103 protein-coding genes and 3 pseudogenes (2 of these 106 only partly in view) are annotated in these 115,343 nt (G+C 60.7%); 71 read left to right on the top strand and 35 right to left on the bottom strand.

The features are described 5' to 3' along the window. The 11 genes from CAF74_RS06515 to CAF74_RS06565 form a co-directional block, all read left to right on the top strand. A protein-coding gene (locus tag CAF74_RS06515) for a glycosyltransferase (protein WP_085745747.1) crosses the window boundary here: on the top strand, window positions 1-408 show its end. Its footprint begins 882 nt before the window's first position; the window shows 408 of its 1,290 coding nt (coding positions 883-1,290); its start codon lies beyond the left edge, outside the window; its stop codon occupies window positions 406-408. A gap of 150 nt (window positions 409-558) precedes the next feature. Further along, a complete protein-coding gene (locus CAF74_RS06520; RefSeq protein ID WP_371857326.1) occupies window positions 559-1,437 on the top strand; it encodes a phospholipase in 879 nt (292 codons plus the stop codon). A 53-nt stretch (window positions 1,438-1,490) separates the two neighbouring features. Next, window positions 1,491-2,396, top strand: coding sequence for an AraC family transcriptional regulator (locus CAF74_RS06525; RefSeq protein ID WP_085610235.1), 906 nt, complete (start codon window positions 1,491-1,493; stop codon window positions 2,394-2,396). A 225-nt stretch (window positions 2,397-2,621) separates the two neighbouring features. Then, window positions 2,622-3,932 (top strand): sugar ABC transporter substrate-binding protein, encoded by a 1,311-nt coding sequence (locus tag CAF74_RS06530; protein ID WP_085745748.1) that lies wholly within the window; start codon window positions 2,622-2,624, stop codon window positions 3,930-3,932. Window positions 3,933-4,025: 93 nt separating this feature from the next. Beyond that, the gene (locus tag CAF74_RS06535) at window positions 4,026-4,952 is read left to right on the top strand and encodes a carbohydrate ABC transporter permease (RefSeq protein WP_039768250.1); all 927 of its coding nucleotides are present in this window, start codon (window positions 4,026-4,028) and stop codon (window positions 4,950-4,952) included. Between the two features lie 8 nt (window positions 4,953-4,960). Continuing rightward, on the top strand, window positions 4,961-5,791 hold the full coding sequence (locus CAF74_RS06540) for a carbohydrate ABC transporter permease (RefSeq protein ID WP_007957423.1): 831 nt from the start codon (window positions 4,961-4,963) through the stop codon (window positions 5,789-5,791). Window positions 5,792-5,814: 23 nt separating this feature from the next. Then, window positions 5,815-6,918 (top strand): ABC transporter ATP-binding protein, encoded by a 1,104-nt coding sequence (locus CAF74_RS06545; protein ID WP_085745749.1) that lies wholly within the window; start codon window positions 5,815-5,817, stop codon window positions 6,916-6,918. Between the two features lie 16 nt (window positions 6,919-6,934). Then, window positions 6,935-8,407: a mannitol dehydrogenase family protein gene (locus CAF74_RS06550; protein WP_085745750.1), complete on the top strand. Its 1,473-nt coding sequence runs from the start codon at window positions 6,935-6,937 to the stop codon at window positions 8,405-8,407. Window positions 8,408-8,611: 204 nt separating this feature from the next. Then, window positions 8,612-10,108, top strand: a complete 1,497-nt coding sequence (xylB, locus tag CAF74_RS06555; RefSeq protein ID WP_085745751.1) for a xylulokinase — start codon at window positions 8,612-8,614, stop codon at window positions 10,106-10,108. A 13-nt stretch (window positions 10,109-10,121) separates the two neighbouring features. Then, window positions 10,122-11,060 carry a carbohydrate kinase gene (locus tag CAF74_RS06560; protein WP_085745752.1) on the top strand — a complete coding sequence of 313 codons (939 nt, stop codon included), beginning with the start codon at window positions 10,122-10,124 and terminating at the stop codon, window positions 11,058-11,060. 44 nt (window positions 11,061-11,104) lie between these two features. After that, complete coding sequence (locus CAF74_RS06565) at window positions 11,105-11,725, top strand: hypothetical protein (RefSeq protein ID WP_085745753.1); 621 nt, start codon at window positions 11,105-11,107, stop codon at window positions 11,723-11,725. Between the two features lie 159 nt (window positions 11,726-11,884). On the opposite strand, the gene CAF74_RS06570 is transcribed toward CAF74_RS06565, so the two are convergent. Beyond that, window positions 11,885-13,186, bottom strand: a complete 1,302-nt coding sequence (locus CAF74_RS06570; RefSeq protein WP_085745754.1) for an OprD family porin — start codon at window positions 13,184-13,186, stop codon at window positions 11,885-11,887. A 362-nt stretch (window positions 13,187-13,548) separates the two neighbouring features. Here CAF74_RS06570 and CAF74_RS06575 point away from each other — a divergent pair, with 362 nt between their 5' ends. Then, window positions 13,549-15,534, top strand: a complete 1,986-nt coding sequence (locus CAF74_RS06575) for a type VI secretion system tip protein VgrG (protein WP_085745755.1) — start codon at window positions 13,549-13,551, stop codon at window positions 15,532-15,534. Further along, entirely contained in the window at window positions 15,534-16,082 is a 549-nt protein-coding gene (locus tag CAF74_RS06580) for a hypothetical protein (RefSeq protein ID WP_085745756.1), read from the top strand. The genes CAF74_RS06575 and CAF74_RS06580 overlap by 1 nt, the downstream gene beginning before the upstream one ends. A 61-nt stretch (window positions 16,083-16,143) precedes the next feature. Here the strand turns inward: CAF74_RS06580 and CAF74_RS06585 are convergent, their stop codons facing one another. Together CAF74_RS06585 and CAF74_RS29220 are read right to left on the bottom strand one after the other, a co-directional pair. Then, window positions 16,144-16,440, bottom strand: coding sequence for a hypothetical protein (locus tag CAF74_RS06585; protein WP_085745757.1), 297 nt, complete (start codon window positions 16,438-16,440; stop codon window positions 16,144-16,146). A 355-nt stretch (window positions 16,441-16,795) separates the two neighbouring features. After that, entirely contained in the window at window positions 16,796-16,933 is a 138-nt protein-coding gene (locus CAF74_RS29220; protein WP_176240475.1) for a hypothetical protein, read from the bottom strand. On the opposite strand from CAF74_RS29220, the gene CAF74_RS06595 reads away from it, so the two are divergent. Both CAF74_RS06595 and CAF74_RS06600 read left to right on the top strand, forming a co-directional pair. Next, on the top strand, window positions 16,926-17,186 hold the full coding sequence (locus tag CAF74_RS06595) for a DUF2790 domain-containing protein (RefSeq protein ID WP_085745758.1): 261 nt from the start codon (window positions 16,926-16,928) through the stop codon (window positions 17,184-17,186). The genes CAF74_RS29220 and CAF74_RS06595 overlap by 8 nt on opposite strands. Before the next feature lie 90 nt (window positions 17,187-17,276). Continuing rightward, window positions 17,277-17,675: a hypothetical protein gene (locus CAF74_RS06600; RefSeq protein ID WP_085745759.1), complete on the top strand. Its 399-nt coding sequence runs from the start codon at window positions 17,277-17,279 to the stop codon at window positions 17,673-17,675. Here the strand turns inward: CAF74_RS06600 and CAF74_RS06605 are convergent. Next, entirely contained in the window at window positions 17,672-17,941 is a 270-nt protein-coding gene (locus CAF74_RS06605; protein WP_085745760.1) for a DUF1652 domain-containing protein, read from the bottom strand. The two genes, CAF74_RS06600 and CAF74_RS06605, sit on opposite strands and share 4 nt — an antisense overlap. Window positions 17,942-18,312: 371 nt before the next feature. On the opposite strand from CAF74_RS06605, the gene eco reads away from it, so the two are divergent. Beyond that, window positions 18,313-18,798 (top strand): serine protease inhibitor ecotin, encoded by a 486-nt coding sequence (gene eco, locus CAF74_RS06610; RefSeq protein ID WP_085745761.1) that lies wholly within the window; start codon window positions 18,313-18,315, stop codon window positions 18,796-18,798. Between the two features lie 26 nt (window positions 18,799-18,824). Here eco and ilvA read toward each other — a convergent pair. From ilvA to CAF74_RS06625, 3 genes and pseudogenes are all read right to left on the bottom strand, one after another. Beyond that, window positions 18,825-19,814 (bottom strand): annotated as a pseudogene (gene ilvA / locus CAF74_RS06615) (threonine ammonia-lyase, biosynthetic); the annotation flags it as partial. Window positions 19,815-20,018: 204 nt separating this feature from the next. After that, window positions 20,019-20,942: a magnesium transporter CorA family protein gene (locus tag CAF74_RS06620; protein ID WP_085745763.1), complete on the bottom strand. Its 924-nt coding sequence runs from the start codon at window positions 20,940-20,942 to the stop codon at window positions 20,019-20,021. A 7-nt stretch (window positions 20,943-20,949) separates the two neighbouring features. Continuing rightward, on the bottom strand, window positions 20,950-22,524 hold the full coding sequence (locus tag CAF74_RS06625) for a RimK family protein (protein WP_085745764.1): 1,575 nt from the start codon (window positions 22,522-22,524) through the stop codon (window positions 20,950-20,952). Window positions 22,525-22,616: 92 nt separating this feature from the next. Between CAF74_RS06625 and CAF74_RS06630 the strand changes: the two genes are divergently transcribed. Beyond that, entirely contained in the window at window positions 22,617-23,720 is a 1,104-nt protein-coding gene (locus tag CAF74_RS06630) for a GNAT family N-acetyltransferase/peptidase C39 family protein (protein WP_085745765.1), read from the top strand. Between the two features lie 5 nt (window positions 23,721-23,725). On the opposite strand, the gene CAF74_RS06635 is transcribed toward CAF74_RS06630, so the two are convergent. Together CAF74_RS06635 and CAF74_RS06640 are read right to left on the bottom strand one after the other, a co-directional pair. After that, a complete protein-coding gene (locus tag CAF74_RS06635) occupies window positions 23,726-24,871 on the bottom strand; it encodes a PQQ-dependent sugar dehydrogenase (RefSeq protein ID WP_085745766.1) in 1,146 nt (381 codons plus the stop codon). Window positions 24,872-24,921: 50 nt separating this feature from the next. Then, a complete protein-coding gene (locus CAF74_RS06640) occupies window positions 24,922-25,263 on the bottom strand; it encodes a hypothetical protein (RefSeq protein ID WP_085745767.1) in 342 nt (113 codons plus the stop codon). Window positions 25,264-25,457: 194 nt separating this feature from the next. On the opposite strand from CAF74_RS06640, the gene CAF74_RS06645 reads away from it, so the two are divergent. Further along, on the top strand, window positions 25,458-26,318 hold the full coding sequence (locus CAF74_RS06645; protein ID WP_085745768.1) for a Ku protein: 861 nt from the start codon (window positions 25,458-25,460) through the stop codon (window positions 26,316-26,318). Between the two features lie 42 nt (window positions 26,319-26,360). Here CAF74_RS06645 and lpxO read toward each other — a convergent pair whose 3' ends face one another. Next, entirely contained in the window at window positions 26,361-27,260 is a 900-nt protein-coding gene (lpxO, locus tag CAF74_RS06650; RefSeq protein ID WP_085745862.1) for a lipid A hydroxylase LpxO, read from the bottom strand. A 392-nt stretch (window positions 27,261-27,652) separates the two neighbouring features. Between lpxO and CAF74_RS06655 the strand changes: the two genes are divergently transcribed. Together CAF74_RS06655 and CAF74_RS06660 are read left to right on the top strand one after the other, a co-directional pair. After that, window positions 27,653-29,239 (top strand): ABC-F family ATPase, encoded by a 1,587-nt coding sequence (locus tag CAF74_RS06655; RefSeq protein ID WP_045121838.1) that lies wholly within the window; start codon window positions 27,653-27,655, stop codon window positions 29,237-29,239. Between the two features lie 289 nt (window positions 29,240-29,528). Continuing rightward, window positions 29,529-30,716: an MFS transporter gene (locus CAF74_RS06660; RefSeq protein WP_085745769.1), complete on the top strand. Its 1,188-nt coding sequence runs from the start codon at window positions 29,529-29,531 to the stop codon at window positions 30,714-30,716. A 4-nt stretch (window positions 30,717-30,720) separates the two neighbouring features. Here CAF74_RS06660 and CAF74_RS06665 read toward each other — a convergent pair whose 3' ends face one another. Beyond that, the gene (locus CAF74_RS06665) at window positions 30,721-31,758 is read right to left on the bottom strand and encodes a dienelactone hydrolase (protein ID WP_085745770.1); all 1,038 of its coding nucleotides are present in this window, start codon (window positions 31,756-31,758) and stop codon (window positions 30,721-30,723) included. A gap of 235 nt (window positions 31,759-31,993) precedes the next feature. Further along, the gene (locus CAF74_RS06670; protein ID WP_085745771.1) at window positions 31,994-32,605 is read right to left on the bottom strand and encodes an FMN-dependent NADH-azoreductase; all 612 of its coding nucleotides are present in this window, start codon (window positions 32,603-32,605) and stop codon (window positions 31,994-31,996) included. A gap of 127 nt (window positions 32,606-32,732) precedes the next feature. Between CAF74_RS06670 and CAF74_RS06675 the strand changes: the two genes are divergently transcribed. Next, on the top strand, window positions 32,733-33,641 hold the full coding sequence (locus tag CAF74_RS06675) for a LysR substrate-binding domain-containing protein (RefSeq protein WP_085745772.1): 909 nt from the start codon (window positions 32,733-32,735) through the stop codon (window positions 33,639-33,641). After that, entirely contained in the window at window positions 33,638-33,997 is a 360-nt protein-coding gene (locus CAF74_RS06680) for an MmcQ/YjbR family DNA-binding protein (RefSeq protein WP_085745773.1), read from the top strand. Before CAF74_RS06675 ends, CAF74_RS06680 begins: the two co-directional genes overlap by 4 nt. Here the strand turns inward: CAF74_RS06680 and CAF74_RS06685 are convergent. Together CAF74_RS06685 and CAF74_RS06690 are read right to left on the bottom strand one after the other, a co-directional pair. Next, window positions 33,994-34,422 carry a DUF1294 domain-containing protein gene (locus CAF74_RS06685; RefSeq protein ID WP_085745774.1) on the bottom strand — a complete coding sequence of 143 codons (429 nt, stop codon included), beginning with the start codon at window positions 34,420-34,422 and terminating at the stop codon, window positions 33,994-33,996. The two genes, CAF74_RS06680 and CAF74_RS06685, sit on opposite strands and share 4 nt — an antisense overlap. Next, window positions 34,419-35,249: an undecaprenyl-diphosphate phosphatase gene (locus CAF74_RS06690; protein WP_085745775.1), complete on the bottom strand. Its 831-nt coding sequence runs from the start codon at window positions 35,247-35,249 to the stop codon at window positions 34,419-34,421. The genes CAF74_RS06685 and CAF74_RS06690 overlap by 4 nt, the downstream gene beginning before the upstream one ends. Before the next feature lie 303 nt (window positions 35,250-35,552). Here CAF74_RS06690 and CAF74_RS06695 point away from each other — a divergent pair, with 303 nt between their 5' ends. From CAF74_RS06695 to CAF74_RS06735, 9 genes are all read left to right on the top strand, one after another. Continuing rightward, window positions 35,553-37,187 (top strand): methyl-accepting chemotaxis protein, encoded by a 1,635-nt coding sequence (locus CAF74_RS06695; RefSeq protein WP_085745776.1) that lies wholly within the window; start codon window positions 35,553-35,555, stop codon window positions 37,185-37,187. Between the two features lie 83 nt (window positions 37,188-37,270). Continuing rightward, window positions 37,271-37,834, top strand: a complete 564-nt coding sequence (gene pnuC / locus CAF74_RS06700) for a nicotinamide riboside transporter PnuC (protein WP_085745777.1) — start codon at window positions 37,271-37,273, stop codon at window positions 37,832-37,834. Continuing rightward, a complete protein-coding gene (locus CAF74_RS06705; protein WP_085745778.1) occupies window positions 37,831-38,355 on the top strand; it encodes an AAA family ATPase in 525 nt (174 codons plus the stop codon). The genes pnuC and CAF74_RS06705 overlap by 4 nt, the downstream gene beginning before the upstream one ends. Before the next feature lie 356 nt (window positions 38,356-38,711). Next, a complete protein-coding gene (locus tag CAF74_RS06710) occupies window positions 38,712-39,161 on the top strand; it encodes a hypothetical protein (RefSeq protein ID WP_085745779.1) in 450 nt (149 codons plus the stop codon). Then, window positions 39,162-39,731, top strand: coding sequence for an adhesin (locus tag CAF74_RS06715; RefSeq protein ID WP_085745780.1), 570 nt, complete (start codon window positions 39,162-39,164; stop codon window positions 39,729-39,731). It abuts the gene before it with no gap. Between the two features lie 71 nt (window positions 39,732-39,802). After that, entirely contained in the window at window positions 39,803-40,792 is a 990-nt protein-coding gene (locus CAF74_RS06720; RefSeq protein ID WP_085603922.1) for a heme utilization protein, read from the top strand. A 63-nt stretch (window positions 40,793-40,855) separates the two neighbouring features. Continuing rightward, window positions 40,856-41,536 carry a C39 family peptidase gene (locus CAF74_RS06725; RefSeq protein WP_007957477.1) on the top strand — a complete coding sequence of 227 codons (681 nt, stop codon included), beginning with the start codon at window positions 40,856-40,858 and terminating at the stop codon, window positions 41,534-41,536. A 43-nt stretch (window positions 41,537-41,579) separates the two neighbouring features. Continuing rightward, window positions 41,580-42,326, top strand: coding sequence for a hypothetical protein (locus CAF74_RS06730; protein ID WP_085745781.1), 747 nt, complete (start codon window positions 41,580-41,582; stop codon window positions 42,324-42,326). A 45-nt stretch (window positions 42,327-42,371) separates the two neighbouring features. After that, window positions 42,372-43,676: a transporter gene (locus CAF74_RS06735; protein ID WP_085745782.1), complete on the top strand. Its 1,305-nt coding sequence runs from the start codon at window positions 42,372-42,374 to the stop codon at window positions 43,674-43,676. An 82-nt stretch (window positions 43,677-43,758) separates the two neighbouring features. On the opposite strand, the gene CAF74_RS06740 is transcribed toward CAF74_RS06735, so the two are convergent. Beyond that, window positions 43,759-45,084, bottom strand: coding sequence for a sigma-54 dependent transcriptional regulator (locus CAF74_RS06740; protein WP_007957480.1), 1,326 nt, complete (start codon window positions 45,082-45,084; stop codon window positions 43,759-43,761). A 345-nt stretch (window positions 45,085-45,429) separates the two neighbouring features. On the opposite strand from CAF74_RS06740, the gene CAF74_RS06745 reads away from it, so the two are divergent. The 3 genes from CAF74_RS06745 (at window position 45,430) to nhaB (ending at window position 48,848) form a co-directional block, all read left to right on the top strand. Next, on the top strand, window positions 45,430-45,696 hold the full coding sequence (locus CAF74_RS06745) for a hypothetical protein (RefSeq protein WP_085745783.1): 267 nt from the start codon (window positions 45,430-45,432) through the stop codon (window positions 45,694-45,696). A 285-nt stretch (window positions 45,697-45,981) separates the two neighbouring features. Then, window positions 45,982-47,271 (top strand): hypothetical protein, encoded by a 1,290-nt coding sequence (locus tag CAF74_RS06750; protein ID WP_085745784.1) that lies wholly within the window; start codon window positions 45,982-45,984, stop codon window positions 47,269-47,271. 74 nt (window positions 47,272-47,345) lie between these two features. Next, window positions 47,346-48,848, top strand: a complete 1,503-nt coding sequence (gene nhaB / locus CAF74_RS06755) for a sodium/proton antiporter NhaB (RefSeq protein WP_085745785.1) — start codon at window positions 47,346-47,348, stop codon at window positions 48,846-48,848. A gap of 45 nt (window positions 48,849-48,893) precedes the next feature. On the opposite strand, the gene CAF74_RS06760 is transcribed toward nhaB, so the two are convergent. From CAF74_RS06760 to gnd, 3 genes are read right to left on the bottom strand one after another with little or no spacing between them, the layout of a single operon-like run. Beyond that, a complete protein-coding gene (locus CAF74_RS06760; protein WP_085745786.1) occupies window positions 48,894-49,703 on the bottom strand; it encodes a Cof-type HAD-IIB family hydrolase in 810 nt (269 codons plus the stop codon). Further along, window positions 49,700-51,223, bottom strand: coding sequence for a glucose-6-phosphate dehydrogenase (gene zwf, locus CAF74_RS06765; protein WP_085745787.1), 1,524 nt, complete (start codon window positions 51,221-51,223; stop codon window positions 49,700-49,702). The genes CAF74_RS06760 and zwf overlap by 4 nt, the downstream gene beginning before the upstream one ends. Beyond that, a complete protein-coding gene (gene gnd, locus CAF74_RS06770; RefSeq protein ID WP_085745788.1) occupies window positions 51,220-52,200 on the bottom strand; it encodes a phosphogluconate dehydrogenase (NAD(+)-dependent, decarboxylating) in 981 nt (326 codons plus the stop codon). The genes zwf and gnd overlap by 4 nt, the downstream gene beginning before the upstream one ends. A 272-nt stretch (window positions 52,201-52,472) precedes the next feature. Between gnd and CAF74_RS06775 the strand changes: the two genes are divergently transcribed. The 3 genes from CAF74_RS06775 to CAF74_RS06785 all read left to right on the top strand — a co-directional run bounded on the left by CAF74_RS06775 (window position 52,473) and on the right by CAF74_RS06785 (window position 55,058). Continuing rightward, on the top strand, window positions 52,473-52,655 hold the full coding sequence (locus CAF74_RS06775; RefSeq protein WP_007957508.1) for a DUF6026 family protein: 183 nt from the start codon (window positions 52,473-52,475) through the stop codon (window positions 52,653-52,655). Window positions 52,656-52,866: 211 nt separating this feature from the next. Continuing rightward, window positions 52,867-54,618 carry a phosphoethanolamine transferase CptA gene (locus tag CAF74_RS06780; protein ID WP_085745789.1) on the top strand — a complete coding sequence of 584 codons (1,752 nt, stop codon included), beginning with the start codon at window positions 52,867-52,869 and terminating at the stop codon, window positions 54,616-54,618. Between the two features lie 233 nt (window positions 54,619-54,851). Continuing rightward, window positions 54,852-55,058, top strand: coding sequence for a hypothetical protein (locus CAF74_RS06785; protein WP_085745790.1), 207 nt, complete (start codon window positions 54,852-54,854; stop codon window positions 55,056-55,058). Between the two features lie 83 nt (window positions 55,059-55,141). Here CAF74_RS06785 and CAF74_RS06790 read toward each other — a convergent pair whose 3' ends face one another. The 7 genes from CAF74_RS06790 to CAF74_RS06820 form a co-directional block, all read right to left on the bottom strand. Continuing rightward, the gene (locus CAF74_RS06790) at window positions 55,142-55,639 is read right to left on the bottom strand and encodes a GNAT family N-acetyltransferase (RefSeq protein ID WP_085745791.1); all 498 of its coding nucleotides are present in this window, start codon (window positions 55,637-55,639) and stop codon (window positions 55,142-55,144) included. A gap of 98 nt (window positions 55,640-55,737) precedes the next feature. Continuing rightward, window positions 55,738-56,319 (bottom strand): DinB family protein, encoded by a 582-nt coding sequence (locus tag CAF74_RS06795; RefSeq protein WP_085745792.1) that lies wholly within the window; start codon window positions 56,317-56,319, stop codon window positions 55,738-55,740. A gap of 17 nt (window positions 56,320-56,336) precedes the next feature. Continuing rightward, window positions 56,337-57,455, bottom strand: a complete 1,119-nt coding sequence (gene zapE, locus CAF74_RS06800; protein ID WP_085745793.1) for a cell division protein ZapE — start codon at window positions 57,453-57,455, stop codon at window positions 56,337-56,339. Between the two features lie 22 nt (window positions 57,456-57,477). Next, window positions 57,478-57,819 (bottom strand): nuclear transport factor 2 family protein, encoded by a 342-nt coding sequence (locus CAF74_RS06805; RefSeq protein ID WP_064596354.1) that lies wholly within the window; start codon window positions 57,817-57,819, stop codon window positions 57,478-57,480. A 51-nt stretch (window positions 57,820-57,870) separates the two neighbouring features. After that, window positions 57,871-58,587 (bottom strand): YafY family protein, encoded by a 717-nt coding sequence (locus CAF74_RS06810; RefSeq protein ID WP_085745794.1) that lies wholly within the window; start codon window positions 58,585-58,587, stop codon window positions 57,871-57,873. 88 nt (window positions 58,588-58,675) lie between these two features. Continuing rightward, on the bottom strand, window positions 58,676-59,635 hold the full coding sequence (gene speB, locus CAF74_RS06815) for an agmatinase (RefSeq protein WP_085745795.1): 960 nt from the start codon (window positions 59,633-59,635) through the stop codon (window positions 58,676-58,678). 26 nt (window positions 59,636-59,661) lie between these two features. Beyond that, a complete protein-coding gene (locus CAF74_RS06820; RefSeq protein ID WP_085745863.1) occupies window positions 59,662-60,753 on the bottom strand; it encodes a polyamine ABC transporter substrate-binding protein in 1,092 nt (363 codons plus the stop codon). Between the two features lie 99 nt (window positions 60,754-60,852). On the opposite strand from CAF74_RS06820, the gene CAF74_RS06825 reads away from it, so the two are divergent. The 4 genes from CAF74_RS06825 to CAF74_RS06840 all read left to right on the top strand — a co-directional run bounded on the left by CAF74_RS06825 (window position 60,853) and on the right by CAF74_RS06840 (window position 64,515). Continuing rightward, complete coding sequence (locus CAF74_RS06825) at window positions 60,853-61,752, top strand: LysR family transcriptional regulator (RefSeq protein WP_085745796.1); 900 nt, start codon at window positions 60,853-60,855, stop codon at window positions 61,750-61,752. Window positions 61,753-61,894: 142 nt separating this feature from the next. Then, window positions 61,895-63,361 (top strand): nucleobase:cation symporter-2 family protein, encoded by a 1,467-nt coding sequence (locus CAF74_RS06830; protein ID WP_085745797.1) that lies wholly within the window; start codon window positions 61,895-61,897, stop codon window positions 63,359-63,361. A 70-nt stretch (window positions 63,362-63,431) separates the two neighbouring features. After that, window positions 63,432-63,905, top strand: coding sequence for an LEA type 2 family protein (locus tag CAF74_RS06835; RefSeq protein WP_085745798.1), 474 nt, complete (start codon window positions 63,432-63,434; stop codon window positions 63,903-63,905). A 52-nt stretch (window positions 63,906-63,957) separates the two neighbouring features. Continuing rightward, on the top strand, window positions 63,958-64,515 hold the full coding sequence (locus CAF74_RS06840; protein WP_085745799.1) for a GNAT family N-acetyltransferase: 558 nt from the start codon (window positions 63,958-63,960) through the stop codon (window positions 64,513-64,515). On the opposite strand, the gene CAF74_RS06845 is transcribed toward CAF74_RS06840, so the two are convergent. After that, window positions 64,505-65,428: a carbon-nitrogen hydrolase family protein gene (locus tag CAF74_RS06845; RefSeq protein ID WP_085611692.1), complete on the bottom strand. Its 924-nt coding sequence runs from the start codon at window positions 65,426-65,428 to the stop codon at window positions 64,505-64,507. The two genes, CAF74_RS06840 and CAF74_RS06845, sit on opposite strands and share 11 nt — an antisense overlap. Before the next feature lie 84 nt (window positions 65,429-65,512). Here CAF74_RS06845 and CAF74_RS06850 point away from each other — a divergent pair, with 84 nt between their 5' ends. Next, window positions 65,513-66,427 carry a LysR family transcriptional regulator gene (locus CAF74_RS06850; RefSeq protein WP_085745800.1) on the top strand — a complete coding sequence of 305 codons (915 nt, stop codon included), beginning with the start codon at window positions 65,513-65,515 and terminating at the stop codon, window positions 66,425-66,427. On the opposite strand, the gene CAF74_RS06855 is transcribed toward CAF74_RS06850, so the two are convergent. Beyond that, window positions 66,428-66,682 carry a hypothetical protein gene (locus CAF74_RS06855; RefSeq protein WP_007957535.1) on the bottom strand — a complete coding sequence of 85 codons (255 nt, stop codon included), beginning with the start codon at window positions 66,680-66,682 and terminating at the stop codon, window positions 66,428-66,430. Between the two features lie 153 nt (window positions 66,683-66,835). On the opposite strand from CAF74_RS06855, the gene CAF74_RS06860 reads away from it, so the two are divergent. Next, window positions 66,836-67,153 (top strand): YqjD family protein, encoded by a 318-nt coding sequence (locus tag CAF74_RS06860; RefSeq protein WP_016982860.1) that lies wholly within the window; start codon window positions 66,836-66,838, stop codon window positions 67,151-67,153. Window positions 67,154-67,208: 55 nt separating this feature from the next. Here the strand turns inward: CAF74_RS06860 and CAF74_RS06865 are convergent, their stop codons facing one another. Beyond that, window positions 67,209-68,240 (bottom strand): Ldh family oxidoreductase, encoded by a 1,032-nt coding sequence (locus tag CAF74_RS06865; protein WP_085745801.1) that lies wholly within the window; start codon window positions 68,238-68,240, stop codon window positions 67,209-67,211. Between the two features lie 189 nt (window positions 68,241-68,429). Between CAF74_RS06865 and CAF74_RS06870 the strand changes: the two genes are divergently transcribed. Next, window positions 68,430-73,253: a dermonecrotic toxin domain-containing protein gene (locus CAF74_RS06870; RefSeq protein WP_085745802.1), complete on the top strand. Its 4,824-nt coding sequence runs from the start codon at window positions 68,430-68,432 to the stop codon at window positions 73,251-73,253. Window positions 73,254-73,309: 56 nt separating this feature from the next. Here CAF74_RS06870 and CAF74_RS06875 read toward each other — a convergent pair whose 3' ends face one another. Continuing rightward, window positions 73,310-73,579 (bottom strand): PepSY domain-containing protein, encoded by a 270-nt coding sequence (locus CAF74_RS06875; protein ID WP_085745803.1) that lies wholly within the window; start codon window positions 73,577-73,579, stop codon window positions 73,310-73,312. 153 nt (window positions 73,580-73,732) lie between these two features. Between CAF74_RS06875 and CAF74_RS06880 the strand changes: the two genes are divergently transcribed. Next, entirely contained in the window at window positions 73,733-74,734 is a 1,002-nt protein-coding gene (locus tag CAF74_RS06880) for a FecR family protein (protein WP_085745804.1), read from the top strand. A 39-nt stretch (window positions 74,735-74,773) separates the two neighbouring features. On the opposite strand, the gene CAF74_RS06885 is transcribed toward CAF74_RS06880, so the two are convergent. Next, window positions 74,774-77,134: an acylase gene (locus CAF74_RS06885; protein WP_139832892.1), complete on the bottom strand. Its 2,361-nt coding sequence runs from the start codon at window positions 77,132-77,134 to the stop codon at window positions 74,774-74,776. Between the two features lie 294 nt (window positions 77,135-77,428). Here CAF74_RS06885 and CAF74_RS06890 point away from each other — a divergent pair, with 294 nt between their 5' ends. Continuing rightward, window positions 77,429-77,806, top strand: a complete 378-nt coding sequence (locus CAF74_RS06890) for a fe2+ zn2+ uptake regulation protein (protein WP_085745805.1) — start codon at window positions 77,429-77,431, stop codon at window positions 77,804-77,806. 18 nt (window positions 77,807-77,824) lie between these two features. Here the strand turns inward: CAF74_RS06890 and CAF74_RS06895 are convergent, their stop codons facing one another. Beyond that, a complete protein-coding gene (locus tag CAF74_RS06895; RefSeq protein WP_007957552.1) occupies window positions 77,825-78,013 on the bottom strand; it encodes a hypothetical protein in 189 nt (62 codons plus the stop codon). 157 nt (window positions 78,014-78,170) lie between these two features. Here CAF74_RS06895 and CAF74_RS29225 point away from each other — a divergent pair, with 157 nt between their 5' ends. The 6 genes from CAF74_RS29225 to CAF74_RS06920 all read left to right on the top strand — a co-directional run bounded on the left by CAF74_RS29225 (window position 78,171) and on the right by CAF74_RS06920 (window position 85,632). Then, a complete protein-coding gene (locus tag CAF74_RS29225; RefSeq protein ID WP_007957554.1) occupies window positions 78,171-78,308 on the top strand; it encodes a hypothetical protein in 138 nt (45 codons plus the stop codon). 261 nt (window positions 78,309-78,569) lie between these two features. Beyond that, on the top strand, window positions 78,570-79,817 hold the full coding sequence (locus CAF74_RS06900) for an MdfA family multidrug efflux MFS transporter (protein WP_085745806.1): 1,248 nt from the start codon (window positions 78,570-78,572) through the stop codon (window positions 79,815-79,817). 15 nt (window positions 79,818-79,832) lie between these two features. Next, window positions 79,833-80,963 (top strand): acyl-protein synthase, encoded by a 1,131-nt coding sequence (locus tag CAF74_RS06905; protein ID WP_085745807.1) that lies wholly within the window; start codon window positions 79,833-79,835, stop codon window positions 80,961-80,963. A 1-nt stretch (window position 80,964) separates the two neighbouring features. Further along, complete coding sequence (locus CAF74_RS06910) at window positions 80,965-83,415, top strand: aldehyde dehydrogenase family protein (protein WP_085745808.1); 2,451 nt, start codon at window positions 80,965-80,967, stop codon at window positions 83,413-83,415. Beyond that, a complete protein-coding gene (locus tag CAF74_RS06915; RefSeq protein WP_085745809.1) occupies window positions 83,399-84,688 on the top strand; it encodes a phenylacetate--CoA ligase family protein in 1,290 nt (429 codons plus the stop codon). The genes CAF74_RS06910 and CAF74_RS06915 overlap by 17 nt, the downstream gene beginning before the upstream one ends. Continuing rightward, entirely contained in the window at window positions 84,688-85,632 is a 945-nt protein-coding gene (locus tag CAF74_RS06920) for a GNAT family N-acetyltransferase (protein WP_085745810.1), read from the top strand. Before CAF74_RS06915 ends, CAF74_RS06920 begins: the two co-directional genes overlap by 1 nt. A 40-nt stretch (window positions 85,633-85,672) precedes the next feature. Here CAF74_RS06920 and CAF74_RS06925 read toward each other — a convergent pair whose 3' ends face one another. Beyond that, on the bottom strand, window positions 85,673-86,206 hold the full coding sequence (locus CAF74_RS06925; RefSeq protein ID WP_085745811.1) for a hypothetical protein: 534 nt from the start codon (window positions 86,204-86,206) through the stop codon (window positions 85,673-85,675). Window positions 86,207-86,588: 382 nt separating this feature from the next. On the opposite strand from CAF74_RS06925, the pseudogene CAF74_RS29595 reads away from it, so the two are divergent. The 19 genes and pseudogenes from CAF74_RS29595 to CAF74_RS07015 all read left to right on the top strand — a co-directional run. Beyond that, a pseudogene (locus tag CAF74_RS29595) lies at window positions 86,589-87,719 on the top strand (cache and HAMP domain-containing protein); the annotation flags it as partial. A gap of 333 nt (window positions 87,720-88,052) precedes the next feature. Continuing rightward, a pseudogene (locus CAF74_RS29600) lies at window positions 88,053-88,580 on the top strand (methyl-accepting chemotaxis protein); the annotation flags it as partial. Window positions 88,581-88,744: 164 nt separating this feature from the next. Continuing rightward, window positions 88,745-89,191 (top strand): DUF411 domain-containing protein, encoded by a 447-nt coding sequence (locus CAF74_RS06935; RefSeq protein ID WP_085745813.1) that lies wholly within the window; start codon window positions 88,745-88,747, stop codon window positions 89,189-89,191. After that, entirely contained in the window at window positions 89,191-89,625 is a 435-nt protein-coding gene (locus CAF74_RS06940; RefSeq protein ID WP_011333971.1) for a YqaA family protein, read from the top strand. Before CAF74_RS06935 ends, CAF74_RS06940 begins: the two co-directional genes overlap by 1 nt. Window positions 89,626-89,710: 85 nt before the next feature. Beyond that, a complete protein-coding gene (locus CAF74_RS06945; RefSeq protein ID WP_085745814.1) occupies window positions 89,711-90,736 on the top strand; it encodes an alpha/beta fold hydrolase in 1,026 nt (341 codons plus the stop codon). 13 nt (window positions 90,737-90,749) lie between these two features. Continuing rightward, window positions 90,750-91,703 carry a D-2-hydroxyacid dehydrogenase family protein gene (locus tag CAF74_RS06950; protein ID WP_085745815.1) on the top strand — a complete coding sequence of 318 codons (954 nt, stop codon included), beginning with the start codon at window positions 90,750-90,752 and terminating at the stop codon, window positions 91,701-91,703. 529 nt (window positions 91,704-92,232) lie between these two features. Further along, window positions 92,233-93,819 carry a glycogen synthase GlgA gene (gene glgA, locus CAF74_RS06955; RefSeq protein ID WP_085745816.1) on the top strand — a complete coding sequence of 529 codons (1,587 nt, stop codon included), beginning with the start codon at window positions 92,233-92,235 and terminating at the stop codon, window positions 93,817-93,819. Window positions 93,820-93,837: 18 nt separating this feature from the next. Next, on the top strand, window positions 93,838-95,640 hold the full coding sequence (gene treZ, locus CAF74_RS06960) for a malto-oligosyltrehalose trehalohydrolase (RefSeq protein ID WP_085745817.1): 1,803 nt from the start codon (window positions 93,838-93,840) through the stop codon (window positions 95,638-95,640). Then, window positions 95,637-97,715, top strand: coding sequence for a 4-alpha-glucanotransferase (gene malQ, locus CAF74_RS06965; RefSeq protein ID WP_085745818.1), 2,079 nt, complete (start codon window positions 95,637-95,639; stop codon window positions 97,713-97,715). The genes treZ and malQ overlap by 4 nt, the downstream gene beginning before the upstream one ends. After that, window positions 97,712-100,489 carry a malto-oligosyltrehalose synthase gene (locus tag CAF74_RS06970; protein WP_085745819.1) on the top strand — a complete coding sequence of 926 codons (2,778 nt, stop codon included), beginning with the start codon at window positions 97,712-97,714 and terminating at the stop codon, window positions 100,487-100,489. Before malQ ends, CAF74_RS06970 begins: the two co-directional genes overlap by 4 nt. Window positions 100,490-100,518: 29 nt before the next feature. Continuing rightward, window positions 100,519-100,851: a DUF2934 domain-containing protein gene (locus CAF74_RS06975; protein WP_085745820.1), complete on the top strand. Its 333-nt coding sequence runs from the start codon at window positions 100,519-100,521 to the stop codon at window positions 100,849-100,851. Window positions 100,852-101,072: 221 nt separating this feature from the next. Beyond that, on the top strand, window positions 101,073-103,232 hold the full coding sequence (gene glgX / locus CAF74_RS06980) for a glycogen debranching protein GlgX (protein ID WP_085745821.1): 2,160 nt from the start codon (window positions 101,073-101,075) through the stop codon (window positions 103,230-103,232). Window position 103,233: 1 nt separating this feature from the next. After that, complete coding sequence (locus tag CAF74_RS06985) at window positions 103,234-104,232, top strand: acyl-CoA dehydrogenase (RefSeq protein WP_085745822.1); 999 nt, start codon at window positions 103,234-103,236, stop codon at window positions 104,230-104,232. Then, the gene (locus CAF74_RS06990) at window positions 104,229-104,987 is read left to right on the top strand and encodes a PIG-L deacetylase family protein (RefSeq protein WP_085745823.1); all 759 of its coding nucleotides are present in this window, start codon (window positions 104,229-104,231) and stop codon (window positions 104,985-104,987) included. The genes CAF74_RS06985 and CAF74_RS06990 overlap by 4 nt, the downstream gene beginning before the upstream one ends. After that, window positions 104,984-105,583 (top strand): SAM-dependent methyltransferase, encoded by a 600-nt coding sequence (locus tag CAF74_RS06995; RefSeq protein WP_085745824.1) that lies wholly within the window; start codon window positions 104,984-104,986, stop codon window positions 105,581-105,583. The genes CAF74_RS06990 and CAF74_RS06995 overlap by 4 nt, the downstream gene beginning before the upstream one ends. Further along, window positions 105,580-106,239: a glycosyltransferase family 2 protein gene (locus CAF74_RS07000; protein WP_085745825.1), complete on the top strand. Its 660-nt coding sequence runs from the start codon at window positions 105,580-105,582 to the stop codon at window positions 106,237-106,239. The genes CAF74_RS06995 and CAF74_RS07000 overlap by 4 nt, the downstream gene beginning before the upstream one ends. Before the next feature lie 177 nt (window positions 106,240-106,416). Beyond that, window positions 106,417-107,178: a PIG-L deacetylase family protein gene (locus tag CAF74_RS07005; RefSeq protein ID WP_085745826.1), complete on the top strand. Its 762-nt coding sequence runs from the start codon at window positions 106,417-106,419 to the stop codon at window positions 107,176-107,178. Window positions 107,179-107,269: 91 nt separating this feature from the next. Further along, window positions 107,270-108,067: an endonuclease/exonuclease/phosphatase family protein gene (locus CAF74_RS07010; protein ID WP_085605158.1), complete on the top strand. Its 798-nt coding sequence runs from the start codon at window positions 107,270-107,272 to the stop codon at window positions 108,065-108,067. Window positions 108,068-108,457: 390 nt separating this feature from the next. Continuing rightward, entirely contained in the window at window positions 108,458-109,528 is a 1,071-nt protein-coding gene (locus tag CAF74_RS07015) for an autotransporter outer membrane beta-barrel domain-containing protein (protein WP_085745827.1), read from the top strand. 54 nt (window positions 109,529-109,582) lie between these two features. On the opposite strand, the gene glgB is transcribed toward CAF74_RS07015, so the two are convergent. From glgB to CAF74_RS07030, 3 genes are all read right to left on the bottom strand, one after another. Beyond that, the gene (gene glgB / locus CAF74_RS07020; RefSeq protein ID WP_085745828.1) at window positions 109,583-111,814 is read right to left on the bottom strand and encodes a 1,4-alpha-glucan branching protein GlgB; all 2,232 of its coding nucleotides are present in this window, start codon (window positions 111,812-111,814) and stop codon (window positions 109,583-109,585) included. A 2-nt stretch (window positions 111,815-111,816) separates the two neighbouring features. Further along, window positions 111,817-115,158, bottom strand: a complete 3,342-nt coding sequence (gene treS / locus CAF74_RS07025) for a maltose alpha-D-glucosyltransferase (RefSeq protein ID WP_085745829.1) — start codon at window positions 115,156-115,158, stop codon at window positions 111,817-111,819. A gap of 178 nt (window positions 115,159-115,336) precedes the next feature. Further along, on the bottom strand, window positions 115,337-115,343 hold the final stretch of the coding sequence (locus CAF74_RS07030) for an alpha-1,4-glucan--maltose-1-phosphate maltosyltransferase (protein WP_085745830.1). Its footprint extends 1,991 nt past the window's final position; only the last 7 of its 1,998 coding nucleotides appear in the window; its start codon lies off the right edge, out of view; the stop codon is at window positions 115,337-115,339.

Genomic DNA, 115,343 nt, shown 5'->3' on the forward strand with positions numbered 1-115,343 from the left:
CTGGCGCCCTTGCGTTTTGGCGCCGGAATCAAGGGCAAATTGATTGATGCCATGCTCTGCGGCACACCGAGTGTCACCACGCCGATCGGGGCTGAAGGCATGCATACCGATCAGCCATGGCCGGGGGCGATCTGCCGCACCGCGCAGGATCTGGCCAATGCCGCAGTGAAGCTTTATAGCGATGACATTGCCTGGCAAGCGGCCCGGTCCCATGGGCAAACGCTACTCGAGGACGTTTATCAGCAAGCGATACATGGTCCGGCATTAATCAATAAACTGTTGGACTGCCGTAAAAATCTTGCCCAACTAAGAAAGAACAATTTCACCGGCAGCATGCTGCGACATCATTCACATAAAAGTACGCAATACATGGCGCAGTGGATTGAAGCAAAAAACCTGAACAAGTAATTCGCTCTCGAAATGTATAAACACAAGAGCCAATAAATTGCATCAATCCATCGTTGGCAAATAAACAAATTAAACACTATAAACATCCTGCCTTCACCACTCTCATCATTTGAAAGTGGTGCAATCAATCAACTAGTGCAGGATGCATACATGATCGACAACAACAACTTCGCCACCCATGACTGGATGGCGGCGACACCTTCCATCGATTCTCTTTCCATTTCTGAGCTGACGCTGCCAGGAACCCACAACGCCGGCAGCGACTGGCGCGCCGACTATCCAGTTTTCGGCCCACCCCGCCACTGGCTCGCCTGCCAGCATGATTCGTTCCACGCTCAGCTACACCATGGCGCAAGGGTGCTGGACATTCGCCTGATCTACGACTCCAAGGCAGAAGGCGTCGGCAAGTTTCGTGCTCACCATGGCGGGCACCGCAACTCCCGAACCCTGGGTAACCTGATCACCGACCTGGAAAGTTTCCTGAAACAAAACCCGGATGAGTTCATTGTTCTTGACTTCCATAGTCTGGATGGCAACGACTTCGATTATGTCTATTTCAATAACATGATGATTCACTTTCTCGGCCACCGTTTGATTCCGAGTCGAAATCTGAGTGCCAGCCTCGGCCAGCTTAAACAAATCAACAATGAGCAACGTATATTCGTTGCCGCCCGTTCGCACTGGCAACTGGATCGCAGCGTGTTCATCGATTACATCAACCATCAATGGTCGGGTAACGACCTGACCGGAACGGCGGAACTGAAGCAATTCATCGGCAATGTCCTGAAGTCCCCACCGGGCTCCTGGAAACCCTGGTCGTTGTCCGCCACCAGTTACACGGCGCTGGGCGGGCCGGTCGATATTCATAAGGAGTTGAACGAGTGGTTCGACCCGAACAACAGTGACTGGGCAATGAAGTGCAACGTGATCAACGTCGACTTCATCGAAGAGACCAGCATCGTGTCGTTCTGCCGGGCAGTGAATCAGACGAAGGCGCACCTGCGCCCTGCTGATCGCCTACTGGCGTAACGGCCGCGCAAAGAGGCATGATCGCCGGGCGATAACAAAAAAAGCGTCCGACCATGACCCGAACAGCCCGCGTCACCGACCCTTCCTATGAACTGATGGATGACCACAACGGGTTGTCCATCATCTATCGCCAGCATGGTTTCCCCTGCCCGCTGGTGCGCTGGCACTTTCACAAGGAATACGAGCTGCACCTGATCGTCGCCAGTTCGGGCAAGGTGTTCATCGGCGATTACATCGGCAACTTCTACCCGCAGACGCTGTTCCTGACCGGGCCCAATCTGCCGCACAACTGGATCAGCCAGGTGGCCGAAGACGAGGTGGTCGAGAAACGCGACATGCTGGTCAACTTCACCGATGAGTTGTTCGAAAGCGGTCATCAGGTGTTCGCCGAACTCAAGACCCTGGCGCCACTGCTTGAGCGTGCGCAGTACGGCATCGAATTCCGCTCCCCGCAGACAATCCGTCAGGCCATGACCCTGATGCAACGTATCGCCGATTCAAACGGCATCACCCGTCTCGGGCACTTTTTCATCCTGATGGAGTTGTTGGCGGCCTGCGACGACTACCAGCTGCTGTCCGGCGCGACCACCCCGCAACTGGCCGACGAGCACAACATCGACCGCACCAACCGCGCGGTGGATTACATCTTCGCCCACTACGCCCGCGAGCTACCCCTTGAGGAAGTCGCCGAGCACCTGGGCATGAAGCCGACCTATTTCAGCCGCGTATTCAAACAGGCCACTGGGCGCAATTTCATCGAATTCGTCAATCGCCTGCGCATCAGCAAATCCTGCGAGTTACTGGCCGATGGCGACAAACCGGTGACCGAGGTGTGCTTCGAGTCGGGCTTCAACAATATTTCCAATTTCAATCGGCGCTTTCAGCAGCTCAAAGGCATGACGCCGTCGCATTATCGGCGGCTGGTGGTGCAGCGCCTGACCGAGCAAAACCACGGCTGAACAGGAAAATCTGTACGGTTTCGCGCCCATCGCCCTGCTGAAACGCCCTTCCCTGCGTTTATCGCGCCAATCCCGAGTGCAAAAAAGTATCGATTCAAGTGCTAGGGATGATTTGTCAGCCCTGCGTCAGAAGGCTGTAATCAGTGCACATTCTTCCCCCGCCGGAAGAACACAAAAACAATAACTGTCCTTCTGCCCCCGCCGGGTGCAGAAAAGGAGTGCACGATGCAACCCACTGCAAAAGCTCTGCTGGCCCTCACCTGCATGACCCTCAGCAGCGTCAGCCTTGGCGCCCAGACCCTGACCATCGCCACCGTCAACAACAGCGACATGATCCGTATGCAAAAGCTCTCGAAAACCTTCGAGACCGAGCATCCGGACATCAAGCTCAATTGGGTGGTGCTGGAAGAAAACGTTCTGCGTCAGCGCCTGACCACCGACATCGCCACTCAGGGCGGTCAGTTCGACGTGTTGACCATCGGCATGTACGAAGCCGCACTCTGGGGTGCCAAGGGTTGGCTGGAGCCGATGAAGGATCTGCCGGCCAGCTACGCCCTCGATGACGTGTTCCCGTCCGTACGCGAAGGCCTGTCAGTCAAGGGTTCGCTGTACGCCCTGCCGTTTTACGCTGAAAGCTCGATCACCTACTACCGCACCGACCTGTTCAAGGACGCCGGCCTGACCATGCCGGAGCGTCCAACCTGGGAACAGATTGCCGGCTTCGCCGAAAAACTCACCCACAAGGACAAGGAACAATACGGTATCTGCCTGCGCGGCAAGGCCGGCTGGGGCGAGAACATGGCGCTGATCACCACTGTGGCCAACGCCTATGGCGCACGCTGGTTCGATGAGCAGTGGAAACCCGAATTCAGCGGTCCGGAGTGGAAGAACGCGTTGAACTTCTACGTCGACACCATGAAGAAATCCGGCCCGCCGGGTGCCTCCAGCAACGGTTTCAACGAAAACCTCGCCCTGTTCAACAGCGGCAAATGTGCAATGTGGGTCGACGCCAGCGTCGCCGGCTCGTTCGTCACCGACAAGACTCAAAGCAAGGTCGCCGATCATGTCGGCTTCACCTACGCGCCGCATCAGGCCACCGACAAAGGCTCGGCGTGGCTGTACTCGTGGGCGCTGGCGATTCCGACCAGCTCCAAGGCCAAGGAAGCCGCCAAGCAATTCAGCGCCTGGGCTACCTCCAAAGAGTACGGCGAACTGGTCGCCAAGACCGACGGCATCGCCAACGTTCCGCCGGGCACACGCGCCTCGACCTACAGCGACGCGTACATGAGCGCCGCGCCGTTTGCCAAGGTCACGCTGGAATCGCTGAAAGCGGCCGACCCGAGCAAACCGACCCTCAAACCCGTGCCTTACATCGGCATTCAACTGGTGACCATTCCCGAGTTTCAGGGGATCGGCACACAGGTCGGCAAGCTGTTCTCCGCCGCACTGATCGGCCAGACCACGGTCGACCAGGCGCTGACCGCCGCCCAGCAAACCACCGAACGCGAGATGAAGCGCGCGGGTTATCCGAAGTAATCCTGCGAAAGCCTCTCCTGCCTCCTGCGGGAGCGAGATTGCTCGCTCCCGCACGGGATCTCCATAGGTCTGTATGACTCGGTTGTGATCACCATGAATACTTCAACTGCCAAAGCCCACATCGACCTGTCGCAGCCCCGGCGCAAAAGCCGTGTGGCCAATCCCGGCTGGTTTCTGGTCAGCCCTTCGGTGGCCCTGTTGCTGCTGTGGATGATCGTGCCGCTGGGCATGACCGTCTATTTCTCGATGATCCGCTACAACCTGCTCGACCCGGGCACCAACGAATTTGTCGGGCTGGAAAACTTCACCTACTTCCTGACCGACTCCGGCTTCATGCCCGGCGCTACCAATACCTTGCTGCTGGTAGGCAGCGTGCTGCTGATCAGCGTGGTGTTCGGCGTATTGATCAGTGCGCTGCTGGAGGCCAGCGAGTTCTTCGGTCGCGGCATCGTGCGGGTGATGCTGATTTCGCCGTTCTTCATCATGCCCACGGTCGGTGCGCTGATCTGGAAGAACCTGATTTTCCACCCGGTGTCCGGGATCCTCGCCTACATCTGGAAACTGTTCGGCGCGCAACCGGTGGACTGGCTCGCTCACTACCCGCTGCTGTCGATCATCATCATTGTCTCGTGGCAATGGCTGCCCTTCGCGATCCTGATCCTGATGACCGCCATGCAGTCCCTCGACCAGGAACAGAAAGAAGCCGCCCGCCTCGACGGCGCCGGCCCGATCGCGATTTTCTGGCACCTGACTTTGCCGCACCTGGCACGCCCGATTGCCGTAGTCGTGATGATTGAAACCATCTTTCTGCTGTCGGTGTTCGCCGAAATCTTCACCACCACCAATGGCGGCCCCGGCTACGCGTCGACCAACCTCGCCTACCTGATCTACAACCAGGCGCTGGTGCAGTTCGACGTCGGCATGGCCTCGGCCGGCGGCCTAATCGCCGTGGTCATCGCCAACATCGCCGCGATCATTCTGGTGCGGATGATCGGCAAAAACCTGACTGACAAAGCCTGAGGCCTGCCATGACTCTTCAACAATCCCGCCGGCTGCAAAGCCTGCTGCTCGGCACGCTGGCCTGGGCCATCGCGATCATCATTTTCTTCCCGATCTTCTGGATGGTGCTGACCAGTTTCAAGACCGAAATCGACGCCTTCGCCACGCCGCCGCAGTTCATCTTCACGCCGACGCTGGAGAACTACCTGCACATCAACGAGCGCAGCGATTACTTCAGTTTCGCCTGGAACTCGGTGGTGATTTCCTTCAGCGCCACGGCTCTGTGCCTGCTGATTGCGGTGCCGGCGGCCTACTCGATGGCGTTCTACGAAACCCAGCGCACCAAGGGCACGCTGCTGTGGATGCTCTCCACCAAGATGCTGCCGCCGGTGGGCGTGCTGATGCCGATCTACCTGCTGGCCAAGAGTTTCGGCCTGCTCGACACGCGCATTGCGCTGATCGTGATCTACACGCTGATCAACCTGCCGATCGTGGTCTGGATGGTTTACACCTACTTCAAGGACATCCCCAAAGACATCCTCGAAGCCGCCCGCCTCGACGGCGCCACCCTCGCCCAGGAAATGCTCCGCGTGCTGCTGCCGATCGCCAAGGGTGGCCTCGCCTCGACCGTGCTGCTGTCGCTGATCCTGTGCTGGAACGAGGCGTTCTGGTCGCTGAACCTGACCTCGTCCAAAGCCGCGCCACTGACCGCGTTGATCGCCTCCTACTCAAGCCCTGAAGGATTGTTCTGGGCCAAGTTGTCGGCTGTCTCGACGCTGGCCTGCGCGCCGATCCTGATCTTCGGCTGGATCAGCCAGAAACAACTGGTGCGCGGCCTGTCGTTCGGCGCCGTCAAATAAGAATTCGCAAAAGGAGCGCCATCATGGCCAACCTGAAAATCAAGAATCTGCAAAAAGGCTTCGAAGGTTTTTCCATCATCAAGGGCATCGACCTTGAGGTGAACGACAAGGAATTCGTGGTGTTCGTCGGCCCGTCGGGCTGCGGCAAATCCACCCTGCTGCGACTGATCGCCGGTCTTGAAGAAGTCAGCGGCGGCACCATCGAACTGGACGGACGAGACATCACCGAAGTCAGCCCGGCCAAGCGTGATCTGGCGATGGTGTTCCAGACCTATGCGCTGTACCCGCACATGACCGTGAAGAAAAACATGTCGTTCGCCCTCGATCTGGCCGGCGTACCGAAGGCTGAAGTCGAGAAGAAAGTCGGCGAAGCTGCGCGCATACTCGAACTGGGCCCGATGCTCGAACGCAAGCCGAAACAACTGTCCGGCGGCCAGCGTCAGCGCGTTGCCATCGGCCGGGCAATCGTGCGCAACCCGAAAATCTTCCTGTTCGACGAGCCGCTGTCCAACCTCGACGCCGCCCTGCGGGTACAGATGCGCCTGGAACTGCTGCGCCTGCACAAAGATTTGAAAGCGACGATGATCTACGTGACCCACGATCAGGTCGAAGCCATGACCATGGCCGACAAGGTCGTGGTGCTCAATGGCGGCAAGATCGAGCAGGTCGGCTCGCCGCTGGAGTTGTACCACCACCCCGCCAACCTGTTCGTCGCCGGCTTCCTCGGCACGCCGAAAATGGGCTTTCTCAAAGGCCGGATCGCGCGGATCGATGGCGCGAGCTGCGAAGTCTCGCTGGAGGCCGGTACCCGCATCACCCTGCCGTTCAACGCGTCGAACCTGAGCGTCGGCAGCGCCGTGACCCTGGGCATTCGCCCGGAACATCTGGAACTGGCGCAAGCGGGCGACTGCACCCTGCAAGTCACCGCCGACGTCAGCGAGCGGCTGGGCAGCGACACCTTCTGCCACGTCAAGACCAACGCCGGCGAAGCCCTGACCATGCGCGTGCGCGGTGATCTGGCGAGCCGTTACGGCGAACAACTGAACCTGCACCTGGACGCTGCCCACTGTCATCTGTTCGATGCCGACGGCGTGGCGCTGACCCGCCCGCTGCGCGCGGCCGCCTGATTTCGAGACTGACCCGATGAAACTGAACAAGCAAAACCTCAACCGCCTGGCCGCCGAAGTGAAGCTTCCGGCCTACAGCCTCAGCGACACCCGCCAAGGCATCGCCCACATTGGCGTCGGCGGCTTCCATCGCGCGCATCAGGCGTATTACACCGATGCGCTGATGAACACCGGTGAAGCGCTGGACTGGGCGATTTGCGGCGTCGGCCTGCGCGCCGAAGACCGCCGCGCCCGGGACGACCTCAAGGAGCAGGATTACCTGTTCACCCTGTTCGAACTGGGCGACAGCGACGACACCGAAGTCCGCGTCATCGGCGCGATCCGCGACATGCTGCTGGCCGAGGACAGCGCCCAGGTGCTGATCGACAAACTCGCGGATCCGCAGATCCGCATCGTCTCGCTGACCATCACTGAGGGCGGTTACTGCATCGACGACAGCAACGGCGAGTTCATGGCGCACCTGCCGCAGATTCAGCACGACCTGACCTACCCGCAACAGCCGAAAACCGTGTTCGGTTTCCTCTGTGCCGCACTGGCCCGACGGCGTGCGGCGGGCATTCCGGCATTCACCGTGATGTCCTGCGATAACCTGCCGCACAACGGCGCCGTCACCCGCAAGGCACTGCTGGCGTTCACCGCGCTGCTGGATCCGGACTTGCGCGAGTGGATCGACGCCAACGTCAGCTTCCCCAACGCCATGGTCGACCGCATCACGCCGATGACCAGCACCGCGCATCGCCTGCAACTGGCGGACAAACACGCCGTCGACGACGCCTGGCCTGTTGTGTGCGAACCGTTCGTGCAATGGGTGCTGGAAGACAAGTTCGTCAACGGCCGCCCGGCCTGGGAAAAGGTCGGCGTGCAGTTCACCGATGATGTTTCGCCCTACGAAGAGATGAAGATCAAACTGCTCAACGGCAGTCACCTGGCCCTGACTTATCTGGGCTTTTTGAAGGGTTACCGCTTCGTTCACGAGACCATGAACGACCCGCTGTTCGTGCGCTACATGCGCGCCTATATGGACCTGGACGTGACCCCGCAACTGGCGCCGGTGCCGGGGATCGACCTGACCGAGTACAAGGACACGCTGGTGGCGCGGTTCTCCAATCAGGCGATTGCCGATCAGCTTGAGCGGGTTTGCTCGGATGGGTCGTCGAAGTTTCCCAAGTTCACTATTCCGACGATCAATCGGTTGATTGCCGATGGGCAGGAGACCAAACGGGCAGCGTTGGTGGTGGCGGCTTGGGCACTTTACTTGAAGGGCGTGGACGAGAATGGCGACACTTACTCGATTCCGGATCCTCGGGCGGCGTTTTGTCAGGGGTTGGTGGCGGAGGATGCTTTGATCACTGAGCGGTTGTTGGGGGTTGAAGAAATCTTCGGTACGGCGATACCGCGTTCGCCAGAGTTTGTTGCGGCGTTTGAGTGGTGCCTGAGTAGCTTGCGTGAAGAAGGCGTCACTCGGACTCTCGAGCGTATTCTGGCCTGAAAAGCCCCTCACCCCAGCCCTCTCCCGGAGGGAGAGGGAGCCGACTGAGGTGTTTATTCGAGCTACATCGACCTGAAAGTCCGGAGCCGAACTCAGGAATTGAAACCTACACAAATCTGCTCCCTTTCCCCCTCTCCCCTCTGGGGAGAGGGTTGGGGTGAGGGGTGGCTTTAGAAGTCGCCAAAAAACCAACAGGTTCACACCATGCACAAACAACAACTATTCCTCGGCATCGACTGCGGCACCCAAGGCACCAAAGCCATCATCCTCAACGCTGTCAGCGGTCAGGTTCTCGGCCAGGGCGCCGCCGCCCACACGATGATCAGCGGCGCCAACGGCCGTCGCGAGCAAGACACCGCGCAATGGCTGGAAGCCTTCGCCCTCGCCACCCGCCGCGCTTTATTGGCGGCAAATGTCGACGGCCAGTCGATCCAGGGCATTGGCGTTTCCGGCCAGCAACACGGCCTGGTGCTGCTCGACGATCAAGGCCAGGTCCTGCGCCCGGCCAAGCTTTGGTGCGACACCGAAACCACGCCTGAAAACGATCGCCTGCTGACTCACCTGGGCGGTGAACAAGGCTCGCTGGAACGCCTCGGCGTGGTCATCGCGCCGGGCTACACCGTCTCCAAACTGTTGTGGACCAAGGAGCAGCATCCGAATGTGTTCTCCCGCATCGCGCGAGTTCTGCTGCCCCACGACTACCTGAATTTCTGGCTCACCGGTCGTGCGTGCAGCGAATACGGCGATGCGTCCGGCACCGGCTATTTCAACGTGCGCACCCGTCAATGGGATCTGCAGCTGCTGCGCGACATCGACGCCAGCGGTCGTCTGCAATCCGCGCTGCCAGAGCTGATCGACGCCCATCAAGCGGTCGGCACGATCCTGCCGGCGGTTGCCGAACAGCTGGGGATCAACCCCAACGCACTGGTATCCAGCGGTGGCGGCGACAACATGATGGGCGCCATCGGCACCGGCAATATTCAGCCGGGGGCGATCACCATGAGCCTCGGTTCTTCCGGCACGGTGTACGCCTACGCTGAGGCACCGAAAGTCAGCCCGGACGCCTCGGTCGCGACCTTCTGTTCCTCGAGCGGCGGCTGGCTGCCATTGATCTGCACCATGAACCTGACCAACGCCACCGGCGCGATCCGCGAACTGTTCAACCTCGATCTCGACGCGTTCAATGCCTTGGTGACCCAGGCCCCGATCGGCGCCGAGGGCGTAAGCATGCTGCCATTCCTCAACGGCGAACGCGTGCCGCCCCTGCCCCACGCCACCGGCAGCCTGCACGGCCTGACTATCGATAACCTGACCCAGGCCAATCTGTGCCGCGCCGCCGTCGAAGGCACCACCTTCGGCCTGCGTTATGGACTGGATCTGCTACGCCAGAATGGTTTACAAAGCCGCAGCATTTGCCTGATCGGCGGCGGTTCGAAAAGTGCGGTATGGCGGCAGATCGTCGCCGACATCATGAACACCCCGGTGATCTGCACCGAGCAAAGCGAAGCCGCAGCCCTGGGCGCGGCGATTCAGGCGGCGTGGTGCAAGTCGTGGTCGAACGGCCACGAAGACACCCTGGCCGATCTGTGCGAACGCTGCGTGAAGCTCGACCTGAACAGTGAAACCCTGCCGGTTGCCGCGAATGTTGCGGCCTTCCAGCAGGCCTATGAACGCTATCGACTGCATGTCGCAACCTTATAAAGAGCAAACAACTATGTACCTGGTGTGTGGCGAAGCGCTGTTCGATTTCTTCAGCGAAGACGATGCCGGCGGGCAGGCATCGAAAGTCAATTTCAAGGCGATTGCCGGTGGTTCACCGTTCAACGTGGCGGTGGGTTTGCGCCGACTGGGCGTGGATTCGGCGCTGTTCGGCGGGTTGTCCACCGACTACCTCGGCCGACGCTTGCAGCAAGTGCTGCAGGATGAAGGTGTACGCCCGGACTATCTGGTGGATTTCGCTGCACCGACCACCCTGGCAATGGTCGCGGTGGGCGCCAACGGCTCGCCGCACTACAGCTTCCGCGGTGAAGGTTGCGCCGACCGGCAGTTGAGTCAGGCGCACCTGCCGACGCTGGGCCCTGAAGTGCGCGGTTTGCACTTCGGTTCCTTCTCGCTGGTGGTGCAGCCGATTGCCGATACCTTGCTTGCGCTGGTGCAACGCGAAAGCGGTAAACGCCTGATCAGCCTCGACCCGAACGTGCGCCTCAACCCCGAGCCGAACATCGACCTTTGGCGCGAACGAATCGCTACGCTGGTGCCGTTGGCGGACTTGATCAAAGTCAGCGACGAAGACTTGAGCCTGCTGTACCCCGAGCAAGATCCGGCGCGCGTCATCGAAGGCTGGTTGCAGCATCGCTGCCAGGTGGTGTTCCTGACCCGTGGCGGTGAAGGCGCGACCGTGTTCAGCCGCGCTCACGGTTCATGGTCGGTGCCGGCAAGCTCGGTGAAGATTGCCGACACCGTCGGCGCCGGCGATACCTTCCAGGCCGCTTTGATCACTTGGCTGACCGAACATGAACTGGACTCGGTGGAAGGCGTGCAGCACCTGAGCCGCGAACAGATCGACGGCATGCTCAGGTTTGCCGTACAGGCCGCCGCCCTTACATGCAGTAAAACAGGTCCGGATTTGCCTTATCGCCACCAGTTGACCTGACCGCGTAGACTGGCGCCCTTTTTTGCACGACGGGATGACGGCTTTTGAATTCGCGGCGCACGGTTGTACTCTTGGTATTGGCGGCACTGTTGACCGGTTGCGGAACATCGCCACCGCGTTCACCGGAAAACCTCTGCGAGATTTTCCGCGAAAAAAGTGATTGGTACGACGCGGCGCAAGTCACGCAAAAGCGCTGGGGCGTACCGATCCAGGTGCCGTTTGCGATCATGTATCAGGAGTCCGGCTACCGCTACGACGCCAAGACGCCGCGCAAATACCTGCTGTGGGTGATCCCATGGGGTCGCGTCACGACAGCCTCGGGTTATGCGCAGGCCAAGGATGAAGTCTGGTCCGACTACCAGAAAAGCACCGGCCGATATGGCGCCGACCGCGAGGACTTCGACGACGCCATCGACTTCGTCGGCTGGTACATGGACAAGACCACCTCGATCAACGGCGTGTACAAGTACGACGCCTACAACCAATACCTCAATTACCACGAAGGCTGGGGCGGTTTCCGCCAGAAGACCTACGCCAGCAAGGCGTGGCTGCCGCCGGTGGCGCGCAAGGTGCAGAACCGCTCGGACATGTACGGTCAGCAATACGCGGCGTGCAAGGATGATCTGAATCGCGGGTTCTGGAGCCGGTTCTGGCATTGGCTCTGATCCTCAGCGCTCTTAAGGACGCCATCGCGAGCAAGTCGAATCGTCGCACCGTCGCTCCCACAGGTTTCCTCGGTGCTCACGAAATTGTGGTCACCAAGGAAACCTGTGGGAGCTGGCTTGCCAGCGATGGCGTCAGCTCAGACACCGCCAACCGATGGGTTACAACACCGAAAAGTTGTAACTCACAATCAAACGGGTCTCATCCACATCCCGGGCAAACTTCTCGTAGTTGGTGCGGTAAGTCGCATTACGCAACCGCAGGCTGACATCCTTGAACGTCCCGGTCTGGATCACGTACTTCAACTCGCTGTCGCGTTCCCACTCTTTGCCTTCCTGATCGCTGCCCGGGACCTTGATGTGATCGCCGTTCACGTAGCGGGTCAGGAAACTCAAGCCGTTGATGCCGATCGCCTTGAAGTCATAGTCGTAACGCAACTGCCAGGAACGTTCCTGGGCGGCGGCGAAGTCGTTGACCTGCACGTAGTTCACCAGATACGGGTTGCTGCCATCCAGATACGGCATCGAGTTGTCACCGTTCATACGCTGCCAGCCAGCGCTGAAGGTGTGACCGCTGATGCCGTAAGACAGCATGCCGCTCAACGCGCGGTTGTCGATTGAGCCCGCTTTCGCATCGCCGCTGTCGGCGCTTTTCAGCAAACGCAGATCGGCTTTCAGCACACCGTCACCCAGCGGCTGATTGGCCAACAGACCCACGAAGTGCTGGCGATAGATGTCTTCCAGCTCGGCGTAGTGGTACTGCGCGGTCAGGCGATCGTTGATCTTGTAGTCGAAGCCGTACATGTCGAAATGATCGGCGGTGGTGTTGCAGGCATAGCGCTTGTTCTTGCAGTGCACGCGGATGTCTTGCGAATCGGTCGAATCCCGCGCGGTGTACTTGTCCAGACGCGCGGCCATGAAGGTCAGGTCCTTCACCTCTTTGGAAGTCAGCATCGCACCGTTGAACATCGTCGGCAGCAGGCGACCGTCGTTGTACTTGAGCAGCGGCAGATCCGGCAGCAGCGCGCCGTATTTCAGCACCGTATCCGAGACTTTGACCTTGGCGGTCAGGCCCATCTTCGCGTACTGACCTTTCGAACCGCGCGGGTCGCCGCCGCTGGACGGCAACAGGCCGCTGTTGCTGCGGTCCGGGCTGGAATCGAGCTGGAAACCCGCCATGCCCAGCGCATCGATACCAAAACCGACGGTGCCTTCGGTGTAGCCCGATTGCAGATTGAGAATGAAACCCTGCGCCGACTCTTCGCGCTTGGACGCGCCCTGATCACTGGAGGTGTGCCCGTCACGGAAATCGCGGTTGAAGTACACCGTGCGCGACTCGATCTTCGCCGTGGTGTCTTCAAAAAAACCGCTGGCCTGGACCTGCGCGGTAAAACCGGCGCACAGCACAAAGGCTCCGAAGCCAAGCGACTGGCGCGGGGTGATGAGGGGAAATGGGGGACGCATTGAAAACTCCAACAGAACAACGATTGCGCACAGGCGCAAACAACCAGAAATAGCTCCCGTCCCGGACCAGTGAAGAACCGGGAGGCAGTGAACACGCGGGGGTGAACGGCAATGATGGCAGATGGCTTTGACGTGCTACAGGCGACTTTAGTCTGAAACTGACTGGTTGTTCCCGGACGCGGTATTCGGTGTTCGCGACAGATTGGTCCGTCCGCAAGTGCCTGTTTTACTGGGCCAAACCGTGGGCCTAAGGGTTTTCCCTATGGGTTCTGACCACTGCCTCTACGGCATTTGCGCCTTGAACGAGGCGGTTTAATCCTGCACCATCCGCCCACGCTAATCCAAAGGACGGAAAACAAGGCATGCTGGACGCCAACGCTACCCACATTACCCTCACGCTCGAAGGCGCCTCCGCCGACCTGCAAGTCCTCAGCTTCACCGGTCGCGAAGCCCTCAACGAGCCGTTCCGTTTCGACCTCGAACTGGTCAGCGCCCGTCCCGACCTCAACCTTGAAGAACTCCTGCACAAGCCTGCCTGCCTGACCTTCGGCGCCACTGGCGAGGGCAAGATTCATGGTCTGGTGTATCGCATCGAGCAAGGCGATTCCGGCAAGACCCTGACCCGCTACAGCCTGAGCCTGGTACCGCAACTGGCCTACCTGCGGCACAACCATGACCAGCAGATCTTCCAGCAACTGACGGTGCCGAAGATCATCGCCTGCGTTCTGGAAGATCGCGGCATCCTGGCCAACGCCTACAGCTTCCAGCTCGGCGCCGAATACCCGGAACGCGACTACTGCGTGCAGTACGACGAATCCGACCTGCATTTCATCCAGCGCCTGTGCGAAGAGGAAGGCATTCACTTTCACTTCCAGCACAGCAGCAGCGGCCACAAACTGGTGTTCGGCGATGACCAGACCGTGTTCCGCAAACTGAAACCGGTCAACTACCAGCAAGACTCCGGCATGACCGCCGACAAACCGGTGATCAAGCGCTTCAACCTGCGCCTGGAAACCCGCACCAGCCGCGTCAGCCGCCGCGATCACGATTTCGAGAAACCAAAGATCCTGCCCGAAGGCGCGGCCAAATCCGCGTTCATGCCGGACCTGGAAGACTACGACTACCCCGGCCGTTTCACCACGCGCGAGCGCGGCAAGTTCCTCTCGACCCGAGCGCTGGAGCGCCACCGCAGCGACTACAAACTCGCCGAAGGCAAGGGTGACGAACCGACCCTGACGACCGGCCATTTCATGACCCTGGCCGAACACCCGCGCGCCGAATGGAACGATATGTGGCTGCTGCTGGAAATCTTCCACGAAGGCAAACAGCCGCAAGTGCTGGGCGAAAACGTCACCAGCGACGTCACCGACAACAAGAGCGATTTCCACCAGGGCTACCGCAACAGCTTCGTGGCCACCCCGTGGGACGCCCACTACCGCCCTGCCCTCGAGCACCCGAAACCGAAAGCCCTCGGCAGCCAGACCGCGATCGTCACCGGCCCCGCCGGCGAGGAAATCCACTGCGACCAGTACGGCCGCGTGAAAGTGCAATTCCACTGGGACCGAGAAGGCCAGGCCGACGACAAGACCACCTGCTGGCTGCGCGTCGCCAGCGGCTGGGCCGGCGCAGCCTACGGTGGCATCGCCATTCCACGGATCGGCATGGAAGTGCTGGTGACCTTCCTCGAAGGCGACCCCGACCAGCCATTGGTGACCGGCTGCCTGTACCACAAGGAAAACGTCGTCCCCTACGACTTGCCGGCGAACAAGACCCGCAGCACCTTCAAAACCCTGAGTTCACCGGGCGGCAAGGGCTACAACGAGTTCCGTATCGAAGACAAGAAAGGCGTCGAGCAGATCTACATCCACGCCCAGCGCGACTGGGACGAAAACATCGAGCACGACCAGAAGATCCGCGTCGGCAACGAACGGCATGACACCGTCGAAGCCAATGTTTTAAGTGAATTCAAGGTCGAGGAACACCGCATCACCCACTTGGATCGCAAGAGCGAAATGCGCGCCAACGATCACCTGACTGTCGGCGTGACCCAACATGTGAAGGTCGGCACCGGGCAGTTCGTTGAGGCTGGTACGGAGATTCATTACCACGCCGGCGACAAGGTCGTGATCGAGGGTGGCATGGAACTGACGGCCAAGGCTGGCGGCAGTTTCGTCAAGGTCGATGCGGGTGGCGTGACCATCAGTGGTGCAGAGGTGAAGGCCAACACCGGCGGCGCGCCGGGCGCCGGCACCGGGATCGCGATTCTACCGCCGGTCATTCCAGCACCGGCCGCCAACGACAAGCCTGGCACCGTTGTTTCGCCGAAGCAGGTTGTGAAGTCGGCTTGATGCGCAACGCAGTCATCGCGGCTGGACTCATCGCATCAAGCCTTCATGTCTTTGCCGATCAGCCACCGTTCACGACGGTGGCTGAGTGTAATCTCGCCGGCTCCGACAGCAGAGTGTCCCTGCTGCGGGGCCATCCCCTCTCCGACTCTCACGTTTACAAAATCAGTCAGAAACACGAAACCAGATTCTTGTATGCGGATGCCGACGCGTCTAATGGCAGCCGTGTCGATTGGCAGTGCGTGTCTATAGGCAACGACGTGAATGTCTTGCTGATTACCGGCGAGTTCAGCTCCAACTACCAACAAGGCATCTTGTTCTTTCGAGATACAAGCGACAGACGGATACACCGTGTGGAGTTTGCCGAAAGGAACCGTCCTCGCTGGGTATTGAGCGGCTCGAAAAGCCCTCAAGTGATATTCGAGAACGTCGGACATGAAAGCGTCCACAAGTACCTGATTTACGGTCCGTCGGATGCTTACCTCGAAACGGATGAGCTGCCCGTTCCTGCAACCGGCGAATCGCTGATTGAGCTGAAACCTTACCCGTAGTCGCTGAGGTTTTTTCTTCAACGGGGGACCATCGCGTCCCCCGTTGAACGCTGGTGAAACGTCAGACCGGTGCGGTCCAGTTCAACATTTTCTGCTGCGCAACCTGAAGCAAATCACTGCCATCCTGCGTCAGCAGGTACAGCGCATGGGTGATGTGGGGGATGTCCTGGACGTCGGCGTGTTTGAAGCACAGGCAGTGCAGGGTTTCGAGCAGGTCGCTGGCGGCGCGGATGCGTTGCACGGCGGCTTCGAAGAGGTCTTTCGGGTTGGCTTGGGTGTCGATGACCAGCGGCGCGCTGTCGGTGACGCCGCTGTTGAGTGGGAGATAGCGGGCGGAGCTTGGTTTCAGGATTGGCATTGTCATTACTCGATAGGCTTCAATGACCCGCCGACACCGTGACCAAACGATGGGAGGCGGACTGTATGCAAGGCTTGGTCAACTGAGAAACCCGATCAGCTCGCCCGAAGGCGCCCCTGCACACAGCCGCCACAGCAATGTACTCCGAAGACGTGAGTGTCCGCGGCGCGAATCATGGCACAGATGTGTCGAGTTTTTCAGGTGACCAAACCTAAGCCGCTGATTTTGCAGCGACGCCAAACCATAACCGCCCCACTCCAGCCCCCGAAAGCAGACAAGGCATCCACCCTTGTAGGAATCCGCCGAGTCTCCCCCGCGAAACAATCCCCGCCCAGACAGCCGGCGTTCAGCCCGGTTAACCATCGCTTAACGCCGCGGTCAAAAACTCTACTGAACCGCACACCCTCAGCCCCAGGCTGACGCCGAGTGCGGCAGGTTTGGCTGGCAATCCGCCAAACTCCATTTCCGTCGCACCGGAGTCCATCATGAACATTCGTCCGTTCCTGCTCACCACCGCCCTCGCCTGCACCGCGTTTGCCGGGCTGGCCCAGGCCAATGACACCTCCAAGGCTGTTCCCTATGAATACGGCATGCCGCTGCATGTCGCCAAAGTGGTTTCCCTGACCGAGCCGCAGACGCAGGAGTGCAAGGTCATCACCGCCGACATGAAGTACCTCGACAGCACCGGGAAACCGGAAGAAATCAGTTACCGGAAATTATCTGACGCGTGCAGCTTCCAGAACTGACAGAAAGCTCTGATTTGCGGCTTTGCGGTAGGCGAGCACGGGTCTCGAAGAGTATGCTCGGGGCCCTCCTCACTGCCGCAAGGATTCGCCATGCAGTTGTCGTTTCGCACGCTCTCGACCATCACCTTTTCCCTGTGTTTTCTGCTGTCCCTGGCATGGGGTCTGGCGCCACAGATGTTGCTGGCGATCTGGAGCATCGAGTATTCGGAGGCAGCCGGATTCGTCGCACGGCGCAGCGCAGTGCTGTTTGCAGCGTTAGGAGTGATGTTTTATCTGGTACGCAACGCGCCGGTGTCGATCGCGCGCAATGCGCTGAGCAACGGCTTTATCGTCGGCTGTTTTGGCCTGGCGGTGCTGGGGTTTGCTGAATGGCTCAACGGCCACGCCGGCCCCGGGATTCTGCTCGCGGTGCTGGTCGAGTTCGCGCTGGGCCTTGGCTTCTTGCAGGCCCGGCGCGTGACGGTCGAACTGGGTGAAACAGTCGGTTAGACGACTCGGGATCGCGGCACTGAATGATGGATTGCCGTTTGTTGCGCAAGATCCGAGCGCAATCCGGCGATCAGGCCGTTGATTTCGCGACAGCTGTTCAAATGACTGGCATCAATGCCACTCACCTGCAACTCAACCTGATCGGTCTGGTGATCGCCATACACCTTGACGGTCATCGACAGATCCGGGGACAGCGTGCATTGGCAGCGTTTCGGTAGAAAACTGCTTTCTATGATGTTGCGGAGTTCCAAGGCAGACAGAAACATGGCGAAACCTCTCCTTACTGTGAGACTGCCAATCAAGTATTCACGTCGACCGTTGCCACGGCTTCCCACGGGTGTATCCCCGCTGAATCCCTGGGTGTGACAAGCGGCTGTACTGCGAAATGCCCATTGGAGTGTAGGCGCCCGAACTCGGTGCGCCGCACCAAATCAACGCATAAAACGTGCCTTTCATCAGGTTGCATTCACCTCCTTGCAAATCAAAGGCTTGGAAAAAAGGCAGGCCACTGGCCAGTTGCAAAATGCAAGATTCGATTGTGCAGGCACTGCAATTTGCATGCGGCTGGCGGTTTGCATTCATCGCCCTTGGCAGTGAGAATGCCCGTCAACCAACGTACACCCGCCAGGAGGCTTCAATGGGAAATTTCACTGTTTACGCGACCGCCGGCCTGATGCTCGCCAGCCTGTCCACCCTCACCCACGCCGCCAAACTTGAAGACACCGCGCCTTATCCGAAGGCCGAAGCGGGCTTCACTCGCCAAGTCATCCACCTGCCGCAGCAGGCCCAGGAAGAAAACTTCAAAGTCGAAATCCTCGCTGGCAAGACCCTCGAAGTCGACTGCAACCGCCAACGCCTGGGCGGCACCCTCGAAGAGAAAAACCTCGAAGGCTGGGGTTATCCGTTCTACCGCCTGGAAAAAGTCAGCGGCCCGATGAGCACGCTGATGGCCTGCCCGCCCGGCACCCAGAAAAAACGCGCATTCGTGCCGGTGATCGGTGACGGTTTCACCGTGCGCTACAACAGCAAGCTGCCGATCGTGATCTACGCACCGCAGGACGTCGAAGTGCGCTTCCGCATCTGGTCGGCCTCGGACAAGGTTGGCGTGGCCATTCCCGAGTAACTTCAAGCCACAACGCCGCACGCCGCCGCTCGCTCGGCGACATGGCGCAAGCTGTCGAAATTGATATTGGCGCCAGAATTGATGGCGATGAACGTCTGATTCCGTGCGCCGGTTTGCGCCACGTACTGTTTGATGCCCGCGACCGCTAATGCACCTGAAGGCTCGGTGATCGAGCGGGTATCGTCGTAGATATTCTTGATCGCCGCACAGAGCTCATCGTTGCTGACGGTAATGACCTCATCCACGCAGAAGCGGCAAACCTCGAACCCGTAAGCGCCGATCTGCGCCACCGCCACGCCATCGGTGAAAGTGCCCACGTTGGGCAACACCACTCGCTCATCCGCTTGCAGGGCAGCTTTCAGGCAGGCCGAGTGCTCCGACTCGACACCGATGATCCGCACCTCCGGTCGCAGGTATTTCACATACGCCGCGATGCCGGCGATCAACCCGCCACCGCCCACTGGGACGAAGATCGCATCCAGTGCGCCCTGATGCTCGCGCAGGATTTTCATCGCAACCGTGCCCTGGCCAGCGATCACATCTGGATCGTCGAAAGGCGAAACGAACGTTCGCCCAGTCTGCTCAGCCAGTTGCAGCGCGTGGGCCAGGGCAAAGGGAAAGCTTTCACCATGCAATAGCGCCTCAGCCCCGCGACTGCTGACCCCCAGCACTTTCAACTCAGGCGTGGTTGCCGGCATCACAATGGTCGCGGCAATGCCCAGTTCCCGCGCCGCCAGCGCTACGCCTTGCGCATGATTGCCCGCCGACGCCGTGATCACGCCGCGCGCCTTCTGCTCGTCGCTCAACTGCACCAGCTTGTTGTAGGCACCACGGATCTTGAAGGAGAACGTCGGTTGCAGGTCTTCGCGTTTGAGCAGGATCCGGTTGCCCAGCGCTTCGGACAGCGCCGGCGCCGGTTGCAGCGGCGTGCGCACCGCCAGTTCATACACCGGCGCGGCGAGGATCTTTTTCACGTACTGCTCAAGCAGGGCTTGCTGGGCGGGGCTGTAGCGCATGGTCGTCTCCTGACGTTTGATTCAGAACCCCGGAGACAGAAAATGAAAACCCGCCTCTAGGGCGGGTTGGGTGCTGCAGTCGTGAGCTAGCCCGCCAAATGAGGAATGGCGGTAATAATGCTTGGCTGGCAGCGCAGTACGGTGGAAGTCATGGCCCCGAAATTAGCCCGGGCGCTGCTGGCAAGTCAATGGCGAATTCTGTTTTCATTTCGCCAGACGCCTGAGCCCGAACAGCATCCCGCCCGCCCCCAGCAGCATCGCCGCCAGGAACAACGGGTACGACACCCACCACGGCGTGCCGGCGGTCATCATGCTGAATTCCGACATGCCGCCGATGCTCGCAATCAGGTTGAGCGGCAGGAACACCACGTTGATCAGTGTCAGTTTGCGCAGCAGGTTGTTCATGCTGTTGTTCATCAGGTTGCCCCGGGCGTCGATCAGCCCGGAGAACACCGTCGAATAGATTTCCGCCTGCTTGTAGCACTGGTTGTTTTCGATGATCAGGTCGTCGATCAGGCCGATGGCTTCGCTGCCGAAATGCTGTTTTTCCGCGTGATTGCGCAACCGCGTCAGCACCGCGCCGTTGCTGTGCAGGGCGTTGATGTAATAGATCAGGCTCTCGCTGAGGTTGAACATCTGCACCAGATGCTGGTTTTGCATCGAGGCGTTGAATTTCTGCTGCAACTCCCGGGCGACCAGTTTGATCACCTTCAGATGCCCGAGGTAGTGATGGATGTTGTTGAACAGCAGATCCAGCAACACGTCCATCGGCGTGTTCAGTGGCTGACGTGTGCCGACACCGTGCAGCGGCGTGTCGTCCGTGGCGATCACCAGCAACTGGCCCGGTGAGAACAGCAATCCGCAGGACGACACCTCGAACGCCAGGCTGCCGCCGCCGGAATAATTCTCCGGGCGTTTCCAGATCAGAAACAAGTGATCGGGGTGAAACTCGATCCGCGACACCTCGTCCGGATCCAGCGCCGAGGCCAGCGCGTGTTCATCGAGTTTGAAGTGACTGTGCAGCAAGTCGCGCTCGGCGGCGTCGGGGTCGCTGAACAGCATCACCTTGGCGTCCAGTCGCTCGACCCGCTGCAAACCGCCGTGATTCAGTGCAAAGCTGTTGATCATCGGCCGGTCACCAGGCCTGCCCGCGGCGTTTGAGTTCGAGACGCCGCACGAATTCTTCCAGCACCAGCGAATACAGGTCGTCCTGCAAATAAGCGTCTTCGATGCCGGCGTCGAGGTTCGGGTTGTCGTTGACCTCGATTACCACCACCTTGTCGCCGGCCTGTTTCAGGTCAACACCGTACAAGCCGTCGCCGATCAGGTTGGCGGTCTTCACCGCCAGTTCCACCACCGCGCGCGGCGCTTCGTGAATCGCCAGCGTGCGGCATTCGCCGTTGACGTCCTGGCCCTTGGCCTTGTGGTTGTAGATCTGCCAATGGCCCTTGGACATGAAGTACTGGCAGGCGAAGATCGGTTTGCGGTTGAGCACGCCGATGCGCCAGTCGTACTCGGTGTAGAAAAACTCCTGGGCCAGCAACAGCACCGAATGTTCGAACAGCTCGGCGGTGGCTTCCAGCAGGGCCTCTTGGCTCTCGACCTTGATCACGCCACGGGAGAAACAGCCATCCGGGATCTTCAGTACCAGCGGAAAACCGAGGCGCTCGCCGACCCGTTCGAAGTCTTCGGGTCGCTCCTTGTACAGGATTTCCGTAGCCGGCATGCCCAGTTGATGGCTGTTGAGCAGGTCGGTGAGGTAGACCTTGTTGGTGCAGCGCAGGATCGACGTCGGGTCGTCCATCACCACCAGACCTTCGCTTTCGGCCTTCTTGGCGAAGCGATAAGTGTGGTTGTCGACGCTGGTGGTCTCGCGGATCAGCAGGCCGTCGTACTCGGCCAGCCTTGCGTAGTCCTTGCGTTCGATCAGCTCGACATCGATGCCCATGCCCTTGCCGACCCGCACAAAGTTTTCCAGTGCGCGGGCGTTGGACGGCGGCAACGCCTCCTGCGGATCGTGCAGGATCGCCAGATCATAACGCGCCACTTGCGGCGAACGCGGTACGCGCCAGATCTTGCGGCTGAAACCGTCCAGCGCATTGGCGAACTGATCTTCCTGATCGTCACGCAACTTGTGCAAGGCACCGGACTTTATGCCTTCGATATGCCATCCGTTAGTTCTGCGAAACTCAACTAACAGAATCGGGCACGGAAATACTTCAAACAATTGCCGGGCCAGATCCTGCAACGGCTCGATATGGGTTTTGCCGAAATAAAGTGTCAGCGTAAAACCTTCGGTATCGCTGTAAAGATGATGACTGAGGGCTTTTTCCAGGGTTTTATCCAGGTCATCCAGCGCCAGACCGTAAAGGGATTTTCGCGTCAGTTCGCTGATGGTGCGCACCGAAGGAATCACCTTGTGCCCGCGCGCTTCAGCCAGCAGCGAGCAGTAATAACCGTGCCCCAGATACTTGTAGCTGCGGCACAGGTTGATCACCTGCACCCGTTTTCCCGGCTCGCTGTCGGGTGGTTGTTCAAGGTATTCCTGGGCCGTCAGGATGTCTTCGCTGGGGAAATACGAGGCCCAGTCTTCCTTGCGTTCGACGATGATCAACACTTGACTGGAAGTCCTGATCTGCGGTTTTAAATAAGTTGCCGGTGGCAAATTTTGACTGGATACTTCGCGCCAATGACCCTGTACCGCTGACATAGAAATTGATCCGTTGGAGAACAAGACCTTTTCTATTAAGCACGAAGTTTTTCGAAAGTCCCGTTTCGTTACGCAACTTTTACGGTGGTCATATGAATGCTGTTTTTCGCCTGGCGGTGGTTGAAGATTTGCCAGCGTTGCTCACGCTGGAGATGCACTGTTTCACCACGGATCGGCTCACCCGCCGCAGTTTCCAATGGATGATCACCCGGGCCAACGGGCAATTGTGGGTGGCCGAACGTGAGGGCCAACTCGCCGGTTATGCGTTGGTGCTGTTTCATCGCGGCACCTCGCTGGCCCGACTGTATTCCATTGCGATTGCCCCCGAGGCGCGCGGCGGCGGTCTGGGCAAGCAATTGCTGCAACGGATCGAGACCTGTGCGCTCGATCACGACTGCGCCTACCTGCGGCTGGAAGTGCGCACCGACAACCCCACCGCCATCGCCCTGTACGAGCGCAACGGTTACCGACGCTTTGCCTTGATCCATGACTACTACGAGGATCACGCCGACGCACTGCGTCTGGAGAAACGCATTCTCCAGCACCGCGACTCACGCAACATCAAGGTCCCCTATTACCGACAAACTACCGACTTCACCTGCGGCCCGGCCTGCCTGCTGATGGCCATGGGTGCGTTGCAGGCCGATCGTTTGCTGGAGCGGCGCGAGGAATTGCAGTTGTGGCGCGAGGCAACCACGGTGTTCATGACGGCTGGCCATGGCGGTTGCAGCCCGCAAGGTCTGGCACTGGCAGCCTGGCGCCGGGGTTTCAAAGTGCGTTTGCAACTGAGCATGAGCGGGCCGCTGTTTCTCGATGGCGTGCGCGATGCGCATAAAAAAGACGTCATGCGCCTGGTCCATGACGAGTTCATGGCGCAACTGAACGACACAGACGTCGATCAGGTCATTGGCGTAACGCTGGACTTGCCCGCATTGCTGACCAACGGCGGTCAGCCCCTGGTGCTGATCAGCAGCTATCGCCTGACCCGGTCCAAATCGCCGCACTGGGTGATCGTCACCGACTGCGATGAAGACTTCGTCTACCTGCACGACCCGGATGTCGATCACAGCCAGCATCGTCAGCCCATGGACTGCCAGCACGTGCCGGTCAGCCATGGGGAGTTCGAGAAGATGTGCCGCTTCGGTCGTGGCAAGTTGCGGGCGGCGGTGGTGCTTTACGCCCGCTCGCCCGCATGACGCATTTATTTGAGTCCGACCTTGTACAGCGAACCATCGGACTCATCGGTCAGCACATACAGGTAACCGTCCGGCCCTTGGCGCACATCACGTATCCGCTGCTTCAGTTCGCCCAGCAAGCGTTCCTCATGCACCACCTTGTCGCCGTCGAACTGCAAACGGATCAGCTCCTGCGTCACCAGCGCACCGATGAACACGTTGTGCTGCCAGGGTTTGAAGCGATCGGCATCGTAGAAGGCCATGCCGGTGACGCCCGGGGATTTTTCCCAGACATGGTGCGGCCCTACCGTGCCTTCTGCGGTTTTGCCCTTGGCTTCCGGGATCGGTTGCATGGAATAGTTGATGCCGTGGGTCGCCAGCGGCCAGCCGTAATTCTTGCCGCGCTCGATGATGTTCACCTCGTCGCCGCCGCGCGGGCCGTGCTCGTTTTCCCACAGGGTTCCGGTCCACGGATTGAGCGCGGCGCCCTGGGGATTGCGGTGGCCGTAAGACCAGATCTCCGGGCGCACGCCGGACTGGCCGACAAAGGGGTTGTCATCCGGCACCTTGCCGTCGGGGTAGATCCGCACAACCTTGCCTTGCAGCTTGTCCAAGTCCTGCGCGGTCGGACGGTCGTTGTTTTCGCCCAGGGTAATGAACAGGTAACCGTCGCGGTCGAACACCAGCCGCGAGCCGAAGTGGTTGCCGACCGACAGTTTCGGTTCCTGACGGAAAATCACGTTGAAGTCCTTCAGGGTTTTCAGGTCATCCGACAGGCGCCCGCGCCCCACCGCCGTCCCAGCCTTGTCACCCGCACCGCCGCCCTCGGCGTAGGACAGGTACACGAGGCGATCCTGTTTGAAATCCGGTGACAGCACTACGTCGAGCAATCCGCCCTGCCCTTTGGCCCAGACGTCCGGCACACCGGTGATCGGCGCGGACAGTTTGCCGTCAGCGCCTACCACACGCAGGTTACCGGGCCGCTCAGTCACCAGCATGCCCTGACGATCCGGCAGGAACGCCAAGGCCCATGGGTGCTTGAGCCCTTGGGTAATCGTTGTGACCTCAAGGGTGCCCTGCTCGCTTTGCAGCTCTTTGGGAGCGGCAGCGAACGCCGGGCTAGTGATCAGTGCACTGGCACACAGGCCGGCCAGAAGGGTTTTACGCAACATGCACGATTCCTTTTGTTCGTGTGAAGGGCTGACAGAAGCGGTTCTGCCATTCAACGGTTGCTCCCGCTGTCACGGGCTGGAGGATTGGGAATGAAGGTGGGTGGCGTGCTCGGGACCGAGCGCAGCGGCTGGCCATTGCCGATGCCGCGGTTTTCCAGGCTCGGCGGGCGTGGTACGGGCACCGTGTTCGGCCCGCGAACAGGCGGAGCGCTGGGTTGGGTGCCCTGCATGCTGTTGGGGTTGGCCCGGCGGATCGGGCTGTTGTAGGGGTTGTTGCTGTTGCCGGTCGGACTTTGCGCCAGCAACAACGGTGAATGCGTGATTGCGCCCTCTGCGTGAACCAGACCACCAGTGAGGGCGAGCAATGCAATGCCAAGCAGGAAACGGTTCATGAACGGCCTCTTTCGATGCACGTGGATTAGAGCCTTCGAGTCCACGCTACGCCGAGGGTTCGGATTTGTTAACCCGTCACCGCTAAACAAGATGTAACACGGCTTGACCTGCCGTTTACCGCCGCACCCTGCAAACAACGGAAACTTTTACGCAGGGCCACGGGTCACCCGAACATCACTCGGAGAACAGCACCATGGCTCGGGCAATCTGGAAAGGCGCAATCAGTTTCGGTCTGGTGCACATCCCCGTTGCGCTGGTTTCGGCGACCTCGTCCCAAGGCGTCGATTTCGACTGGCTCGACAGCCGCAGCATGGACCCGGTCGGCTATAAACGGGTCAACAAGGTCACCGGCAAGGAAGTCACCAAGGAGCACATCGTCAAAGGCGTGCAGTTCGAAAAAGGCCGCTATGTGGTGCTCAGCGAGGAAGAGATCCGTTCGGCACACCCGGTTTCGACCCAGACCATCGACATCTTCGCCTTCGTCGACAGCGAGCAAATTCCGTTGCAGAACATCGACACGCCCTATTACCTGGCCCCGGACAAGCGCGGTGGCAAGGTCTACGCCCTTCTGCGTGAAACCCTGAGCAAAACCCAAAAGGTCGCCCTCGCCCGTGTGGTTTTACACACGCGTCAGTATCTGGCTGCGTTGATGCCCCTGGAGTCGGCATTGGTGCTGGTGAAACTGCGCTGGCCTCAGGAAGTGCGCAGCCTTGATGAACTGGCACTGGGCAGCGAAGTGACCAAACCGCAGTTGGCCAAGGGTGAACTGGACATGGCCAAGCGGCTGGTGGAAGACATGACGGCAGACTGGACGCCCGAGGACTACAACGACGAGTTCGAAAACAAGATCATGGCGCTGGTGGACAAAAAGGCCCATGAAGGCAAGATCGAAGACGTTGAAACCGTTTCCGGTGAGGAAGAGCGCAAATCGGCCGATGTTATCGACCTGACCGAACTGCTCAAACGCAGCCTCGGCGGGAAAGCCCCGGCCAAACCGGCGAAGAAGACCGCCAGCAAGGCAACACCAGCGAAGAAGACCAAAAAAGCGTCGTGAAAATGAAATCGGGCGACTGCCTTTCAACAGTCGCCCGATACGTCAGATCAGAATAAAGATCGCCAGCAGTCCGCCGAAGATCGCCCACTTTTCCATGTAATAGAGCTTGCGATTGCGCTTCTTCAGCTCTTTGCCGCGCAGTCGTATCTTGTAGATTTTGGTAAACAATCGGTTGATGCCACCGGTGCGGTCACCCGCGTCGTTCGGTGCACCGGCCGCCGACATCACGGTACGGCTGAACCAGCCGTTGAACGCCGCTGCCCAGCGATACTTCATCGGGCGTTCGACGTCACAAAACAGAATGATACGATTCTGGTCGGTGGTGTTTTCTGCGTAATGAATGAAGGTCTCATCGAACATCACCGCTTCGCCATCACGCCAGTGATAGTTCTCGCCATCGACGTTGATGTAGCAACCGGCGTCGTTCGGCGTTTCCAGGCCCAGGTGATAACGGTAGGAACCGGCGTAAGGATCGCGGTGACGCACCAGTTTCGAGCCCGGCGGCAATTCTGCAAACATCGCAGCCTTGATCGAGCCGATGCTCTGCACCAGTTCGGTAGTACGTGGGCACAGTTGCACTGCCGACGGGTGGCTGTCGCCGTACCACTTCAGGTAGAAACGCTTCCAGCCGGTCTTGAAGAACGAGTTGAAACCGACGTCGTCGTACTGATTCGAGCGCTTGATCTCGCCGGCGCGCAGCAGGTTGCGGCCTTCTTCACGGATTTCTTCCCAGTGGGTCTGTAACGGAGTCAGGTCGGGAAAATCCTTCGGATCGAGATACGGCGTGTTGGGCTTTTTCGAGAACAGATAAAGGAAGCAGTTGATCGGTGCCAGAAACGAAGAGTGATCGCTAAGTTGACGACCGAGCTTGTGGCGCACGCGACCACGCAGATGAACGTATGCAATGGAAATGACATATACAGCGGCAATGATAAGTTTCACGGAAATCGTCACACGTCAGAAGTGAGCAAACTGCGCGCCTTCAGGGCTGTGGCCCAAGGTCTGTGGCAGTGGTCTGAAATCAAAAAAAACGTCCCGGTGGCGCATCCTTGAGCCCATGCCGGACAAGGCATTGGGTGAATGGATGGCATTTTAGCCACAGTTTGTAACCAACAGTGAACACTCGTCTGTGAAAAACTGTCCCGCGATCGCGCCAAACGGCAATCGGGATGTCACCGCCCTATCGTTTAAAGAGCCAGACCAGTACAATCGCCGCCAAACTTTACGCGCCCCCCTTGGTTGATGACGGGATTGTCCCGCCTCAGCGCACTTCGACTCGGGCCAAGCGCTCCGGCTGCACCCTCGCTACTCAGCACGCTTCGCAGGAAAAACCTTTGATTTCTACAGCTAACATCACCATGCAGTTCGGCGCCAAGCCGCTGTTTGAAAACGTTTCGGTCAAATTCAACGGCGGCAACCGCTACGGCCTGATCGGCGCCAACGGTTGCGGCAAGTCGACCTTCATGAAAATCCTCGGCGGCGACCTCGAGCCGTCCGGTGGCCAGGTCATGCTGGAGCCGAACATTCGCCTGGGTAAATTGCGCCAGGATCAGTTCGCCTACGAAGAATTCACCGTGATCGACACCGTGATCATGGGTCACGAAGAGCTGTGGAAGGTCAAGGCCGAGCGTGACCGCATCTACTCGCTGCCGGAAATGAGCGAAGAAGACGGCATGGCCGTGGCCGAGCTGGAAACCGAGTTCGCCGAGATGGACGGCTACACCGCCGAATCCCGCGCCGGTGAACTGCTGCTGGGTCTGGGTATTCCGCTGGAACAGCATTTCGGCCCGATGACCGAAGTGGCTCCGGGCTGGAAGCTGCGTGTTCTGTTGGCCCAGGCACTGTTCTCCGATCCGGAAGTGCTGCTGCTCGACGAACCTACCAACCACCTAGACATCAACACCATCCGCTGGCTGGAAACGATTTTGACGGCGCGTAACAGCACCATGATCATCATTTCCCACGACCGTCACTTCCTGAACAGCGTCTGCACCCACATGGCCGACCTGGACTACGGCGAGCTGCGTCTGTTCCCGGGCAACTACGACGAGTACATGACCGCGGCGACCCAGTCCCGCGAGCAACTGCTGTCGGACAACGCCAAGAAGAAAGCCCAGATCGCCGAACTGCAAACGTTCGTCAGCCGCTTCTCGGCCAACGCCTCGAAAGCCAAGCAGGCCACTTCCCGTGCCAAGCAGATCGACAAGATCCAGCTGGCCGAAGTCAAGCCATCGAGCCGCGTGAGCCCGTTCATCCGTTTCGAACAGACCAAGAAGCTGCACCGCCAGGCCGTGACCATCGAGCAGATGTCCAAGGGCTTCGACGGCAAGACCCTGTTCAAGAACTTCAGCTTCACCGTTGAAGCCGGCGAGCGCGTGGCGATCATCGGCCCGAACGGCATCGGCAAGACCACCCTGCTGCGCACGCTGATGGGAGAACTGACCCCGGACGCAGGCACGGTGAAGTGGACCGAAAGCGCGGAGCTGGGCTACTACGCTCAGGACCACGCCCACGACTTCGAAGACGACGTCAGCCTGTTCGACTGGATGGGTCAGTGGACTCAGGGCGAGCAAGTGATCCGTGGCACCCTCGGTCGCATGCTGTTCTCCAACGACGAGATCCTCAAGTCGGTGAAGGTGATTTCCGGTGGTGAGCAAGGTCGCATGCTGTTCGGCAAGCTGATCCTGCAAAAGCCGAACGTACTGGTAATGGACGAACCGACCAACCACCTGGACATGGAATCGATCGAGGCGCTGAACCTGGCGCTGGAAAACTACCCGGGCACGCTGATCTTCGTCAGCCACGACCGTGAGTTCGTATCGTCCCTGGCCACCCGCATCATCGAGCTGAGCCCGAACGGCGTGACCGACTTCAGCGGCACCTACGACGATTACCTGCGCAGCCAAGGCGTAGTGTTCTGAGTCGAATCGAGCGGTAAACAGAAAGCCCTGTCCTTGTGACAGGGCTTTTTTTTGCTCATTGCTGATCGTTCCCACGCTCTGCGTGGGAATGCCTCAAGGGAGGCTCCGTGTTCCAGCTCTCGAATGGGACGCAGAGCGTCCCGGGCTGCATTCCCACGCGGAGCGTGGGAACGATCAACATGAGGACGTGGGTGCGTGGTGCGTGGAAACGATAGTTAGCCTGCTTTCTTTTATTTCAGCGCCACGCCATGATGCGGACTCTCCCACCGCCGCCCGCGAACGAGTTCTCATGTCTGCGCAGCAACAGCCACCGCAAAGCTCCATGGCGATCACCCTGCAGATCGTCTCCATCGTTTTCTATACCTTTATTGCCTTCCTCTGCATCGGCCTGCCGATTGCGGTGCTGCCCGGTTACGTGCACGAACAACTGGGTTTCAGTGCCGTGATCGCGGGGCTGGTGATCGGTTCGCAATACCTGGCCACTCTGCTCAGTCGGCCCATGGCCGGGCGCATGTCGGATACCGTCGGGACCAAACGGGCGATTGTTTACGGCTTGTCGGGGATCGTACTCAGCGGCTTGTTGACGCTTGTCTCTACGTTGCTGCAGGACTTCCCGCTGACGAGCCTGATCATCCTGATCGCCGGGCGCTTGCTGCTCGGTATCGCGCAAGGATTGATCGGCGTCGGCACCATCAGTTGGTGCATGGGTCAGGTAGGGGCGGAACATACCGCCCGTTCCATCGGCTGGAACGGCATCGCCTCTTATGGCGCCATCGCCATCGGCGCGCCGTTGGGTGTGCTGATGGTGGCCGACTACGGCTTTACCAGCCTCGGGATCGCGCTCTCGGTATTGGCCGCTGGCGCCCTGTTGCTGATCCGCAACAAGCCTTCGGTGCCGGTGGTGCGCGGCGAACGCCTGCCGTTCTGGAATGTATTCGGACGCATTGCACCGTTCGGCGCCAGTCTGAGCCTGGCTTCCATCGGTTACGGCACCCTGACCACCTTCATCACCCTGTATTACCTCAATCGCGGCTGGACCGGCGCGGCGTACTGCCTGACGGTATTCGGTGTGTGCTTCATCCTGTCGCGACTGCTGTTCATTTCAGCCATCGCACGTTTTGGCGGTTTTGCGTCCGCCATCGCCTGCATGGCCATCGAGACCGTCGGACTGTTGCTGCTGTGGCTCGCACCCTCGACCGCGTACGCCTTGATCGGCGCAGGCCTGGCCGGATTCGGTCTGTCGCTGGTGTATCCAGCGCTGGGCGTTGAAGCGATCAAGCAGGTTCCCAACTCCAGCCGTGGTGCCGGGCTGAGTGCCTATGCGGTGTTTTTCGATCTCGCACTGGCGATTGCCGGCCCGTTGATGGGCGCGGTGGCGTTGAATCTGGGGTATTCGTGGATTTTCCTGATCGCTGCACTGCTGTCCGTCACCGGACTGGCGCTGACGTTATGGCTCAAGCGTCGGGCAATGGCCTGAGCCTTTACTGATCCGCCGTCTGCATCCCCGCGCGGGTCGGCCTGCCCAGAGCGTGGGAGAAGAACCGCCCGGCCTCGGAAATCAGGTTGCGATGGATGTCTTCGCGATCCACGCCATCGGCATCGGTGCACAGCGCCGGCATGGCGAGGATCTGCTCTTCGGTGCACGGCGCCATGAACACAAAGTGCCCTGCCCCGGCCAGCAATTTGAAGTCGGGCGCGGTCGGCAGCTTGCGCGCCAGGGCGGCGGCGTTTTTGTCGAAGGCCACCAGTTTGTCGCCGTCACCGCTGTAGAGCAGCACCGGCACGTGAACATCGGCGAGGGTGTGACGACCAAACTTGAGGCTCAGCGGTGCCATCAACAGCAGCGCATGCACGCGCGGATCGGCCACCGGTTGCAGATCGTCGCGATCGACAATCAACTCACCCTGGGTGTTGCAGGCGTCGCGGTCGTCCGGGCGTTCCTGGCAGTAACGGCGCAGACGATCCAGATCAGGCTGTGCGCCGGACAGAATCAACGCGGTCTCGCCGCCTGCCGAATAACCAATGACGCCAACCTGATCAGCATTCACGTACGGCGCGAGCATGCGGTCGCCCAACGTGGCGGTAATGGCTTCGGAAATCTGGATCGGCCGGCCGTAAAGGTTGCTCAGCGTACCGAGGCGGCTGTGATCCTTGGAGTTGTCGCCGGGGTGAATCACCGCCACCACCACAAAGCCCTTGCGTGCCAATGACGTGGCCAGATCGTGCAGCGCCAGTGGCGTGCCGGTGTTGCCGTGGGACAGCATCAGCATCGGGAAGCGGCCGATGGCGACTTTGGTGTCTTCGCCGGCCTCGACCGAATAGCCTTCGAGCAGGCTCATGTGTTCGCGATCGCTGGAGGGATAGAACGCGATGGCACGCATCGGTTGCAGGTCGAGCGGGTCGAGGAACGTCATCTCGTGATAGCCGACGCTCCAGCGTGGGTGCTGCCCGGGCGCAGCGTGCACTGAATTCAGGCTGCCGAGCAGGCAAATCAGTAACGCTGCACAAAGACGCATCATGGGATGCCCCACCCTGTTGTTACTCAATCGAAAGATCCGTTGTGTTCGACGCCCGAAATTCCGAGGTTCGGTGATCCGGCGCGGCGTTGCACTCAGACGTTGATCATCAGACTGCATAACCCGGGCCAGATTATGTAGCAGTCGGAAACAAAAAACTCCGTATCTGGCCCTTGCGGATCCAGAATACAGAGTTTTTTTGGGTTTGCCTGAACAGGAGCTGTTCTTTACGCAAGCCTTACGCGGCGGCGAACAGTTGCTCGCTGATCTTCGCCTGAGCAGCGCTCATGGCGTTGTTGCGCACCTCTTCGCCGTAGGCCAGGCCTTCAGCACGCACGACTTCGATGTCGGTGATGCCGAGGAAGCCGAACACCAGCTTCAGGTAGTCTTCGTGCGCCACGCCCGAAGCCTGACCTGCGTGGATGCCGCCAGCGGTGGACACGATCACCACTTTCTTGCCACCGCACAGGCCTTCAGGGCCGGCTTCGGTGTAACGGAAAGTCTGGCCGGCAACGGCGATGCGGTCGATCCAGGCTTTGAGCTGGGTCGGCACGGTGAAGTTGTACATCGGTGCAGCGACGACGATGGCGTCGGCGGCAATGAATTCGGCCAGAGTGGTGGCGCTCAGTTCGGCTTCGTGCTGTTGTGCGGCGTTGCGCAGTTCAGCGGTGGTGCCGGCGGCAACCAGAGTGGTCGACGAGAAGTGGCTGATGGCGTCGGCGGCCAGGTCGCGGTAGGTCACGACAGCGCTTGGCTCGGCGGCTTGCCAGGCTTGAGTCACTTGACTGCTCAGCTGACGGGAAGCGGAGTTGTCGCCCAGAATGCTCGAATCGATGTGCAGCAGTTTCATGTGGAATCTCCTGGAATGAATCGCCGGTGGCGACGGAATGGAGACAATCCTACCGACGAAACCAATAGCTGATTAGACGGCAACAATGCGATAGTTCGTCCCACTGATAGAACAGTCGGATTTCCAGATGCAAGACCTCAACGATCTCTACTATTTCGCCAAAGTGGTCGAAGCCGGCGGATTCGCCGCCGCCGGCCGCTTGCTGGGCATTCCCAAGTCACGCCTTTCACGGCGCATCGCCGAGCTGGAAGAACGCCTCGGCGCACGCTTGCTGCAACGCACCACTCGCCAATTGAAGCTGACGGCGGTCGGCGAACGCTATCTGCGTCACTGTCAGGCAATGATGCTGGAAGCGGAAATGGCCGACGAGACGGTCGCCAGCATGTCCAGCGAGCCTCGCGGACGCCTGCGCGTTTCAAGCCCTACCGGGCTGGCCCATGAAATGCTGCCAGTGGTGATCAGCAATTTCCTTGGCAAATACCCTCAGGTGCAGCTGGAAGTCACCCTGATCAATCGCCGGGTCGACCTGATTACCGAAGGCATCGACGTGGCCCTGCGCGTGCGCGAACACGGCGATGAAGAACCGATGCTGGTGACCCGCCGCCTGCGGCAAGCGCAAATGGTGGTGGTGGCTAGCCCTTCCTTTATACAAGGCGTGGAAATCAATCATCCGCAAGACTTGAAGAACTTGCCGGTGTTAGGCGCTTTGGAAGCCGACCGCATGGTGCATGTGCGCCTGCTCGATCAGCATGGCAAGAGTTGCGATCTGGCGCTGGAGGCACGACTGGGGATCGACGATTTCATCGTGCGCAAGGCGTGTGTGCTGGCCGGCCAGGGTTTCACCCTGTTGCCGATGATGTATTGCGAAGCCGAGTTGAATAACGGCACGCTGGTGCAATTGTTGCCGGACTGGTCACTGCCTGGCGGCTGGCTGCAAGCGGTGTATCCGCATCGGCGCGGGGTGATGCCGGCGGTGCGCGCGTGGATCGATCATCTGGTCGAATCGTTCAATGCCTGTGGAGAACGGCTGTTATGAAACAAGGAAAGATGAGCGAACAGGATGTCGCGGACTTCTGCCTGGCTCTTCCCGGTGCCAGGGAAGACTACAAATGGGGTGGCGTGCGGGTGTTTTCGATTGCCGGCAACAAGATGTTCGCCTTGCAGGGATTGCGCGGTGACTCGCTGGCATTCAAGGTCGACAAGGACCTGTTTCTCGGTCATTGCGACCGACCGGGCATTCACCCGGCGCCGTATCTGGCCCGGGCGCAATGGATCATCATGCACCCGCCCTACCCGCTGGGCGCCGAGGAACTGCAAGGGTTGCTGCAGCGTTCTCATCAACTGGTGGTGAGCAAGCTGCCCAAGCGCGTGCAGGTCGGGCTGTTGCTCTAGAACAGCGCCAGCAGGTTGGAACCGAGGAACAACTGATCGATCCAGAACATCTGGTGCAACGCCACGATCATCCAGAACAGCACCTGAAACGACACCTTGCGCGTCTTGTGCCGGAAGACCTGCTGGGCGATCAACGCGCCAGGCCAGCCGCCGGCCAGTTCCACGGCGTGGAGGATGTTTTCCGGCGTACGCCAGGCGTCGGCGCGGGCCTTGCGCTTGTCCGCCCAGTACAGGAAAAACGCCAGCACGCTGACCAGCCCGTAAGCCGTCAGCGGTACCAGGGAAATCCCGCGCAGCCACATCGACAGCGAGCCGGACAACGGCAAGGCGCAGACGATCAGCAGCACCACCAGCTTCAATTTCAGATGCTGAACATTGCCACCGGAAGGTCCGCGTTCCGGGCGACGTGCGCGGGAATCACTCATGGCTGGGCGGCCGTCCAGTCGACCCAGCCGAACTGCCAGGTCGCCAGAATCACCAGACCGAAGACGATCCGATACCAGGCGAACGCCGCGTAGCTGTGGCTGCCAATAAACTTGAGCAAACCGCGCACGGCGATCATGGCGAAGATGAAGGCCGTGACAAAACCGATGGCGAACACCGGAAAATCTGCCGGTACGAACAGGTCGCGATACTTGTAGCCCGAGTACACCGCCGCACCGACCATGGTGGGCATCGCCAGGAAGAACGAAAACTCGGTGGCGGTCTTGCGCGACAGGCCGAACAGCAGGCCGCCGATGATGGTCGAGCCAGAGCGCGAGGTGCCGGGGATCATTGCCAGGCACTGGGCGAAGCCAATCTTCAGTGCATCCGTCCAGCGAATCTCGTCGACCGTTTCGGCATGGACTTCATGCTGACGCTGTTCGGCCCACAGCATCACGATCCCGCCCACCACCAGCGCGGCGGCAACGGTGATCGGGTTGAACAGGTAGTGATGAATCAAGTCGGCGAAGATCACCCCCAACACCACGGCGGGCATGAAAGCGATCAGCAGGTTGACCGTGAAGCGCCGCGCACTCGGCTGGGTCGGCAAGCCGATGACCACGTCGAGAATCTTGCGTCGAAACTCCCAGACCACCGCGAGAATCGCGCCGAGCTGAATGATGATGTTGAACGCCATGGCCCGCTCGCCTCCGAAATCGAGCAAGTCGGCAACAATGATCTGGTGTCCGGTACTGGAAATGGGCAAAAACTCCGTCAGCCCCTCTACAACTCCAAGAATTAGTGCCTGCAAGGCCGTCCAAAGATCCATCAATCCCCCAGAGAGCGATGCGCAGCGGCATGCTCCGATAGTATTTTTTACGTTCACTTCGTTCAGCGTAGCTGGTTGTAGCTGTACCGATTCCGCACGCGCAGGATCCACACGAAACAGTCAAAATTCCGTGAAAAATCAATTTGGATTCAGGTTTTCACGCGCGGGGCCGAAATCCTAACAGACAAGTCGTAATCGCGCTGCCGCGTTCTACGACTTGGGTCGCGTATGCCCGGTCACCGAAACGTGGTTGGATGCTGGCGGTGGTTTATTACAAGAAAAAGAATCCGGAGTGACAGCGTTATGAACAGCTTGCGCAGTGTGTCGATCAGCCGACGCTTGTGGCTCATCTTGATTGTGGCGGTGGTCATGCTCCTGACGTTGGGCGTGTTGATGCTCAAGCAGATCCACGATGACCTGTATCACGCCAAGGCCCAGAAAACCGAGCATGTGGTGCAGACCGCCAGCGGTTTGCTGACCTACTACCAAGGCCTTGAAGCGGCAGGCACCCTGACCCGCGACGTGGCGCAGAAACAGGCGCTGACCGCGATCCGCGGCCTGCGTTATGACCAAAACGACTACTTCTGGATCAACGACCTCACGCCCGTGATGGTCATGCACCCGACCAACCCAAAGCTTGAAGGCCAGAACCTCTCGGCGATACGGGATCCGGACGGTTTTGCGGTGTTCAACGAAATGGTCGCCATCGCCAAGGCCAAGGGCGCCGGCATGGTCGATTATCGCTGGCCCAAACCCGGCGCCAGTGAACCGGTGGCGAAGACTTCCTACGTGAAACTGTTCGAGCCGTGGGGCTGGGTCATCGGTTCGGGCGTGTACGTCGACGACGTGCAGGCCGAGTTTCAGGGGCAGGTAATCAAGGCGTCGGTGGTCGGGCTGGTCATCGCGGTGATCATGGCGCTGCTGGTGATCCTGATCGCGCGCAGCATCGTCCGCCCGTTGCAGGAAACCGTGAACGCCATGGCCAACATTGCCAGCGGCGAAAGCGATCTGACTCGCAGCCTCGACACCCACGGCCAGGACGAAGTCACTCAACTGGCCCATCACTTCAATGCCTTCACCGCCAAGCTGCGCCGGGTGATCGGTGACTTGCAGGTGTCCGCCAGCGCACTGGGCCAGTCATCCAGCGATCTGGGCAACGACGCGGCGCAGGCCCAGCAACGCAGCCATCAGCAGTCGCAGCAAATGGAGCTGGTGGCCACCGCCGTCAACGAAGTGACCTACGGCGTGCAGGACGTAGCGAAGAACGCCGAACACGCCGCCAGCGAAATGCGTGACGCCGAAGCCCAGGCCCAGCAGGGCCAGATCAACATCGACGGCAGCCTGCAACAGATCGACAAGCTGTCCGGCACCATCGATCAGGCCGTCGAAGTCATTCGCACGCTGGCGACCGAAAGCACGCAGATCGGCAGCGTGCTGGAGGTGATCCGCTCGATCGCCGAGCAGACCAACCTGCTGGCCCTCAACGCCGCGATTGAAGCGGCTCGCGCCGGCGAACAGGGTCGCGGTTTTGCGGTGGTGGCCGACGAAGTGCGTTTGCTGGCGCAACGCACGCAGAAGTCCACGGCGGAAATCCAGACGATGATCGAACGCCTGCAAAACCACTCCGAAGCCGCCGTGAAGGTGATCGGCGACAGCAGCAAGGCTTCGCAACTGACTATAGAACAGGCCGGCCTGGCCAGTGCGAGCCTGAATGCCATCGGCCAGGCCCTGCGCAACCTCAATGGCCTGAACGCCTCGATTGCCAGCGCAACGCTGCAACAGGCGCACGTGGTCGAAGACATCAATCAGAACGTTACCCAGGCAGCGGGCTTGTCCCACAGCACCGCGCTGGCGGCCGAGCAGTCGAGCGTGGCGAGTGTGAAACTCGGCCAGCTCAGCGAACAACTGAACGGGCTGCTGCGCCAGTTCCGCGTCTGATCCGTGCAACAGGTGGGAACTCGTTTCCCACCTGTTTTTCGGTACAATCCGCTCCCTCTTTTATTTCCCCCCAAGGATCCTGCATGTCCGGGCTTGAACTGTTTGCGGCCGCCCTCGGCGTGATCGCCGTGTGGCTCACGGTCAAACAGAACCCGTGGTGCTGGCCGATCGGGCTGGTCATGGTGTCGCTCTACACTTGGGTGTTCTTCGAGGTGAAGCTGTATTCGGACATGCTGCTTCAGGTGGTTTATGCCGGGCTGCAAATCTATGGCTGGTGGCAGTGGACGCGGGCCGGAACGATGCATGACGGGCGCGAAGTCAGCCGGCTCGACAATCGCTCGATTGTGCAGGGGCTGGTGATCGGGGCAGTGGGCAGTCTGTTGCTGGGCGCGGCCATGGCCCACTGGACTGACGCTGCGCAACCGTGGCTCGACGCGGCGCTGACCGGTTTCAGCCTGGTCGCGCAATTCTGGATGGCCCACAAGCGCCTGCAATGCTGGGCGCTGTGGTTCGTGCTGGATGTGATCTTCGTCGGGCTGTTCCTCTATAAAGGGCTGTACCTCACGGCGGCGCTGTATGCCCTGTTCACCCTGATCGCGGTGCAAGGCTGGCGCGAATGGCGTGCCGATCCGGCGTTGCAACGATGAAAGTAATCGTTCTGACCGGCCCCGAATCCACGGGCAAGAGCTGGCTGGCGGCTGGAATCCAACAGCAGTTCGGCGGTTTGCGGGTGGACGAGTATGTGCGCTGGTTCATCGAGCAGAACCAGCGGGATACTTGCCTGGCCGATATCCCCGAGATCGCGCGCGGCCAGTTGCAATGGGAAGACGCGGCACGCACGCAGCAGCCGCAATTGCTGATTCTCGATACCCATCTGTTGAGCAACATTCTGTGGAGCCAGACCCTGTTCGGCGACTGCCCGCCCTGGCTGGAAACCGAATTGCTGGCCCGTCATTACGACTTGCACCTGCTGCTCTCCCCCGAGCAGATCGAGTGGACGGACGATGGTCAGCGCTGCCAGCCCGATTTCAGTGAACGGCTCGCGTTCTATCAGGCCACCCGGACCTGGCTGGAAATCCATCACCAACCCTTGCAGATCATTCAGGGCAACTGGCTCGAACGCCAGCAGCAAGCCTTCGACGCGGTCCGCGCCCTGCTCGCGGACTGACCCGGTTTTCGGGGCGTTTGCCCCGCCGCAGCCCCCTGTTTTGGGGCCAAAGTGTCCGTTCCTGAAACACTCTTTCGGGTGCAAAGTGCCCGTCTCAGCGCCCTTCATGCCTTTGTCATCCGACTTGTTACGCGGTTGAAACACTGCCCTGCAAACCCTTGTTCCAGAGCTTTGCAATGGCTATGGGGGGCGGGGAAGGTCCTGGCCTGTTTCAGCGTTGAAACAGTTTTTGTATCAGCCCTGCGCTAATCCAACCCAAGGCACTGAAATTCAAAGATATTTCAAAAGCGGCACAGCTTTCGCTCTCACCTTCACAACGCTGACCAGGCCAGCCCACTGAAGAAGGAATTGCCACCGTGGGAAATATCAAAAAAGCCTTTACCTGCCTTCTGCTGATCGGATCAGCCGCCAGCCCGTTTCTCAGTTTCAACGTTCAGGCCGAAGGCAATGGCGTGATCGTGCTCAATCGTGACGTCCAGCCGATCCCGATCGGCCGCAGCGGCGGCAAAGACCCGTACCCCACCACCGTCAATGCCAATCCTTCGGGCCGCATCGGTCAAGCAATGACCAGCACCGAACTCAACGACGGTGAATTTGCCAGTGTAGCCAGCGGCTCCTCGATTCGCGGCAGCATCACCACCCCGACTTCGAACATCCCCGGCATGAACACTGTAACCAACCCCAATGGTTTGCCAGGCATGGGAGGTGGTCACGGCGGCGGCGCCGGCGGCTCGATCTCCAATACCGTCAACCGTGCCATGAGCTCCGGTCTTGCTCCGCTGACCCGTATGGCTGGAGGCCAATAAATGAATCGCTCTCTGCTCCTGCTCGCCCTCCTCGGCTGCACCAGCGTCATGGCCGACCCAAGCTCTGTGAACAACGCGAACATTCAAGACACCGGCATCCAGTATCGCGGCAACTACAACGTCAACCAGGCGGCAGGCGACCAGATGCAACAGACCAATACCAAAGCAATCGCCATTGGCACCAATGCCAGTGCGACCACCAGTGTCATCCAGCACATCAACACACCCGCCGAGCGCACTGGCAATGCCAGCGCCACCATTGGCGGCAACTCTTTCAGCAATGGCAACGGGATCCTGGGCGTGAACCAGGGCGCCGGGGCCAATAACCAGATGGCCAACGTGACGCGCGTCAGCATCAGTGCTGCCCCGCAGAGCGTTGACGATAGCGCCCTTTCTCAACAGAACGTGGCGTTGTTACCGAGCTCAGGAGCAACTGGTACCCCCGGCAGTCGCCAGGTCACGACAAGTGATCAGGCCTTCACCGGCAGTCGCGGGGTAATCCAGGTGAACCAGAGTGCCGGGGTGGGGAACCGAATGGCTAACACCCTGAGCATCCGGGTCGCTGACTGACCCAAACAAGAAGCAGTGCAATTAGAAAGTACCAACACTTAACCAACTAATAAGCACGACGGAGAAACACCATGAAACCTACAATGGCCCTCAAACCACTGGTTTTCGCACTCGCAGCAGTGATGGCAATCGCAGCACAGGCAGGCGGTCGTGATGATAATCACGGTCATGGTAACGGGCATGGCAACCATGAACCAAAAGGCCCAACCCTGGAACAACTGCTGCAAATCGGCGCTGGCGCCGGGGCGGCAGTGCTCGACACGCAAAGCAGCTCTGGCAACCTGGTCGGCAACCAAGGCACCAAAAATGATGCCAACGTCAACAACTCGGCCAATGGCACCAACGGCAACGTTGGCATGAACAACACCGCCGGCGATGGCAACCAGCAAGACAATGCCGCCGCTCTGGCAACTGCCGATGAAAGTTTCATCTTCGGCTCTGCGGTGTCGGTCTCCAGCGCAACTCAAGTCAACGCCAACAACGCCGTTGCGAACTACTCCACCACAAACAACGCCAACCTCAACAACGTGGGTAACGGCGGTTCCGGCAACATTGGCGTGAACAACAGTGCCGGCAACTTCAACCAACAGAAAAACAACCTGGCAATTGCTGTATCGGGTGGTCGTGTAGCTAACGCTGCTGCTGCTGCGAACCAAACCTCCACTGGTCTGACCGTAGCCAACAACGGCACTCAAACCTACAAAAAAGATACCCTCACCGGCACTTTCGCCGGGGCTGGCGCGTTCTACGCGAAGGGCACTGCAAAAATCGAAGACGACGATCACGGTCATGGCGGATATGGCAATAACGATAGAGGCCATGGCGGCGACAAAGATCAAAAAGCCAAATTCGAAGCAGTGGGCGTCTTTGGCCTGGCAGGTGTGACCACTCAACAAGTGATGACCCCTGATGGCTGGAAAAACCCTGTGACCAACAACGCTTCCATCTCCAATGTTGGTAACAACTTCTCGGGTAACGCTGGTTACAACAACGCCGCTGGTGTTGGCAACCAACAAAGCAACTCGCTGTCCATCGCCGCAGGTTGCAAAGCCTGCATGTAATCGCGATCGAAACGAAAGCCCCGGAAACGGGGCTTTTCCTCAGTCCGCAAAGGCGTATCGATCATGCGTAAGACTGCCCTCCTCGCTCTGCTTTGCTTCTGTGGCCTGACCCAGGCTGCCCAGATGCCCGTTGCTGCCTTGCCTGGCGGCACGCTCGTCTACAAGAACGTGCAAAGCATCCGTGAGCGCAAGTTTGCCGACATCGTCGAACAGAAAACCGACTTCAGTTGCGGCGCCGCCGCACTGGCCACGGTACTGCGCCAGGCTTATTGGCTCGACGTCGATGAGGAGCACATCATCAAAGGCATGCTGGTCAACGCTGACCAGGACCTTGTTCGTACTCAAGGTTTTTCCATGCTGGACATGAAGCGCTACATAGAAAGCATCGGCATGCGCGCCAGGGGCTACAAGATTCCGCCGGAAAAACTCGACGCTGTCACGATCCCGGTGGTGGTACTGATGGAAATTCGCGGCTACAAGCATTTCGTGGTGATGCAGCGGGCGGACAAGGATTGGGTTTACATCGGAGACCCGGTTTTAGGACACAAACGCTACTCCCATGATGACTTTGTCAAAGGTTGGAACGGCATCGTTTTTGCCATCGTCGGCCCCGGATATGACAAGGCCAATGCCTTGCGCAGCCCTCCGGTACCGGTGACGGCCAAAAACAAGCTGGATGCCTTCAACCCGGTCAAAGATGCTGAATTGATGGACTTCGGGTTCATACAGAGCGACTTCTTTTAATCGCCGATTACAAGAGTGGGGCTGGATGTCCCGGGAGCAGCAGATGAAAACCTCATACTGGCTGGCCGCCGCCTGCCTGGCAGCGAGCGCGTCAGGCTATGCCAATGCAGGATTCAAACCCATCGAAATCAAGGACCAGGAGCTCGCTGAGCTACGCGGTCGCTATGTCATGCCGGGCCGGATCATCAGCTTCGGTGTCGTCATGAGCAGTACCTGGCGCAACGCCAGCGGAGATCTGATCGGGGCCTCGGCCACGATGCAATTGCAGGCAGCTTCGGTAAAACCCGAATTCTACGTCTCGACCATCAAGGAACACGGCAATGGCAGTACCCCGGAACTGGGGACTGGCTCGGTCGTGGGTGGCGCGGGACTCAACTCCAGCCAGGGCGTGACGCAGAGTGTGCGCGCCGCTGGCGACGGCAACGCCGCCTACAACAACGTTGCGATCAACGTCAAAGAAGCCAGTCAGGCACCTGCACTGATGCCTGCCCAGGGCCAGGCCTTGATGGCCGGCCAGACCATTTCCGGCAGCAACGGCGCCGGCAGCGTCGCGGTTTCAGCCACAAATGGCGGAGTGCAAATGGCCATTCAGGCCTCCGGCAATCAGGGTACAGCCTTGCAACAGGTCGCCCAGGGCGGACTGTTGCAAAACACCCGTTTGCTGGGTAACGCGAACGTAGTCAACAACCTGACGCAACTCAACGTTGTCCTTAACAATAACGGCATGAGTGCCGGCGCACTGGACTGCAACCTGACTCAACTCAGGGCACTACGCAACATCGGATATTGAACTACGCTGAGTCTCGATCATTGGGCTTAAAGGGACGGCTTATTCATGTATCGATCAGTATCACTGCGTGCTGCTGTATGTTTGAGTACTCTTCTACCCGCGGCGATGCTGCAAGCTGCACCCGACGCCGATGTAGAAGCCCTGAAACAGGAACTTCTGGAGCTGAAGCAACGATACGAAGTACAACAAAAAGCCCTGGCGGTACTCGAACAACGGGTCCGCCAGGTCGAAGAACAACCCGCCTCCCCACCTCCTAAACGCCTGGCCAAATCGCCTTCGGACATGAAAGGCAACCGGGTGGCCGCAGGGACCGGGGCTGCAGCAGCGTCGGGGGGCGCCGCCGGGGGCAGTGGCGCGTCCTATGGCCAGTCGCTGGCCGACGATTCGCAACCGGCACAGAGTGTGTCCAACCTGTACGACGAAGCCAGCGGCTTTTTTGGCGGCGGCAAGTTCAGCTTTGAAACCGGCGTGACCTATTCACGCTACGACACCCGCCAGCTGATTCTCAACGGTTTCCTCGCCCTGGACTCGATTTTCCTCGGCAACATCAACCTCGACCGGATCAAGGCCGACACCTGGACCCTCGACCTGACGGGACGCTACAACTTTGACAACCGCTGGCAGTTCGACCTGAACGTGCCGGTGGTCTACCGTGAATCGACCTATCAGTCCGGCGGCGGCAACGGCGGCGCCTCAAACGTCACCACCGAACAGGACGTAAGCCGCGATCCGACTATCGGCGACGTCAACTTCGGCATTGCGTACAAGTTCCTGGACGAGTCGGTCAATACCCCGGACGCCGTGGTTTCCTTGCGGGTCAAGGCGCCTACGGGCAAGGACCCGTTCGGGATCAAGCTGCGCCAGACCGATGCCAACTCGAACCTGTTCGTGCCTGACACCCTGCCCACCGGCAACGGCGTCTGGTCGATCACCCCGGGCATCTCGCTGGTCAAGACGTTTGACCCGGCCGTGCTGTTTGGCAGCCTGTCCTACACCCATAACTTCGAGGAATCGTTCGACGACATCAGCTCGACCGTCAACCAGAAAAACCCGGGCAAGGTACGCATCGGCGACAGCTTCCAGATTGGCGCGGGTGTTGCCTTCGCTCTGAACGAGAAGATGAGTATGTCGTTCTCCGTCTCTGACCTGGTGCAACGCAAGAGCAAGCTGAAACAGGATGGCGGGGATTGGGAATCGGTGGTGTCCAGCGACGCCAACGCCGGTTACTTCAACGTCGGCATGACCATTGCGGCCACCGACAACCTGACCATCGTGCCCAACCTGTCCATCGGCATGACGGACGATGCCCCGGACTTCTCCTTCAGCCTGAAATTCCCGTACTACTTTTAAACAGCAACATCATGAAAAGGCCCGCTGCGACTTGCATCGCAGCGGGCCTTTTCAGCTTCCTGTCTTCAGGAAGCACCGCGCCCTAGCGGATCTGGTGCTTGTGCAGCAAACGGTAGAAGGTCGGCCGGGAAACCCCCAGCACTTTGGCCGCCACACTGAGATTGTCACTGTGCCGGTTCAATACGTCGCACAACGCCTGGCGTTCGGCGCGGGTCTTGTAGTCTTCAAGCGTGCCCATCGGTGCAGCGATCGACTGTTGGCTGATCAGCCCCAGGTCTCGGGCCTCGATCTGCCGTCCTTCGGCCAGTACCAGACCGCGGCGTACGCGGTTGGCCAGCTCGCGGACATTGCCCGGCCAATCGTGCTTGCCCATGGCGATCAGCGCGTCTTCGCTGAAACTGCGCGGACGACGGCCGGTTTCGTGGCTGTAGAAATGGGAGAAATGGTTGGCCAGCATCGACAGGTCGCCGTGGCGTTCGCGTAACGGCGCGGTGACTACTTGCAGCACATTGAGCCGGTAGTACAAGTCTTCACGAAAGCGTTTCTTCTCGATGGCAGCTTCGAGGTCGACGTGAGTCGCCGCCAGCACCCGCACATCCACCGGTATCGGCTGACTGCCGCCCACCCGTTCAATGTGTTTTTCCTGCAGAAAGCGCAACAGATTGGCTTGCAGTTCCAGCGGCAGATCGCCGATTTCATCGAGAAACAAGGTGCCGCCATTGGCTGCTTCAATACGCCCGACCTTGCGTTGATGCGCACCGGTGAACGCGCCTTTCTCGTGGCCGAACAGCTCGGACTGGATCAAGTGTTCGGGAATCGCTCCGCAGTTGATCGCCACAAACGGTTTGCTGTGGCGTTGCGACTGTCGGTGCAGGGTGCGGGCGACCAGTTCTTTACCGGTGCCGCTTTCGCCACGAATAAGCACTGGCGACTCGGTGGGCGCCAGTTTGCTCAGCAACTTGCGTAGCTCACGGATCGGTTTGCTGTCGCCGAGCAGCTCATGTTCCGGCTGATCCACGTGAATTGTGCCCTGACCGCGCAGGCGCGCCATGCCGAACGCGCGGCCGAGGGTGACCTGCACCCGTGACACGTCGAATGGCAAGGTATGGAAATCGAAAAACCATTCGCAGACGAAATCGCCGACGTTCTGCAAGCGCAGCACTTCCTGATTCAGCACGGCGATCCATTCGGTGCCGCTGCGGCTGATCAGCTCTTTGACGGCTTCGGGGCGTTCCAGGTGAAAAGGCTGTAACCGCAACAGGCCGACATCGCAGCTTCGATCGGCGGCATTTTCCAGGCTACAACTGTCGACGTCCCAACCCACGGCACGTAAACCCGGGAGCAATCGGTGACAGTCGTCGCACGGGTCGACGACCAATAAACGTCTTAATGCAGGCGCTTCGCTCATGACTGTTCCTTGGCGCCAAATTTTAGGAAATGATCGTAAAAACAGTCATTTGGCAAACCTGACTGTTACATTAGCAAGAATTTGACGGCGTCTTGTATCGATTGCTTATAGATGTACAAGTGAAGCAGTTATAAGAAGCCGGTTTATTAGTTAGCTATCGACTTGATTCTTTCGTCAGGCTTTCAAAACCTGTCTGAATATTGAGTGTATGAAAGAAAGTCGAAATTTCTTCAGATTCTGTGTGACCCGCCAGCGGGTTGCGTGCATCAGTACAAGTAACTCGCCGAACGGTAAGCCCAACCGACGGCACATCACTTGATTGGGCACTAATAGAGAGAAGACCCCATGACCGCCCCGCTCCGTATCAACGAAGCTCTTTTGATTGCCAACCGCGCATTTAAACCTTTTCAATGCGTCGCCTGGGCACCACAAGACGGCAATGGCGAACTGAGCCTGACCGTCATCGACCGCACCAACTCTCACATCGGTCGTACTCAGATTCCAAGCAGCGCCTACTCCGATCCGGCGCAACTTGAATACCTGCTGCAACAAGCCCGCGCCGAACTGAGCGAAGAAGGTTACGCGCTGCAATCGTGGTCGATGCCACACTGATATTTGCGGGCAATGCGGATGACGATCAAGTCATCCGCCCTATTCTGTAAGTTGCGAATCTTTTTCCAACTTCAGTCTCTTTGTACAACTTTCCTCAATACTTTCGCGCCTGAATGCTTGGCAGGCTTGCGACTGGTTCAAAAAGACACTGTTCTGGCACAGTGCGACCCTCCACCTGTTAGTTCTGTCAGTTGTACTTGCGCGTATTCAGGGATTGAATGTTCCGCTCATGCAGTTACCCGTTCCGCCTCCCGGAAATCGGTCGACTCGCAAGGAGAAGCATGCATGTCATCCCAGATCGCCATAGCGCTGCCGACGCTTGCGAATAACGCCGGACAACTCGACAAGGCCTTTTCCAGCAACGGTGTGGCGCAGGTCTACTTCTCCGGCAGTACGTCCAGCCTGACTCAGAGCGTGGCGCTCGATGGGCAAGGTCGGATTCTGGTCGCCGCCAAGGTGGGCACCGCTCAAGGCAGCCGTTTCGGTCTGGCCCGCCTGCTCGAAGACGGCTCGGCGGATCTGGAGTTCGGTTTTCAAGGCAGTGTGATCGGCCGGTTCGCTGCCGGTTTCGAAGCCACCGGCAGCAAGGTGCAGGTCTTGCCAGACGGGCGGATTCTGCTGGCGGGTCTGCACTACGAATCGGAACATCGCTCCCTGCCCGCCTTGGCTCTGTTCGATGCCCAGGGCCGCCCTGCCCCGGATTTCGGTGACAACGGCCGGAAAATTGTCCGCCTACCCGGCGACCTGTCCATGGGCACCCGCGATGCCTGGCTCCCGCCGGGCGTTCCGGGCGCCGAAGCCTGTGATTTCGCGGTGCAGCCCAACGGGCATATCCTGCTGATCGCCAACCATCACTTCGAACTGGCCGATCACGTCGGCATACTGATTCGCCTCAAACCCGACGGCCGCCTGGATCCCTCCTTCAACGGTCGCGGATTCGTCATGGTTCGCCACTTGCTGCTCAATACCTGGCTCGGCGGCCTGCTGTTGCAAGAAGACGGAAGAATCGTGGTGGCCGGCTCCATCGATTTCCCACAGGAAGGCCTGCTCGCCCGCTATCTGCCGGACGGGCAACTCGACGAACGCTTCGCAGTAGACGGTTTTCTGGCCTTCAAAGTCCACGGGCGCAGTGCGCTGGTCAATCAGGTCATCGAATCGGCAGAGCATCTGCATTGTTTTGGCAGCAGTCGCGATCCGATCCGATGCATGGCGCAGTCTGTTCACGGCAACGGTCGCCCCGACCTGCACTGCAACGGTGGTCAGCCACACCTGCTGGTAGTCGGCCCAAGCGGATGTCAGTGGAGCGCGGCACAAGTGATGCCGGACGAGCGCATCATCGCGGTCGGCGCGACGATCGGCGGGGTTGAAGCTGACTTTATCGTCGCCCGCTATCTGGCCAACGGCAGCCTTGATCGAAGCTTCGGTTCCGGTAATGGCTGGTTGCGTACGCGGCTGGGGCGCAGCCTCGATACCGCTACTTCAGTGGCGATTCAAACGAATGGCGAAATTCTGGTGGGCGGTTATACGCTGGATGGCAACCACCGTGCAGTGGTCGCACGTTATCTGAATCACTGATGCGAACCTTCCCACACTTGATCTTGCCCATCGCTTACGGCAACTTGCGCGCTTCTTAATACAAGGAGCAACCAATGTCCGGTTCGATGGCCCAGGCGTTCGCGCACAACTTTCTCGGGCATTCACCCCGCTGGTACAAGGCGTGCATCGTCGGGTTTCTGCTACTCAATGCGCTTGTGCTGTGGGCCGCAGGTCCCGTCGCCGCCGGATGGTTGCTGGTGATCGAGTTCATTTTCACCCTGGCAATGGCGCTCAAGTGCTACCCGCTGATGCCTGGCGGCTTGCTGTTGATCGAAGCGCTGCTGCTGAAAATGACCACGCCACAGGCGCTGTACGAAGAGCTGCAGCACAATTTCCCGGTGATTCTGCTGCTGATGTTCATGGTCGCCGGCATCTACTTCATGAAAGACCTGCTGCTGTTCCTGTTTTCGCGCCTGTTGCTGGGCGTGCGTTCGAAGGCGCTGCTGGCCCTGATGTTCTGCTTTTTGTCGGCGTTTCTCTCGGCGTTTCTCGACGCACTGACCGTGACCGCAGTGATCATCAGCGCCGCCGTGGGCTTCTATTCGGTTTATCACCGGGTGGCCTCCGGCAACGATCCGCGCCAGGACAGCGAATTCAGCGATGACCAGCATCTGCCCCAGCTGCATCATGAGGATCTGGAACAGTTTCGTGCCTTTCTGCGCAGCCTGTTGATGCACGGCGCCGTCGGCACTGCATTGGGCGGGGTCTGCACCCTGGTGGGCGAACCGCAGAACCTGCTGATCGGCCATGAAATGGGTTGGCACTTTGCCGAGTTTTTCCTGAAGGTCGCGCCGGTTTCCCTGCCGGTTCTGGTCGCGGGACTGGTGACCTGCCTGCTGCTGGAGAAACTGCGCTGGTTCGGCTACGGCACGCTGCTGCCGGACAACGTACGCGTCGTGCTGGCTAACTACGCCGCTGAAGACAACGCAGAGCGCACCCCGCGCCAACGCGCCGCCCTGCTGGTGCAAGGCTGCGCTGCGCTGATCCTGATTGCCGGGCTGGCGTTCCATATCGCTGAAGTCGGCTTGATCGGCCTGATGGTGATCGTGCTGATCACGGCTTTCACCGGCATCACCGACGAGCACCGACTGGGCAGCGCCTTCAAGGACGCCATGCCGTTCACCGCGCTCTTGGTGGTGTTCTTCGCCGTGGTGGCGGTGATTCACGACCAGCAACTGTTTGCGCCGCTGATCCAGTGGGTGCTGGCACTTCCGGCCGATCAGCAGCCGGGGATGCTGTACATCGCCAACGGTCTGCTGTCGGCGATCAGTGACAACGTGTTCGTTGCAACAATCTACATCACTGAAGTGAAACAGGCGTTCCTGTCCGGCCACATGAGCCGCGAACACTTCGAGACGCTGGCGATTGCGATCAACACCGGCACCAACCTGCCGAGCGTGGCGACGCCCAATGGTCAGGCAGCATTTCTGTTTCTGCTGACGTCGGCGATTGCACCGCTGGTGCGCTTGTCCTACGGGCGGATGGTGTGGATGGCGTTGCCCTACACCGTGGTGATGGGATTGCTCGGCTGGTACGCCGTGAGTTACTGGCTGTAGAAACAACAACGGGAGCCCTGGGGCTCCCGTTTTTTTATGCTTCGATCAGCGCGGCAAGAGGTACTTTTCGATGGCCTGCGCTACGCCATCCTCTGTGTTCGACCCCGTCACCACGTCGGCCTGACGCTTCACCGCGTCCTCGGCCTGCCCCATGGCAATCGACAACCCGGCAACATGGAACATCGCCGGATCATTGCCGCCATCGCCAATTGCAGCGGTCTGCGCCAGCGGCACGCCCAAATGCGCGGCCAAGGTTGCCAACGCAGCGCCCTTGTTGGCGTCCAGCGCCGTCACGTCAAGGTACACCGGTTGCGAGCGCGACACCTGTGCCAACCCTTCGACCTTCGGCAGCAACTGCGCCTCCAGTTCGATCAGCAGTTCAGTGTTGTTGCTGGTCGCCACAATCTTGTCGATACGTTCCAGATACGGCTCGAAGCTCTCCACCACCACCGGCGGATAACCGAGCCCGTGCTGCTCGCGCGGCACCATCGGCCCGTGCGGATCCTTGAGCAGCCAGTCGCCACCGCTGAACACCCAGATTTCGACATCCGGCTGATCGGCGAACAACGCCAGTGCAGTCAACGCTGCTGTGGCCGGCAGGTAATGCGCAACCAGAATGCTGCCATCCGGATTGACGATCGTGCCGCCATTGAACGCCGCGGTCGGCAGGTCGACGCCCAGCGCTTCGATCTGCTGCAACATGGCTTTGGGCGGACGCCCGGTGGCCAGGCTGAACAGCACGCCCGCCTCGCGCAGCGCACGAACGGCATCGATGGTGCGCTGGCTCAGACTGTGATCGGGCAGCAACAGCGTGCCGTCCATGTCACTCAACAGAAAACGGATCGGCTCGCTCATCCGAGACCATGCCAGACGCGACCATCGCGAGTCAGCAGATCATCGGCGGCTTTCGGCCCGTCTTCGCCAGCGGCGTAGCTCTGCACGCTCGCGTCCTGTTGCCAGGCGTCGAGGAACGGCTGCACCGCGCGCCAGCCGTTCTCGATATTGTCAGCGCGCTGGAACAGCGTCTGGTCACCGGTCAGGCAGTCGTAGATCAGGGTTTCGTAGCCGGTGGACGGCTGCATTTCGAAGAAGTCCTTGTAGGCGAAACCCAGCTCGATATTGGCCATGTTCAGCGCCGGCCCCGGCCGTTTGGCCAGCAGGTCGAACCACATGCCTTCGTTGGGCTGGATCTGGATACGCAGGTAGGTCGGCTGCAATTCGTCGACCTCGGTGTCCCGGAACTGCGCATACGGCGCCGGTTTGAAGCAGATGACGATCTCGGTGTCGCGCACGCTCATGCGTTTGCCGGTGCGCAGGTAGAACGGCACGCCGACCCAGCGCCAGTTGTCGATCATCACTTTGAGCGCCACGTAGGTTTCCGTGGTGCTGTCGGGCGAGACGTTGTTCTCGTCGCGGTAACCGGATACCGGTTTGCCAGCGACTTCACCGGCGCTGTATTGACCGCGCACCGAGTTTTCCCGTGCTTCCTCGGTGGTCCAAGGGCGGATCGCACCGACGACCTTGGCCTTCTCGCCGCGCACCGCATCGGCGCCGAACGCCGCCGGCGGTTCCATGGCGACCATGGCCAGCAACTGGAACAGGTGATTGGGCACCATGTCCCGCAGGGCGCCGGTGTGTTCGTAAAAACTGCCACGGGTTTCGACGCCGACGGTTTCGGCGGCGGTGATCTGCACGTGGTCGATGTAATGGTTGTTCCAGAACGCTTCGAACAGGCTGTTGGAGAACCGGCTGACCAGAATGTTCTGCACGGTTTCCTTGCCCAGATAGTGATCAATCCGGTAGATCTGCTTTTCCGACATGACCTTGAGCAGGCAGGCGTTCAACGCCTCGGCGGTTTGCAGGTCGGAGCCGAACGGTTTTTCGATCACCACCCTTCTGAAGGCTTCCGGGGTTTCTTCGAGCAATCCGGCGCTGCCGAGACGGCGCACCACTTCGCTGAAGAAACGTGGCGCGGTGGCCAGGTAGAACACCGCATTGCCAGTACCGCTGTCGGCGATTTTCGCCGCCAGGGCTGAATAGGTGCTGTCGTCCAGGAAATCGCCCTGGACGTAGCTGATGCCTTTGGCGAGCTTGGCCCACAAGGCCGGATCAAGCATCTGATCGCCCTTGCCGACCTTCGCTGCCACTTCGGTGCGGATGAAGTCTTCGAGCTTTCGCGCGAAGGCTTCATCGGTGATGGCGTTGTGATCAACGCCGACGATCCGCAGCCCCTCATTCAGCAGGCCGTCGCGACTCAGGTTGTACAGCGCCGGCATCAGCAGGCGCTTGACCAGATCACCGTGGGCGCCGAACAAAAACAGCGTGGTCGGTGGCGCGGGTTCTGCCTTGGATTTCCTGCGGATCGTATGGGTCATTTCTTCGGTGTCTCCACATGGCCGCCGAAGCCGAAGCGCTGGGCTGAAAGAATCTTGTCGCCGAAAGTGCCCTGACCGCGCGAGCGGTAGCGCGAGAACAGCGAGTTGGACAGCACCGGTACCGGCACCTTTTGTTCCATTGCCGCTTCGATGGTCCATTGACCTTCGCCGCTGTCGGCTACGGAGCCAGAGAAACCGTCGAGTTTCGGGTCGACCGCCAGGGCATCGGCGGTCAGGTCGAGCAGCCAGGACGACACCACGCTGCCACGACGCCAGACTTCGGCAATGTCAGCCACGTTCAGGTCGAAACGCTGGTCTTGCGGCAGAAGCTCGCTGGACTTGGTCTTGAGGATGTCGAAGCCTTCGGCGAACGCCGCCATCATCCCGTACTCGATCCCGTTGTGGATCATCTTGACGAAGTGACCGGCACCGGCGGGACCTGCGTGGATGTAGCCGTGCTCGGCACGGTGGTCATCGGACTTGCGGTCCTTGGTGCGCGGGATGTCACCCATGCCCGGCGCCAGCGCGGCGAACAGCGGGTCAAGACGCTTAACGGTCTCGGCATCGCCACCGATCATCATGCAGTAGCCGCGCTCCAGGCCCCAGACGCCGCCGGAGGTGCCGACGTCGATGTAGTGCAGGCCTTTCTCGGCCAGGGTCTTGGCGCGGCGGATGTCATCCTTGTAGTTGGTGTTGCCGCCATCGATGATGGTGTCGCCCGCCTCGAGCAGATTGCTCAGGGCTTCGATGGTGTCTTCAGTCGGTGCGCCGGCCGGCAGCATGACCCACACCGCGCGCGGCTTGGCCAGGCCTGCGACCAGTGCAGGCAGGTCGGCGACGCCGGTAGAGCCCTCGGCGGCCAGGGTGTCGACAAAGGCGGTATTGCGGTCGTAAACAACGGTGGTGTGACCGTTGAGCATCAGACGTCGCGCAATATTGCCGCCCATGCGGCCCAGTCCAATAATCCCGAGTTGCATGTGCTGATGCTCCTTACTACAAATAAAAGTGTGTCAAAGGTATAGCCCAACGCGACTAATGGAGGTTAGTCCAGAGCGTCGGGTTGAAGTTTCCGTGCATTGTGCCCGATCCAGACTGATAACGTCGGGAAACGTGTCGAAGACACAACGACCATGAAAAATAAAAAAGTTCCATTCACGAGCAAAAGAAATCAAAATCGGCGCCGATAGCAGGTCAAGGCCCGAAACCGGGGCTGATCTGCAGTTGAGACACGCCATTTGCGAGGTGAGCAATGGGCACAGTACATACAGCAATGCCGCCACAAACCCTGTACGTCACCATCCGTCGCGATGAATTGCGACAGTTGAAAGATGAACGCGATCAGCTCAAGCAGGAACTCGCGCAATTGCGCCTGCTGACCCAAGGCGCCGAGCCACAGCCCTTGCCGCGCGTACAGCGCTCGCCCCACGCCTGATCTCCCCGCCCGCTTCGGGAGCGGCCATTGCCGTTCCCGACATGCTGCACCTCCTGCCTGTTTCGGCAACTAACAAAGTTTTCACATTGGCTTGTTGATACTCCGGCGCATTCTGGCCGTGCGTGTCTGCGCATGGCCTCCGTTCGTCGGGTTCATACGCGGTTACATGAAGCGCCCGGCGGTGGATGTGACGACTGAGCTGGAGTGCTGAATGGCGGTGTTCAAACGCAGCAATACGACTGCGACAGGTTTCGACTGGGCCGGTTTTATCTGGCTGTTCGTGTTTTTCTGGTACTTCTCCGGTATCACCCAACTGCTGATCCAGTTGACGGGCACTTCAGGGTTCACGGGCTTTCGCCAGGCCTTCGTGATGAGCGCCGTGTGGCTCGCGCCGATGTTGTTGTTCCCCAAACGCACCCGTTTGCTCGCCGCGCTGATCGGCGTGGTGCTGTGGGCCTGCTCGATGGCCAGCCTGGGGTATTTCTTCATCTATCAGCAGGAATTCTCCCAGAGCGTCATCTTCATCATGTTCGAATCGAACGTGTCCGAAGCCGGCGAGTACATGACCCAGTACTTTGCCTGGTGGATGGTTCCGGCGTTCCTCGCACACACTGCGTTCGCGTACTTCCTGTGGACCCGCCTGCGTCCGGTGTACTTGCCCCGTGGCCGGGCACTCGTCGCCGCCATGGCGATTCTGGTGGCCGTGATCGGCTACCCGCTGGTCAAGCAGACAATGCGCACGGGCAGCCTTGCTGGCGGTTTCGAGAAATTCGAGACCCGCATCGAGCCGGCCGTGCCGTGGCAGATGGCCGTGGCGTACCACCGCTATCAGGACACCCTGGCCGACATGCAGGGCATGCTGCACAGCGCGAGCAAGATCCCGCCGCTGAAAAACCTCAAGGACTCGGGCGCCAACCAGCCGGCAACCCTGGTGCTGGTGATCGGCGAATCCACCAACCGCCAGCGCATGAGCCTCTACGGCTACCCGCGTAAAACCACGCCGGAGCTGGACAAGCTCAAGGATCAGCTGTCGATCTTCGACAACGTCATCACCCCGCGCCCTTACACGATTGAAGCGCTGCAACAGGTGCTGACCTTTGCCGACGAAGAAAACCCGGACCTGTACCTGTCCACGCCGTCGCTGGTCAGCATGATGAAACAGGCCGGCTACAAGACGTTCTGGATCACCAACCAGCAGACCATGACCAAACGCAACACCATGCTCACGACCTTCTCCGAACAGGCCGACGAGCAGGTGTACCTGAACAACAACCGCAACCAGAACGCCGCCCAGTACGACGGCGACGTGATCGAGCCGTTCAACAAGGCCCTGGCCGACGCGGCGCCGCGCAAGTTGATCGTCGTGCACCTGCTCGGTACGCACATGAGCTACCAGTACCGTTATCCGCCGAGCTTCGACAAGTTCCAGGACCGCAACGACGTTCCGACCGGTGTGCGTGACGATCAGGTTCCGACCTACAACAGCTACGACAACGCGGTGCTGTACAACGATTTCGTGGTCTCGAGCCTGATCAAGGACTACGCCAAATCCGATCCGAACGGCTTTTTGCTGTACCTCTCCGACCACGGTGAAGACGTGTTCGACTCGGTCGGCCACAGCACCTTGGGTCGCAACGAAAACAAGCCGACCGCACCGATGTACACCATTCCGTTCATGGCCTGGGCGTCGCCGAAGTGGCGTGAAAACCACGACTGGAGTTTCGCCGGGGATCTGAGCCGCCCTTACAGCAGCTCGCACCTGATCCACACCTGGGCGGACCTGGCCGGTTTGAGTTTCGATGAACTGGATCGCACCAAGAGCGTGGTCAGCGACAGCTTCAAGCCGCGTCCGCTGTTGATCGGCAACCCTTACGAACGCGAACAGCGGGCTCTGATCGACTTCAGCCTGATGAAGCCGAAGAAACCCGCCACTGCGACCACGGAAGTGGTTCTGCAACAGTAACGAAAAGGGCCGGAAACGGCCCTTTTTGACATTTACAGCCGCACTGCCCCCTCCTTCCTTACGACCAGCACGCGTCATTCACGCGTGCAGCGTTCGTCCGATACGCCGTGGAAACACCCTGTAAAACCTACACTGAACGAGCGTTAACCTCTTGTTAATGCCCTCGACGGACACTGCGCCCCGAGGCCCTGATTCATGGACGAACGGCTCCGACATTTTTCGTAGGAGGCACCATGAAAACCACGACTGCAATTCTTGCAGGCCTGCTTACCCTCGCATCCGCCAGCGCATTCGCCGAAGGCGGCGCCGAGCGCATGAGACATTACTGGGCCAATTTCCCGGTTCATTCCGCACAGAGCCAGCAGGCTGAGGCGAAGACCAATAAACTCAAGGTTCCGGACGACCAGACCGCCCAGGTCACCGAGTCCTATCGCCCTTGAGCGAACGCTTTACCGATGGACCTGCGATGGCTCCGCTCTGGCCCCGCAGATGACAGTTGGGCGCCCTGTTCGGGCGCCTTTTTTTATGCCTGCAGATCCTTGATCCAGAACAGCATGCGCCCGTGACTGGGGTCGAACATGCCCGGCGCGAAGCCGAACTTGGCGTAGGAGTTTTGCGCCACGGCATTGCCTTCAAGTACTTCCAGAGTGATCTTGCAGCAACCGCGCTGACGGGCTATTTCCTCGACCTTGCGCAGCATTTTCTGGCTCAACCCCAGACCGCGAAACTTGGTCACCACCGACACGTCATGCACGTTGACCAGCGGCTTGCAGGCAAACGTGGAAAACCCTTCAAAGCAGTTCACCAGCCCCGCCGGCTCGCCACCGACAAAGGCCAGGACGCTGAACGCGTGGGGCCGCTTGGCCAGTTCGGCGGGCAGTTGCTGCAACAGTTCGGGGGCAATGGGATGGCCGCCGCCCATCGGGTCTTCGGCGTAATGATTGAGCACCACACCGATGGCCTCGGCATGCACCGGGTTGGTGTAACTGGCTTGAAGCACAAGAATTTCTGCGGAATCCATTTCCTTCCTCGATCGCACGGGGCCCCGGCGCGTTTGATACGCACTGATAGGCTCGGCGACCTTAGCGCGAGGCAGGCCCCGGCCACAACCCGACGTATTCAGTGGCCCCAGATGAGTTCTTCAGTCCAGCCCAGCTCGGCGAAATCCTCGGCTCGCAGACCGGACTCGCCGGCACAGAAAAACTCGTCCAGTTGCGGCGGTTTCACCGAGGTGCCACTGAGCATCGCGTGGACCTGGCCACGATGATGGATCTGATGCTCGAAAAGGTGGGAAATCATCCGCAGCCGACTGTCGTGCTGCGGCGTGTCGCGGGCGATCGTGACGATGCGCCCCAGATCGGCATCGCGCAGTTGCTCGCAGTAGGCGATCAGCCGACGGTCGACATGGGCCTGCTCACGGCGCAGGGCCTGCGCCTCGGTGAAGGGCTCGTCAGCGTTGAAGAACACGTAGCAATCGGGATGCGGTTCGTCACCGCGCAACTCGCGCTCCAGCGCATCGACGTAGAACCAGTCGCAGGTCAGGATGTGATTGAGGGTCAGGCGGATGCTCGGGAAGAAACTCACCCGTGGCGCTGCCAGCTGCGCATCATCGAGCTGGCTCCAGGCCTTGGCCAGTCGATGGTTGGCCCAAGCGTTCTGATAAGCCATGGTCAGCAAATGGTGGGACAGTGGCTGAGTCATGTCGCGCCCTCCGTGTTTCAGGTTTCGGCGAAGCGTTGCAGCTGCATCTCCTGCAAGCGGCTGAGGGTCCGGCGGAACGGGAATTCCAGGTAGCCTTCGGTGTAAAGCGCGTCCATCGGCACTTCCGCCTCAATGTACAGCGGCACCTTGCGGTCGTAGCACTCGTCGACCAGCGCGATGAACCGGCGCACGCCGTCATCATGCACCGACAACTGCGGCAATTCGCGATCGCCGGCCACTACCCGTTCCGCGCCGTCCTCGGTGCCACGGGCAATCCGCCCTTCGCGTTTTTTCGCGCTGAGGTTCGGCACCTCGCTCAACAGGATAGTCCGGTAGGTGTCGCACAGCGCGATGAAGTCCATGGCAGCGAACGGTTGTTCGCACAGGTCGGCATAGCGGCACCACAGCACCGAATCGTTGGCCTGTACCACGTTCAGGGCGCGGTAACCGACCGGCACTGGTTCGGTGCTGACGGGTTGCCCGGCGGCCAAGGCGTCGAACACTTGGCTTAGCTCGCTACCCTGCCCCGCAGAGGCGACCCAATAGCGTTGTTCGACAGCACCGGGATGCAAGCGGTGATCTTCGGCGCCATTCACCGCGACCACTTGCATGTGCTGCTTGATCGCGGTGATTGCCGGCAGGAAGCGATCGCGGCTGAAGCCGTCGGCATACAGCTGATCCGGCGGCAGGTTGGAGGTGCAGACCACCACCACACCTTCATCGAACATCACCTGAAACAGTCGTCCGAGAATGATCGCGTCACCGATGTCATTGACGAACAGTTCATCGAAACACAGCACCCGCACCTCGACCGCCAACTCACGAGCCAGGGCCCTCAATGGATCGGCGATCCCGGTCAGTTGAAAGGAACGCTGGTGCACCCAGCCCATGAAGTGATGAAAGTGCTGCCGCCGCGCCGGCACCCGCAGGCTTTGGTGGAATTGATCCATCAGCCAGGTCTTGCCGCGCCCGACCGGGCCCCACAGGTAAACGCCGGTGACCGAACGGGCACCGGCGTGCAGGGCTTCATGGCATTTTTGCAAGGACCAGACCGCGTGTTCCTGGGCTTCATCCTGGATGAAGCCCTTGTGGTCGACGGCGTATTGCCAGGCGCTCAAAGGGGAGTCGAAAGTCATGCGCGGCAGTATGCCACGATGGCTACAGGGAAATATCCAGCCGAGCGATTTTGCCCTGTTCGTTGAGCCGGAACGTGTAGCGCAGCTCCAGCGGACTGCCGGGGAACGTTCCGGAGATCAGCCCTTGCACCAGCACCTTGCCGGTGCGCTGCTGGACGCCGAGTACTTCGACCCGTGGCTGATAGCGCTGGGCGGTGTCTTGCATCCAGTCGGCGATGGCCTGCGGGCCGACCTGATGATGGCCTTCATCGAACACATGGGCATCCTCGGCAAAAAAACTGCCGACCCGGGACGTATCGCGAGCATTGGCGGCGTTGATGTATTCAACGATGGCCGGGGCGAGGATCGAGGTGGGGTGGAACATGATTACAGCTCCTTTTTTCGGGTTCTGTCGCCATCCTAGAACAGCCCTGCGTCAATTCCTGTCAGGAGTGAAACGGCCATTTTCGTCCAGTTGCATCTGCCGCTGCCAGGTGCGCAACAGGTCGCTGCGCCGCCCCGGATAGCGCTCGCCCTGCAGGCTCGCCGCGGCAATCCGGTCGGTGCGAAAGGTGCGATAGGCGCCGCGCAATTCACACCACGCCACGATGATCCGCACCTCATTGAGAAAACCCAGCGCCAGCGGCCAGATCAAGCGCTGGCTCTGCACCTGCTGCGCATCGGCGTAATCGATGTGCAGCTTGGACTGATCGCGGATCGCGTGACGGAAAACGTTCAACGGCACCGCGTTTTGCGGAAAACCGTAACCCGGCGGCCCGGGCATGACGGTCGGGTTGCGCAGCGCTTCCTGGGCCTGCGGGTCCAGCACCGCAGCGATTTTCGCCAGCGCATCCGCCGCAGCCTTGCTCAGCACCTCGTCGCCACGCTGATCGACATAACGCAGGCCCAGCACGATGGCTTCGGTCTCGTCGGCGTTGAGCATCAGCGGCGGCAGAAACAGACCGCTGCGCAATACGTAACCGATGCCCGCCTCGCCATGGATCGGCGCGCCGAGTGCGATCAGTTCGGCGATGTCGCGATAGAGCGTGCGTTCGGAGATTTCCAGCTCGCAGGCCAGCGTCGCCGCGGTCACCGGGCGCTTCTTGCCACGCAGCACTTGCAACAGGGTCAACAGGCGTGTGGTTCGCGACACGGTGTGAGGCTCCGGGCAAAAATTTGCCGGAGCTTAGCAGAGCCTGGTGTCAGAAATTGTCAGGAGCTTTCACCAGGCTCGGAGGTGATCACGCGTCGACTTTGTGCCGGGCCGCGTACAGGCAAAGCATCTCCATGGCCAGGGTTGCCGCCGCCAGCGACGTCACGTCCGCGTGGTCATAGGCCGGGGCCACTTCCACCACGTCCATGCCCACCAGATTGATCCCGCGCAGGCCGCCAAGGATCTCCAGCGCCTGCACCGTGCTCAACCCGCCGCACACCGGGGTCCCGGTGCCCGGTGCGAAAGCCGGATCGAGGCAATCGATGTCGAACGTCAGGTACACCGGGTTATCCCCGACTCGCGCACGAATCGCCTCGACGATCGCTTCGCAGCCGCGCCGATGCACTTGCCGCGCGTCCAGCACCTGAAAGCCCTGATGATCGTCGTTGGTGGTGCGCAAACCGATCTGCACCGAACGCGCCGGATCCACCAGCCCTTCCCGCGCGGCGTGCCAGAACATGGTGCCGTGATCGACCCGCTTGCCACCCTCGTCCGGCCAGGTGTCGCTGTGTGCATCGAAGTGGATCAGCGACAGCGTGCCGTGCTTGCGCGCATGGGCCTTGAGCAGCGGGTAACTGATGAAGTGGTCGCCACCAAAGGTGAGCATGGCGCTGCCGGAGCTGAGGATGTGCTCGGCGTGAGCCTCGATGCTTTCCGGAATGGTGTGCGGCGAGCCGTAATCGAAGTCGCAATCGCCGTAATCGATCACCGCCAGATGATCGAACGGGTCGAACGCCCACGGCCAGTGCCGTTCCCAGGCAATCCCGGTGGACGCCGCACGAATTCCGCGCGGCCCGAAACGCGCGCCGGGACGGTTGCTGGTAGCGGTGTCGAACGGCACACCGCTGACCGCCACGTCCACGCCGCGCAGGTCGCGGCTGTAGCGCCGGCGCATGAAACTGGTGATCCCGGCGTAGGTGCTTTCGGCGGCGGTGCCGAAAAGGCTGTCACGGGTCAGGGCCTGATCGTTTTGCATGGGCACGTCCATCGGTGTGTTCCTGTTGTTATGAAGGGCTATTGGCGGCTACGGAAAGTGGTCCACAAGCGCGTGCGCTGACGCATGTCCTTGAGGCTCATGCTGTGGTCGGCGTACAGCCGCTCGCGCACTTCGGGTTTCGGGAAAATGTCCGGATCGTTGCGCACCGCTTCGTCCACAAGCGGCGTGGCGGCCTGGTTGGCGGTGGCGAAGAACAGCGTATTGGTCAGCGCCGCCACGGATTCGGGGCGCAACATGAATTCGATGAAGGTGCGTGCGGCTTCGGGGTGCGGCGCGTCTTTGGGGATGGCGAGGTTGTCCTGCCACACCAGCGTGCCTTCCTTGGGAATCCGGTAAGCGACCTCAAACGGCTTGTTGGCCTTGCGCGCCTGATCGGCGGCCATGCTCGCGTCACCGTTGTAGGTCAGCGCCAGGCAGACGCTGCCGTTGGCCAGATCGTTGATCTGCCGGCCGGTGGCGACGTACAGCACCGAGGGTTGCAACTTCTGCAACAAGACCTCGGCGGCGGCCAGATCGGTCTTGTCGGTGCTGTAGGGATCTTTACCGAGATAGTGCAGCGCCAGGCCGATCACTTCCTGAGGCGAGTCGAGAATCGCAATCCCGCAATCCTTGAGTTTGCTGGCATATTCCGGCTTGAACAGCAGATCGAGGCTGTTGAGCGGCACGTCCGGCAGCCGCTTTTGGACTGCCTCGACGTTCATGCCCAGGCCGAGGGTGCCCCAGGTGTAAGGCACGCCGTAGCGGTTGCCGGGATCGACCGCCGTCAGTTTTCCCAGCAGATCCGGATCGAGATTGGCGTAGCCCTTGAGCCCTTCGTGAGGGATTTCCTTCAGCGCGCCGGCGGCCAAACCACGGGCCAACACGCTGGACGATGGCACCACCACGTCATAGCCACTGCCGCCCGTAAGCAGCTTGGTTTCCAGCACCTCGGAGGTATCAAAAGTGTCGTAGCGCACGTGGATGCCGGTTTCCTTTTCGAAGCGCTGCAAGGTTTCAGGCGCCACGTAATCGGCCCAGCTGTAGAGATTGAGGGTTTTCTCTTCGGCCTGGGCGGCGATGGAGACGGTAAGCAACAAAGCGGGCAAACACAGCTTGAAGACGGGAGCCATGACGAACACCTGACCGAAGGAAGTGGTGGCAGGATGCGCCGTCGGATACATTCGAGAAATATCAAGTTTGTTAACCTGACTTTATCCCGGAGTAATGTGATGCTCGGTCAGCTCCACGATGTCGATCTTCAGCTTCTGCGGCTGTTTCTCGGCGTGGTCGAATCCAATGGTTTCAGTGCTGCTCAAGGTGAACTGGGCCTGAGCCAGTCGAGCATCAGCCAGCAAATGGCCAAGCTTGAAACCCGTCTCGGCTATCGGGTGTGCAACCGTGGCAAGGCCGGTTTCAGCCTGACGCCCAAGGGCGAACAGCTGTTGATTGCCGCCCGGGCGCTGTTCGATTCGATCGAAACCTTCCGCCATCAATCCAACGGCGTCGCCGGACGATTGATCGGTGAAGTGCGGCTGGGTCTGTCGGAAGCGGTCGATCAGTCGGTGCTGCAACGGGTGGCGGATGCGATCCGGCGGTTTCGCGAGCGGGACGAATCAGTGCGCATCGAACTGATCAGCGCCATGCCCGGCGAAATGGAGCGTCTGTTGCTGCAACAGCGGCTGGACCTGGCCATCGGTTATTTCTCCCAGGTGCAGAGCGCGTTCGACTATCGCGAGCTGTTCAGCGAAACCCAGCATCTGTATTGCGCCCCCGGTCATCCGCTGTTTACCGACGATGCTCCCGATGACGCCGCGTTGCTGGCCTGCGACCGGGTCGATCACCCCTACCGGTTCCTGCGCAGTGACGAGCCGTTTCAGGGCAAGGTCTGCTCGGCGCGCTCGGAACAGGTCGAAGGCACCCTCGCCTTCATTCTCTCCGGCAAGCACGTCGGTTATCTGCCCAACCATTACGCCCGCCAATGGCAGGAAAAGGGCCTGCTGCGACCGGTGCGCGAAGGCGAGTTGAGCTTTGACGTGGCGTTCCATCTGGCCCGCCATCGGGCGCAGGTGCCCGGCGATGCACAGAAGGCTTTTGAAGAAGATCTGCTGTCAGCCTTTGGTCGAACCTGATCATTTTTTGGAACGCGGAGCGTCCCCGGCTGCATTCCCACGCAGAGCGTGGGAACGATCATGCGTTGCCCTCGCCCCTCGCTTACGGCATCCTGCGCACCCATTTTCCGACCCGGCCCCGCATTGCGGCACGCAAACCACCATGACCGTCTCTGAAAAAGCCCCGCGCAACAACGATCTGATCTACGGCCTCAACGACCGTCCGCACTTCACCGCAACGGTGTTTGCCGCCCTGCAACACGTGCTGGCCAGCTTCGTCGGCATCATCACCCCGACCCTGATCATGGGCGGTGCCCTCGGCCTGCAAAGTGAAATCCCGTACCTGATCAGCATGGCGCTGTTCGTTTCGGGCCTCGGCACCTTCGTTCAGGCCAAGCGCTTCGGCCCGGTCGGTTCGGGGCTGCTGTGCCTGCAAGGCACCAGTTTTTCCTTTATCAGCGTGATTCTCAGCGCCGGTTTCATGGTCAAGGCCCGGGGCGGCGGCACCGATGAAATCCTCTCGACGATCTTCGGCGTGTGCTTCTTTGCCGCGTTTATCGAAGTGGTACTGAGCCAGTTTATCGGCAAGTTGCGCATGCTGATCACCCCGGTGGTTACCGGCACCATCATCACCCTGATGGGCCTGTCGCTGATCAAAGTGGCGATGACCGACATTGCCGGCGGCTTCGGCGCGGCGGACCTGGGCGCGGCCAGCCATGTATTCCTGGCAGCGCTGGTGCTGGGCACCATCGTGGTGTTGAACCGGGTTGATGTGCCATTCCTGCGCCTGGGGGCGATTGTCATCGGCCTGACCCTCGGCTACGTGGTGGCGTGGCTGATGGGCACCGTGGATTTCGCCAATCTGCCGCAAGTGCCGGTGGTCAGCGTGCCGGTGCCGTTCAAATACGGTTTCAACTTCGACTGGGTGGCGTTCGTGCCGGTGGCGGTGATTTTCCTGGTGTCGCCGCTGGAAGCGGCCGGTGACCTGACTGCCAACTCGATGATTTCCCGGCAACCGGTCAAGGGCCCGCTGTACATCCGCCGAATCAAGTCCGGGCTGCTCGCCGATGGCCTCAACTCGGCCATGGCGGCGGTTTTCAACAGCATGCCGATGGTGACTTTCGCCCAGAACAACGGGGTGATCCAGCTCACCGGCGTCGCCAGCCGTTACGTGGCGTTCTTCATCGCCGGCCTGCTGGTGTTGCTGGGGCTATTCCCGATGATCGGCGCGGTGCTGCAACTGATGCCGAAACCGGTGCTCGGCGGCGCAGAGCTGGTGATGTTCGGCACCGTAGCCGTGGCCGGGATCAAGATCCTCGCCGAGGCCGGCCTGCATCGGCGCAACATGCTGATCGTGGCGATTTCAGTCGGCATGGGCCTGGGCATCGCCGCCGTGCCGGAAGTGCTGCGCGAACTGCCGCAGGCGCTGCGCAACATCTTCGAATCGCCGATTACCGTCGGTGCACTGTGTGCCATCGTGCTGAATATCTTCCTGCCGGAAGAATTCATCGAACTGGAAGAAGATGACTTCGACCCGGAAGCCTCTATCCTTCAGGTCATGGAAAACCCCGACCTGCCGGCCAAAGCTGAACCCGCATCAACGGCCGCTGTCGCACAGTTGAACCGTTGATCCTGTCCGCTCGATGAAAAAAGGGCTGATACCGGCGACGGTTCAGCCCTTTTTCAATGAGAGAGCATCAATGCGCCGCCTCCATGCCGTCATCCTGTCCCTGCTTCTGCTCTCCCTCAGCGCCTGCGCGCTGTTTCCCAACCGCGACCCGGTGAACATCAACGTGGTCGGCCTCGAACCGCTGCCGAGCCAGGATCTGGAAGTGCGCTTCGCGATCAAGCTGCGGGTGCAGAACCCCAACGAAACGCCCATCGACTACAACGGCATCGCGCTGGATCTGGAGGTCAACGGCCACTCCCTGGCGTCGGGGGTTAGCGATCAGAGCGGCTCTATTCCACGGTTCTCCGAAACCATCGTCAGCGTCCCGGTGAGCATTTCCGCGTTCTCGGTGCTGCGCCAGACCTTGGGCCTGAGCCAGACGCAAACCCTCGACAACCTGCCCTATGTGCTGCGCGGCAAACTTGCGGGCGGGTTGTTTGGCACGATGCGTTTTGTCGACACCGGCAAGCTGAGTCTGCCGAGAGCCAGTGCCGCAACCTGGTAAAGATGCGGTAGCCTGCAGCGTTTACTATCAGAAACATGGAAGCCGCAGGTTTATGGAAGACATCCCCACGCTGTACACCGAACGACTGATCTTGCGTCCGCTTGAACTGGCGGACGCCGAGGCCATCCAGCAGCAATTCCCCCACTGGGAAGTGGTGCGTTATCTGAACATCTTCGTGCCCTGGCCTTATCCGGACGACGGCGCCCTCACCTACCTGCGTGACATTGCGCTGCCTGCCATTGCGGCAGACAAAGAGTGGCACTGGACGATTCGCCTAAAATCGGCGCCAGAGCAATTGATCGGCAACATCAGCCTGATGGACGAGCCGGACAACCACCGTGGGTTCTGGCTCGCCCCGGCCTGGCAGGGTCAGGGCTTCATGACCGAAGCCAGCGAAGCCGTGACCCGGTACTGGTTCGAAACCCTCGATCAACTGTTGATGCGCGTGCCGAAAGCCGCACCGAACCTTGGTTCGCGAAAGCTCTCGGAGCGCAACGGCATGCGCTTGATCCGCACGGACGAGGATGACTTTGTCGGCGGTCGCTTCCCGCGGGAGATCTGGGAAATCACCCGCGAAGAATGGCGGCGCCGACAATCCGTCAAACCGTGAAACGCACGCCCGGTTTAGCCCGCTCGTCGACGCTTAACTCGAACACATCCGGCCGCGCATAGTGGCCGACCACGTCGTAGTCGTAGCGGGCGCGCACCAGTTCTGCGGTATCGATTTCGGCGGTGAGCAGTCCGGCCTCGCCGCGCAACGGCCCGGCCAGCACGTCGCCCATCGGCCCGACGATCACGCTGCCGCCGGCGATCAGCGGTCGATCCCCCGGCCAGTTGGCAACTTCCACCCCCAGTTCATTCGGCGAGGCCTGGACCTGACAGGCGCTGACCACAAAACAGCGCCCTTCATGGGCGATGTGGCGCATGCTGACCTGCCACATCTCGCGCTCATCCACAGTCGGCGCGCACCAGACCTCGATGCCCTTGGCATACATCGCCGTGCGCATCAGCGGCATCATGTTTTCCCAGCAGATCACGGCGCCGAGCTTGCCGACCTGAGTGTCGAGCACCGGCAGCGTCGAACCGTCGCCCTTGCCCCAGATCAGCCGTTCGGTGCCGGTAGGCATCAGCTTGCGGTGTTTGGCCACGAGTCCTGCCTGCGGGTCGAAATACAGCGCGGTGCAGTGCAAGGTGCTGCCGGCCCGTTCGATCACGCCGATCACCAGATTGGCCCCGGTGCGTGCCGACAGACCGGCCAGCGCTTCGGTTTCCGCACCGGGCACATCGATAGCGTTGGCGAAGTAACGGGCGTAGGCCTCACGGCCTTCGGGCAAGCGATAACCCAATTGCGTGCCGAAGCCCTCGCCCTTCGGGTAACCGCCGAGCAACGCTTCGGGCATCACCACCAACGCGGCGCCGGATTCGATGATCGCGGTTTCCCAGCTCAGGATCTGTTCCAGGGTCTCAGCCTTGCCACCGGGCAAGGCGCCGATCTGCAGGGCGGCAACGATTGATTTGGGCATGGCGGTCACTCCGTGAAGTTCAGGTGTTGCTCATTCTCCGGCGCCACGGGATCATGAATAAAGACCGATCCACTGCTGAATGATATGAGCCAAATGAATATCGCGACCGTCGACCTCAACCTGCTGAAAGTCTTCGAAGCGCTGCATGAAGAGTCCAGCGCCAGCCGCGCGGCGTTGCGCCTGGGCGTGACCCAGTCGGCGGTCAGCGCGGCCTTACGGCGGTTGCGCGAGGTGTATGGCGATCAATTGTTCGTGCGCACCGGCCGGGGACTGGCGCCGACGCTCAAGGCCAACCAGTTGAAACCAGTGGTCAGCGATGCGCTGAATAAATGTCGGCAAAGCCTGGCCATGGTCGACCCGACCGCCAATCATTACGAAGGACGCTCGGTCACTGTGGGCCTTTCGGATGACTTCGAGATCGCTTACGGCCGGCGGCTGATCGAGGAAATCGCCCGCCGCGCGCCGAAACTGCGGCTGATCTTCCGCCAGACCCACAGCCAGATCGTCGCCCGGGCACTGATGGAACGCAGCATCGACTTGGCAATTACCGCCGGCGGGTTCGCCGAGCGGCTGCTCAGCCGTCAGGTGTTGGGTGAAGGGGGTTACGCGTGTCTGGTGGATCCGGCGAGCCTTGCGCCGGGCCAGCAGCAGATCGATCTGGAGGAATTCGTCACTCGCGAGCACCTGCTGGTGTCGTCGGGCGGTTTTATCGGGATCACCGATGAAGGGCTGGCGGCGCTGGGCCGCAGTCGCCGGGTCTGCGCCTCGACCACGCATTTCGCGGCATTACCGCACCTGCTCAAGGGCAGCGATGCGGTGGCGACCATTCCGACCCACGCCGCGCAGGCCATTGCTTCAATGAGCGGGCTGGCCCTGCTGCCCTGCCCGCTGGCGCTGCCGCGCTACCCGATCGAACTGGGCTGGCGCACCAGCACCCAGATCGATCCGGTGGTGCTGACGGTGCGCGAAGCGATTGGCGCCAGTTTCAGGGCCGAGTGATTACTTGTTGGCCGCCATCAGGCGATTGACTTCACTGCGCACCATGTTGGCGAATTCCGGAGGCGACATGCCGTCCAGTTCAGCGCGAACGAACTCGGCCCATTTGCCCTTGCGCTTGGAGCGCTCGCCGAACAACCGCGCGGCTTCGCCCTTGGCTTTGCCCAGATTGTTCTGCCAGAGTTCGAACAGTCGGGATTTTTCATCTTCCAGCGCGGCGCGCTCTGCGAGGGATTTGTCGGCCAGATTGAAACTCATCGGGAATTACCTGCTGCATGAAATGGCGACATCTTACACTCTGGACGGAAACCTCTGACGCTGGTTTTTGCTCCGGATGGAAAATCGCTGCAACTTTTCAAGTCGCGCCACACTCCATTGTTCACTGTCCATTCACCTGCAAGGAGTCACCCAATGGCCCGCAAAAGCGCCGTTCAAGCCGCTGAAGACCAAATCAAGGATCAAGCGTTCAGCGAACTTCAGGCTCTGATCGAAGAGTCGGACAAACTGCTCAAGAGCAGTGCTTCACTGGTCGGCGAGGAAGCGGAAACCCTGCGCGGACAAATCGCCCTGAAATTGCAGCAGGCACTGGATTCGGTATCCAGTGTGCGTGACCGCACCAAACCGGCGGTCGACGCTACCGAGAGCTACATCGGCGGCCACCCGTGGCAGACCGTGGCGATTTCCGCCGGGTTCGGTCTGGTGGTCGGATTGCTGCTCGGTCGCCGCTGAGCGCGAACAAAAAAGGCGAGCCCTCGGGCTCGCCTTTTTCATGCCCGGCACACACTCATTCGCCGGCCAGTTCACGCAACTGCGACAGGGTCTGTTGATCCAGTTCGATTCCTTTGGCCAGTGACTTGGCCCGCTGCAAATGCCGCCGATCACCCGGCAAGCGCTTGAGCCCCACGCTGTGCATCTGCCGCACAAGTTCCTGACTGCGTTCGGCAAAGCTTTGCCCGGCAGTCTTGCTTGGGTCGATCACGATCAGCAACTGACCGGTCCACGGGGTCTTGGCCCCCGGATGGTTCTTCCAGTCGAACTCGAACGAGAAATTGCCGCCGGTCAGCGCGGCGGCCAGCAGCTCGACCATCATCGACAGCGCCGAGCCTTTGTGCCCGCCAAACGGCAGCAATGCGCCGCCTTCCAGAATCGCTTTCGGGTCGCAGGTCGGCTGGCCGAGGCTGTCGACACCCATGCCCGCCGGCAGCTTCTCGCCCTTGCGCGCGGCGATCTGCACGTCGCCATGGGCGATGGCGCTGGTGGCCAGGTCGAACACGATCGGCGCACCGTCAGCCCGTGGCGCGGCAAAGGCAATCGGGTTGGTGCCGAACAATGGCCGGTCGGCACCGTGGGGCACCACGCAGGTCATGCTGTTGACGACGCTCAACGCTACCAGGCCTTCATCGGCGAAAGGCTCGACGTCCGGCCACAGCGCGGCAAAGTGATGGGAATTGCGGATCGCCAACACCGCGATCCCGGCACTGCGGGCCTTTTCCACCAGCAGCGCACGTGCCGCCGCCAGCGCAGGCTGGGCAAAACCGTTGCCGGCATCGACGCTGACGAATCCTGAAGCCACATCCTCGACTTTCGGAACAGCCTTGCCGTTGACCCAGCCGCTGTTGAGCGTCGAGACATAACCGGGGATCCGGAATACGCCGTGACTGTGCGCACCGTCTCGCTCGGCATTCGCGCAATTGGCGGCTAGCGTTCTGGCGACTTCGGCGGAGGTGCCGTGACGGGTGAAAATCCTTTCCAGCAATTGAGTCAGCTCGTCCAGGGATACCGTGGACGAGACCGCATGATCGTGTGGCGCAGACATCTGAAGCTCCAGAGTAATTATTGGAGGGAACAACAGCGAACGAACAACCCGCCTGAGGATTAACCATGGCCGGCCGGTTGCCTGTCAACCCCGCAATATTTATCTACCACCCTCGCCTCCGTCACCCGCCCTAGCCTTGCGTCTCGACCCACCCGCGTGCGCCAGCGCACGCTCCCGAGAGACTCGACAATGTCTGCCCCCATCAAACCCTTGTTGTTCCCCGAAGTCTTTGATTCCCCCGGACTCTGGACCGAGCTGGGCAAGGCCCATGGCCTGTCGGAGCACGAATTCAGATGGCTCGCCCATGCAAAGCTGTCCACCCATGCCTTGCGCAGCCAGCAGACCCCGGCCATGCGCGCCGAGCACATCCTGCTCAATGTTGGCAAGGGAATGCCGCTGCCGTTGCCGGGTGCGTTCGTTCTCGGCGAGACGCCCGTCAATAAAGCCCAGATCCTGTACACCGTGTATGACGGCCTCAAGAAGTACCCTGACCGCGCCGACTTGAAACAACAGTTGGAGCGGCGACTGAACAATCCTGACGACCAGGCCAATCTGTTTGCGTTCCTGTCGTTGCCGCAACGCAAGCGGCTGTTCGATGCCGAAAACATAACGGTGTCGTTCAGCCTCATCGAAGGTGATGTATTCGATGAAACCACCGTGGCCATCCAACAGGCGCAAGTTCTGAATACGCAGGCCATGCGTGCGGAGCTGGAGCAGTTGCCGACGCTCAATCACCTGCTGGAAAGCATTCTGGATGAATTGCTCAAGTCGCATTTCGGCAGCTTGCAGCAAAACCGTACCCGCGTCGGTTTCTACACCCTGGACGATGCCACCGGCGCCGATGCCGCGACGCCGACCAGACACTGGCTCGACTCCATGAGCCTGAGCGATGCGGTGCTGTTGCATTACCGGCATCAACAGTGGCCGACCGCCGCACTGCGGGAGTTCAGCAACCCAGGCAGATCCGTCACCAAAGGCGATCAAGCGCAATGGGAAGAGGCTGTCAATAGCGCGTCCGGCATGTTGCCAGCGCTGCTTTTCCGGCAACTGGAACGCTATTGGAATGCGGCATCTGCAGACGGCGCGCCGCGCCGCACGTTCTTCGCCGACGTGCTGCAAGACCAGGCACGCAGCGAATGGATGATCAAACGCGAAAGCGGCATTCTCGATGCAACACAGTTCAACGCACTGCATCAGCTGATAACGCACGACGCGCAAGGCCCGCAACGCCCTCTCACCGAAACCGTGCGGCTCTGGGAGCACGAAGCCAACTACGTCGAACTGGCGGGGTCGCTGATGATCAGCGCAAGCCAGGCATTTCTTTACACGCCGGTGCAGGGCCTGCAAGTTCTCACCGACTACAAAGACCTGAAACAGACGTTGCAGAGCAAGTTCATTGCCAAGGGCCACGAAGACGAACTCTACGGCCTGCTCAGCCTTGACGAGCGCAACCGGTTTCTGGGTTTCGACCAGCCGCAGGTGTCGGGAGACCGGATCATCGGAGAAATCTTCAAGATCCTCTTCGAATTGATCATCACCAAGCAGCGGCAAAACATCGAATACGCCTTGCAAGTGTTTCGCCACAGCGATGGCGCGGTGAATCTGCAGGCCCTGTTCGACAAGAGCCTGGACATCCGCTCGATGATTCATGAGCGTTTTCTGGCGCTGAACAGTGCAGGTCGATGGAGCACGCATCCGGTGCTGGCAGGCAACCAGCAACCCTCTCAGGTACTGGCAGACAAGGCGCGCGCGGCGATCAAGACATTCAGCAGCGTCGAGGGCCCGCTTGTCGCGATGCTCGAAACACAACCCATGGCGCATCAGGAGGCCCAACGGCCGTTTCTCGAAAGCCTGAAGTCAATGCTTGCTCATGCATGGTTTATCGGTGTCACCGGCGAAGCCCGATTGCGGGTGCTGGGCGACAGCCTGTCGGCCTCCGTACAGGCAATTGTCAACACCGTGATCAACGCTGATCAGCCGACCCGTGCGTTGCGGCACTCCCTCGAGGGCTTTCGCCCCGATGCCTATACATTCAGCCTTGAGTCTTCCGGTCAGCAGGATCTACTGCCGCTCGCCCACTGCCTGCTGATGACCGAGCGCGGCGGCCTGGACGCCAGTCACTCCGGGCGGGCAGTGATCTGGACGCCCGCGCTGGGCATTGAAGTGTTCGACACTGTCGCCGCTGCACGGCGCATGCTCGATCAGCGGCTGCTGCACAGCGTGCAACGTCTGTCGTTACTGGAAAACCTGCTGCCCGCGCAGTTTCAGCCCCACCAGCGCTACACCCTTGGGGCATTTCAAATCATCGAACACAACGTGCTGCACAATCGCGTGCAATCGGCCATCGAGCATTTTCTCGGGCGCTGCGAGCAGGTGCGCACCCGCGTGAAAGATCCCGTCAGGCGCAACAATGCTCTGACGAAACTGCGCAATCAGGCTTTTCACACCAACCTCAAACTGGCGACAGCCCATGCCCGGGCCATTGCCACACAACAGACCTACCCGGCGTGGCTGGGCATGGCAGCGAACGCGGAACAGAAACTGCACGTAGAACTCATGGAGCAGTGGCGCCAGAGTGTCGTCGACGACAAGGACTACCTGACAGGCGTGCCGACGCTGGTCAGCCATGTCGAGCAGACCTTGAAATCACTGCTCGACAGTCGATTCCCCAAGAGCGGGCTCAATCCCCGGCACATTCAGATAACGCCCAATCTGGCGCTGGCCGGGCCCGCCAGAAACCTGGTCGAGTTTGCCCTCAATCACATCAACATCGCCCAGGGCACCGGTTTCAAGGTCACCTCGAGAACCACCCAAGCCCTTCCGGACGGGCTGAACCAAAGCGCCGTGACACAACTGCTGCTGTCCCTGGCGATACCGACCACCTACAGCGACAAGGTCCGTGAGGCGCTATCGACGACATCAGTGGCGGGTATGGCCCGACAGCAGGTTTTTTTCCGCCAGGTGCCCTGGCAATTGCTGCAACACGCTCATGCACTGAAACTTCAGCAGCATTTGTCCGAGAAAGCCTTCAGTTACATCCGCCAGGTACTGGACATGCCGGATGCCATCGCCCGCGCCGCCGTCGCCGGGACACACGCGATCGTGTGTCCGCTGTCATTGATCAAGACGGAAAAGGCCAACGCCGTCGAAGCATGTGGACTGTATGTGCTGGCTCCCGGTACCGGGCACAAAGGCCCGTTAGTGCTTTATACCCCGTATGCGGAGCAGGCCTTTCACGAATTCCCCGATGAACAGGGTCTGATCGCCGCCCTGAATATTCCGGGGCTGCTGCAGAACCTGTTGTTCCGTCGTCTGCCACCCACACAACGCGCAACATTTCGCAGCCTGTTCGCCGACACCCTTGGCCAGACCAGTGAAATAACGCTCGATTACCGCCCGATCGGGGGCAACCTGCTGGAGCGGCTGTTCCAGGACAACCTCGATGTGTTGAAGCAGATGCTCGGGTCGCAGAAAGACAGCGACGGGCAATCCGACTGGGACAACGCCAAAGTCCTGTTCAGTGACGAGATCAAACAGGTCACGGACATGTTGCAAGGCAAACTCGCCTATGGGCGCTTTCTCTGGCAAGCCTACGACGAATTCAAGGACTCGGCCGAAGCCCTGCAGAATCATCATTGGAAAAGAGCACTGAAATCTTTTATCGACGGCGCGGAGCAGATGGTGCTTGTCGGCCTTTTGCCGGAAATGTCGGCCGAAAGCGCAGTGAGCGCCGAGGTCGGCGAACAGACGCTCGCAACCGGCACTGGAAAAGTCGAAAAACCGATTGCACCGACCTTGGGCGAGATCGAAACCACCTCGCCACAACGCACACGCCTGCAGCCTTTCGAGGCGAAGGATGTCGCGCTCAAGGACCTCACGTACAGCGCGGCTCAGGGCGTCTATCAGAACGCCGCGAACAACCGCAGCTATGCGGCCGTTGATGGCAAGGTCTACCGGGTCGTCAAGCAGGGTTCGGCCTGGCAATTGGCCAAAGCTGAGGAACGCGGCCCGTTGCTGTTGAAAAGCGGTTCGCGGATGGTACAGATCGCGCACGGCCAGACCGTTCATTTCGGCAAAGCCTTCTCCAGAATGCTGGAGCACAACAAATACACGCGCCTGCGCCGCACGATGCTCAACATCGAAGCGCACGGCATGGAAGAAATCACTCGACGCTACCCTGAAAAAGCGCGGGTACTCGGGCACGCAGTGGGGCTGGCCCGGGATTATGCGTTCAACTGCCTGCACAACCTGGCGATTCTGGACATAACCGCTGTGCCCGGTGGACGGGTCAATCGGTTTCTCATGGAGTTTTTTGATGTCCCGCGCCTCACAACGCAGATCCTGGCCAGGATAAAAACCGCGATCTTGCCGATCTGTAACGCCCTGGTAGATCCCGCTGATGATTTGCTCAACACCGACCGGTTCATCGTCGGTTCGACCAACTGGTTCCACGACGTGATTGCGTTTGTCCTCGATGGCGATCTGCAGAACAAGGTCCATTTCACCCAGCACTTTTTTGACCAGGACCTGGGTGACTACGTCCCCGTCGTTGCTCAAGGGTTTGATATTGACGGCCATGCGCAAGCCGAAACCCTGATCCACGAACTCGCCCATCAACTGAGCAACGCCTGGGATATCGCAACCGTACGCGGGCGTGAGCCTTTCTGTGACCTGATATCGGCGGTGACACCCGACGGTGCGAAGTTGCTCCGGTCGTTGCAGGACGAACGGAGAATGGCGCTGTCACTGGCCACACCCCGGGCACAACTGTTTGCGGAATGGAATCCGGATCGCGCGATCTGGATCGACTTTGACAGGATTCCCGAAAAAGAGACCACGGCTGCGGAAATTTTCAAGCAAACGAACAGTACGACAATGAACGAGGCGCGCAATGCGTTCATGGATCAGCAGTCATCGGATGCCCGTGTCGGCGTCATCTTGCACAATGCCGACTCGATTGCGCTGCTGATCTGCGAAGTCGGCCGCCAGCTGGATCCTGTCCCTACCGTCTGATCCGCAAAAAAAATGCGCAGGCTCGACACCTGCGCATTGCTCGACAACCGTGAGACTCAGTCCTTCTGGTCACGCAGGACGTTGCCCGATGCACCGTCGATGCGGAATTCGTATACCACACCGTCAGCCTTGCGCCCTTCCCCTTTCCAATAGCCGTCATTGTCGGCCTCGATCTCGTAGACCTCGACATAACCGGCCTTGGTCTTGACGATCTCGATGGCCTTCTCGATGGTGATCCATCCTGCGCCAGGACGGTCAGCCAGTGCCGCGCCTGCACTCAGAAGACTGGCGGTGGCGACGAAAGCGGCCAAGGTTCTTTTGATCATTTTTTCACTCCATTTATGGTTAATGTTCGCGGGACGTCCTGGTTTTTGGGGCGTCTGAGCGAAAAAAAGTTCCACGTTTGATGGGTAATTGCCATGACGGTTGTTCTCGGCACCTCCCCCCGAGGTTAGAATGCGGGAAATCAGGATGAGTCAATGACCCAGAACACCCTCTCGGAAGCCGAATACGATGCGATCACCGATGCCGCCGCGCATTGGTGCATGCGTCTGCACGCCGTCGATTGCACCGCTGAAGAGCGGCAGGCGTTCGACCAGTGGCGCGATGCGCACCCGCTTCACGCGTTCGAATATGAGGCGATGCTGGAGATCTGGGATGTCGCCGAACATTTGCCACGCCCGGAACCTGCGGTAGTCATACCCATCACTCCGCCGGCCCGGACGTGGCGCCAATACGCGGTGGCTGCCTCCGTTTGCGCGCTGGCGCTCCCGCTGGCGGCCTGGACCGGGTGGAATCTGGGGTGGCTGCCCAACAGCTATCAGCACTTCGCCGCCACCGACAATGTGCGCCACGTCACTTTGGGCGACGGCAGTCAGGTCGAGCTGAACCTCAACACCGAACTGACCTACAGCAATTACAAGGACGAGCGTCGCGTCACCCTGAAAAAGGGTGAGGCCTTCTTCGAAGTCAGCCATGACCTGAGCCACCCTTTCGTCGTCAGGGCTGCAGAAGGCAGGATTCGCGTCACTGGCACCCGTTTCAACGTCTGGATGTATGAGGATCAGGTGAAGGTCAACTTGATCGAAGGTTCGGTACTGGTCACCAGCAACGCTCAGCTGCCAGGCGATGGCTTGCGCCTCGGCCCTTCGATGCAGGCTCGCTACCGACACGGCGACTTCATGCCGCAAATCAGCCAGACCTATGCCAGCGACACTTCGCTGGCCTGGCGCAACGGCAAACTGGTACTCGACAACCTGGCGCTGAACGACGCGCTGCCGATGATCAACCGTTACCTGGACAAACCTCTGATGCTTGCCGATAGCGCGACCGGATCGATCCGGGTTGGCGGCATCTACAACATCAAAGAGTTGAACAGCTTCGCAAGCTCACTGCCCAAAGTCCTGCCGGTGTTCCTGACCCGAAACAAGGACGGCAACCCGGTGATCAACCCGATGCCGCAGCAACCGCCAAAAAACTGAAGGCCGGTCCCGTGAGGGAGCGGCCTTCTGCTTTTGCGGTTATCGACGGGTTGAACAGCTGATTACTGCGCCGCGACTTTCCCCGCCTTTTCCAGATTCATCACGCACGGTCTGCACCTGATACTGCGGATCTGCCTTGATCTGCTGCTCGGTGAATGGCAACACGCTCCACTGTTTCTTCGAGAACGCCTCGGTCTGGTCGCGGGAATACTTCGACGCCGGATCACTGGACAGCGAGAACGCCAGCAAACCCTGGGCATGCGGCCCCTTGTCGTCGAACGTCACGACTTGCAGGTAACTGGTGCCACTGACCACTTCCAGCTTGCCGTCTTCACGGGGCACGCTCTGGATCGCGTTGTAGATGCCCAGCGTGCCCGGGCCACCGTGGATCGGCGTTTGCTGACCGCCACTGCTGACCACCTGCACATCGCCCCAACGGGTTTTCTCGGTCAGGCCCATTTTGGTGGCGGACTCGGCCGACGCCAGCATGGCCTCGCGCAGTGCCTTGGCCACTTCGGGCTTTTCAATGGCCAGTCCGCGCGGGGTGTGTTGCGCATCCTTCGGATCGAACGCCACACGCCAGGCCTGCGGCGATTCCTGCATCGCTTGCATGATGGTCTGGAAATGCACCAGCCCGATGCCCGACTCCAGATTCGCCCGGCCGTCCCACGCTTTCAGACTGCTGCACACCGATTTCAGCGCTGCCTCAGGCTGGGAAGCACAGAACTTCAACAGATCCGGCACCACCTGAGTCGCCAGGAACACCTGATCGTCCATCACCATGTGTTGCAGGTCCTGCACCGACACCGGGCCTTTCTTGCTCAGGGTCGCCAGACGATCCAGCGCAAAGCGCGAGCGCAGGCCCAGAGGCTGGCCGTCCTGACTGATCAGCGGCGAGAAGCCGGTCAGCGGTTGCGCCGGGTTGGCCAGCCACGCCGAGTCGTTGGAGTGCTGGACGAAGTCCTTGCGCAACAGCTGCGGCAGTTGGCTGGACGCGTAAATGCCCTTCTGTGCGGCTTGCGGGTCGATGTCCCAGGCGCAGGCGCTGCTGGAGCCGTCGAGCACGATCATTTGCAGGCCCATACGCGGGTCGCTGCACCTGGCCAGTTTGTCGGCACTTACATTCGGCACCACCGACAGGTTCATGTACAGCGTCTGGCCCTTGTCATCCACAGCCAGGGTGTTGACCCACGGGATGCCCTGGATGGTATGCACCGAATCCTGCAAATCCTTGAGATTGCCGGCGCGGTTCATGGCGTACCACTGTTTCAGCACCCGGTCGTTGTCGAGGTTGGCATCGCGCAGGCTATAGGCGTACTGATTGTTCCAGTCGAGCTTGCCAGGCCACTGCACGATCGGGCCGAACTGCGAACTGTAGACATCCCGCTGGACCGGCACCACCTGCCCGTCCGCCTGTTTGACCTGCACCGTGACCGTCTGCTTGTTCATCGGCAGGGACTGGCCGTCGAGCAGATAACGGGTCGGATCCTTCGGATCGAGTTGCAGACGATACAGGGTGAAATGCTTGGACGAGTCGACAGTGTGGGTCCAGGCCAGGTGCTGGTTGAAGCCGATATTGATCATCGGCAGGCCCGGCAGCGCCGCGCCCATCACATCGAGCTTGCCCGGAATGGTCAGGTGCATCTGATAGAAGCGCATGCCGCCGACCCACGGGAAATGCGGGTTGGCCAGCAGCATCCCGCGGCCATTGAACGAGCGCTCACTGCCCACCGCCACGGCGTTGCTGCCACGATCCAGGGCGAAGCGTTGCTGGCGCGTTTCAGCCAGTTGATAAGCCCGGGCATCGTTTCCAATCTGCGCAGTGGCCTGCGGGGGTGTAGCACCTGCCAAGGCTTCGGCGAACTGGCCGACACCGCCCTCGACCAGCAGGCGACGGGTCAGCTTCACCAGGTCTTCGGCAGCGATGTCGCGCACCCATTCGCCCTGGCACTGCTGGGGCAGTCCCTGCTGACGGCGCTCGGCCAGATAACGGTTGTAGCCGGCGGCATAACCTTCCACCAGATCACGCACTTCCACCGGTTGCGCCTGCCAGAAGGCATTCACGGCCTGCGGCGTGTTGAGCCACTGGAAGAACACGTCGCTGACGCGGTTCTCGCGCTCTTCGACGGTCAGCTGCTCCGGCCCGAAATACCGCGACCGCTCGCCATTGACCGTCACGATCTCGTTGGCCAGCAGACAGAGATTGTCCTGCGCATAGGCATAACCGATGCCGAACCCGAGACCACGTTCGTTTTCCGCGCGGATGTGCGGTACGCCAAAACCTGTGCGACGGATATCGGCGCCGGTCTGGCCGGAAGGGCTGAATGCCTGCGCCGACAGACTCAGCCCGAGAAACAGGCCGGCAAGGGTCAGTCCGGTGAATTGCCTGGAAATAGTCACGCTCGCTCCTGATCGAAATGCCGAAGAGCGAACCGCCCGCCACCGTGAACACGTCGGGCCCGGCTCGCTCTGAAATCACCCACGCGTCACGCGCAATGAGCCTGTCCAGAAAACGAAGCCGCGGAAAAAAAATTTAGTCGGCCACACATCCGTCTCGAACCGTAATCACGGGGAAAAGACGAAACGACGACAAATTTTCTACATTTTTCGCTTCATGATTTGTCGAGCTGAAACGTCTTGTTTAGAGAGAGCACAAAAAACCTTTCCTGATCAGGCTCTGAAAGGAGTAATCGCATGTACAACCCACCCCTACCATCGGAAGGTAGCCAGACCCCACAAGGAGCGCCCATGGGTTCGCACGTCGACGTATTCGGGCAACGGGTCGAGCGTCACGGCAATGAGCGCATCCGTTTGCTGCTTAAAAGCTTCGGCCTGCGCACCAGTCTGATTCGCCTCAAAGTTATCGACACCCTGCTGGTCGCCGCCGAGGACGACCGTCGCCTGGGTGTGCGTGGCGTGCATAGCCAACTGCTGGATCTGGACATTCCGTTGTCCTTTCTCAGCGTCCGCGAAGTGCTCAAGCGCCTGTGCGCCGAAGGCGTGATCACGTTCAACGACGACAAGAGCTACAGCCTCCATCCCCAGGCTGCCGCGGTGCTCAACAACGATTGAAGCACCCGGCAGATGCCGTCAGGGCTTGACCTTGCGGCGCATCACGCCGTTGATCACCACGACCACCACCGCCACGCCGATGGCGATGTACTGGAACGTTTGCTCGCTGAGCTTGCCGGCGTTTTGCAGCCAGGACAGGCCGAGCATGATCAGCAGTACGGCGACGGCGATCAGAATCGAATATATCAAGCGTTGCTTATGGGTCATTACAGGTTCCTGAACCGTTGGAATGTATCGGATTTGTATCGGCGTTGATGCCATGCGCATACCGTTTGACGGGGATGCGCCGCTGTAAACGGGGTCTCATGTTACAGCCGATGAAGAGCTTTGGCTTCAAACGGCGTTAACCATGAGGATCCTTGAAATGCTGCGTCGAATCACCTGGCTGATTCCTGTCCTTGCACTGCTCACCCTGAGCGGCTGCATTATCTTTCCCCACGGCGGCTGGCATGGCGATCATCGCCACTATGGGCCTGGCCCGGGCTATTACTACCATCGTTAAGTCATCTCACGGAAAGGATGCCAGCGTCCGTCCGTTCAAATGCAACAACGGATTTTAGCGTCAGGAAAAATGCCCACAGGAATGTGGGCTTTTTTTATCGATCGGCGATCAATGCTGTAGGGCGCTTCACCTGTGCAAGCAAGAAAGTCTCCCTCTGCAACATCACGCATAACGAAGTCACAGACCGTCACACCAACGACGTAGGAACAATGACTTCCCCTCCCTACCCTTTGCGCTCCCTCTCAACTGTCCAGGAAGCGCATGCAAAGAACTCTCATCAACCTCCCGCCGCGCCGGGCGCTCGGCTTCTGTCTGGCCATCACGCTGTTCGAATGGCTGACCTACATGGCCAGTGACATGGTCATGCCGGCCATGCTGACCGTCACCCGGGATCTCGAAGCCGATGCCGCTCACATCCCCAACGCGTTCAATCTTTACCTGATCGGCGGTGTCTGCCTGCAATGGCTGATCGGGCCGCTGTCCGACCGGTTCGGCCGGCGCCCGCTGCTGCTGGGCGGTTGTGCGCTGTTCGGCGTGACCTGTGCGGCGGCTGTCGCCACGCCCGGCATCGAAGTGTTCAACGCCCTGCGCCTGTTGCAAGGCATGGGCCTGGGGTTTGTCGTAGCGGTCAGTTACCCCGCGCTTCAGGAAGTCTTCTGCGAGGCCGATGCGGTCCGCCTGATGGCGCTGCTGGGCAATGTCGCCCTGCTTTCGCCCCTGCTCGGCCCGCTGCTCGGCAGTCTGCTGCTGGAGTGGCTGAGCTGGCGCGAGTTGTTTCTCGGTCTGGGCCTGATCGCGGCACTGACCTGGATCGGACTGCATGTCTGCATGCCAGAGACGATCGGCGTTTTGCGCCACGATGGTAGTCAACAAGCACCGATTCCTTTCTCATTTCGCCAGATCAGCAGTCGCTACCTTGCACTGCTGCGCAATCACCGGTTTGTCGGCATCTGCCTGGCGCTGGGTTTGATGAGCCTGCCGCTGATTGCCTGGATCGGACTGGCGCCGCTGCTGCTCGTGCAGTTACTGGGACTGACCACGCGCGAATATGCGCTGTGGCAGATTCCGGTGTTCTCGGCGGTCATTGCCGGCAATCTGATCCTTGATCGACTGCTGGCCTTGCGGGATCTGCCGCAACTGATTCGTCTGGCGCTCTGGCCGTTCTGCCTGGGTTTGCTGACCCTGATCGTCACTGCACTGACCAGCCTGTCCCTTGCAGGCTTGATGACCGGCCTTGCGTTGTACGCCGTGGGGCTGGGCATGAGCAACGCCGCGCTGTACCGGCTCGCACTGTTTTCCAGCGATGACAGTAAAGGCCTGGTGTCTGCAGCAATCGGCATGATCTCGATTGCCGTGATGGGGATAGGTGGTTCGCTGATCGCTGCCATCGGCGGCGGTAGCCGTGTCGAATCCTTCGCCCTCTGGGCGGCACTGGGCGGTCTGCTCAGCCTGCCCCTGCTGTACCGGTTTCTGCCACACGTCCCGGCAGATTCCGCCTCTTCAACATAACGACAAGGACGCCTGATGATTCACTTCCCCCACTGCGACGCGCTCTGCGCGTTGACGCAACCCTATTGCCCGGATTCCGTGCCGGACGGACTGTTTAACCAGGCCATGGCCGAAATCAGCCGGTTTCACAGCCAGCACACTCCGGGATACGAACACTGGTTGAATGCCAACGGCCTGAACGCAGGTGACCTGGACCATCTGGATGACTGGTCACGCCTTCCGCCGATCTTCGCCAGTTATTTCAAGCGCCAGGTCCTGCTCAGCCCCACCGGGATGGACGCGCTGGAACTCACCTCCTCCGGCACCAGTGGCGAGAAAAGCCGCATGCGTTACGACGAACGCAGCCTGGGGGCGGCCCAGAACATGGTCGAGCGGATTTTCCAGCACTATGACTGGGACACCCCGCACACTCCGTGCAACTACCTGCTGCTGAGCTATGAACCCGAGGGCAGCATCAGCCTGGGAACGTCATTTACCGATCAGTTTCTATGCCGCTTCGCCCCCGTCAATCGTGTGGCCTACGCACTGCGCCGTACGGGCGGTGGTCATGAATTCGACGGCTTTGGCGTGATCGCTGCCTTGCAGTCCTTCGCCGAAGAAGGTTTGCCGGTACGGATCTTCGGCTTCCCGGCGTTTCTCTGGCAGACCCTGCAACGCATGCAGGCGACCGGGATGGCTGATCTGCAACTGGCGCAAGGCTCGTTGACGCTGTTTGGCGGCGGCTGGAAAACCCACGCGGCGCAAGAGATTCCCCGCCAGCAACTGTACGAGCGCATTCACCGCCAATTGGGCATCGAGATGTCCCGCTGCCGTGACGGCTACGGCGCAGTCGAGCATGCGGTGCCTTATCTAGAGTGTGCTCAGCACCGTTTCCATGTACCCGTCTACTCGAAGGTTTTCGTGCGCCATCCCGCTGACTTTACGGTTCAGCCTTACGGTCGTCAGGGCTTGCTGAGCTTTGTCTCGCCTTACATCTCATCAAGCCCCGCGCACGCGGTGGTCATGAGCGATCTTGCCACCCTGCATCCAGGCGCCAGTTGCGGCTGCGGGCTGACCGGCGACTGGTTCGAACTGCATGGCCGCGCCGCCACCACGGCCGGTCGAAGCTGCGCCCTGGCCGCCTCTGAACTGCTTGGGAAGCATTGATATGTACCTGATCAACGGAAAGCTTCACAACGACTGCACTCTGGAATTCGCACTGGAACAACTTTATCCGGATTTGCCACAACGGTTGGCCACGGCGCTCGACACGTCGACTGTGCTTGGCGCAGCAGCCACTTTTGCCGAACGTCTGCAAGACCCGCACAGGGCATTGCCCATCGATGCCGAGCAACGTCAGTCACTGATCGAGTTCTGCCAACCCGCTGGCCTTCGGTGCAAGCTTGAGCGCGAGCTCGGCGAGCAACCGGGCAGCCTGCGTCGCCTCGACTATCGCCAGTCACGCTTTGAACGCTGGAGCCCGCTGGGCCTGGTGGTCCACATCACCCCCGGCAATGCGCCGCTGCTGGCTTTCTGTGCGGTGATCGAAGGCCTGCTGGCCGGCAACGTCAACTGGTTGCGCCCCAGCAGCAGCGATCAGGGTGTGACGGCGCAATTACTTCATGAATTGGCGCAGTGCGATGCGACCGGCCAGATCGCCGCGCATGTCGCCGTCGTTCCGGCCAGCACGGCCCAGATCGGTCAACTGTGCCAACAGGCCAACGGCGTTTCAGCGTGGGGTGGTGAATCAGCACTGCAAGCCATCCGCCAGCAACTGGCGCCCGGCTGTCGCTGGATCGACTGGGGCCACCGCATCAGCTTCATCTACCTGACACCGGCAGCGGTCACGCCGCAAGCCCTGGACGCCGTGGCCGATGAAGTCTGCCGCCTCGATCAGCAGGCCTGCTCCAGCCCGCAATGGCTGCTGGTGGACAGTGACGATGAAAACACTTTGCGTTCAATCGGCGAGGGCCTTGCCGAGGCGTTCGAACGCCGCGCCCGACACTGGCCAGCCCTGTTGCCGTCGATTCAGGAGGCCTCGGAAATCACCACCCGCACGGCGATGGCGCGACTGGCTCACAGCTTTGCCGGTGTCAGCGGTCAGGTCTGGCAAACACCGGACTGGCGCGTCATCTGGAGCCACGACCAGACACTCGGCCCCTCGCCGCTGTTTCGCAGCCTGTTGCTTAAACCCCTGCCGCGCGCGCAAGCCTGCGAGGTGCTCTTGCCTTGGCGAAACGTGCTGCAAAGCGCCGCGCTGATGTGTGCCGAACACGAAATGGCCGAACTGGCTCAAACGCTGATCGCTGCGGGCGTAACACGGGTTACCCCGGTGCAATTGATTCACGACGGCTACGAAGGAGAACCCCACGACGGTGTGTATGCCTTGCAACGCTTGAGCCGGCGCGTGTCGGTCAGCCTGCCGGCCACGGCGCTGATAACCCGCGCCACGCTTGATCTGCTGCCGACACCACCCTGCCTGGCCGATCTGCCGATCATGAGCAAGGACACCTTTGTCACCCGCCCGATCCATCCGGCGGCCCGCTTGTACTTCCGCTCCGGCGGCAGCAGCGGCACCCCGGCGTTGGCCGGCTACAGCTACCGCGATTTTGATCGACAGATGCGCGCCACCGCCGACGGTTTGTTCGCGGCGGGTCTCGACCCGAGCCGCGACCGGGTGATGAACCTGTTCTTCAGTGGCGGGCTGTATGGCGGTTTCTTCAGTTTTTCCAAAGCGCTGGAGATGTTGGGGGTCACGCACCTGCCGATGGGCGCGCCGGCCGATGACGATTACCGCGAGATCGCGCAGATAATCATCGACCAACGCGTCACCGTGCTGGTCGGCATGCCCAGCTCCCTGAACCGTCTGTTCCTCAATGAGCAGGCACGGCTGCGCGAATATGGCGGGATCGAAAAGGTCTTCCTCGGCGGCGAACACCCCAGTGAACAAAGCCTCGCGCTGATGCGCGACTGTGGCGTCGGGCTGATCCGATCGGCCGTTTACGGCAGTGTCGACGCCGGGCCGCTCGGCCATGCCTGCCCGGCCACCGGCGATGGCGTGTTTCATCTGATGAGCGATATCCAGCACCTGGAAATCGTCGAATTCGAGGCCGATCGGTCGGTGATCGGCGGTGAAACCGGGCGTCTGGTGTTCACCTCCATCGAACGTGAAGGGCAGGACGTGCGGCGCTACGACGTCGGAGACAGCGGTCGCTGGATTCCGGGTCTGTGTGACTGCGGGCTGCCCACACCGCGTTTCGAACTGCTTCAACGTCACGGCAGGTTGATGCGCATCGGCACGGACTTCATCTGCCTGGCGCTACTGGCGGAGCACCTGCAGACCGAGTTCCAGCTGATCCTCGAACATGCCCCCGACGGACTCGAGCGCATGCGCTTTCGCAGTCCACGGCAACCCGATGATGTTCAGCGTCGCCTGCTGGAGTATCCGACGCTGGCCACGCTCATCCAGACGGGTCTTCTGACCGTGGACGTGGAGGTCTGCTGCAGCGACGGATTTACCCGTAACAAACACAGCGGCAAGACACCGCTGCTGATCGACAATCGGGGTGTCGGTCCCCGCGCAAACAGGCAAGGAGCCGCTCATGAACACAGGGTTTGAACTGCAAGAACTGGTCACGTTTGCACGAGAGCATTCGGGCTTTTATGCGAACCACTTCGCCGACGTTTCCCTGCCCGTCACATCGCTGGAACAATTGCCGGTGATTGACCCCGTTGCTTACTGGAAAGGCAGTCATGACCTCGACCACTGGCCTGTCATGACGGCGCCTTTGAATGACGCGCTGATCCTCAAAACGGGAGGAACTACCAGTGCCGGCAAGTTTTCACTGTTCCGGCGCGAGGAATGGCAGACGCTGGTGGCGGACTTCGGTCGCAGTCTCGGCTCGCAGTTGAGCCCCGGCGACCGCGTCGCCAACCTGTTTTTCGTCGGCGACCTGTATGCCAGTTTCATCTTCACCCACGATGCGCTGGCGCATGTGCAAGCGGAGGTTATCGAGTTTCCCTTCACCGGCCATATCGACCCAAGTGTCCTGGCCGATGCGATTGCCCGACACCGGATCAATGTCCTGGCCGGCGTGCCTGCGCACCTGTTGACCTTTGCAGCATGGCTAGAACAACACGGCCGGGTTCTGAAGGAGGTCACCACCCTGCTCTACGCCGGTGAAAGCCTGTTTGATGCTCAGTTGCAGCGGCTGGCGCGAGTCTTTCCCCAGGCCCGGGTGGCCTCCATCGGCTACGCCAGTGTCGATGCCGGATTCATTGGCGCCAGCCATCGTGACTGTGCCCTGGGCGAGCATCGGATCCCCGAAAGTCACGGTGTGCTGGAAATTCTCGACGAGCACACCGGTGAAGTGATCGATGAATGCGACCGGGTCGGGCGCCTGGTGATGACCAATCTCACGCGCCGTTTGATGCCGCTGATCCGCTACCCGGTGGGCGATCGTGCTTGCTGGCGAGAGCCGTCGGGAACGCCCCGGCGCAAGTTCGCGTTGATGGGCCGCTGCGCCGACAGCCAGCGCGTGCGGGTGGGCATTCTGAACCTGCTGCCGCAATCGATCGGCGACACCGTATGGCGCGTCACCGGCAGCGATGATTGGCAACTGGTGATCGAGCAGGACGGCGCCATGGATATCCTGAGCCTGCACTGGGCGCCGGACGCCCTGACACCTGTGAACGCTGAGGCCGACCAGACGCTGCACAGTGCATTGATCGAAGACTATCCGTTGATCAAGCAACTGAGCGCCGATCACCTGCTGGTATTGCGGATTCGCTGCTGCAAGGTTCAGGAACTGGCACGCCATCCACGCTCCGGCAAGCGTCAACGTGTGCTCGATCGGCGCGTCTACAACGGCACTGGCCAGGAGCCTTGCTGATGGAAGCGATCACCCTGCGAGGCTACCGCACCAGTGACGCTCCGGCGGTCAGTCGCCTGTTCAGAAAGATCTACGGCGACCATTACGCCCAGCCGCATGTGTATCTGCCCCGGATGATCAGCCAGAACCATGCCGACGGCCGCTGGCACTCGTTGGTGGCGGTGGCGAACGGTCAAGTGGCTGGGCATTCCACATTGATTCTCGACAAAGAATCGTCCCTCGCCGAACTGGCACTGAGCGTGGTGGATCCGCAGATCCGTGGGCAAAACGTCGCCACGCAACTGAGTCGACAGTTGCTGATCCATGCGCAGGCGCTGGGATATCAGGGGGTCACGATCAAGCAAATGACCCATCATCCCTACACCCAGAAAATGGCTGCCGGCCTTGGTTTTCACAACACCGGCTTGTTGCCCGACCATGCACCGTCGCCCTTTGGCGGCGCGGTGACGGAATCGCTGGTAATGGGTTACGCCCCGGTCGATGGTTATCAGCGCCCGCTGCCGGCCTTGACCTGGCCGGACGAATGCCGTGAGTTCATGCAGCAGATGTGCGACGTGTTCGGAACGCGGTCGAACGTGTCGCCCTGGGTCGGCGCACCGGCGCAGCTGAAACAGCGATGGGGGCGATATGACGGGATTTTCAGTGAAGTGGACGACAGTTTGATCAAGCAGCTGCAACAACTGCCCGGACATTGGCTGATTTCGATCAGGCTCAGGCTGGCACAAGGGTTTGACAATGCCTGGCGCCGGTTATCGACGATGGGGTTCGTGTTCAGCGGGCTGGCGCCCGATGACAGAAGTGCAGGATGGCTGGCGCTTTTTCATCGCGGTTTCCAGCCAAAATCCTTGACGCTGCATTGCCCGCAGATGCAGCGGTTGCATGACGGGATGCAGCGGCAGGTCGCCTTGCGCCCAAAACTCCACGCTTGCGGCAATCGCCCATAAACGAAAGGGCCCGCCCCGTTACCGGGGCGGGCCCTGTCTATCATGCCTTGGCTTTGACACCTTGATCGGTAGGAGGCTTGCGCTCCCCGCCCTGACCGTAAGTCTGCAGGTTCTGCAGTACGTAAATGGCTTTCTTGTACTCGGGGATCAACGTATTCGCGTACTTGTTGCCCTTGAGATTGTTGTTCTGGATGGTATCCAGTTGTGTCGCGAAATATTCCAGCGCATTGAACTTGGCATCCGGATCCTTCTGGATGCCGAAGCGATCGAACTTGTCGCCGGCATTGAGCAAGGTCATGGACGTGATCTCGGAAATCAGGCCCCGGCTACGCAACATTGCACTGAGGCTGCCCAATTGCTTGGCTGAAACATTGGTGGGATCGAAACCCTTGATGTTCTTGTGCAGACCCTGCTTGTCCATCTCTGCGGTACTGATCGCGGTGGGGTCGTTGCCGACCAGGGCCAGCATCTGCTTGACCTTCACACTTTGAGAAACCGGTTTGCTCGAGCTTCCTGTATCTCGAACCAGCAAACCCGCCTTGGGTTGCCAGGCACCGGTATAGCCGATAGTCATGAGCAAGCTCCTTGCGAGGAAAACATGAAAAATTCCTTGTTGAACCACTTTTGAGTTGCCCGGAGTATCGGCCGGCAAACTAATGGCACCAACTCCTTTCTGCACTTTTTTACAATTTTTGTACATTCACGATACAAACCGGCAACAGCCCCGGAAATACGGGACTAGAGCGTTCATGACAATGTGATGAAAGTGGGTTTGTTGCTCTAATGTTCGGGACGGTTAGTTCTCGTGTATCAGGTCGGATACGTTCCTTTGGTCGGGATCGCCTCTTTTAGGACGAAAGTACCTAAAGCTTCCCGAGGACCCGACGATACGTTAGGAAACCCGCGCTGTTTTTTCCCTGCCCACAATAAGAATCCCTGCTCAAGGACCGGTTTCCATGCCCGCATTCCGCACCATTCAGGCTCGTTACACGCTGTTTCTGGTTCTGTTCATTCTGTTGTTGTCGGTGCTCACCGTGGTTGGCATCAGCCAATTGGTCGCGCCCAAGTTGCGCCACACCGAAGAGCAAGTGGTGCTCAACCGCATTGCTGAAGTGGCCGAGCAAATCCAGGGCGAATTGAACAAGGTCCAGGCGCAACAGCGCAGCATTACCCAGACCATCCCGCTGCTCGACAGCGCGGCCATCGACACCGTGTTGCCGGGGCTGGTAGATCAATACGGCGAACTGAAAGTCTTCGGCGGCGGCATCTGGCCGCTGCCCGGTCAGCGTGAGGCCGGACGCAACAAGTTCAGTACGTTCTGGCACCGCGATGCCTCCGGCAAACTGGCGGTGAACACCTTCTGGAACAGCGACGCGGCCCCCAACTATTACGACCAGAGCTGGTACAAGGGCGGCATGCAGACCCCGCGCGGCCAATGCGCCTGGGCCGCTGCCTATAAAGATGACGCCAGCGCCGAACCGCGCACCAACTGCGCCATGGCCATCCAGAAAAACGGCAGCGCCTGGGGCGTCTCGACCATCGACGTGACATTGGGCTTCTTCAACGAGTTGGTGGCGCGCAAGGAAAAAGACCTCAACGCCGAAATGCTGATCGTCGAGGCCGACGGCAAGATCATCAGCAACAGCTCGCGCATCAGCGGGCCGATCGTGCTGAAGAACATCAGCGAACTGGCCGGCGGCTCGACCTTCGCCAGCCAGGTCAAGGCCGGACTGCAAAATCGCGAGCAGGCGCAGCGCGTCGAATTCGACAACCACGGTGAAGCCAGCACCTTCTTCATGCGCCCGATCGAAGGCACCCCGTGGTTCCTCGCCACCGCACTGCCGACCAAAATGCTCACCGCCCAGCGTGACGACGTGCTCAGCAGCCTGAGCCTGCTGCAGATTCCGCTGGTGATCCTGCTGGTGCTGTTGCAGGTCTACGCGATTCGCCAACTGGTTTCGCGCATGAAAGCGCTGAAAGCCAACATCGATTCGCTGTCCAGCGGTGATGCCGACCTGACCCGGCGCATCACCATCCGCGCTGAAGATGAGCTCGGCGCCATCGGGCATTCGGTCAACACCTTTATCGCCTATCTGCAGAACATGATCGGCGAAGTCACCCAGGCCACTGGTGCAATGGCTTCGAGCCTCGACAACCTGCAGCGTACCTCGGCGCACACCAGCCAGATTCTGCTGCGCCACGCTTCGGAAACCGACCAGACCGTCACCGCCATCAACGAGATGAGTTCGACCGCTGAAAGCGTCGCCCAGAATGCCGCTGAAACCGCAGCCTTCACCCAGCGCGCCAACGAAAACGCCGACCGTTCGCGAGTGGTGGTTGGCGAAGCGTCAAGCAGCGTGGTCGCACTGATCGACGAAGTGGCCAGCGCCACCCACAAGGTCGAAAGCATGCAGCAGGACGCCCAGCGCATCACCGAAATCCTCGGCGTGATCGGCGCCATCGCCGGCCAGACCAACCTGCTGGCGCTCAACGCGGCAATTGAAGCAGCGCGTGCCGGAGAACAGGGCCGTGGTTTTGCGGTGGTGGCAGACGAAGTGCGTGCCCTCGCCGCCCGTACCCAGGCCAGCACCTCGGAAATCAACGAAATGTTGAGCCGCCTGACCCAGGGCGTCAGTTCGTCGGTCAGCGCCATGGAAAACACCCAGGCCAGTTGTCAGTCAGCCGCGGACGCCACTGCGCGAGTCAACAGTGGCCTCGACGAGATGGCCGGTTCGGTCAGCCACATCAACAGCCTCAGCACCCAGATCGCCACCGCCGCCGAGCAGCAAAGCGCGGTCACCGAAGAGATCAACCGCAGCATGGTGCAGATCCGCCACATGGTTGACGAGCTGGTGGAAAGCGGCCAGGCCAGCGAACTCAACACCCGTCAGCTGCTGGAAGCCAACAGCCGGGTGAGCGCGATCATGGGGCGCTTCAAGGTTCGCTGACGGTTTTGTCATCTTGCGCTCAGTGGCCTGTCAGCTTTGATCTACGATCATGTTGGCAGGCCTGCCCCGTATCACTTGGAAACACTCCGTTGATGCCCGGCAGGAAAAACAGGTCAAAATGCCTTCCTTTTTTGACCGTTCCTCCTTTGATCCGAGAGCCCTCCATGCGAAACCACCTGCGTCTGGCCGCCCTGAGCGCCCTGTTCATCTCCTCCCTGGTGCAAGCCGCCGACCTTATCCCGATCGAAGTCCACCGCGACGCCAACTGCGGCTGTTGCAAAAAGTGGATCAGCCACCTGGAAGCCAATGGCTTCAAGGTCGAAGACCACGTCGAATCCGACATGAGCAGCTTCAAGCAACAACACGGCGTGCCGCCGCGTCTGGCGTCCTGCCACACCGCCATCATCAACGGCAAATTCGTCGAAGGCCATGTTCCGGCGGAACAGGTGCTGGCCCTGAGCAAGCGTGACGACCTGCTGGGCGTTGCCGCACCGGGCATGCCGATGGGCTCGCCGGGCATGGAAATGGACGGCATGAGCGATGCGTATCAGGTGATCGGCCTGAAGAAAGACGGTGCCGATGTGGTGGTGGCGGATTACCCGGCCCATTGATGACGGCGGGTTATCTCGGGCTGTTCCTGGCCGCATTCGGTGCGGCGACGTTATTGCCACTGCAATCGGAGGCCGTGCTGGTCGGGCTGCTGGTCAGCGACCGTTATTGGTTGTGGGGGCTGCTGGCCGTGGCGACGCTGGGCAATGTCCTGGGTTCGCTGGTGAACTGGTGGCTGGGGCGCGGGCTGGAACGGTTTCAGGACCGGCGCTGGTTTCCGGTCAGCCCGAAGCATATGGCGCGCGCCCGCGTTCACTATCAGCGCTATGGTCACTGGTCGCTGCTACTCAGTTGGCTGCCGGTGATCGGCGATCCGCTGACGTTGATCGCCGGGGTCATGCGCGAACCTCTTGGGCGATTCCTGCTGATCGTCACTCTCGCCAAAGGCGCCCGCTACGGGGTGCTGGCGATGCTCACCCTTGGCTGGCTCGGTTGAACGATCCGGCCCGGGGATTGCCTGTGTTTAACGTCGCCCTAATCCGGCCGTTCCAGCATCGGCCGATTTCTTGTGGAGTTGTCCTATGTCTGTGTCGCTGACCCGCTGGCTGCCCGGCCTGGTGTTGACCGCCGCCCTGCCCCTGCTTGCTCACGCCGAAGGCCCGCAATACGGGCCGGAGCTGCAAGGTTTCGATTATCCCTACACCCTCAAGCACTTTGCCTTTCAGTCCCAGGGCAAGTCGCTGCAGATGGGTTACATGGACGTCGCCGCTGATGGCAAGGCCAACGGACGCACCGTGGTGCTGATGCACGGCAAGAATTTTTGCGGCGCGACCTGGGACAGTTCGATCAAGGCCCTGAGCGAGGCCGGCTACCGGGTGGTCGCCCCGGACCAGATCGGCTTCTGCACCTCCAGCAAACCCGATCACTACCAGTACACCTTCCAGCAACTGGCGGCCAACACCCAGAAACTGCTCAAGGCGCTGGGCATCCAGAAAGCCACCCTGCTCGGCCACTCCACCGGCGGCATGCTCGCCACCCGTTACGCGCTGCAATACCCGGATCAGGTCGAGCAACTGGCGCTGGTCAATCCGATCGGCCTGGAAGACTGGAAAGCCCTCGGCGTGCCGTATCGCAGCGTCGATCAGTGGTATCAGCGCGAATTGAAAGTCACCGCCCAGGGCATTCGCGACTATGAACGCACGACCTATTACGACGGCCGCTGGAAACCCGAATTCGACCGTTGGGTCGACATGCTCGCGGGCCTGAGCAACGGCCCGGGCAAGACTCAGGTCGCATGGAACTCGGCGCTGATCTACGACATGATCTTCACCCAGCCGGTGTACTACGAGTTCAAGGACCTGAAGATGCCGACCCTGATGCTGATCGGCACTTCCGACACCACCGCCATCGGCAAGGACATTGCGCCGCCCGAAGTGAAAGCCAAAATCGGCCACTACGAGGTGCTGGGCAAGCAGGTGGCAAAACTGATTCCTCAGTCCACGCTGGTGGAATTCCCCGGCATGGGCCACGCGCCGCAGATGGAAGAGCCGGCGAAATTCCACGAGGCACTGCTCGGCTGGCTGGACAAAACCAATCCCGTTCGTTGAAGAGGTAACGCTGATGGCGGTGCAGATTGCGGTGATCGATGACTGGCAGGACGTCGCGCGGGGCGTAGTTGACTGGTCGGTGCTCGACAGTCTCGGCGAAGTCACCTTCGTCCATGAGTACCCGGCGGACAACGCCACGCTGGCCGAACGTCTGGGCCAGTTCGAAGTGATCTGCGTGATGCGCGAACGCACACGCTTCGATGAAGACCTGCTCAAACGCCTGCCGAATCTGAAGCTGCTGGTCACCGGTGGCATGCGCAACGCGGCGCTGGACATGCCGGCCGCTGCTCGCCTCGGGATCAAGGTCTGCGGCACCGACAGCTATAAACACGCGGCGCCGGAACTGACCTGGGCGCTGATCATGGCCGCCACCCGCAATCTGCTGAACGAAGCCAATGCCTTGCGCGCCGGCCAGTGGCAGCAAGGCCTCGGTGGCGACCTGCACGGCAAGACCCTCGGCATTCTCGGGCTCGGCAGCATCGGTCAACGGGTGGCGCAGTTCGGTCAGGTGTTCGGCATGCGCGTGATCGCCTGGAGCGAAAACCTCACCGCCGAGCGCGCCGAGCAGGCCGGCGTCACTTATGTCAGCAAGCAGCAATTGTTCGAACAGTCTGACGTGCTGTCGGTGCACCTGGTGCTCAGTGATCGCAGCCGGGGGCTGGTCGATGCCCAGGCGCTGGACTGGATGAAGCCGACCGCGCTGCTGGTCAACACCGCGCGCGGACCGATTGTCGACGAGGCGGCGCTGATCAAGGCCTTGCAGAAACAGCGCCTCGGCGGTGCAGCCCTCGACGTGTTCGATCAGGAGCCGTTGCCGACCCTGCACCCGTTTCGCACCCTCGATAACGTGCTGGCCACGCCCCATGTCGGCTATGTCAGCCGCCAGAACTATGAGCTGTTCTTTTCGCAGATGATCGACAACATTCAAGCCTGGTCAGCTGGAGAACCGATCCGCCTGCTCAACTGAGCCTCCTCGCCTTCGCGGGCAATTCCTGCCCGTGAAGCAGCACCCGCTGTCCGCCCGCCAACACAACTGTCCGCACCGCAACAGTGCGCTCGCACTTTCCCGGCGCCCAAAATCGTGACCGACCGGTCACCATTTTGCATCATCAACCCTGCCAAACATGCACTTCGTCGGGGCGTCCGCCTTGCCAAAGCCACGGATTTCGTGAGCCCGCAACAGATTGTCGAACAATTCATCCGATTGCCCTGGCCCGCTCTAGGATCTGGCCTAGACTGGTTTTCGCGGGGTAAAACCGGCCGGTCATAAAGTCAAAAATTCGTCGAAACTTTTGCAGATCGCGGCGGGTCATCTGATAGGCAGGGCCAAAGCGACTGGTTCAAGTCTTGCAATGGCCCCCTCACCCATTCTGCTTGCACGTGTTGGGTAGCGTTTGCTCACCGATGCGTGGCGCGTTTGCGCCCGGCCACAGGACCTGGCCATGGACATCGCTTGTTCAAGACAAGAATCAGATCAAAAAAGACGGGAGATTCATATGATCAGTGCGGCATTGGATATTCAGGGAGAACGGGCTCATCAGCCGATGGGTGACTCGAGCACCGTAAGCGTTCCCGGCAGCCGATCGATCAGCGTCCCGGGCACCAAGACGCTGACGCCAGTGGCCAGTCAGAACCCGAACAAGAAGAAAGTGTTGTTCGTGACCTCGGAAATCGCCGATCTGGTGAAGACCGGCGGTCTGGGAGACGTCTCTGCCGCCCTGCCCCGCGCCATGGCGCACCTGCATGACGTCCGGGTGTTGATCCCCGGTTACCCGCAAGTGATGAACAGCGAGAATCCGATCCACATCATCGGCGAACTGGGTGGGCACGCCGCGCTGCCGCCCTGCAAGATCGGGCGCATGGACATGCCCGACGGTCTGGTGATTTATGTGTTGATCTGCCCTGAACTCTACGCCCGTGACGGCGGCCCGTATGGCGCCAACAACGGTCGCGACTGGCCGGACAACCACATCCGCTTCGCCCGTCTGGGTCTGGCCGCCGCCGATATCGCCGCCAACCTCGCGCAAATCCACTGGTGCCCGGATCTGGTGCATGCCCACGACTGGCCGGCCGGGCTGGCACCTGCGTACATGCACTGGCGCGGGCAGCGCACGCCGACCCTGTTCACCATTCACAACCTCGCGTATCAAGGCGTGACCAGCCTCGGCTCTTGCCCGGAACTCGGGATTCCCGCCCATGCCCTGCAACAGGAAGGCATGGAGTTCTACGGCAAGATGTCGTTCCTCAAGGCCGGCATGGCTTATTCGAGCCACATCACCACGGTCAGTGCCACTTACGCGCAGGAAATCACTACCCCGGATTTCGGCTGCGGTCTGGACGGTTTTCTCGCCGCCAAGACCCAGCAAGGTTTGCTCAGCGGCATTCCCAACGGCATCGATGAAAGCTGGGATGCCGCCACCGATCCACATCTGTTTGCACCGTTTGCCATCGGTGACTGGGAAGGCAAAGCGGTGAACGCCGCCCATGTGCGCGAACTGTTCGGTCTGCAAGATTCCGAAGGCCCGCTATTTGCCGTGGTCTCGCGTCTGGTCTATCAAAAAGGCCTCGACCTGACCGAAGCGGTATCGGAATACATCGTCCAGAACGGTGGCCAGATCGCGATCATCGGCCGTGGCGAACCGGAAGAAGAACAGGCCATGCGTGAACTGGCGCTGCGCTTCCCCGGCCAGATCGGCGTGCGCATCGGCTTCAATGAAACCGACGCCCGCCGGATGTTTGCCGGCAGCGATTTCCTGCTGATGCCATCGCGCTATGAACCGTGCGGCCTGAGCCAGATGTACGCCCAGCGCTTCGGCTCGCTGCCGGTAGCACGCAACACCGGCGGGCTGGCCGACACCATTGAAAACGGTGTTACCGGTTTCCTGTTCAACGAATCGACCGCGGACAGCTACCGCGAAGCCCTGAGCCGCGCGTTCAAGGTGTTTGCTTTCCCCGACCTGCTGCACGCCATGCGTTGCCGGGCGATGGCTGCGCCGTTCAACTGGTGCAAGGCTGTCGAACCCTACGCCGAACTCTACGAACAACTGGTGGCCAAGGCGCTGGGTAAAACGCACCACAAATAACCAGGGAGGTTTTCAACGATGCCGTCACGGACACCTGAAAGCTGGCCCCACGGCGCGATCATGCTGGATGCCGAGCACACCCAATTCGCGCTGTGGGCGCCGGATGCATTTTACGTCAGCGTCGAGCTGGACAACGGCCAGTCCCTGCCCATGCTGCCCCAGGGCGAGGGCTGGTTTGTCATCAAGACCCGCTGCCCTGCCGGCAGCCGCTACCGTTTCAATATCGATGGCGAACTGGAGGTGCCCGACCCGGCCTCCAGGGCGCAGGACGGTGATCTCGACCGCCACAGCGTGGTGGTCGATCCGCACCGTTATTCCTGGCGCAACACCACGTGGCAAGGGCGCCCCTGGAATGAAGCGGTCATTTATGAACTGCATGTCGGCGCGCTCGGCGGATTTGCCGAAGTCGAGCAGCATCTCTCACGCCTCGCGGAGCTCGGCATCACCGCCATCGAACTGATGCCGATCGCGCAGTTTCCCGGCGATCGCAACTGGGGCTACGACGGCGTGCTGCACTACGCGCCGCAGGCCAGTTACGGCACGCCGGAACAACTCAAACATTTGATCGACAGTGCCCACGGTTATGGCCTGGCGGTGATTCTGGACGTGGTCTACAACCACTTCGGCCCCGACGGCAATTACCTGCACCGCTACGCCAAGGGCTTTTTTCGCGAAGACAAACACACGCCGTGGGGCGCGGCCATCGACTTCCGTCGTCGCGAAGTGCGGGACTTCTTCGTCGAAAACGCGTTGATGTGGCTACTGGAATACCGTTTCGACGGTCTGCGCCTGGACGCTGTGCACGCCATTCAAAGCCCCGATTTTCTGCCTGAACTGGCACATCGTATCCGTCAGCAGATCGACCCTGCCCGCTACGTTTGGCTGACCATCGAGAACGAACTCAACCAATCCAGCCTGCTGGAGGAGAACTACGACGCGCAGTGGAACGACGACGGCCATAACGCCCTGCACGTGTTGCTGACCGGTGAAACCGACGCCTATTACGCGGACTACGCGCTGCAACCAACCGAGCAATTGGCCCGCTGCCTGAGCCAGGGTTTCGTGTTTCAGGGGCATATCACCCGCCACGGCGAACCCCGCGGCGAGCCAAGCGAGCATCTGCCCTCCACCGCATTCGTGCTGTTCCTGCAGAATCACGACCAGATCGGCAACCGTGCCTTCGGCGAGCGCCTGCATCAATTGGCCGACCCGCGCGCGGTGGAGGCTGCGACAGCGCTGCTGTTGTTGTCACCGATGATTCCGCTGATGTTCATGGGCGACGAGTACGCCGCCGAACAGCCGTTCCTGTTTTTCACCAGCCACCATGGCGAACTGGCGAAACTGGTGCGCGAAGGTCGGCGCAATGAGTTCGCGGCATTCAGTGCCTTCTCGGATCCGCACAAGCGTGAACAGATTCCCGACCCCAACGGCGAGCAGACCTTTCACGCCTCACAACCTCGCCTGACGGGTAACGGCACGCCTCGGCAACGGGAGACGTTGGCGCTGTACCGCCAACTGCTGCAATTGCGCCATCAATACATCATTCCCAACCTGTCCGGAACGCAGGCACTCGGCGCCCAGGTGCTGGGGCCCGGGGCGGTCAGCGCGCGCTGGCGGCTGGGCGATGGCAGCGAGCTGCGAATCGACCTGAACCTCAGCGATACGCCAGTGGTCAACCTTCCACAGACTGATTCGGTGTGGCTGTTTCGCCAGCCACCCGACACAGGCCTGTCGGATGAGGGGCAACTGCCCCCGTATTGCGCGCTCGTCAGCCTCACGGCCGCAACCCCTTTGCCACCCTTGGATGGAGAGCGCCTATGAGCGATGCGCAACTGGAAATTCTCGCCAGCCGAGCCGGCCTTGCCGTCGACTGGATCGACGCCAACGGGCGAGCGCAAAAAGTCGCCCCGGCGGTGCTGCGCAATGTGCTGACCGGCCTCGGCCACCCGGCCGGAACGGCCCAGGAAATCGACGCCAGCCTGCTTGAACTGCAACAGGTACAGGAAAATCGCCATCTGCCGCCACTGCTCACTGCCGATGTTGGCGTGGGCGTGGACCTGGCCCGTTATTTCGAACCCGAAACCCCTTGCGAGATTCACCTTGAAGACGGCTCGCGCCTGAGCCTCAAACTGGATGCCGAGGCCGTGCTGCCCGGCGAAATTCCGGTCGGCTACCAGCAAGTGCATATCGCCGATCAACAATTCACCCTGGCCGTGGCACCGGAACGCTGCTTCAGCGTGGGTGACGCGGTGGACAGCCCGATCCCGCGCGCGTGGGGCCTGAGCGTGCAGCTTTATGGCTTGCGCCGTCCCGGCGATGGCGGTTTCGGCGACACTCAGGCCCTGGAAGAACTGGCCCGGGTGGCCGGCGAGCGCGGCGCCGATGCCTTGGCGATCAGCCCGCTGCACGCGATGTTCAGCGCCGACACCGGGCGCTACAGCCCTTACTCGCCGTCCAGTCGGCTGTTTCTCAATCCGCTGTACGCCGCACCGGGCGCGATCCTCGGCGAGCGCGCGCTGCGCGATGCGATTGACGCAACTGGCCTGAACGATCAGTTCGAACAACTGGAAAACCTGAAACTGATCGACTGGCCGAAAGCCGCCGAGGCCAAACTGAAACTGCTACAAGCCTTGTACGACGGCTTCATCAGCGGCGAACACCCGTTGCACGCCGACTTCTCCAGCTTTCGTGATGCCGGCGGCGAAGCGCTGGAGAACCACTGCCGCTTCGAAGCCATTCAGGAGATGCGCGCCGCCCGTGGCGAAAGCCTCGACTGGCGCCAATGGCCGGAGCACTGGCACGACCCGCGCGGCGCCGCCCTCGGCGCGTTTGCCGAGGAGTACGCCGAGCGCATCAGTTACTTCGCGTTCTGCCAATGGTTGATTCACCGCTGCCTGGAACGCGCCCAGACCGCCGCTCGCAGCGCCGGCATGGGCATCGGCCTGATCGCTGACCTGGCGGTGGGTGCCGACGGCGCCGGCAGTCAGGCCTGGAGCTTTCAGGACGAACTGCTGGCCTCGCTGACCGTCGGCGCGCCGCCAGACATCCTCAATCGCTCGGGCCAGGGCTGGGGCATTTCCGCGTTTTCTCCGGAAGGTCTTGTGCGTAACGGCTTTCGCGCGTTTATCGAGATGCTGCGCGCCAACTTCGCCCACGCCGGCGGGCTGCGCATCGACCATGTCATGGGTCTGCAACGGTTGTGGGTGATCCCCAACGGTTCCGCCCCGGCAGACGGTGCGTACCTGTATTACCCGGTGGACGACTTGCTGCGTCTGCTGACGCTGGAATCCCATCGCCATCAAGCGATCGTGCTCGGAGAAGACCTCGGAACCGTACCCGATGGCCTGCGGGAAAAACTCATCGCCCGGGCCATGCTCGGCATGCGCGTGCTGCTGTTCGAACAGGACAACACCCATTTTAAACCCATCCTCGACTGGCCGGACAACGCTCTGGCCACCACCAGCACTCACGATCTGCCAACACTCAACGGCTGGTGGCATGGCCGCGACATCGACTGGAATGCGCGACTGGGGCTGATCGATGCCAACGGCGAAATCGACTGGCGCCGTTACCGCCAACGCGAGCGTGAAGGCCTGCGCGGTGCCTTGAGCCAGGATCCGCAAAACTTTCGCGAGGAATCCCACGAGGCTGATCAAGTGGTCGATGCCGCTGTCCGCTTCCTCGGTCACACCCGCGCGCCGCTGGTGCTGTTGCCGCTGGAAGACGCGCTGGGCCTCGACGAGCAGGCCAACCTGCCCGGCACCATCGACACCCACCCGAACTGGTCGCGCCGCTTGCCGGCTACCAGCGAGGCGCTGCTCGACGGTGTCGACGCAGCAAGACGCCTGGAACTATTGGCGTGTGCCCGCCTTCAGGCAGCCGAGCGTGACCAATGAGTGCATTGCCTATCCAGATACTGCGCGCCACGGTCCGCCTGCAATTTCATCGCGGTTTTACCCTAGATCAGGCGGTGCCGCTGGTGCCGTACTTCGCCCGACTCGGCATCAGCCACATTTATGCCTCACCGCTGCTCGCCGCCCGCGCCGGCTCCATGCATGGCTACGATGTGGTCGACCCGACCCGGGTGAATCCGGAACTTGGCGGCGAGCCGGCCTTGCGCCGTCTGGTCGCCAGCCTGCGCGAACACGGCATGGGGCTGATCCTCGACATCGTCTCCAATCACATGGCGGTCGGTGGCGGTGACAACCCGTGGTGGCTCGACCTGCTGGAATGGGGCCGGCTCAGCCCCTACGGCGAGTTCTTCGACATTCAGTGGCACTCCCCTGACCCGTTGATGGAAGGCCAGTTGCTGCTGCCGTTTCTCGGCAGCGATTACGGCGTCGCGCTCCAGGACGCGACCCTGCCGCTGGTTTTCAACGCCGAGAGCGGCACGTTCCACGTCGAGCATTACGAGCATCACTTCCCGATCTGCCCCGGCGATTACGGTGAACTGCTCAAGTCCGATGACGCTTCCAGCGAGGCGCTCAAGGGCCTAGCCGACCGCTTCAGCGCGCTCAGTTACCAGACCGACGCCCGCTCACTGGCCATCCCGCTCAAGGAAGAACTTCAGCAGCTGGCCAGCGACCCGCACATCCTCCAGGCCATTCAGCGCAACCTGACGCATTACGATTCGAAGACCGAAGAAGGTTTTCAACGCCTGCACCAATTGCTGGAGCGGCAAAGCTATCGCCTGGCGAGCTGGCGCACGGCGGCGGACGACATCAACTGGCGGCGCTTCTTCGACATCAACGAGCTCGGCGGTTTGCGCGTCGAGCGTCCGGCGGTGTTCGAAGCGACTCACGGCAAGATTTTCCAGTTGATCGGCGAAGGCCTGATCGACGGCCTGCGCATCGACCACATCGACGGCCTCGCCGACCCGCGCAGCTACTGCCGCAAACTGCGCCGCCGCCTCGACCATCTGGCACCGGGCCGGCACTTGCCGATCTATGTCGAGAAGATCCTCGGCGACGGCGAAACCCTCCCCACCGACTGGTCCGTGGACGGCAGCACCGGTTATGAATTCATGAACCAGCTGTCGCTGCTGCAACACGATCCGGACGGCGAACATGTGCTGGGCGATTTGTGGAAACGCCGCACCGAACGCCCCTCTGCGTTTATCGAGGAAGCGCAACTGGCGCGCCAGCAGATCCTCAACGGCTCGCTGGCCAGCGATTGCGAAAGCGTCGCCCAGGCCCTGCTGCAAGTGGCGCGCGATGACCTGATGACCCGCGACCTCACGCTCGGCTCGATTCGTCGGGTGTTGCAGGCGTTGATCGTGCACTTCCCGGTCTATCGCACCTACATCACCCCGATGGGCCGCTCGGCGCGGGACGAGGTGTTTTTCCAGCAGGCCATGGACGGTGCGCGGCAGACATTGAGCGAAGCCGATTGGCCGGTGCTGGACTCCGTAGCCGGTTGGCTTGGCGGCCAGCCGTGGAGGCGCAAACCCCGTGGCCGTTCGCGCAAGATTCTGAAGCATGCCTGCGTGCGTTTTCAGCAGCTCACTTCGCCGGCCGCGGCCAAAGCCGTGGAAGACACCGCGCTGTATCGCTCGGCAGTGCTGCTGTCGCGCAATGACGTCGGTTACAACACCGAGCAGTTCAGCGCGCCGGTCAGCGACTTTCACGCGGTGAACCAGCAACGTCTGGCGAGCTTCCCCGATAACCTGCTGGCCACCGCCACCCACGACCACAAACGCGGCGAAGACACTCGCGCGCGGCTGGCCGTGCTCAGCGAACGCAGCCATTGGTATGCCGAGCAGATAGAGCTGTGGCGCGCGCTCGCTCGGCCGCTGCGCGATGACGATGAACTGCCGTCGTCGGCGGACGAGTTGATCCTCTATCAGGCGCTGCTCGGCAGCTGGCCGCTGGACCTGCGCGACGACGATCAGGCCGGTTTCGCCGACTACGCCAAACGCGTCTGGCAGTGGCAGCAGAAAGCCCTGCGCGAAGCCAAGCTGCAAAGCAGCTGGAGTGCGCCGAACGAGGCTTACGAAAACGCGGCTCAGGCGTTCACCGAACAACTGCTGCTGGCCCCCGAAGGCGAACTGCTGCGCGGTGCGCTCGCCAAGACCGTCAACAGCATCGCTGCCGCCGGCGCTCTCAACGGTCTGGCGCAAACCTTGCTGCGCATGACCGTGCCGGGGGTGCCGGATCTGTATCAGGGCAACGAGTTCTGGGACTTCAGCATGGTCGACCCGGACAACCGCCGGCCAGTGGACTACGCCGCCCGGCAGCAGGCGCTGGAGGCTCCCGCTCCGGTTCAGGAACTGTTGGTCAACTGGCGCGACGGGCGAATCAAGCAAGCATTGATCGCCCAGGTGCTGCGCCTGCGCGCCGACGACACCGAGTTGTTTCGCCAGGGTTCGTACCAGGCCCTCGAGGTACTGGGCAGCCAGGCGCACAACGTGCTCGCGTTTGCCCGTGAGCATGGGGAGCGACGGATCATCGTGATCGTGCCGATCCGTTGCGCAACATTGCTGGAAAACAGTGCTGTGCCGATGGTTGACGCGCTGCGCTGGGGCGATACACGGGTCGTTCTACCGTTCGACGCCTCTGACGAAAATCTGAAGGGACTTTTTTCGAGCACCGCAGTCACAAAAAACAGGGAGCTGCAGGTCAGCACCGCGCTGGGGGATTTCCCGGTCAATCTGCTTATCCAACACGTCTAGCAGCATGAGTTCAGTTCAGGAGCATTGCGATGAGTACCGACGATAAACGCATCCGCGAATTCGCCTATCAGATCTGGGAATCCGAAGGTAAACCCGAAGGCCAGGAATCGCGCCACTGGGAGATGGCGCGCAAACTCGCCGAAGCCGAGGCGCTGGCACCGAAAAAATCGCCAAAGGCTGCCGGCAGTAAAACCGCCGGCAAGACCGCCACCAGCAAAGCCGTTGATGGCAAGACACCTGCTGCCAAACCCAAGGCCACGACGGCCAAGGCCAAGCCTGCCGGTGCCGCGAAAGTGATTCCCCCGGGCGAAAAAGCCACCGAGAAAAAGCCCCGCGCGCCGCGCAAGCCGCCTGCGGTCTGACGCCCCCGAACCATTGATTTGAATAACCGTGTGGCGGGTTCGCTCGCCACCGAGGGCTCGTTCGTCCTCGAAAACTCGCCATTCCCTTGTGGGAGCGAGCCTGCTCGCGATTGCGGCTGGACATCCACCGCGGGTGTCAACAGGTACAAAGCCATCGCGAGCAGGCTCGCTCCCACAGAAGATTGATGTTCACCCTGACTTACTGACTTGCAGGAGCACCTATGACCCGTCCAAAGAAAGCCGAGCCCACCGCGCACGCCGAACCCTCGCGCATCCGTGAAGGCCTGCCCTTCCCGCTCGGCGCGACCTGGGATGGTCTGGGGGTGAACTTCGCGCTGTTTTCCGCCAACGCCACCCGCGTTGAACTGTGCATTTTCGACGATGCCGGCGAAGTCGAACTCGAGCGCATCGAGCTGCCGGAATACACCGATGAGATCTACCATGGCTATCTGCCCGATGCACATCCGGGCCTGATTTATGGCTACCGGGTCTACGGCCCGTACGACCCGGCCAACGGCCACCGCTTCAACCACAACAAATTGCTGATCGACCCGTACGCCAAACAACTGGTGGGCGAGTTGAAATGGTCCGAGGCGCTGTTCGGCTACACCATCGGCCACCCCGACGCCGACCTCAGTTTCGACGAGCGCGACAGCGCGCCCTTCGTCCCCAAGTGCAAAGTCATCGACCCGGCGCACACCTGGGGCCACGACCATCGCGTCAGCGTGCCGTGGGACAAGACCATCATTTACGAGACCCACGTGCGCGGCATCAGCATGCGCCACCCTTCGGTGCCGGAGAACGTGCGTGGCACGTTTGCCGGACTGATGGTCGACGACGTGCTGGAGCACATTCGCAAACTCGGCGTGTCGACTGTTGAATTGCTGCCGATCCATGCCTTCGTCAACGACCAGCACCTGCTGCACAAAGGCATGACCAATTACTGGGGCTACAACAGCATCGCGTTCTTCGCCCCGGATCCGCGCTACCTGGCCAGCGGCAAGATTGCCGAGTTCAAGGAGATGGTCGCGCATCTGCACGACGCCAACCTCGAAGTGATTCTCGACGTGGTCTACAACCACACCGCCGAAGGCAACGAGCAAGGCCCGACCCTGTCGATGCGCGGGATCGATAACGCCTCGTACTATCGCCTGATGCCGGACGACAAGCGCTTTTACATCAACGATTCCGGTACCGGTAACACCCTCGATCTGAGCCATCCGTGCGTGCTGCAGATGGTCACCGACTCGCTGCGCTACTGGGCCAGCGAAATGCACGTCGACGGCTTCCGTTTCGATCTGGCGACCATCCTCGGTCGCTATCACGACGGTTTCGATGAACGTCACAGCTTCCTTGTTGCTTGCCGCCAGGATCCGGTGCTGCGTCAGGTGAAAATGATCGCCGAGCCTTGGGACTGCGGCCCCGGCGGCTATCAGGTCGGCAACTTCCCGCCGGGCTGGGTCGAGTGGAACGACAAGTTCCGCGACACCGTGCGCGCGTTCTGGAAAGGCGACGACGGCCAGCTCGCCGACTTCGCCAGCCGCATGACGGCCTCCGGGGAAATGTTCAACCAGCGTGGCCGCCGGCCTTATTCGTCGGTCAACTTCGTCACTGCTCACGACGGTTTCACCCTCAACGATCTGGTGTCCTACAACGACAAGCACAACGAGGCCAACGACGAAAACAATCAGGACGGCAGCAACAACAACCTGTCCTGGAACCACGGCGTCGAAGGCCCTACCGACGACCCGGAAATCAACGCGCTGCGCCACCGGCAGATGCGCAATTTCTTCGCCACCCTGCTGCTGTCCCAAGGCACGCCGATGCTGGTGGCCGGTGACGAATTTGCTCGTACCCAGGACGGCAACAACAATGCCTATTGCCAGGACAGCGAGATCGGCTGGGTCAACTGGGACCTGAGCGAGGACGGCAAGGCGCTGCTCAAATTCGTCAAGCGCCTGATCAAGTTGCGTCTGGCCTACCCGATCCTGCGACGCGGGCGTTTCCTGGTCGGCGAATACAACGAGGATATCGGCGTCAAGGACGTGACCTGGCTTGCGCCGGACGCCACGGAGATGACCACCGAACACTGGCATGACGCGCAGAACCGCTGCATGGGCATGCTGCTTGACGGTCGTGCCCAGGAAACCGGGATCCGCCGCAAGGGTGCCGACGCCACGTTGCTGCTGGTGGTCAACGCCCATCACGACATCGTCAACTTCACCTTGCCGGAAGTGCCTGAAGGCAGTTTCTGGACGTGCATGATCGATACCAACCAGCCATCGATCCGTGGCCAGGAGCGTTTTGAATTCGGTCATGAGTACTCGGTCACCGGGCGTTCTCTGCTGCTGTTCGAACTGCAACGCGAAGAAGAGGACTGACATGGACTTGCCCGTCTATCTCTCACGGCACGCGCCGGACTACCGCGACACTGCCGCCCTCGGCCTGTGTCTGCGGCAACTGGTCGAGGCCGGCCTCGATCGCCTGCCGTTACCCGGCAGCGGTCGTACGCTGGAGCGCTGGCAACGGCTGTCCGAGGTCGGTGGGCATGATCTGGGGCTGTGCAAACTTTACGAAGGTCATACCGATGCGCTGGCAATCATCGAACAACTCGGTGGCTCGCCGACGCCCGGCAGCACGTGGGGCATGTGGGCGGCCGAACCACCGCAGGCGCGGGTGCGGGTCGGCCGCTCGGGGCAACTGGTGCGGCTGAACGGACGCAAGGCCTGGTGCTCCGGGGCGGCGGTGCTCAGTCATGCCCTGCTGACGGCGTGGGATGAGGACGATCGCCAGCAACTGGTGGCCGTGGCCCTCGACCAACCGGGCGTGACCGTCACCGATCAAGGCTGGCAAGCGGTCGGCATGGCGGCCACCGGCAGCGTCGAGGTGCTGTTCGACGAAGTCGAGGCGCAGGCGATCGGCGATCCTGGCGACTACCTGCAACGTCCGGGGTTCTGGCACGGCGGGATCGGGATTGCCGCGTGCTGGTACGGCGCCGCGAGGGAAATCGGTGAACAGCTGCGCCAGCAATGTGCCCGACGTGAAGAACCCCATTCGCTGGCCAGTCTCGGCGCCGTCGACAGCGCCTTGCACGCCGCAGCTCAAGCGCTGCGCGTCAGTGCGCTGGACATCGACAGCAATCCCCACGCCAACGCCGAGTTGCTGGCCCGCCGTGTACGCGCCGTGGTCGAAGATGCCGCCGAACAGGTCATTCGCGAGACAGGTCGGGCGCTCGGTGCCGGGCCGTTCTGCAAGGATCCGCACTTTGCCCGCCTGGCGGCCGACTTGCCGGTTTACCTGCGCCAGAGCCACGCTGAACGCGATCTGGCAGCACTGGGCCGATTGATTGCGCAGCACCCACGGGAGGGTTGGGCCCTATGAAGCGCAATCCGATTGTCGGCGAAGGCACCTCCCTGCAGGAATGGCAGAGCTCACGTCATCTGGCAGCGGTAGACAGTATCGACATTCTTGATCTGGTACCGCCGGGATCGCGAGCGGTGGTGATTGCGCCGCACCCCGACGATGAAGTGCTCGGTTGCGGCGGGCTGTTGCAACAGCTCGCCGCCGCGGGGCGCACGCTGCAACTGATTTCGGTCACCGATGGCAGCGCCAGCCATCCAGGTTCGGAGCGCTGGCCGGTGGAGCGCTTGAGCGTGGTGCGCCCGCAGGAATCCGCCGAAGCCCTGCGTCGTCTTGGCCTGCCCATGCATCAGGTGCAATGGCTGCGTGGCGGCTTCCCCGACACCCAGGTCGCCGCGCGCGAATCGATGCTGTGTGAATACCTGACCCGCTACCTGCAACCCGACGACGTGATCTTCACCACCTGGCGCGAAGACGGCCACAGCGACCACGAAGCCGTCGGCCGCGCCAGCGTCGAGGCTGCGCGCCGGGTGGGTGCAATTTGCCACGAGCTGCCGGTCTGGACCTGGCACTGGGCAACGCCCGAAGACGCCATCGTGCCTTGGGAACGGGCGCGCAAAATCCTGCTCAGCCCCGAACAGGTCGCACGCAAACGCCATGCGGTGCACGCCTTCGCCAGCCAGCTGGAGGGTGATCCCGACGCAGGCCTGGCCCCGGTGCTCAAACCCTATGTCATCGATCGACTGCTGCAACCGTTCGAGGTGGTCTTTCTATGAGTGTCGAGGATCGCTACTTCGAAGGCCTGTTCGCCGGCAATAACGACCCCTGGGGATTTCGCCAGCGCTGGTACGAGCAGCGCAAACGCCTCGTGACCCTGGCGGCCCTGCCCCGCCCGCATTACCGGACGATTTTCGAACCCGGTTGCGCCAACGGCGAACTGAGCGCCGCGCTGGCCGAACGCTGTGATCGGCTGTTGTGCTGCGACACAAGCGCCGCCGCGGTCAATCTGGCGCGCACCCGGCTGAGCCTGTTCGACCACGCCGAAGTCCGTCAATGTCGGTTGCCTGGCGACTGGCCGGCGGAAAAATTCGACCTGATCGTATTCAGCGAAATCGGCTACTACCTCGACCGGCAAGATCTGACGGAGGTCATCCATCGCATCAGTGATTCATTGACGGCAGACGGGCAATTACTGGCCTGTCACTGGCGCCCGGTTATCGAAGGCTGCCCGCTTAATGCCCGACAGGTTCACGACCTGATTCACGAACAGTTGCACCTGCCGCGAGTGGTCCTGCATCAGGAAGCGGATTTTCTGCTGGAAGTCTGGAGTCGCGAACCGCGTTCGGTGGCCGCGCTGGAGGGGTTGCGATGATTGGCATCCTGATCCCGGCACACAACGAAGAAGAGTGGCTCGATGACTGCCTGCACGCCGCCTTGCGCGCCGCCGGGCATCCGATGCTGGCCGGTGAGCCGGTGGAGGTCCTGGTGGTACTCGACAGTTGTACCGACCGTTCGGCGCACATCGTCAGCCAGTATCCGGTGCAGGCGCTGAGCATTGATGCCCGCAATGTCGGCCAGGCCCGGGCCATCGGCGCGCAACAACTGCTTGATCGGGGTGCTCGCTGGATTTCCTGCTCCGACGCCGACAGCCGCGTCGCCGAAGACTGGCTGGTGGAACAACTGGGATTGGGCACCGATGCGGTATGCGGCACGGTGACGGTCGAGCGCTGGCATGAAACGTTCGATGAAGCCGCGCAGATTCGCTATCACGGTCATTACCAGGCCTGTGAAGGTCACCGGCACATCCATGGCGCCAATCTGGGTGTCAGCGCGCAAGCCTACGTGCGCGCCGGCGGCTTCGAACCGTTGTCCTGTGACGAAGATGTGCAGCTGGTGCGCCAACTGGAGCTTTGCGGGGCCAGCATCGCCTGGAGCCATCGCCCGCAAGTCATCACCAGCGCCCGTCTGGACAGTCGCGCACGCGGCGGTTTTGGCGACTATCTGCGACAGTTGGCACAGACTGAATAAAAAAAAGCGGATCAGGTTGATCTGTGACGCGACGAACTGTCCTTCTTGAGCAATACTCTGCAGCGCAGCAATCCAGGGTTCGGAGCGCTGCAGGGCTATCCACCAGCCTTCACGGGTCGTACACGCCTCTCATGGCGCGCACGACTGAGGGCGAGACACAACAAGGATGTATCACTCATGAAACCGTTATCCCTCAGCGAGAGCGGCCTGCCGGCGCAGATCTGGAACAGTGCCGCGCAGCTCGACAACATTCCCGTCATCAACACCCACACATTGGTTCCACCCGGTGCCCGCGCCGTGGTCATCGCCCCGCACCCCGGCGATGAAGTGGTGACCTGCGGCGGCCTGCTGCAACTGCTTTCCAGCCTCGGCCATCCCTTGCAACTGCTGTCGATCACCGATGGCAGCGCCAGTCATCCGGGCTCTCGCCAGTGGTCGGAAAAACGCCTGAGCGTGTTCCGTCCACAGGAAAGCGTCGAAGCGCTACGCCGCCTGGGTTTGCCGATGCACAGCCTGAAGTGGGTGCGCGGCGGTTTCACCGACAACGCCCTGCACGATCAGGAATCTCAACTGACCGAATTCATCGCCCGCTACCTGCGTCCTGGTGATGTGGTTTTCAGCACCTGGTGCAACGACGGCACCGCTGATCATGAAGTGGTCGGCCGGGCCAGCGCCAAAGCCGCACAACAGGTCGGCGCCACCTACCACGATGTGCCGGTCTGGGCCTGGCACTGGCCGGAACGGGATCAGGCGCAGATTCCTTGGCACCGCGCACGCAAGCTGCGCCTCGATACCTGGACCGTTGCGCGCAAGAGCCACGCCACCCATGCCTACGCCAGTCAGCTCAATGGCGAACCGGCGATCGGGATCGCGCCGCTGCTGCCCAAGTCGATTCTGGAGCGCATGCGCCTGCCCTACGAGATCGTCTTCGTCGATTGACGGTCCGTCGGGCGCGGGCAGCCACTCAAAGTGAACTGCCCGCGCCCGGATCAGTCGCATGAACAGGCAGTCATGATTCAGAGGAGTGAACGTGTCCAGCGATCCCAAGCGTCATGCCGTCGACGCACAGACCTCGACCCCGTCCGCCATCCATCGCCTGCGGGTGCTCACGGTCAATACGCACAAGGGTTTCACCGCGCTCAATCGACGTTTCATCCTTCCGGAATTGCGTGAAGCGGTGCGCAGCACCTCGGCCGATCTGGTGTTTCTGCAGGAAGTGGTGGGCGAACACGAGCGGCATTCCAGCCGCTACAACGAATGGCCGCAAACTTCGCAGTACGAATTCCTCGCCGACAGCATGTGGAGCGATTTTGCCTACGGCCGCAATGCGGTCTATCCCGACGGCCATCATGGCAACGCCCTGTTGTCGAAATACCCGATCCGCGAATACCGCAACCTCGACGTCTCCATTACCGGCCCTGAACGGCGCGGGTTGTTGCACTGCGTCCTGGATGTGCCGGGGCATGCCGAAGTGCATGCCATCTGCGTGCACCTGAGCCTGCTCGAAAGCCATCGGCAATTGCAGTTGCAGCTGCTCTGCCAGTTGCTCGAATCGCTGCCCGACGATGCGCCGGTGATCATCGCCGGTGACTTCAATGACTGGCAGTTGCAAGGCAACGTCGCCCTCGCCCGCCGCGACTACCTGCACGAAGCCTTCGAACGCCATCACGGCCGCCCGGCGAAGACCTACCCCGCGCGTTTCCCGTTGCTGCGACTGGACCGGGTCTACCTGCGCAATGCCAGCAGCCACGACCCGCGGATCCTCGGCAACAAGCCGTGGACGCATCTCTCGGATCATTTGCCGCTGGCCGTTGAAGTGCATTTGTAGCGCGATACTGACAGCTGTCTTCACCCAAAAAGCCACGCGAAACCGGTTGCCGCATTCGGTTTCGCAGACCGGCTGTCGGCTATAAAACGCCTCTGCCTCGCGGCTTTCACAGCCATTGGCTCTACAAACAAGCACTTAGATAAATGCGCAAAAACATAAGCTTGCATCACCCGTTTTGACCCGACCACTCATCGTCCAATTTCTTGACGCAAGAGCTCCGGTCTTCTTAGCTCTACCTTACTACCCCCGGAAATACTACTCGGGGCGAACCTCAGGCCACTCGTCAAAACGGGCGGCCTCGGGCTCGCCACGCTCCATTCGGTCGCCCCTCGTTCGGGGTAGGAGAGACGCCAAGGCGAGATACCACATGCGCTAGCAAGGTAGAACTCCATGAAAACCTCACTCACCTCACAAGAGATCAAAGTCACGTTCTGCACCGTTTCAAGTTCTATCTTGCTGTGCTCGTCCATGGAGGCGCAGGCGGGTCCTGTGGCGGACGAGGCGACGCCCTGGTATCGCCAGGACATTCCCGTCATGACCCTCCCCGCCACGGTCGTGACCCCGGGGCCGCAACGGCTGAGCTCACAGCCGGATCTGCGCGGCACAAAGCTGATCACCGAAGACCTCGCACCCTCGGCCTGGGATCAACTCTACGGACAGACGTCCCGCCAGGCGCAAACCGACGTCCTCAGCCCGGGCTTCGCCACGTCCGGCACTGGCGACTTCAAGGGCCCCGCCGTGCTGACCCTGAAAAGCAGCAGCGGCCACACCCAGCAGCTCGGCCTGATCGGCGGGGTCAATCAGATCAAGGCCAATGGCAGCGGACTGATCACCAGCCGCGCCCTCGCCGATCCGAACACCGACACCCTCAACCTGCAAGGTCAGAGCCTGGGCGCCTACTACAGCTTGAGTGGCCCACAGGGCTGGCACGTTGACTTGTCGGCCAGTGGCGGTCGGGTCAGCGGTTTCAGTCGTAACGAGCAAGGTGCACGCCTGGCCACCGAAGGCAGCGCGATGACGCTGTCGGTGGAAGGTGGCTTCCCGATCGGTCTGGGTGAAAACTGGGTGGTTGAACCGCAAGCGCAATTGATCAATCAGCGCATCACTCTGGATACGCCGTACGCAGGCTCGGGCAACGCCTCTTCCAGTGACATTACATCGTGGAGCGGCCGGGTCGGTGCGCGCTTGAAAGGCAGCTACGATCTGAACGGGTTGCCCGTTGAGCCCTACGTGCGCACGAACCTGTGGCACACGGTGTACACCGGCGACACGGTGACGCTGGATCAGGTGGACAAGATCAGCAGCAGCCGCAAATCCTCGACCGTGGAGGTCGGACTGGGGTTGGTGGCGAGAATGACGCCGACGGTGAGTGTGTATGTCAGCGCCGATTACAGCAGCGACGTGGATGACAACGATCTGAACGGGTTGATTGGCAGCCTGGGGGTCCGGATGCGTTGGTAAAGACGATATGCACGATCGTCCCCACGCTCTGCGTGGGAACGATCTCGCGTGAGGTCAGCCCTCAGGCTTGAGGATCAACACCGCCAGCGGCGGCAGGTTCAGCTCCAGCGACAACGCCTGCCCATGACTAGCCACCTCTTCGGTGAACGCCCCGCCGCCATTGCCATAATTGGAACCGGCATAAGTGTCGGCATCACTGTTGAGCAATTCCTTCCAGCGCCCGGCAAACGGCACACCGACGCGATACGACTGACGCGGCACCGGGGTGAAGTTGGCCACCACCAGCACTGGCGTGCCGTCCTTGCTCCAGCGCAACCAGGCGTAAACGCTGTTGATCGCATCGTCGCCGATCAACCATTGAAAGCCTTGCGGCGCATCGTCCTGCTCGTGCAGCGCCGGCTCTTCGCGGTAGAGCCGGTTGAGGTCGCCAACCAGCTTCTGCACGCCTTTGTGCTCCGAGTATTGCAGCAGATACCAGTCGAGCTGCTGATCGTGATTCCATTCGCGCCACTGGCCGAACTCGCAGCCCATGAACAGCAGCTTCTTGCCCGGATGGGTCCACATGAAACTCAGATAGGCGCGCAGGTTGGCGAATTTCTGCCAGCGGTCGCCGGGCATTTTGTCGATCAGCGAATGCTTGCCGTGCACCACTTCGTCGTGGGAAATCGGCAGGATGAAGCGCTCGGACCAGGCGTACACCAGGCCGAAACTCAACTCGTTGTGGTGGTGGGCGCGGTACACCGGATCCTGCTGGATGTAGTGCAGCGAATCGTGCATCCAGCCCATGTTCCATTTGTAGGCAAAACCGAGGCCGCCTTGTTGGGTGCTCTGGCTGACGCCAGGCCACGCCGTGGATTCCTCGGCGATCACCAGCGCACCCGGTGCCTCCAGCGCTACCACATCGTTCAAATGCCGCAGGAAGTCGATGGCTTCAAGGTTCTCGCGACCGCCATGACGGTTCGGCACCCACTCGCCGGCCTTGCGCGAATAGTCGCGATAGAGCATCGACGCCACCGCATCGACCCGCAGACCGTCAATGTGGAAATGCTTCAACCAGTGCAGCGCCGACGCCAGCATGTAGCCATGCACTTCAGTGCGGCCCAGGTTGTAGATCAGCGTGTCCCAGTCCTGATGGAAGCCTTCCAGCGGGTTGCCGTATTCGTACAGTGCCGTGCCGTCGAATTGGGCGAGGCCATGGGTGTCGGTGGGAAAATGCGCTGGCACCCAGTCGAGAATCACACCGATGCCGGCCTGGTGACAGGCATTGACGAAATCGCCGAATTGCTCGGGCGTGCCGTAACGCGCGCTCGGGGCGAACTGCGACAGCAACTGATAACCCCAGGAACCGCCGAACGGGTGCTCCATGATCGGCATCAGTTCGATATGAGTGAAACCCAGCTCCTTCACATACGGGATCAAACGTTCGGCCAGCTCCGGCCAGTTGTACTGGCGCGCCACTTCACCGAGATCGTCGAGTTCGCATTGCCAGGAACCGGCATGCAACTCGTAGATCGAGAGTGGCGCATTGTGTTGCTGATGTTCGCGGCGGCCGCTCATCCAGTCGTGATCTTGCCAGTCGATCTGCAACGGTGCGGCGACTTTTGACGCAGTGTCCGGCGGCAAACTGGTGGCCAGCGCCATCGGGTCGGCCTTCAGCGGCAGAATACCGTGGGCGCCGAGGATTTCGTACTTGTACAGTTCCCCTGCTTGCAGGCGCGGAATGAACAATTCCCACACGCCAGACGGATGCCGCAGACGCATCGGATGCCGCCGGCCGTCCCAGACGTTGAAATCGCCGACCACCGAAACCCGCCGGGCATTCGGTGCCCACACGGCAAAGCGCACACCGTCGACGCCATCGACGGTTTTCAGCTGCGCGCCGAGGCAACTGCTGAGGTCGCGATGGTTGCCTTCGGCGAACAGATACAAATCCATTTCACCGAGCAACTGGCCAAAGCTGTAAGGATCTTCCGCGACCTGTTCACCACCGGCCCAGCGGGTGCGCAACAGGTACGGCCGTGCGCCCTCGAAATGGCCGACAAACAGCCCCGGTGTTTCGGTGGCCTCCAGCGGACCGAGCTCTTCGCCACTGTTTTTATCGACGACAGAAACACTCAACGCGCCGGGCAGATACGCCCGGATAAATTGCCCGCCGGCACCATCGCCGTGGGGGCCAAGAATGGAAAACGGGTCGTGATGTTCTGCGCGCACCAAAGCATCAATGTCTTTTGCAGTGGGCAGCAATCTTTCTTTAGCGTGACCCTGTTCCCTGTTCGAGAAACTCATGACTACTCTCCACCAAGATCGGAAAAGGGTTTGAGCCCCGTCAATAACCCGTACAGACCGTGCAGCGGCACGGGCAGCCAGGTGGGGCGATTTTCGGCTTCATAGGCCACTTCGTAGGCCGCTTTCTCCAGACCGAACAACGCCAGTGCGGCGTCGGCACCTTCAGGATCTTGCCAGGCATGATCAAGACTAGCTGCCGCTTGGCGATATGCCTGGAGAAATGCTTCCCGGGCTTCACGCAGGTAACGCTCCGTGACCCGCCGACGCGCGGCTTCGGCCTCGGGGCTGTTGTCGACGTTGTGCACATTCAGGGCCATGGCCGCGGCGTAATCGAAGGAACGCAGCACACCACTGACGTCCTTGTACGGGCTGTGCTTGCCCCGGCGTTCGGCCAGTGGCCGCGCCGGTTCGCCCTCGAAGTCGATCAGGTAGGCGTCGCCCTTGATCACCAGCACCTGCCCCAAATGCAGGTCGCCGTGCACGCGGATCCGCAAGCCGCCAGCGGACTGCTTGGCCAACTCCTGCACGTGGGCAAGGATGGTTTTCTTGTTGTCGAGCAACCGACCGACCAGCTTCTGATCCGCCGCATCGAGTTCGCCCTGATGCTGCTTGAGCAGTTTCAGCGCATGCTCGACCTGCGCCGCGACATCCTTGCCGGTCGCCTGCGCATCCTTGGCCGAACTGACTTGCGGCGCGAAGTCCTGGTTGTCGCTTGGCGCTGCCAGCACCTGATGCATTTCCCCCAGACGCTGGCCGAGCATGCCGGCGAAATCCTTCAGTTCACCCAAGGCGTTGTAGTGCTGTGCCTGTTCGGACACGGCGTCCGCCAATTCATCGCGCAGCGCCCGTTCGAGGTTGTTCTGCGTCCATTCCCAGGCATCGCCCTGATTGCTCAAGTAGCCTTGGGCGATCATCAGCAGGTTGTCTTCGCCCTTCCCGTCCCGGCGAATCACCGAGCCGAGCAGCGGAGAGATATTGGCAAATCCGGCCGCCGTCAGGTAAGCGCTCATCTCCAGTTCCGGGTGTACGCCGGAAGCGACTTTGCGGATCAGCTTGAGCACCAGACTGTTGCCGATCACCACCGAACTGTTGGATTGTTCGGCGGACAGATAGCGCACTTCGGATTCCGCACCGAGGCCGAGTTTTTCCAGTTGCGACGTTGCCTCGAAACGGATCTCGCCCTCACTGGATTCCAGCACCGTTCCGCTCTGCATGCCTTCGAGCACCGCGCGAATAAACGCTTCGAGACTGAACGCATCGGTGATCAACCCGACCTGACGCACCCGACGCACTCGGGCCAAAGCCAGTTGTTGCGGCAACGCCGGCCCGACCTGATCTTCGGCAATGAAGCCGAACGGCAATTGATAACGGCTGGTCTGCCCGCCGCTCTGCACTTCGATTTCACTGAGCAGCACCGGATGCTGCGCGTCGCCGAAGCGCACGCCGTAGGCCAGTTTCACCTGGTCAATCGCAGCGTCCTTGCCGGCGAACCAGCGGCGGTTTTGCAGCCAGCTCGGCAGGATCGCCTGTTCGAGGGTGGCGCGGGACGGCGCTTCGAGCAGTTCTTCCATGCGCTTTTTCAGCACCAGCGTGGTGAAGTCCGGCAGGCTCTGCGCCGGCTCGACGTGCCAGCTCGGCATCTGGTTTTCCGCCGCCAGGCCGAACCAGTAGAAACCGTAAGGCGGCAGAGTCAGCAGGAAACTCAACTGGCCGATGGGCGGGAACGCGTTACCACCAAGCATCTCTACCGGCACCATGCCGACGTAGGCCGACAGGTCGAGCTCCACCGCTTGTGCGCTGCGCGACACGTTGGCCACGCACAGAATGGTTTCATGCTTGCCGTCCGGCCCGGTGTATTCGCGGGTGTAGGCCAGCACGCGACGATTGGCCGGCGAGAGCATTTTCAGCGTGCCGCGACCGAACGCCTTGGACTGCTTGCGCACCGCCAGCAGGCGCCGGGTCCAGTTGAGCAGCGAATGCGGGTCGCCGGCCTGGGTTTCGACGTTGACCGACTGATAGCCGTATTGCGGGTCCATGATCGGCGGCAGCACCAGACTGGCCGGATCGGCGCGGGAGAATCCGCCGTTGCGGTCGATCGACCACTGCATCGGTGTACGCACGCCGTCGCGGTCGCCCAGATAGATGTTGTCGCCCATGCCGATTTCATCGCCGTAATACAGGGTCGGCGTGCCGGGCATCGACAGCAGCAGACTGTTGAGCAGTTCGATGCGGCGGCGGTCGCGTTCCATCAACGGCGCCAGACGCCGGCGAATCCCGAGATTGATCCGAGCGCGACGGTCGGCGGCGTAGTAGTTCCAGAGGTAGTCGCGTTCTTTGTCGGTGACCATCTCCAGCGTCAGCTCATCGTGGTTGCGCAGGAAGATCGCCCATTGGCAATTGGCCGGGATCTCCGGGGTCTGACGCAGGATGTCGGTGATCGGGAAGCGGTCTTCCTGGGCCAACGCCATGTACATGCGCGGCATCAGCGGGAAGTGGAACGCCATGTGGCATTCATCACCATTCACACCCTCGGCGTCGGTATCACCAAAATACAGCTGGGTGTCTTCGGGCCATTGGTTGGCTTCGGCCAGCAGCATGCGATCGGGATAATTGGCGTCAATCTCGGCGCGGATCTGCTTGAGAACGTCGTGGGTTTCCGGGAGGTTTTCGTTGTTGGTGCCATCGCGCTCGATCAGGTACGGAATCGCATCCAGGCGCAGGCCGTCGATGCCCATGTCCAGCCAGTAGCGCATCACCGACAGCACGGCTTTCATGACTTGCGGGTTGTCGAAATTGAGGTCCGGCTGGTGCGAATAGAAGCGGTGCCAGAAGTACTGGCCGGCCACCGGGTCCCAGGTCCAGTTGGACTTTTCGGTGTCGAGGAAAATGATCCGGGTGCCGTCGTATTTCTGGTCGTCATCCGACCACACATAGAAGTCCCGCGCCGCCGAGCCGGGCTTGGCCTTGCGCGCACGCTGGAACCACGGGTGCTGATCCGAGGTGTGGTTGATGACCAGCTCGGTAATCACCCGCAAACCGCGCTTGTGCGCTTCGGCAATGAACCGCTTGGCATCGGCCATTGTCCCGTAATCGCTGTGCACGCCACGGTATTCAGCGATGTCGTAACCGTCGTCGCGGCGTGGCGAGGGGTAGAACGGCAACAGCCAGATGGTGTTGACGCCGAGTTCGGCGATGTAATCGAGTTTGGCGATCAGGCCGGGAAAGTCGCCGATCCCGTCGTTGTTGGAGTCGAAAAAGGATTTGACGTGAACTTGATAGATGACCGCGTCCTTGTACCAGAGCGGGTCTTTGATGAAGGTGGCAGCCTTGGGTTTCTTCGCCATGTGAAACTCCTGTTGAATTCAATAAGGGCGCCCTGCGCAGATCGCGGATCGCTGATCGTTCCCACGCTCTGCGTGGGGAATGCATACCGGGACGCTCCGCGTCCCAAAGCGGACGCAGAGCGTCCATGGCGGCATTCCCACGCGGAGCGTGGGAACGATCAGGAACCGATCAAGTCGATCAGGAA

Source organism: Pseudomonas sp. R45(2017), assembly GCF_002112305.1.
GTDB lineage: Bacteria > Pseudomonadota > Gammaproteobacteria > Pseudomonadales > Pseudomonadaceae > Aquipseudomonas > Aquipseudomonas paraglycinae.

Coding starts and splice junctions, on each gene's coding strand:
- CAF74_RS06520 (WP_371857326.1), top strand. CDS start 559: ATGATCGACAACAACAACTTCGCCACCCATGACTGGATGGCGGCGACA.
- CAF74_RS06525 (WP_085610235.1), top strand. CDS start 1,491: ATGACCCGAACAGCCCGCGTCACCGACCCTTCCTATGAACTGATGGAT.
- CAF74_RS06530 (WP_085745748.1), top strand. CDS start 2,622: ATGCAACCCACTGCAAAAGCTCTGCTGGCCCTCACCTGCATGACCCTC.
- CAF74_RS06535 (WP_039768250.1), top strand. CDS start 4,026: ATGAATACTTCAACTGCCAAAGCCCACATCGACCTGTCGCAGCCCCGG.
- CAF74_RS06540 (WP_007957423.1), top strand. CDS start 4,961: ATGACTCTTCAACAATCCCGCCGGCTGCAAAGCCTGCTGCTCGGCACG.
- CAF74_RS06545 (WP_085745749.1), top strand. CDS start 5,815: ATGGCCAACCTGAAAATCAAGAATCTGCAAAAAGGCTTCGAAGGTTTT.
- CAF74_RS06550 (WP_085745750.1), top strand. CDS start 6,935: ATGAAACTGAACAAGCAAAACCTCAACCGCCTGGCCGCCGAAGTGAAG.
- xylB (WP_085745751.1), top strand. CDS start 8,612: ATGCACAAACAACAACTATTCCTCGGCATCGACTGCGGCACCCAAGGC.
- CAF74_RS06560 (WP_085745752.1), top strand. CDS start 10,122: ATGTACCTGGTGTGTGGCGAAGCGCTGTTCGATTTCTTCAGCGAAGAC.
- CAF74_RS06570 (WP_085745754.1), bottom strand. CDS start 13,186: ATGCGTCCCCCATTTCCCCTCATCACCCCGCGCCAGTCGCTTGGCTTC.
- CAF74_RS06575 (WP_085745755.1), top strand. CDS start 13,549: ATGCTGGACGCCAACGCTACCCACATTACCCTCACGCTCGAAGGCGCC.
- CAF74_RS06580 (WP_085745756.1), top strand. CDS start 15,534: ATGCGCAACGCAGTCATCGCGGCTGGACTCATCGCATCAAGCCTTCAT.
- CAF74_RS06585 (WP_085745757.1), bottom strand. CDS start 16,440: ATGCCAATCCTGAAACCAAGCTCCGCCCGCTATCTCCCACTCAACAGC.
- CAF74_RS06595 (WP_085745758.1), top strand. CDS start 16,926: ATGAACATTCGTCCGTTCCTGCTCACCACCGCCCTCGCCTGCACCGCG.
- CAF74_RS29220 (WP_176240475.1), bottom strand. CDS start 16,933: ATGTTCATGATGGACTCCGGTGCGACGGAAATGGAGTTTGGCGGATTG.
- CAF74_RS06600 (WP_085745759.1), top strand. CDS start 17,277: ATGCAGTTGTCGTTTCGCACGCTCTCGACCATCACCTTTTCCCTGTGT.
- CAF74_RS06605 (WP_085745760.1), bottom strand. CDS start 17,941: ATGTTTCTGTCTGCCTTGGAACTCCGCAACATCATAGAAAGCAGTTTT.
- eco (WP_085745761.1), top strand. CDS start 18,313: ATGGGAAATTTCACTGTTTACGCGACCGCCGGCCTGATGCTCGCCAGC.
- CAF74_RS06620 (WP_085745763.1), bottom strand. CDS start 20,942: ATGATCAACAGCTTTGCACTGAATCACGGCGGTTTGCAGCGGGTCGAG.
- CAF74_RS06625 (WP_085745764.1), bottom strand. CDS start 22,524: ATGTCAGCGGTACAGGGTCATTGGCGCGAAGTATCCAGTCAAAATTTG.
- CAF74_RS06630 (WP_085745765.1), top strand. CDS start 22,617: ATGAATGCTGTTTTTCGCCTGGCGGTGGTTGAAGATTTGCCAGCGTTG.
- CAF74_RS06635 (WP_085745766.1), bottom strand. CDS start 24,871: ATGTTGCGTAAAACCCTTCTGGCCGGCCTGTGTGCCAGTGCACTGATC.
- CAF74_RS06640 (WP_085745767.1), bottom strand. CDS start 25,263: ATGAACCGTTTCCTGCTTGGCATTGCATTGCTCGCCCTCACTGGTGGT.
- CAF74_RS06645 (WP_085745768.1), top strand. CDS start 25,458: ATGGCTCGGGCAATCTGGAAAGGCGCAATCAGTTTCGGTCTGGTGCAC.
- CAF74_RS06660 (WP_085745769.1), top strand. CDS start 29,529: ATGTCTGCGCAGCAACAGCCACCGCAAAGCTCCATGGCGATCACCCTG.
- CAF74_RS06665 (WP_085745770.1), bottom strand. CDS start 31,758: ATGATGCGTCTTTGTGCAGCGTTACTGATTTGCCTGCTCGGCAGCCTG.
- CAF74_RS06670 (WP_085745771.1), bottom strand. CDS start 32,605: ATGAAACTGCTGCACATCGATTCGAGCATTCTGGGCGACAACTCCGCT.
- CAF74_RS06675 (WP_085745772.1), top strand. CDS start 32,733: ATGCAAGACCTCAACGATCTCTACTATTTCGCCAAAGTGGTCGAAGCC.
- CAF74_RS06680 (WP_085745773.1), top strand. CDS start 33,638: ATGAAACAAGGAAAGATGAGCGAACAGGATGTCGCGGACTTCTGCCTG.
- CAF74_RS06685 (WP_085745774.1), bottom strand. CDS start 34,422: ATGAGTGATTCCCGCGCACGTCGCCCGGAACGCGGACCTTCCGGTGGC.
- CAF74_RS06690 (WP_085745775.1), bottom strand. CDS start 35,249: ATGGATCTTTGGACGGCCTTGCAGGCACTAATTCTTGGAGTTGTAGAG.
- CAF74_RS06695 (WP_085745776.1), top strand. CDS start 35,553: ATGAACAGCTTGCGCAGTGTGTCGATCAGCCGACGCTTGTGGCTCATC.
- pnuC (WP_085745777.1), top strand. CDS start 37,271: ATGTCCGGGCTTGAACTGTTTGCGGCCGCCCTCGGCGTGATCGCCGTG.
- CAF74_RS06705 (WP_085745778.1), top strand. CDS start 37,831: ATGAAAGTAATCGTTCTGACCGGCCCCGAATCCACGGGCAAGAGCTGG.
- CAF74_RS06715 (WP_085745780.1), top strand. CDS start 39,162: ATGAATCGCTCTCTGCTCCTGCTCGCCCTCCTCGGCTGCACCAGCGTC.
- CAF74_RS06720 (WP_085603922.1), top strand. CDS start 39,803: ATGAAACCTACAATGGCCCTCAAACCACTGGTTTTCGCACTCGCAGCA.
- CAF74_RS06725 (WP_007957477.1), top strand. CDS start 40,856: ATGCGTAAGACTGCCCTCCTCGCTCTGCTTTGCTTCTGTGGCCTGACC.
- CAF74_RS06730 (WP_085745781.1), top strand. CDS start 41,580: ATGAAAACCTCATACTGGCTGGCCGCCGCCTGCCTGGCAGCGAGCGCG.
- CAF74_RS06735 (WP_085745782.1), top strand. CDS start 42,372: ATGTATCGATCAGTATCACTGCGTGCTGCTGTATGTTTGAGTACTCTT.
- CAF74_RS06740 (WP_007957480.1), bottom strand. CDS start 45,084: ATGAGCGAAGCGCCTGCATTAAGACGTTTATTGGTCGTCGACCCGTGC.
- CAF74_RS06745 (WP_085745783.1), top strand. CDS start 45,430: ATGACCGCCCCGCTCCGTATCAACGAAGCTCTTTTGATTGCCAACCGC.
- CAF74_RS06750 (WP_085745784.1), top strand. CDS start 45,982: ATGTCATCCCAGATCGCCATAGCGCTGCCGACGCTTGCGAATAACGCC.
- nhaB (WP_085745785.1), top strand. CDS start 47,346: ATGTCCGGTTCGATGGCCCAGGCGTTCGCGCACAACTTTCTCGGGCAT.
- CAF74_RS06760 (WP_085745786.1), bottom strand. CDS start 49,703: ATGAGCGAGCCGATCCGTTTTCTGTTGAGTGACATGGACGGCACGCTG.
- zwf (WP_085745787.1), bottom strand. CDS start 51,223: ATGACCCATACGATCCGCAGGAAATCCAAGGCAGAACCCGCGCCACCG.
- gnd (WP_085745788.1), bottom strand. CDS start 52,200: ATGCAACTCGGGATTATTGGACTGGGCCGCATGGGCGGCAATATTGCG.
- CAF74_RS06775 (WP_007957508.1), top strand. CDS start 52,473: ATGGGCACAGTACATACAGCAATGCCGCCACAAACCCTGTACGTCACC.
- CAF74_RS06780 (WP_085745789.1), top strand. CDS start 52,867: ATGGCGGTGTTCAAACGCAGCAATACGACTGCGACAGGTTTCGACTGG.
- CAF74_RS06785 (WP_085745790.1), top strand. CDS start 54,852: ATGAAAACCACGACTGCAATTCTTGCAGGCCTGCTTACCCTCGCATCC.
- CAF74_RS06790 (WP_085745791.1), bottom strand. CDS start 55,639: ATGGATTCCGCAGAAATTCTTGTGCTTCAAGCCAGTTACACCAACCCG.
- CAF74_RS06795 (WP_085745792.1), bottom strand. CDS start 56,319: ATGACTCAGCCACTGTCCCACCATTTGCTGACCATGGCTTATCAGAAC.
- zapE (WP_085745793.1), bottom strand. CDS start 57,455: ATGACTTTCGACTCCCCTTTGAGCGCCTGGCAATACGCCGTCGACCAC.
- CAF74_RS06805 (WP_064596354.1), bottom strand. CDS start 57,819: ATGTTCCACCCCACCTCGATCCTCGCCCCGGCCATCGTTGAATACATC.
- speB (WP_085745795.1), bottom strand. CDS start 59,635: ATGGACGTGCCCATGCAAAACGATCAGGCCCTGACCCGTGACAGCCTT.
- CAF74_RS06820 (WP_085745863.1), bottom strand. CDS start 60,753: ATGGCTCCCGTCTTCAAGCTGTGTTTGCCCGCTTTGTTGCTTACCGTC.
- CAF74_RS06825 (WP_085745796.1), top strand. CDS start 60,853: ATGCTCGGTCAGCTCCACGATGTCGATCTTCAGCTTCTGCGGCTGTTT.
- CAF74_RS06830 (WP_085745797.1), top strand. CDS start 61,895: ATGACCGTCTCTGAAAAAGCCCCGCGCAACAACGATCTGATCTACGGC.
- CAF74_RS06835 (WP_085745798.1), top strand. CDS start 63,432: ATGCGCCGCCTCCATGCCGTCATCCTGTCCCTGCTTCTGCTCTCCCTC.
- CAF74_RS06840 (WP_085745799.1), top strand. CDS start 63,958: ATGGAAGACATCCCCACGCTGTACACCGAACGACTGATCTTGCGTCCG.
- CAF74_RS06845 (WP_085611692.1), bottom strand. CDS start 65,428: ATGCCCAAATCAATCGTTGCCGCCCTGCAGATCGGCGCCTTGCCCGGT.
- CAF74_RS06850 (WP_085745800.1), top strand. CDS start 65,513: ATGAGCCAAATGAATATCGCGACCGTCGACCTCAACCTGCTGAAAGTC.
- CAF74_RS06855 (WP_007957535.1), bottom strand. CDS start 66,682: ATGAGTTTCAATCTGGCCGACAAATCCCTCGCAGAGCGCGCCGCGCTG.
- CAF74_RS06860 (WP_016982860.1), top strand. CDS start 66,836: ATGGCCCGCAAAAGCGCCGTTCAAGCCGCTGAAGACCAAATCAAGGAT.
- CAF74_RS06865 (WP_085745801.1), bottom strand. CDS start 68,240: ATGTCTGCGCCACACGATCATGCGGTCTCGTCCACGGTATCCCTGGAC.
- CAF74_RS06870 (WP_085745802.1), top strand. CDS start 68,430: ATGTCTGCCCCCATCAAACCCTTGTTGTTCCCCGAAGTCTTTGATTCC.
- CAF74_RS06875 (WP_085745803.1), bottom strand. CDS start 73,579: ATGATCAAAAGAACCTTGGCCGCTTTCGTCGCCACCGCCAGTCTTCTG.
- CAF74_RS06880 (WP_085745804.1), top strand. CDS start 73,733: ATGACCCAGAACACCCTCTCGGAAGCCGAATACGATGCGATCACCGAT.
- CAF74_RS06890 (WP_085745805.1), top strand. CDS start 77,429: ATGTACAACCCACCCCTACCATCGGAAGGTAGCCAGACCCCACAAGGA.
- CAF74_RS06895 (WP_007957552.1), bottom strand. CDS start 78,013: ATGACCCATAAGCAACGCTTGATATATTCGATTCTGATCGCCGTCGCC.
- CAF74_RS29225 (WP_007957554.1), top strand. CDS start 78,171: ATGCTGCGTCGAATCACCTGGCTGATTCCTGTCCTTGCACTGCTCACC.
- CAF74_RS06900 (WP_085745806.1), top strand. CDS start 78,570: ATGCAAAGAACTCTCATCAACCTCCCGCCGCGCCGGGCGCTCGGCTTC.
- CAF74_RS06905 (WP_085745807.1), top strand. CDS start 79,833: ATGATTCACTTCCCCCACTGCGACGCGCTCTGCGCGTTGACGCAACCC.
- CAF74_RS06910 (WP_085745808.1), top strand. CDS start 80,965: ATGTACCTGATCAACGGAAAGCTTCACAACGACTGCACTCTGGAATTC.
- CAF74_RS06915 (WP_085745809.1), top strand. CDS start 83,399: ATGAACACAGGGTTTGAACTGCAAGAACTGGTCACGTTTGCACGAGAG.
- CAF74_RS06920 (WP_085745810.1), top strand. CDS start 84,688: ATGGAAGCGATCACCCTGCGAGGCTACCGCACCAGTGACGCTCCGGCG.
- CAF74_RS06925 (WP_085745811.1), bottom strand. CDS start 86,206: ATGACTATCGGCTATACCGGTGCCTGGCAACCCAAGGCGGGTTTGCTG.
- CAF74_RS06935 (WP_085745813.1), top strand. CDS start 88,745: ATGCGAAACCACCTGCGTCTGGCCGCCCTGAGCGCCCTGTTCATCTCC.
- CAF74_RS06940 (WP_011333971.1), top strand. CDS start 89,191: ATGACGGCGGGTTATCTCGGGCTGTTCCTGGCCGCATTCGGTGCGGCG.
- CAF74_RS06945 (WP_085745814.1), top strand. CDS start 89,711: ATGTCTGTGTCGCTGACCCGCTGGCTGCCCGGCCTGGTGTTGACCGCC.
- CAF74_RS06950 (WP_085745815.1), top strand. CDS start 90,750: ATGGCGGTGCAGATTGCGGTGATCGATGACTGGCAGGACGTCGCGCGG.
- glgA (WP_085745816.1), top strand. CDS start 92,233: ATGATCAGTGCGGCATTGGATATTCAGGGAGAACGGGCTCATCAGCCG.
- treZ (WP_085745817.1), top strand. CDS start 93,838: ATGCCGTCACGGACACCTGAAAGCTGGCCCCACGGCGCGATCATGCTG.
- malQ (WP_085745818.1), top strand. CDS start 95,637: ATGAGCGATGCGCAACTGGAAATTCTCGCCAGCCGAGCCGGCCTTGCC.
- CAF74_RS06970 (WP_085745819.1), top strand. CDS start 97,712: ATGAGTGCATTGCCTATCCAGATACTGCGCGCCACGGTCCGCCTGCAA.
- CAF74_RS06975 (WP_085745820.1), top strand. CDS start 100,519: ATGAGTACCGACGATAAACGCATCCGCGAATTCGCCTATCAGATCTGG.
- glgX (WP_085745821.1), top strand. CDS start 101,073: ATGACCCGTCCAAAGAAAGCCGAGCCCACCGCGCACGCCGAACCCTCG.
- CAF74_RS06985 (WP_085745822.1), top strand. CDS start 103,234: ATGGACTTGCCCGTCTATCTCTCACGGCACGCGCCGGACTACCGCGAC.
- CAF74_RS06990 (WP_085745823.1), top strand. CDS start 104,229: ATGAAGCGCAATCCGATTGTCGGCGAAGGCACCTCCCTGCAGGAATGG.
- CAF74_RS06995 (WP_085745824.1), top strand. CDS start 104,984: ATGAGTGTCGAGGATCGCTACTTCGAAGGCCTGTTCGCCGGCAATAAC.
- CAF74_RS07000 (WP_085745825.1), top strand. CDS start 105,580: ATGATTGGCATCCTGATCCCGGCACACAACGAAGAAGAGTGGCTCGAT.
- CAF74_RS07005 (WP_085745826.1), top strand. CDS start 106,417: ATGAAACCGTTATCCCTCAGCGAGAGCGGCCTGCCGGCGCAGATCTGG.
- CAF74_RS07015 (WP_085745827.1), top strand. CDS start 108,458: ATGAAAACCTCACTCACCTCACAAGAGATCAAAGTCACGTTCTGCACC.
- glgB (WP_085745828.1), bottom strand. CDS start 111,814: ATGAGTTTCTCGAACAGGGAACAGGGTCACGCTAAAGAAAGATTGCTG.
- treS (WP_085745829.1), bottom strand. CDS start 115,158: ATGGCGAAGAAACCCAAGGCTGCCACCTTCATCAAAGACCCGCTCTGG.